Annotated in this window: 81 protein-coding genes; 37 read left to right on the top strand and 44 right to left on the bottom strand. The window is 71.9% G+C overall.

What is annotated here, in order from left to right; genetic code table 11:
- On the bottom strand, positions 1 to 493 hold a 493-nt coding region (locus VJ693_RS24475), incomplete at its 3' end, for a rod shape-determining protein (RefSeq protein ID WP_324158612.1).
- Between the two features lie 443 nt (positions 494 to 936).
- Here VJ693_RS24475 and gatC point away from each other — a divergent pair.
- The 3 genes from gatC to gatB are packed head-to-tail and all read left to right on the top strand — an operon-like array spanning position 937 to position 4177.
- On the top strand, positions 937 to 1236 hold the full coding sequence (gene gatC / locus VJ693_RS24470; RefSeq protein WP_324158611.1) for an Asp-tRNA(Asn)/Glu-tRNA(Gln) amidotransferase subunit GatC: 300 nt from the start codon (positions 937 to 939) through the stop codon (positions 1234 to 1236).
- Positions 1233 to 2714, top strand: a complete 1482-nt coding sequence (gatA, locus tag VJ693_RS24465; protein WP_324158610.1) for an Asp-tRNA(Asn)/Glu-tRNA(Gln) amidotransferase subunit GatA — start codon at positions 1233 to 1235, stop codon at positions 2712 to 2714. Before gatC ends, gatA begins: the two co-directional genes overlap by 4 nt.
- Complete coding sequence (gene gatB / locus VJ693_RS24460; RefSeq protein WP_324158609.1) at positions 2711 to 4177, top strand: Asp-tRNA(Asn)/Glu-tRNA(Gln) amidotransferase subunit GatB; 1467 nt, start codon at positions 2711 to 2713, stop codon at positions 4175 to 4177. The genes gatA and gatB overlap by 4 nt, the downstream gene beginning before the upstream one ends.
- Positions 4178 to 4182: 5 nt before the next feature.
- On the opposite strand, the gene VJ693_RS24455 is transcribed toward gatB, so the two are convergent.
- The 5 genes from VJ693_RS24455 to pyrE form a co-directional block, all read right to left on the bottom strand.
- The gene (locus tag VJ693_RS24455) at positions 4183 to 4443 is read right to left on the bottom strand and encodes a hypothetical protein (RefSeq protein ID WP_324158607.1); all 261 of its coding nucleotides are present in this window, start codon (positions 4441 to 4443) and stop codon (positions 4183 to 4185) included.
- A gap of 98 nt (positions 4444 to 4541) precedes the next feature.
- Positions 4542 to 6134, bottom strand: coding sequence for a S10 family peptidase (locus VJ693_RS24450; RefSeq protein WP_324158606.1), 1593 nt, complete (start codon positions 6132 to 6134; stop codon positions 4542 to 4544).
- A 53-nt stretch (positions 6135 to 6187) separates the two neighbouring features.
- A complete protein-coding gene (locus VJ693_RS24445; protein ID WP_324158604.1) occupies positions 6188 to 6550 on the bottom strand; it encodes an MliC family protein in 363 nt (120 codons plus the stop codon).
- 16 nt (positions 6551 to 6566) lie between these two features.
- Entirely contained in the window at positions 6567 to 7268 is a 702-nt protein-coding gene (locus VJ693_RS24440) for a DUF4124 domain-containing protein (RefSeq protein ID WP_324158602.1), read from the bottom strand.
- 6 nt (positions 7269 to 7274) lie between these two features.
- A complete protein-coding gene (pyrE, locus tag VJ693_RS24435) occupies positions 7275 to 7949 on the bottom strand; it encodes an orotate phosphoribosyltransferase (protein ID WP_324158601.1) in 675 nt (224 codons plus the stop codon).
- A gap of 24 nt (positions 7950 to 7973) precedes the next feature.
- Between pyrE and VJ693_RS24430 the strand changes: the two genes are divergently transcribed.
- The 3 genes from VJ693_RS24430 to VJ693_RS24420 all read left to right on the top strand — a co-directional run bounded on the left by VJ693_RS24430 (position 7974) and on the right by VJ693_RS24420 (position 12568).
- Positions 7974 to 8762, top strand: a complete 789-nt coding sequence (locus VJ693_RS24430; protein ID WP_324158599.1) for an exodeoxyribonuclease III — start codon at positions 7974 to 7976, stop codon at positions 8760 to 8762.
- A gap of 121 nt (positions 8763 to 8883) precedes the next feature.
- On the top strand, positions 8884 to 10719 hold the full coding sequence (gene ilvD, locus VJ693_RS24425) for a dihydroxy-acid dehydratase (protein WP_324158598.1): 1836 nt from the start codon (positions 8884 to 8886) through the stop codon (positions 10717 to 10719).
- 91 nt (positions 10720 to 10810) lie between these two features.
- A complete protein-coding gene (locus VJ693_RS24420; protein ID WP_324158596.1) occupies positions 10811 to 12568 on the top strand; it encodes an ABC transporter ATP-binding protein/permease in 1758 nt (585 codons plus the stop codon).
- Between the two features lie 3 nt (positions 12569 to 12571).
- Here the strand turns inward: VJ693_RS24420 and VJ693_RS24415 are convergent, their stop codons facing one another.
- On the bottom strand, positions 12572 to 13465 hold the full coding sequence (locus VJ693_RS24415; RefSeq protein ID WP_324158594.1) for a DMT family transporter: 894 nt from the start codon (positions 13463 to 13465) through the stop codon (positions 12572 to 12574).
- A gap of 152 nt (positions 13466 to 13617) precedes the next feature.
- On the opposite strand from VJ693_RS24415, the gene VJ693_RS24410 reads away from it, so the two are divergent.
- The 4 genes from VJ693_RS24410 to VJ693_RS24395 are packed head-to-tail and all read left to right on the top strand — an operon-like array spanning position 13618 to position 18839.
- Entirely contained in the window at positions 13618 to 14661 is a 1044-nt protein-coding gene (locus tag VJ693_RS24410) for an NAD-dependent epimerase/dehydratase family protein (RefSeq protein WP_324158593.1), read from the top strand.
- Positions 14662 to 14668: 7 nt separating this feature from the next.
- Positions 14669 to 16132: a UbiA family prenyltransferase gene (locus VJ693_RS24405; protein ID WP_324158592.1), complete on the top strand. Its 1464-nt coding sequence runs from the start codon at positions 14669 to 14671 to the stop codon at positions 16130 to 16132.
- Positions 16129 to 17829 (top strand): hypothetical protein, encoded by a 1701-nt coding sequence (locus tag VJ693_RS24400; RefSeq protein WP_324158590.1) that lies wholly within the window; start codon positions 16129 to 16131, stop codon positions 17827 to 17829. The genes VJ693_RS24405 and VJ693_RS24400 overlap by 4 nt, the downstream gene beginning before the upstream one ends.
- Positions 17826 to 18839: an SUMF1/EgtB/PvdO family nonheme iron enzyme gene (locus tag VJ693_RS24395; RefSeq protein WP_324158588.1), complete on the top strand. Its 1014-nt coding sequence runs from the start codon at positions 17826 to 17828 to the stop codon at positions 18837 to 18839. The genes VJ693_RS24400 and VJ693_RS24395 overlap by 4 nt, the downstream gene beginning before the upstream one ends.
- Positions 18840 to 18857: 18 nt before the next feature.
- Here the strand turns inward: VJ693_RS24395 and VJ693_RS24390 are convergent, their stop codons facing one another.
- The 3 genes from VJ693_RS24390 to VJ693_RS24380 all read right to left on the bottom strand — a co-directional run bounded on the left by VJ693_RS24390 (position 18858) and on the right by VJ693_RS24380 (position 20361).
- Positions 18858 to 19724, bottom strand: coding sequence for a hypothetical protein (locus VJ693_RS24390; protein ID WP_324158586.1), 867 nt, complete (start codon positions 19722 to 19724; stop codon positions 18858 to 18860).
- A 92-nt stretch (positions 19725 to 19816) separates the two neighbouring features.
- On the bottom strand, positions 19817 to 20092 hold the full coding sequence (locus tag VJ693_RS24385) for a hypothetical protein (protein WP_324158584.1): 276 nt from the start codon (positions 20090 to 20092) through the stop codon (positions 19817 to 19819).
- 62 nt (positions 20093 to 20154) lie between these two features.
- Positions 20155 to 20361, bottom strand: a complete 207-nt coding sequence (locus VJ693_RS24380; protein ID WP_324158582.1) for a hypothetical protein — start codon at positions 20359 to 20361, stop codon at positions 20155 to 20157.
- Positions 20362 to 20458: 97 nt separating this feature from the next.
- On the opposite strand from VJ693_RS24380, the gene VJ693_RS24375 reads away from it, so the two are divergent.
- Entirely contained in the window at positions 20459 to 23800 is a 3342-nt protein-coding gene (locus VJ693_RS24375; protein ID WP_324158580.1) for an ATP-binding protein, read from the top strand.
- A 38-nt stretch (positions 23801 to 23838) separates the two neighbouring features.
- On the opposite strand, the gene VJ693_RS24370 is transcribed toward VJ693_RS24375, so the two are convergent.
- From VJ693_RS24370 to VJ693_RS24360, 3 genes are read right to left on the bottom strand one after another with little or no spacing between them, the layout of a single operon-like run.
- Complete coding sequence (locus VJ693_RS24370; RefSeq protein WP_324158578.1) at positions 23839 to 26331, bottom strand: FtsX-like permease family protein; 2493 nt, start codon at positions 26329 to 26331, stop codon at positions 23839 to 23841.
- Positions 26328 to 27014: an ABC transporter ATP-binding protein gene (locus VJ693_RS24365; protein ID WP_324158576.1), complete on the bottom strand. Its 687-nt coding sequence runs from the start codon at positions 27012 to 27014 to the stop codon at positions 26328 to 26330. The genes VJ693_RS24370 and VJ693_RS24365 overlap by 4 nt, the downstream gene beginning before the upstream one ends.
- Entirely contained in the window at positions 27011 to 28165 is a 1155-nt protein-coding gene (locus VJ693_RS24360) for an efflux RND transporter periplasmic adaptor subunit (RefSeq protein ID WP_324158575.1), read from the bottom strand. Before VJ693_RS24360 ends, VJ693_RS24365 begins: the two co-directional genes overlap by 4 nt.
- 197 nt (positions 28166 to 28362) lie before the next feature.
- Here VJ693_RS24360 and VJ693_RS24355 point away from each other — a divergent pair, with 197 nt between their 5' ends.
- From VJ693_RS24355 to VJ693_RS24320, 8 genes are all read left to right on the top strand, one after another.
- Complete coding sequence (locus tag VJ693_RS24355) at positions 28363 to 28947, top strand: response regulator (RefSeq protein ID WP_324158573.1); 585 nt, start codon at positions 28363 to 28365, stop codon at positions 28945 to 28947.
- Positions 28937 to 30118, top strand: a complete 1182-nt coding sequence (locus VJ693_RS24350; protein WP_324158571.1) for a sensor histidine kinase — start codon at positions 28937 to 28939, stop codon at positions 30116 to 30118. The genes VJ693_RS24355 and VJ693_RS24350 overlap by 11 nt, the downstream gene beginning before the upstream one ends.
- A gap of 1 nt (position 30119) precedes the next feature.
- Entirely contained in the window at positions 30120 to 31613 is a 1494-nt protein-coding gene (locus tag VJ693_RS24345; protein ID WP_324158570.1) for a hypothetical protein, read from the top strand.
- A gap of 64 nt (positions 31614 to 31677) precedes the next feature.
- Positions 31678 to 32310 carry a MotA/TolQ/ExbB proton channel family protein gene (locus VJ693_RS24340; protein WP_324158568.1) on the top strand — a complete coding sequence of 211 codons (633 nt, stop codon included), beginning with the start codon at positions 31678 to 31680 and terminating at the stop codon, positions 32308 to 32310.
- Positions 32310 to 32738, top strand: a complete 429-nt coding sequence (locus tag VJ693_RS24335) for a biopolymer transporter ExbD (protein WP_324158567.1) — start codon at positions 32310 to 32312, stop codon at positions 32736 to 32738. Before VJ693_RS24340 ends, VJ693_RS24335 begins: the two co-directional genes overlap by 1 nt.
- 62 nt (positions 32739 to 32800) lie before the next feature.
- Positions 32801 to 33439, top strand: a complete 639-nt coding sequence (locus tag VJ693_RS24330; RefSeq protein WP_324158565.1) for an MBL fold metallo-hydrolase — start codon at positions 32801 to 32803, stop codon at positions 33437 to 33439.
- A gap of 169 nt (positions 33440 to 33608) precedes the next feature.
- Positions 33609 to 34361: a helix-turn-helix domain-containing protein gene (locus VJ693_RS24325; RefSeq protein ID WP_324158563.1), complete on the top strand. Its 753-nt coding sequence runs from the start codon at positions 33609 to 33611 to the stop codon at positions 34359 to 34361.
- A 91-nt stretch (positions 34362 to 34452) separates the two neighbouring features.
- Positions 34453 to 35130, top strand: coding sequence for a Crp/Fnr family transcriptional regulator (locus VJ693_RS24320; protein ID WP_324158561.1), 678 nt, complete (start codon positions 34453 to 34455; stop codon positions 35128 to 35130).
- 54 nt (positions 35131 to 35184) lie between these two features.
- Here VJ693_RS24320 and VJ693_RS24315 read toward each other — a convergent pair whose 3' ends face one another.
- Together VJ693_RS24315 and VJ693_RS24310 are read right to left on the bottom strand one after the other, a co-directional pair.
- On the bottom strand, positions 35185 to 36069 hold the full coding sequence (locus VJ693_RS24315; RefSeq protein WP_414652363.1) for a M48 family metallopeptidase: 885 nt from the start codon (positions 36067 to 36069) through the stop codon (positions 35185 to 35187).
- 112 nt (positions 36070 to 36181) lie between these two features.
- Positions 36182 to 37783, bottom strand: a complete 1602-nt coding sequence (locus tag VJ693_RS24310) for an AmpG family muropeptide MFS transporter (protein WP_324158558.1) — start codon at positions 37781 to 37783, stop codon at positions 36182 to 36184.
- A gap of 211 nt (positions 37784 to 37994) precedes the next feature.
- On the opposite strand from VJ693_RS24310, the gene VJ693_RS24305 reads away from it, so the two are divergent.
- On the top strand, positions 37995 to 38591 hold the full coding sequence (locus VJ693_RS24305; protein ID WP_324158556.1) for a hypothetical protein: 597 nt from the start codon (positions 37995 to 37997) through the stop codon (positions 38589 to 38591).
- 96 nt (positions 38592 to 38687) lie between these two features.
- On the opposite strand, the gene VJ693_RS24300 is transcribed toward VJ693_RS24305, so the two are convergent.
- The 3 genes from VJ693_RS24300 to VJ693_RS24290 form a co-directional block, all read right to left on the bottom strand.
- Positions 38688 to 39551: an anti-sigma factor gene (locus VJ693_RS24300; RefSeq protein ID WP_324158554.1), complete on the bottom strand. Its 864-nt coding sequence runs from the start codon at positions 39549 to 39551 to the stop codon at positions 38688 to 38690.
- A gap of 13 nt (positions 39552 to 39564) precedes the next feature.
- On the bottom strand, positions 39565 to 40113 hold the full coding sequence (locus tag VJ693_RS24295) for an RNA polymerase sigma factor (protein WP_324158553.1): 549 nt from the start codon (positions 40111 to 40113) through the stop codon (positions 39565 to 39567).
- 85 nt (positions 40114 to 40198) lie between these two features.
- Entirely contained in the window at positions 40199 to 40381 is a 183-nt protein-coding gene (locus tag VJ693_RS24290; RefSeq protein WP_324158551.1) for a hypothetical protein, read from the bottom strand.
- Positions 40382 to 40497: 116 nt separating this feature from the next.
- Between VJ693_RS24290 and VJ693_RS24285 the strand changes: the two genes are divergently transcribed.
- Both VJ693_RS24285 and trxC read left to right on the top strand, forming a co-directional pair.
- Positions 40498 to 41424, top strand: a complete 927-nt coding sequence (locus VJ693_RS24285) for a LysR family transcriptional regulator (RefSeq protein WP_324158549.1) — start codon at positions 40498 to 40500, stop codon at positions 41422 to 41424.
- A gap of 51 nt (positions 41425 to 41475) precedes the next feature.
- Positions 41476 to 41934 carry a thioredoxin TrxC gene (trxC, locus tag VJ693_RS24280; protein WP_324158547.1) on the top strand — a complete coding sequence of 153 codons (459 nt, stop codon included), beginning with the start codon at positions 41476 to 41478 and terminating at the stop codon, positions 41932 to 41934.
- On the opposite strand, the gene VJ693_RS24275 is transcribed toward trxC, so the two are convergent.
- From VJ693_RS24275 to VJ693_RS24245, 7 genes are all read right to left on the bottom strand, one after another.
- Entirely contained in the window at positions 41864 to 42424 is a 561-nt protein-coding gene (locus VJ693_RS24275; protein ID WP_324158546.1) for an SRPBCC domain-containing protein, read from the bottom strand. The two genes, trxC and VJ693_RS24275, sit on opposite strands and share 71 nt — an antisense overlap.
- Positions 42421 to 42792, bottom strand: coding sequence for a metalloregulator ArsR/SmtB family transcription factor (locus VJ693_RS24270; RefSeq protein ID WP_324158544.1), 372 nt, complete (start codon positions 42790 to 42792; stop codon positions 42421 to 42423). Before VJ693_RS24270 ends, VJ693_RS24275 begins: the two co-directional genes overlap by 4 nt.
- The gene (locus tag VJ693_RS24265) at positions 42789 to 43235 is read right to left on the bottom strand and encodes a VOC family protein (protein WP_324158543.1); all 447 of its coding nucleotides are present in this window, start codon (positions 43233 to 43235) and stop codon (positions 42789 to 42791) included. The genes VJ693_RS24270 and VJ693_RS24265 overlap by 4 nt, the downstream gene beginning before the upstream one ends.
- 104 nt (positions 43236 to 43339) lie before the next feature.
- The gene (locus tag VJ693_RS24260; protein ID WP_324158541.1) at positions 43340 to 44059 is read right to left on the bottom strand and encodes a queuosine precursor transporter; all 720 of its coding nucleotides are present in this window, start codon (positions 44057 to 44059) and stop codon (positions 43340 to 43342) included.
- A 159-nt stretch (positions 44060 to 44218) separates the two neighbouring features.
- On the bottom strand, positions 44219 to 44629 hold the full coding sequence (locus tag VJ693_RS24255; RefSeq protein WP_324158539.1) for a TraR/DksA family transcriptional regulator: 411 nt from the start codon (positions 44627 to 44629) through the stop codon (positions 44219 to 44221).
- A 101-nt stretch (positions 44630 to 44730) separates the two neighbouring features.
- Positions 44731 to 45096 carry a hypothetical protein gene (locus VJ693_RS24250; RefSeq protein WP_324158537.1) on the bottom strand — a complete coding sequence of 122 codons (366 nt, stop codon included), beginning with the start codon at positions 45094 to 45096 and terminating at the stop codon, positions 44731 to 44733.
- A gap of 50 nt (positions 45097 to 45146) precedes the next feature.
- Positions 45147 to 46724, bottom strand: coding sequence for a class I adenylate-forming enzyme family protein (locus tag VJ693_RS24245; protein WP_324158536.1), 1578 nt, complete (start codon positions 46722 to 46724; stop codon positions 45147 to 45149).
- A 101-nt stretch (positions 46725 to 46825) separates the two neighbouring features.
- Between VJ693_RS24245 and VJ693_RS24240 the strand changes: the two genes are divergently transcribed.
- Positions 46826 to 47371: a PAS and helix-turn-helix domain-containing protein gene (locus VJ693_RS24240; RefSeq protein ID WP_324158534.1), complete on the top strand. Its 546-nt coding sequence runs from the start codon at positions 46826 to 46828 to the stop codon at positions 47369 to 47371.
- Positions 47372 to 47381: 10 nt separating this feature from the next.
- Here the strand turns inward: VJ693_RS24240 and VJ693_RS24235 are convergent, their stop codons facing one another.
- The 5 genes from VJ693_RS24235 to soxR form a co-directional block, all read right to left on the bottom strand.
- A complete protein-coding gene (locus VJ693_RS24235; protein ID WP_324158533.1) occupies positions 47382 to 47918 on the bottom strand; it encodes a hypothetical protein in 537 nt (178 codons plus the stop codon).
- Positions 47919 to 48025: 107 nt separating this feature from the next.
- Positions 48026 to 48874, bottom strand: coding sequence for a carbohydrate ABC transporter permease (locus VJ693_RS24230; RefSeq protein WP_324158531.1), 849 nt, complete (start codon positions 48872 to 48874; stop codon positions 48026 to 48028).
- A complete protein-coding gene (locus tag VJ693_RS24225; RefSeq protein ID WP_324158529.1) occupies positions 48871 to 49797 on the bottom strand; it encodes a sugar ABC transporter permease in 927 nt (308 codons plus the stop codon). The genes VJ693_RS24230 and VJ693_RS24225 overlap by 4 nt, the downstream gene beginning before the upstream one ends.
- The gene (locus VJ693_RS24220) at positions 49788 to 51068 is read right to left on the bottom strand and encodes an ABC transporter substrate-binding protein (protein WP_324158528.1); all 1281 of its coding nucleotides are present in this window, start codon (positions 51066 to 51068) and stop codon (positions 49788 to 49790) included. The genes VJ693_RS24225 and VJ693_RS24220 overlap by 10 nt, the downstream gene beginning before the upstream one ends.
- Before the next feature lie 44 nt (positions 51069 to 51112).
- Positions 51113 to 51592, bottom strand: a complete 480-nt coding sequence (gene soxR / locus VJ693_RS24215; protein ID WP_324158526.1) for a redox-sensitive transcriptional activator SoxR — start codon at positions 51590 to 51592, stop codon at positions 51113 to 51115.
- Between the two features lie 104 nt (positions 51593 to 51696).
- Here soxR and VJ693_RS24210 point away from each other — a divergent pair, with 104 nt between their 5' ends.
- Positions 51697 to 52059 carry an antibiotic biosynthesis monooxygenase gene (locus tag VJ693_RS24210; RefSeq protein ID WP_324158524.1) on the top strand — a complete coding sequence of 121 codons (363 nt, stop codon included), beginning with the start codon at positions 51697 to 51699 and terminating at the stop codon, positions 52057 to 52059.
- 32 nt (positions 52060 to 52091) lie between these two features.
- Here VJ693_RS24210 and thpR read toward each other — a convergent pair whose 3' ends face one another.
- Positions 52092 to 52595, bottom strand: coding sequence for an RNA 2',3'-cyclic phosphodiesterase (gene thpR / locus VJ693_RS24205; RefSeq protein WP_324158522.1), 504 nt, complete (start codon positions 52593 to 52595; stop codon positions 52092 to 52094).
- A 125-nt stretch (positions 52596 to 52720) separates the two neighbouring features.
- Between thpR and VJ693_RS24200 the strand changes: the two genes are divergently transcribed.
- Positions 52721 to 54703, top strand: a complete 1983-nt coding sequence (locus tag VJ693_RS24200) for an OPT family oligopeptide transporter (protein WP_324158521.1) — start codon at positions 52721 to 52723, stop codon at positions 54701 to 54703.
- On the opposite strand, the gene VJ693_RS24195 is transcribed toward VJ693_RS24200, so the two are convergent.
- The gene (locus tag VJ693_RS24195; protein ID WP_324158519.1) at positions 54700 to 55239 is read right to left on the bottom strand and encodes an RNA polymerase sigma factor; all 540 of its coding nucleotides are present in this window, start codon (positions 55237 to 55239) and stop codon (positions 54700 to 54702) included. The genes VJ693_RS24200 and VJ693_RS24195 overlap by 4 nt on opposite strands.
- A gap of 231 nt (positions 55240 to 55470) precedes the next feature.
- Between VJ693_RS24195 and VJ693_RS24190 the strand changes: the two genes are divergently transcribed.
- Positions 55471 to 58038 carry a hypothetical protein gene (locus VJ693_RS24190; protein WP_324158517.1) on the top strand — a complete coding sequence of 856 codons (2568 nt, stop codon included), beginning with the start codon at positions 55471 to 55473 and terminating at the stop codon, positions 58036 to 58038.
- Here VJ693_RS24190 and VJ693_RS24185 read toward each other — a convergent pair.
- The 9 genes from VJ693_RS24185 to VJ693_RS24145 all read right to left on the bottom strand — a co-directional run bounded on the left by VJ693_RS24185 (position 58035) and on the right by VJ693_RS24145 (position 71396).
- The gene (locus tag VJ693_RS24185) at positions 58035 to 61067 is read right to left on the bottom strand and encodes a serine/threonine-protein kinase (protein WP_324158516.1); all 3033 of its coding nucleotides are present in this window, start codon (positions 61065 to 61067) and stop codon (positions 58035 to 58037) included. The genes VJ693_RS24190 and VJ693_RS24185 overlap by 4 nt on opposite strands.
- Positions 61068 to 61088: 21 nt before the next feature.
- On the bottom strand, positions 61089 to 61652 hold the full coding sequence (locus tag VJ693_RS24180; protein WP_324158514.1) for an ECF-type sigma factor: 564 nt from the start codon (positions 61650 to 61652) through the stop codon (positions 61089 to 61091).
- Positions 61653 to 61760: 108 nt separating this feature from the next.
- Positions 61761 to 62246: a GNAT family N-acetyltransferase gene (locus VJ693_RS24175; protein WP_324158513.1), complete on the bottom strand. Its 486-nt coding sequence runs from the start codon at positions 62244 to 62246 to the stop codon at positions 61761 to 61763.
- A 13-nt stretch (positions 62247 to 62259) separates the two neighbouring features.
- The gene (locus VJ693_RS24170; protein WP_324158511.1) at positions 62260 to 62661 is read right to left on the bottom strand and encodes a hypothetical protein; all 402 of its coding nucleotides are present in this window, start codon (positions 62659 to 62661) and stop codon (positions 62260 to 62262) included.
- Between the two features lie 373 nt (positions 62662 to 63034).
- Positions 63035 to 65074: an acetoacetate--CoA ligase gene (locus VJ693_RS24165; RefSeq protein WP_324158509.1), complete on the bottom strand. Its 2040-nt coding sequence runs from the start codon at positions 65072 to 65074 to the stop codon at positions 63035 to 63037.
- 25 nt (positions 65075 to 65099) lie between these two features.
- A complete protein-coding gene (locus VJ693_RS24160; protein ID WP_324158508.1) occupies positions 65100 to 66023 on the bottom strand; it encodes an RDD family protein in 924 nt (307 codons plus the stop codon).
- Positions 66020 to 67834, bottom strand: coding sequence for an ABC transporter substrate-binding protein (locus VJ693_RS24155; RefSeq protein ID WP_324158506.1), 1815 nt, complete (start codon positions 67832 to 67834; stop codon positions 66020 to 66022). The genes VJ693_RS24160 and VJ693_RS24155 overlap by 4 nt, the downstream gene beginning before the upstream one ends.
- Entirely contained in the window at positions 67831 to 69639 is a 1809-nt protein-coding gene (locus tag VJ693_RS24150; RefSeq protein WP_324158504.1) for an ABC transporter substrate-binding protein, read from the bottom strand. The genes VJ693_RS24155 and VJ693_RS24150 overlap by 4 nt, the downstream gene beginning before the upstream one ends.
- Complete coding sequence (locus VJ693_RS24145) at positions 69636 to 71396, bottom strand: ABC transporter substrate-binding protein (RefSeq protein ID WP_324158502.1); 1761 nt, start codon at positions 71394 to 71396, stop codon at positions 69636 to 69638. Before VJ693_RS24145 ends, VJ693_RS24150 begins: the two co-directional genes overlap by 4 nt.
- 148 nt (positions 71397 to 71544) lie before the next feature.
- On the opposite strand from VJ693_RS24145, the gene VJ693_RS24140 reads away from it, so the two are divergent.
- From VJ693_RS24140 to VJ693_RS24130, 3 genes are read left to right on the top strand one after another with little or no spacing between them, the layout of a single operon-like run.
- The gene (locus VJ693_RS24140) at positions 71545 to 72483 is read left to right on the top strand and encodes an ABC transporter permease (RefSeq protein WP_324158501.1); all 939 of its coding nucleotides are present in this window, start codon (positions 71545 to 71547) and stop codon (positions 72481 to 72483) included.
- Entirely contained in the window at positions 72480 to 73553 is a 1074-nt protein-coding gene (locus VJ693_RS24135) for an ABC transporter permease (protein ID WP_324158499.1), read from the top strand. Before VJ693_RS24140 ends, VJ693_RS24135 begins: the two co-directional genes overlap by 4 nt.
- Complete coding sequence (locus VJ693_RS24130) at positions 73550 to 75343, top strand: dipeptide ABC transporter ATP-binding protein (protein WP_324158497.1); 1794 nt, start codon at positions 73550 to 73552, stop codon at positions 75341 to 75343. Before VJ693_RS24135 ends, VJ693_RS24130 begins: the two co-directional genes overlap by 4 nt.
- Positions 75344 to 75539: 196 nt before the next feature.
- Here the strand turns inward: VJ693_RS24130 and VJ693_RS24125 are convergent, their stop codons facing one another.
- Positions 75540 to 76220: a type IV pili methyl-accepting chemotaxis transducer N-terminal domain-containing protein gene (locus VJ693_RS24125; protein ID WP_324158496.1), complete on the bottom strand. Its 681-nt coding sequence runs from the start codon at positions 76218 to 76220 to the stop codon at positions 75540 to 75542.
- A 147-nt stretch (positions 76221 to 76367) separates the two neighbouring features.
- Between VJ693_RS24125 and VJ693_RS24120 the strand changes: the two genes are divergently transcribed.
- The 7 genes from VJ693_RS24120 (at position 76368) to VJ693_RS24090 (ending at position 83807) form a co-directional block, all read left to right on the top strand.
- The gene (locus VJ693_RS24120; protein ID WP_324158494.1) at positions 76368 to 76838 is read left to right on the top strand and encodes a hypothetical protein; all 471 of its coding nucleotides are present in this window, start codon (positions 76368 to 76370) and stop codon (positions 76836 to 76838) included.
- 127 nt (positions 76839 to 76965) lie between these two features.
- Positions 76966 to 78246, top strand: coding sequence for a solute carrier family 23 protein (locus tag VJ693_RS24115; RefSeq protein WP_324158492.1), 1281 nt, complete (start codon positions 76966 to 76968; stop codon positions 78244 to 78246).
- A 48-nt stretch (positions 78247 to 78294) separates the two neighbouring features.
- A complete protein-coding gene (locus VJ693_RS24110; protein ID WP_324158490.1) occupies positions 78295 to 79020 on the top strand; it encodes a FadR/GntR family transcriptional regulator in 726 nt (241 codons plus the stop codon).
- 73 nt (positions 79021 to 79093) lie between these two features.
- Positions 79094 to 80005: a 5-dehydro-4-deoxyglucarate dehydratase gene (gene kdgD, locus VJ693_RS24105; protein ID WP_324158488.1), complete on the top strand. Its 912-nt coding sequence runs from the start codon at positions 79094 to 79096 to the stop codon at positions 80003 to 80005.
- A gap of 26 nt (positions 80006 to 80031) precedes the next feature.
- Positions 80032 to 80988, top strand: coding sequence for a tripartite tricarboxylate transporter substrate binding protein (locus VJ693_RS24100; RefSeq protein ID WP_324158613.1), 957 nt, complete (start codon positions 80032 to 80034; stop codon positions 80986 to 80988).
- A 30-nt stretch (positions 80989 to 81018) separates the two neighbouring features.
- Positions 81019 to 82347, top strand: coding sequence for a glucarate dehydratase (gudD, locus tag VJ693_RS24095; RefSeq protein ID WP_324158486.1), 1329 nt, complete (start codon positions 81019 to 81021; stop codon positions 82345 to 82347).
- Positions 82348 to 82370: 23 nt separating this feature from the next.
- Positions 82371 to 83807, top strand: a complete 1437-nt coding sequence (locus VJ693_RS24090; protein ID WP_324158484.1) for an aldehyde dehydrogenase family protein — start codon at positions 82371 to 82373, stop codon at positions 83805 to 83807.
- A 25-nt stretch (positions 83808 to 83832) separates the two neighbouring features.
- Here VJ693_RS24090 and VJ693_RS24085 read toward each other — a convergent pair whose 3' ends face one another.
- Together VJ693_RS24085 and VJ693_RS24080 are read right to left on the bottom strand one after the other, a co-directional pair.
- The gene (locus tag VJ693_RS24085) at positions 83833 to 84825 is read right to left on the bottom strand and encodes a tripartite tricarboxylate transporter substrate binding protein (protein ID WP_324158483.1); all 993 of its coding nucleotides are present in this window, start codon (positions 84823 to 84825) and stop codon (positions 83833 to 83835) included.
- Between the two features lie 26 nt (positions 84826 to 84851).
- Positions 84852 to 85835, bottom strand: coding sequence for a tripartite tricarboxylate transporter substrate binding protein (locus VJ693_RS24080; protein WP_324158482.1), 984 nt, complete (start codon positions 85833 to 85835; stop codon positions 84852 to 84854).
- A gap of 164 nt (positions 85836 to 85999) precedes the next feature.
- Between VJ693_RS24080 and VJ693_RS24075 the strand changes: the two genes are divergently transcribed.
- Positions 86000 to 87304 (top strand): UxaA family hydrolase (locus VJ693_RS24075; protein WP_324158480.1); only part of this gene is annotated, 1305 nt, incomplete at its 3' end.

Raw genomic sequence — 87304 nt, 5'->3', positions numbered from 1 at the left:
CTACCATCGAACCGGTCGCGTCCGACACTGGCAAACCGGCGCCGATCGCAGCCGCCATCGGCTCTTCAATCAGGAATACCTGGGAAGCACCGGCTCCCAGCGCCGACTCGCGGATTGCGCGGCGCTCGACCTGGGTCGATCCGCAAGGCACGCAGATGATGATCCGCGGGCTCGGCTTGAGCACCGAGCGCGGGTGGACCATCTTGATGAACTGCTTGAGCATCTGCTCCGTCACGGTGAAGTCGGCGATGACGCCGTCCTTCATCGGGCGGATGGCCTCGATGTTGCCGGGCACCTTGCCGAGCATGGCCTTGGCCTCGTGGCCGACGGCCTGGATGGTCTTCTTGCCGCTCGGCCCGCCTTCATGGCGGATCGAGACGACCGAGGGCTCGTCGAGCACGATGCCCTTGCCGCGAACATAGATCAGCGTGTTGGCGGTGCCAAGGTCGATGGCGAGGTCGGTCGAGAAGTAGCGACGCAGGGGAGCGAACATGTTCGGTCAGTGAAAGGAGCGAAGCTGCACCGGGCCGAGCGTGCTGCGGGCGCCGACGTGGCGCGCGGGGCGCCTGGGCTGCATCGGCGGCACGGCAGGCTCGAAACCTCGGGGCTGCATGAATTTGGGGGGCGCGGTGGTGATGGCGCTTTGAGTCAAGCGGCCCGGCGCAGTGTCGGGCCAGAACGCGGCAGTCGGGGGATTCCAAACGTGACCCACGACACCGCGTGTTTCGCGCCGCCATACCGGTCGAGCCGGGCTGGCCGCCGTAGCGAACCGGGGGCTTGTGGATAACCGGGGATAATACCGCAAGCCCCCTGGGCCACCGAGGGCTGACGCCCCTATTTTTGAGGCCTGGCGCGGCCTTCCGGCCCCTCGCAGCCCGTCACGCAGGCCGCTGCCGGCCGCGCGGGCTACCCTTGCTGCCAACGAATCCTTCTCCCATGCCACTGACCACCGAGGACGTGAGCCGCATCGCCCATCTGGCGCGGCTTGAACTGGCGCCTGCCGAAGCCGACGCGATGCTCGGCCAGCTGAACGGGTTCTTCCGCATCGTCGAGCAGATGAGCGCAGTCGACACGCGCGGCGTCGAGCCGCTGTACACGCCGCTGTCGGCGGTGCACGCGGTCGAGCTGCGCCTGCGCGACGACGTGGTCACCGAGCCCAACGACCGCGAGGCCAACCAGGCCAGCGCGCCGGCGCTCGAGAACGGGCTGTTCCTCGTGCCGAAGGTGATCGAATGAGCCGGGCATTGCACGAGCTCGGCGTGGCGGCGCTGTCGCGCGCCCTGGCCGACAAGCAGGTCTCCAGCGCCGAACTGGTCGACCACCTGCTCGGCCGCATCGGCGATCACCAGCACCTGGGTGCCTTCCTGCACCTGGACAGCGCCGGCGCCCGCGCCGAGGCCCGCGCGGCCGACGCGGCGCGCGCCGCCGGCCAAGCCGGCGCGCTGACCGGCGTGCCGATCGCCCACAAGGACATCTTCGTCACCAAGGGCCAGCCCTCGACCGCCGGCTCGAAGATGCTCGAGGGGTATGCCAGCCCGTTCGACGCGACCGTCGTGGCCCGCCTGGCGGCCGCCGGGGCAGTGAGCCTGGGCAAGCTGAACTGCGACGAGTTCGCGATGGGCTCGGCCAACGAGAACTCGGCCTACGGCCCGGTGAAGAACCCCTGGGACACGACGCGCGTGCCGGGCGGCTCGTCCGGCGGTTCGGCTGCGGCGGTGGCCGCGCGCCTGGTGCCGGCGGCGACCGGCACCGACACCGGCGGCTCGATCCGCCAGCCGGCCAGCTTCACGGGCATCACCGGCATCAAGCCGACCTACGGCGTGTGCTCGCGCTACGGCATGATCGCCTTCGCCTCCAGCCTGGACCAGGCCGGCCCGATGGCCCGCTCGGCCGAGGACTGCGCGCTGCTGCTGTCCGCGATGAGCGGCTTCGACGAGCGCGACGCCACCAGCGCCCAGCGCCCGCCGCAGGACTTCCACGCGCAGATGCTGCAGGCGCGTGAAGGGGCTTCGGCCGCCAAGCCGCTGCAGGGCCTGCGCATCGGCCTGCCGAAGGAGTTCTTCCCCGCGGCGCTGGCCTCCGACGTGAACGGCGCGGTGCGCGCGGCGCTGGCCGAATACGAGAGGCTCGGCGCGACGCTGGTCGACGTGAGCCTGCCGCGCACCGAGCTGTCGATCCCCGTCTACTACATCATCGCGCCGGCCGAGGCGAGCTCGAACCTGTCGCGGTTCGACGGCGTGCGCTACGGCCACCGTGCGGCCAAGTACGGCGACCTGCTCGACATGTACAAGAAGTCGCGCTCGGAGGCCTTCGGCCCCGAGGTCAAGCGCCGCATCATGATCGGCACCTACGTGCTCTCGCACGGTTACTACGACGCCTACTACCTGCAGGCACAGAAGCTGCGCCGCATGATCGCCGACGATTTCCAGGCCTGCTTCCAGCAGTGCGACCTGATCGCCGGCCCGGTGGCGCCGACGGTGGCGTGGAAACTCGGTGAGCAAGGCGACGACCCGGTCAAGGCCTACCTGGCCGACATCTTCACGCTGCCGGGCAGCCTGGCCGGCCTGCCCGGCATGAGCGTGCCGGCAGGCTTCGGCGAAGGCCACATGCCGGTCGGCCTGCAGCTGCTGGGCAACTACTTCGCCGAAGGCCAGCTGCTGCACGCCGCCCACGCCTTCCAGCAAGCCACCGATTTCCATACCCGCACACCATGAGCACCGCCGCCCTTGTTCGTGGCTACGAGGTCGTGATCGGCCTCGAGACGCACGCCCAGCTCTCGACCGTCTCGAAGATCTTCTCCGGCGCGTCGACCCGTTTCGGCGCCGAGCCGAACACCCAGGCCTGCCCGGTCGACCTCGCGCTGCCCGGCACGCTGCCGGTGATCAACCGCGGTGCGGTCGAGCGCGCGATCCGCTTCGGCCTGGCCGTGGGCGCGAAGATCGCGCCGCTGTCGATCTTCGCCCGCAAGAACTACTTCTACCCCGACCTGCCCAAGGGCTACCAGATCAGCCAGTACGAGATCCCGGTCGTGCAGGGCGGGACGGTGCATTTCTTCGTCGGCGACCGGCCCCATACCGTGCATCTGACCCGCGCCCACCTCGAGGAGGACGCCGGCAAGTCGATGCACGAGGGACTGGAGACGCCCGGCTGCTCGGGCATCGACCTGAACCGTGCCGGTACGCCGCTGCTGGAGATCGTCACCGAGCCCGACATGCGCTCGGCCGCCGAGGCGGTCGAGTACGCGAAGACGCTGCACGGCCTGGTCGTGTGGCTGGGCATCTGCGACGGCAACATGCAGGAAGGCTCGTTCCGCTGCGATGCCAACGTCTCGGTGCGCCGGCCCGGCGCGCCCTACGGCACGCGGCGCGAGATCAAGAACCTCAACAGCTTCCGCTTCCTGCAGGCCGCGATCGACGCCGAGGTGCAGTGGCAGATCGACGAGATCGAGGACGGCCGCGCGATCCAGCAGGCCACCGTGCTGTTCAACCCCGACGCCAACGGCGGCCGTGGCGCGACCCGGGCGATGCGGACCAAGGAAGACGCGCACGACTACCGCTACTTTCCCGATCCCGACCTGCCGCCGCTGGTCATCGCGCCGGAATGGATCGCCTCGGTCAAGGCCGCGATGCCCGAGTTGCCCGGCGCGATGGCCGAGCGCTTCATGATCGCCGACGGCCTGCCCGAGTACGACGCGTCGATGATGACGCAGAGCCTGGCCTTTGCCCGCTACTACGAAGCAGCGCGGGACGCGAGCAAGGCGCCCAAGCTGGTCGCGAACTGGCTGATGGGCGAGATCAGCAAGCGCCTGAACGCCGAGGACCGAGACATCGCCCACGCGCCGGTGGCGCCCGCCACGCTGGCCCAGCTCATCGGCCGCATCCAGGACGGCACCGTCAGCAACAACGCCGCCCGGCAGGTCTTCGATGCCCTGTGGAGCGGCGAGGACAACGAGGTCGACCGAATCATCGAGGCCAAGGGCCTGAAGCAGATGAACGACACCGGCGCGCTGGAGAAGATCGTCGACGAGGTGATCGCCGCGAATGCCAAGTCGGTCGAGGAATACAAGGCCGGCAAGGACAAGGCCTTCAACGCACTGGTCGGCCAGGTGATGAAGGCCAGCAAGGGCAAGGCGAACCCGGCGCAGGCCGGCGAGCTGCTGAAGGCGAGGCTCAGCTAGTTGATTCAGCGGCTGCGCTGCCGCTGGGCGATGTAGGCCCGCACCTGCGCCCAGCTGACGCTGCCGTGGCCGGCGCTGTCGATGGCGTCGAAGTGGCGCGCGACGAAGCCCAGGCCCGCGGCCTCGGCCTGGGCCCGGCTGATGTGGCCCTGCCCGTTCGTGTCGGCGGCGTCGAAGCGCGCGCGCAGCTTGGCCTCGACCTGGGCCTGCAGCACGGCGCCACGGGTGGCTGGCGCGGGCGCGGTGTGGCGCAGCTCTTCGGGCACGGCAGGGTCGCGCAGGGCCCGCGGTGCAGGCTGCGCCGACGCCGTCAGCACTGCGCAGCACCCGAGCGCTGCGGCAAGCCGGCGAAGCCAGCGCCAGCTCATCGCGCCGCCCCCGCCGCCGCCATCGCGGCCTGGTAGAAGGCCGCCAGATCGGCCTTCTGCATCACCCGCGAGCTGTCGTCGAGGTAGGTCATGTGCCCGCCGACATAGCTGCGCACGGTCAAGCGTGGCGCCAGGTCGGGCAGCCGCGTCAGGTCGCGCTCGGTCTGGTAGAACGGTGTCGCGAGGTCGTCGACGCCCGACAGCGACAGCACGCGCAGCGCCGGGTTGAGCGCCATCGCGGCCGCGAGGTCGGGCACCGCATCGGGCAGTTCGTTGCCGTCGTGCCCGAAATTCCAGTAGGCGATCGCGTCCGCGAGGCTCGTGTAGCGGCTCGCCGTGCCGTAACCCAGCACCTGCGGCAGGTAGGCGTCGATCGCCGCATCGAATTCGGCACTGATGACGGTCGACGAGGGGTCGCCCTCGTTGGCCAGCGGGCTGCCTGTGGGCACGGCCATGCGCGCGTCGTAGCGGCCGGTCAGCTGCCCGGCCTTCAGCGTGCGCTGGAAACGATCGGGCCCGAGGCTGAACTCGAGCTGCCACTGCGACAAGGCTTCGCCGGTGTTCGCGACCAGCTCGCCGAGCAGCCCGGCCGGCGGCGCGATCGAGGCACTCAGCCAGTCCACCACGGCGGGGTGGTAGCCGTCTTCGGCGAAGCCGCGCATCTCGACGAGGAAGGCGCCCAGGTCGTCGGGCACCGGCGTCGTCAGGCCGAACCAGGCACCGACCGCCGAGTAGCTCGGCAGGTAGCCGGTGCAGTCGACCGCGCCGGGCGAGAACACCGCGCAGTTGCTGTTGTAGTTCAGGATCGACGACTGCAGGACCACGCCGGCCAGCGGCACCCCGGCCGACTCCAGCCGCTCGGCCAGCAGCGCGCTGCGCAGCGTGCCGTAGCTCTCGCCGAACAGGAACAGCGGCGAGGCCGAGCGCCCGTTCAGCGCGAGCCAGCGCCGGATGCTGTCGCGAAACAGGTCGGCGTCGGCGTCCACGCCCCAGAAGCTGAGGTTGCGGCTGGGCGCGATCGCCTCGGACAAGCCGGTGCCGACCGCATCGATGAAGACCAGGTCGGAGACATCCAGCAGCGACTCGCTGTTGTCGACCAGCGCGAAGGGCTTGGTCGGCGAGGCGCTCGGCGCGCCCGTCACCAGCCGCTTCGGTCCGAACGAGCCCAGGTGCAGCCAGACGCTGGCCGAGCCCGGGCCGCCGTTGTAGAAGAAGGTCACCGGCCGCGTCGCCGGGTTGGCGCCGTCGAGCGTGTAGGCGACGTAGAACATGCTCGCCAGCGCCGCGTCGCCGACCAGCGCGTGGGCCGTCAGGTGGCCGGCGGTGGCCGTGTAGGCGAGTGTGCGGCCGCCGAGCGTGAGCTGGTGCGGGGTGACCGCGGCGGCCTCGGTGGCGCTGGCGAGTGCGGCATTCGGGCCGCTGGCGTAGACCACCGGGTCGTTATAGGCGAGCGGCGGGCTGTCGGGGCGGCCGCTCCCGCCTCCGCCCCCGCAGCCGGCGAGCAGCAGGGGCACGAGCAGCCACGCCGCCAGCCAGGTGGTGGCGTGCCGCCTGGCGAGCGTGATCGGGTGCGTGGCGGGCCGGCGCATGGCGGCAGCTTAGCGCCGCCGCGTTGCCGGTGTGTGTGTTTGTGCGCGGCGCGTCAGCGCTGCGCTGCGCTGTCGGCAGCCGCCGGCGCCACGCCGAGGGCCTCGGGCCGCAGGGCGCGCACGACGAGCTTGCAGGCCAGCGACGGCTGGCCCTTGCGCTCCAGCGTGGCCTGGTTCTTCAGCAGCGTGATGCTGACGCCGGCGCGCGAGACGTAACGCGCTTCGCGCGCCTCGCGCACGCGCTGCAGCGTCCAGTGCTGGCCCTCGTAGCGCACCTGGGCGGCGCGGGGCGAGAAATCGGCGGTCAGCGTGCCACCGTCTTCGCATTGGTAGTCGGCCGGGCTCGCGTATGCAGCCACGCTGGCCAGCGCGAGCGCCAGGCCGGCGGCGAGCCGAGGGCGTTTCAGAAGCGGCATCCGGGCGATTCCTCGTTCAAGGGGCGGAGGCGCCGCGTGCCGGCGCCGATGGCACGACGATCGGCCCCATGCGGCCCGGGGCCGCGCCGGCCCACAGGGCGCGCAACCGCGCCAGCTCGGCGTCGAACTGCAAGGTCAGGCGCTCGCGCTCGGCTTCCTGGTCGCGCAGGATCGTGCGCTGCGCCTCGATTGCCCCTTCGTTGGCGGCGACGCGGGCGCGCATGGCCTGCGGCATCGGTTTCTTGCCCAGGGCTTCGCGCTCGCTGGCCAGGGCCTGGGTGTCGACCTCCAGCTCGGCCAACCGGCGCCGCGCGGCCTCGACCTGCCGCGTCACCGGCTCCTGGGCGCGGGCCCGGGCCTCGTCGTGGGTGGCCTGGTCGGGGTAGCGTGCCAGCAGCGCGCGGTCGCGCCGCGCCTCGGCCTCGCGCGCCAGCCGGATCTGCTCGGCCTGGCGCTTGGCCGCCTCTTGCCTGGCCTTCTCTTCCGGGCTCTGCGCCGGCGGCACGACGGCCTTCAGCGTGCCGTCGCGGTTCAGCAGCCGCTGGTCCTGGCTCAGGCACTCGGGAATCGGGCGGTCGGAGCTCAGCCGGTGGCCCTGGGCGTCGACGCAGGTGTAGATCGGCGTGGCCGGAGCGCTCTCGCCCGGACGGGGCGGCGTCGCGGCGCCTGCCGACGCAGCGGCTGCGGCGATCAGCAGGCCCGCGGCGACAGCGCGCATGGTGGCTCAGACGCCGTAGCGGGCACGGTAGGCCGCCACGCGTTCGGTGTTGGCCTTCAGCGCCGGGTCGTCGGTGGCGGCCAGGAACTGCATCAGGTCGGCCAGCGTCGCGATCGAGACGACCTTCAGGCCCAGCTCCTGCTCGACGTACTGCACGCCGGAACGGCGGTCGGCCGACGTGTCGCTCGCGCGCTCCTGCCGGTCCATCGTGATCGCCACGCCGACCGGCGTCGCCCCGGCGGCGCGGATCATCTCGGCGGCTTCGCGCTTGGAGGCGCCGTCGGTGATCACGTCGTCGATGATCAGCACCCGGCCCTTGACGGGGGCGCCGACCAGCGTGCCGCCCTCGCCGTGGTCCTTGGCTTCCTTGCGGTTGTAGGCGTAGGGCACGTTGCGGCCCTCGCGCGCCAGGCCGATGGCCACCGCCGCCGCGAGCGTGATGCCCTTGTAGGCCGGTCCGAACAACATGTCGAAGCCGAGCCCCGAGGCGATCAGGCGGCGTGCATAGAATTCGCCCAGCCTCGCGAGCTTCGCACCGTCGTCGAACAGACCGGTGTTGAAGAAGTAGGGCGACTGGCGGCCGGCCTTGGTCTTGAAGTCGCCAAAGCGCAGCACCCCGGCTTGCACCGAGAACTTCACGAAATCCTGCGCCAGCGGATCCAGCGACTCAGTTGCGGCCATCTCAGACATCAAGGACTTTCACCCATGGGTTTTCGCCTGGTCACGCTCAACCTGAACGGCATTCGATCGGCCGCCACCAAGGGCTTCGTCGAATGGGCCGAGCAGACCCAGGCTGATTGTATGGGGGTGCAGGAAGTCAAGGCCCAGGCCGCCGACGTGGCCGGCCGTTTCGAGCGTGTGGCCGGCATGGACGGCCATTTCCACTTCGCGCAGAAGAAGGGATATTCGGGCGTCGGCCTGTACACACGCCACGCGCCGAGCGAGGTGATCACCGGCCTGGGCGTGAACGAGTTCGACGACGAGGGCCGCTACGTCGAGGTCCGCTTCGACAAGCCCGGGCGCAAGTTCAGCGTGATCAGCTGCTACTTCCCCAGCGGCTCCTCGGGCGAGGAACGCCAGCTCGCGAAGTACCGCTTCCTCGAGGTGATCTACCCGCACCTCATGTCGCTCAAGGGCCAGCGCGAGTTCATCCTGGTCGGCGACGTGAACATCGCCCATAAGGAGATCGACCTGAAGAACTGGAAGGGCAACCAGAAGAACTCGGGCTTCCTGCCCGAGGAGCGCGCGTGGATGACGCGCCTGCTCGAGGAAGCCGGCCTGGTCGACGTGTTCCGGCGCCTGAACGACAAGCCCGAGCAATACACCTGGTGGAGCAACCGCGGCCAGGCCTGGGCCAAGAACGTGGGTTGGCGGCTCGATTACCAGCTGGCCACGCCGGCCATGGCCGAGCACGCCAGGCAGGAGCACATCTACCTCGAGAAGCGCTTCTCCGACCACGCGCCGCTGTCGATCGACTACGGCTTCGAGCTCTGAGCGTCCCGGGGGCACGCCCCGAAGGCCGTCTGGCCGAGAATTGCGGGTGGCGCGCCGCGCGCCGTCCTCCGCCCCGATCCTCCCGCCCGCCGCCCCGGCCGGCCGACTGCTGAACCACACCATGCCCGCCTACCGTTCCAAGACCTCCACCGCCGGCCGCAACATGGCCGGTGCACGCGCCCTGTGGCGCGCCACCGGCATGCAGGACGGCGATTTCGACAAGCCCATCGTCGCGATCGCCAACTCGTTCACCCAGTTCGTGCCCGGCCACGTGCACCTGAAGGACCTGGGCCAGCTGGTGGCGCGCGAGGTCGAGGCCGCCGGCGGCGTGGCCAAGGAGTTCAACACCATCGCGGTCGACGACGGCATCGCGATGGGCCACGACGGCATGCTGTATTCGCTGCCCAGCCGCGACATCATTGCCGACTCGGTCGAGTACATGGTCAACGCGCACTGCGCCGACGCGCTGGTGTGCATCTCCAACTGCGACAAGATCACCCCGGGCATGCTGATGGCCGCGATGCGGCTGAACATCCCCGTCGTGTTCGTCTCCGGCGGGCCGATGGAGGCCGGCAAGACCCGCCTGGGCGTGCACAAGCTGGACCTGATCGACGCGATGGTCATGGCCGCCGACCCGAAGGTGTCGGACGAGACCGTGGCCGAGGTCGAGCGCTCGGCCTGCCCGACCTGTGGCTCCTGCTCGGGCATGTTCACCGCCAACTCGATGAACTGCCTGACCGAGGCGCTCGGCCTGTCGCTGCCCGGCAACGGCACCGTGGTGGCGACCCATGCCGACCGCGAGCAGCTGTTCAAGCAGGCCGGGCAGCTGATTGTCGAGCTGTGCCGGCGCTACTACGAACAGGGCGACGAGCGCGTGCTGCCGCGTGCGGTGGGCGTGAAGGCGTTCGAGAACGCGATGACGCTGGACATCGCGATGGGCGGCTCGACCAACACCATCCTGCACCTGCTGGCCACCGCGCAGGAGGCGGGCATCGACTTCACGATGAAGGACATCGACCGCCTTTCGCGAAACGTGCCGCAGCTGTGCAAGGTGGCGCCCAACACGCCCAAGTACCACATCGAGGACGTGCACCGCGCCGGCGGCATCATGGCCATCCTGGGCGAGCTCGACCGCGCGGGCCAGCTGCACACCGACGTGCCGACCGTGCACGCGCCGACGCTGAAGGACGCGCTCGACCGCTGGGACGTGATGCGCGATCCCTCGCCCGAGGTGCGGACCTTCTACCGCGCCGGCCCGGCCGGCAAGCCCAGCCAGGTCGCCTTCAGCCAGGCCACGCGCTGGCCCAGCCTGGACACCGACCGTGCCGAGGGCTGCATCCGCTCGCTGGCCCACGCCTTCTCCCGCGAGGGCGGGCTGGCGGTGCTGCACGGCAACATCGCGCTCGATGGCTGCGTCGTCAAGACCGCCGGCGTCGACGATGCGCTGCTGGTGTTCGAGGGCCCGGCGCACGTCTGCGAATCGCAGGACGAGGCGGTCGAGCACGTGCTGGGCGACAAGGTGCGCTCGGGCGACGTGGTGGTGATCCGCTACGAGGGCCCGAAGGGCGGGCCGGGCATGCAGGAGATGCTCTACCCGACCTCGTACATCAAATCCAAGGGCCTGGGCAAGGCCTGCGCGCTGCTGACCGACGGCCGCTTCTCGGGCGGCACCTCGGGCCTGTCGATCGGCCACGTCTCGCCCGAGGCGGCGTCGGGCGGCGCGATCGGCCTGGTGCGCGACGGCGACCGCATCCGCATCGACATCCCGAACCGCCGCATCGACGTGCTGCTCGGCGACGACGAGCTGGCCCGCCGCCGCGCCGAGCAGGACGCGCGCGGCTGGAAGCCGGCGCAGCCGCGCCGGCGCAAGGTCTCGGCCGCGTTGAAGGCCTACGCCAAGCTGGCGATGTCGGCCGACAAGGGCGCCGTGCGCGACCTGTCGCTGCTGGACGACTGAAGGGCCGTTGCCCCGGCGGACGGACCCGCCGGGCCCTGCGTTGCGCCGACGCAAGGCGCTGCGCCGGGCCGGTCGACTAGAGTCGGCGGCCATGACCGACGCCGCCCCGACCGCCATCACGGCCCCTGCCGGCGCGCCGGCCGCCACCCCGCCGGGCTTCAACGCCCGGCTCTGGCGCCGCTTCGTCGCGATCGCCAAACCCTACTGGCTCGATTCGGACGAACGCTGGCGCGCCATCGGCCTGCTTGCGCTGCTGATGCTGCTGCTGCTCGGGCAGACCGGCTTCAACGTGCTGTTCAACCAGGAGACCGGCGAGTTCACCTCGGCGCTGGCCGCGCGCGACGCCGATCGCTTCTGGGCCGCGATCCGGCGCTTCACGCTGATCCTGGCGATCGCGGTGCCGATCTACGCGCTGTACTACTTCGTGCGCGACACGCTGGCGCTGCGCTGGCGGCGCTGGCTGACCGGGCGCTTTCTCACGCGCTACCTCGCCGACCACGCCTACTACCGGCTCAACGCGATCGCGGGGCTGGACAACCCCGACCAGCGGATCTCGGAGGACATCAATTCCTTCACCGGCCAGTCGCTGTACTTCTCGATGATCGTGCTCGGCGCGGTCATCGAGATGATCGCCTTCGCCGGCGTGCTGTGGGCGATCTCGCCGCCATTGATCTACATCCTGTGCGGCTACGCGGTGGTCAGCACCTTCTTCACCGCCCGCGTCTTCGGCCGCAGGTTGATCGGGTTGAATTTCGGCCAGCTGCAGCGCGAGGCCAACTTCCGTTTCGGCCTGGTGCGACTGCGCGAGAACGCCGAGGCGATCGCGCTGCACGACGGCGAGCCGCGCGAGCGCAGCGTGCTGCAGCGCCTGTTCGACGCGGCCTATGCGAACTACCGCCAGGTGCTGCGGTGGCAGCTGCGGCTGAACCTGTTCCAGTACGCCCACAGCTTCCTGACGCTGGTGCTGCCCAGCATCGTGATCGCCGGCGACGTGCTCGACGGCAAGCTCGAGGTCGGCCGCGCGGTGCAGGCCGCGGGCGCCTTCAGCGCGATCCTGTCGGCGCTGACGCTGATCGTCGAGCACTTCGAGGGCCTGTCGCGTTTCTCGGCCGGCATCGAGCGCCTGCATGCCTTCACGCAGACGCTGGACCGCCCCCGCCCGACCGACGGCATCCGCACCGAGCCCGGCATGCAGCTGGTGCTCGAGAGCGTGACCGCCTACACCCCGCAGCGCGAGCAGCTGCTGCTGCGCGAGCTGGACCTCGTCGTGCCGCCGGGCGGCGGGCTGCTGATCACCGGCGCCAGCGGCAATGGCAAGAGCTCGCTGCTGCGGGTGATCGCCGGGCTGTGGACCTGCGGTGAGGGCACGCTGCGGCGACCCGCGTCGCCCGACATGGTGTTCCTGCCGCAGCACCCCTACCTGCCGCTGGGCGACCTGCGCTGCCAGTTGCTGTACCCGCAGCTCGAGCGCGACATCTCCGACGCCGAGCTGCTGCAGTGGCTGGCGCGCGTCAACCTGGCCGACCTGGCCGATCGGTTCGGCGGGCTGGACGCCGAGCGCGACTGGGCCAAGCTGCTGTCGGTCGGCGAGCAGCAGCGGCTGGCGTTCGCCCGCGCCCTGCTGGCCAAGCCGCGCTACCTGCTGCTGGACGAGGCCACCAGCGCGCTCGATGCCGACAACGAGCGGCGCCTGTACCTGCAGCTCGAGCCGCTGTCGATCACGCCGATCAGCGTCAGCCACCACCCGGCCCTGCTGGCCTTTCACGACCAGGTGCTGACGCTCACCGGCGGCGGTGCCTGGACCCTCGGCCCGGCCGCGGCGCACCGCTGGAACGGCGACGACGGCTGAGCCTCAGCGCCTGCGCCCGAGCAGCGGCACGAGCTGCGCCGCCACGATGCAGCCGAGGATCAGCGCACAGCCGGCCCAGCCGGCCGCCGAGAGCCGATCACCGGCCAGCAAGGCGCCGAAGACCGCCGCGAACACCGTCTCGCTCGACAGCAGCAGCGCCGCGTCGGCCTCGTGCGTGTGACGTTGCGCGACGACCTGCGCGGTGTAGCCGATGCCCACCGACACCAGGCCGGTGTAGGCGATCGCCCCGGCCGCGGCGCGCACCGCGCCCCAGGCCAGCGGCGGCTCGACCAGCGCCGCGGCGGCCAGGCTCGCGACCGCGCAGACCACGAACTGCGCGCAGGCCACGGTGTACGGCGCGCCCAGCCGCCCGGCGGCCCAGCCGACCAGCACCACGTGCAGGGCCCACGGCAGGCTGCTGGCGATCACCCACCAGTCGCCGACCACCATCGCCACCGGCTGCGCGCCGGTCAGCAGCCAGGTGCCGGCCAGGCAGCCCAGTGCGGCGGGCCAGACCACCGGGTGCGGCCGGCGGCGAAACACGAGCCAGGCGACCAGCGGCACACCGGGCACGTACAAGGCGGTCAGGAAGCTGGCGTTGGTGACGCTCGTCGTCACCAGCCCGATCTGCTGCAGCGCCGCGCCGAGGAAGATCAGCGTCCCCAGGCCGAGCAGCAGCAGCCAGCGGGGCGGGCCGCCGGCTGCCGGCCGCACGGGCGCGGCACGGCGATGTTCGCGCCACGCCAGCGGCGCGACGACCAGCGCGCCCAGCGCGAAACGCAGCCCGGTGAAGGCCATCGGCCCGAGGCTGGCCATGCCCCAGGACTGCGGCACGAAGGCCAGGCCCCAGATCGCGGCCACCATCAACAGCAGCCCGTCGGCCTGCCAGCGTTTCATCGTCTCGTGCGGCAACAAAACCGTCGAGGATAGCGGGGTCGGGGCCGCCAGCCCGCGCCTTGCGCCGCCGCAAGGGGGCGCCCGGGTGGCGTCGCTAGGCTCGGTCGTGTCGGGAGTCGGCATGTCGCCGGCCCCATTCGTCGCAGGTTTCGATGATCGGTGGGTGTTGTCTCGTCACGGGCGGATCGGGCTTCCTGGGCATCAACCTGGTGCGCCATCTGCTCGCCGAAGGCCTCGCGGTCCGCTCGCTGGACATTGCCCCGTTCGACTACCCCGAGCGGCGCCGGATCGACGCGATCCTCGGCGACATCCGCGATGCCGGGGCGGTGGACCGGGCGATGCAGGGCGTGCGCTTCGTCGTCCACTGCGCGGCTGCCCTGCCGCTGGCCAGCGAGGCCGAGATCGTCTCGACCGACGTGGGCGGCACCCGCGTGCTGCTCGAGGCGGCGCTGCGCCACCGGATCGAGCGCTTCGTCTTCATCTCGTCGACGGCGGTCTACGGCATTCCGGATCATGTGCCGATCCGCGAGGGCGACGCCCTGCAGGGCGTCGGGCCCTATGGTCAGGCGAAGATCGACGCCGAGCGGCTGTGCACCGAGTTCCGGGCGCGCGGGCTGTGCGTGAGCATCCTGCGGCCCAAGAGCTTCGTCGGGCCCGAGCGGCTGGGGGCCTTCGAGCTGCTGTACGACTGGGCGTACGAGGGGCGGGCCTTCCCGGTGCTCGGGCGGGGCGACAACGCCTACCAGCTGCTCGACGTCGAGGACCTGTGCCGGGTGATCTGGCTGTGCCTGACGCTCGAGCGCAGCCTCGTCGAAGAGACCTTCAACGTCGGCGCGAGCGAGTTCGGCACGATGCGCGCCAACTTCCAGGCGGTGCTCGACCGCGCCGGCCATGGCCGGCGCGTGGTCGCGCTGCCGGCCCGTCCGGCGGTGCTGCTGCTGCGCCTGCTCGCGGCGCTGAAGCTGTCGCCGCTGTACCGCTGGATTTACGAGACGGCCGACCACGAGAGCGTCGTGTCGATCGAGCGCCTGCAGTCGCGGCTGGGCTTCACGCCGCAGTACTCGAACCGCGCGGCGCTGCTGCGCAACTACGACTGGTACGTGGCGCACCGCGCGGAGTTCCAGGGCCGCCACGGCGTGTCGCACCGCTTGCCGTGGAAGCACGGCGTGCTTCGGCTGGCCAAGCATGTCTTCTGAGGCCGCGATGACCTTGGCCGTCGACCTGCCGCCCGTCACACCCGCCCGTGGGGCGCTGCTGGCCGCCGCCGTGCCGCTGGTCGTCGATCTGGACGGTACGCTGCTGCGCACCGACACGCTGCTGGAATCGCTGCTCGACCTCGCCCGGCTGCACCCGGCCGACCTGCTGCGCGTGCCGCTGTGGCTCGCGCAAGGGCGCGCCCGGCTCAAGCACCACCTGGCACGGCGCGCCCCGCTCGACGCCAGGACCCTGCCCCTGGCGCACGACCTGCTGGAGCACCTGCGCGCCCAGAAGCGCCAGGGGCGGCGGCTCATCCTGGCCACGGGCGCCGACGCGGCGGTCGCCCACGCCATGGCCGACGAGCTCGGCCTGTTCGACGCGGTGATCGCGAGCGACGGCACGACGAACCTGACGGCAACGCACAAGCGCGATCGGCTGGTCGCCGAGTTCGGCGAGCGTGGCTTCGACTACGTCGGCAACAGCGCCCGCGACCTGCCGGTCTGGGCTGCGGCACGCCGCGCCGTGCTGGTGGCACCGGCGCCCCGCGTCGCCGCGGCGGCGCGGCGGGTGACCGAGGTCGAGCGCACGTTCGACGCCGCCCCGGCGCGCGCGGGCACCTGGCTGGCGGCCATGCGCGTGCACCACTGGCTGAAGAACCTGCTGCTGCTCGTGCCGCTGCTGGCGGCGCACCGGCTGTACGAACCGGCGATGCTGGCGAACGCGGCGATCGGCGGCTTCGCGTTCTGCCTGGCCGCCTCCGGCGTCTACCTGCTGAACGACCTGCTGGACCTGCGGGCCGACCGCCGGCACCCGCACAAGCGCGAGCGCGTGCTGGCGTCGGGCCGGATGCCGATCGAGCATGCCCTGGCCCTGCTGCCGCTGCTGTGGCTGGCTGCCGCCTTGCTGGGGGCCGCCCTGCCGCGGCCGTTTCTCGCCGCATTGGGCACCTACGTCGGCCTGATGCTGGTGTACTCGGTGCGGCTGAAGGACATTGCGATCGTCGACGCGTTCGCGCTGGCGGCGGGCTACACCCTGCGCATCCTGGCCGGTGCGATCGCCGTCGGGATGGACGTGTCGCCATGGCTGCTCGTGAGCAGCGTGGCGCTGTTCTTCGGCCTGGCCCTGCTCAAGCGCTACGCCGAGCTGGTGACGCTGCGCGGCAGCCTGGGGCCCGGCGCGCGCGTGCGCGCCTACCGCGTGACCGATGCCGCGCTGATCGCGGCGCTGGGGCTCGCGGCCGGCTGCGTCGCCGTGGCGCTGCTGGCCCTGTACCCGGTCGCCGTGCCGTCCTTGCATGCCGGCTGGCCCGTCTGGCTCGTCGGCGGCCTGCTGCTGTTCTGGACCGGCCACATGTGGCTGATGGCCCACCGCGGCCGCATCCGGGACGACCCGGTCGTCTTTGCACTGCGCGACCCGCTCAGCCGGGTGTTCGGGCTGCTGACCGCCGCCGTGCTGGTGTTGTCCGCATGAGGGAATCTGCGCCGAGGCGGGGGCGCGCCGCCGTCGTGCTCGCGGCGCTCGGGCTCGCGACGGCGATGGGCCAGACCGCCCGCAGCATCGTCGACCTGCAGCCGGCGCGCCGCAGCGAGAGCGTGGTGGTGCAGGAGCCCGCCGGCCCGCGTGTGACGCTCACGCTGACGCAGCTGAACCCCGCCATCAACGCCTGGCTGCTGCTGAGCGTGCAGCGTCCGCCGGGCGCCGAGGCCGAGCGCTTTCACCTGGAGAACGCCGACCCGGCGCGCCAGCGCCTCACGCTCGACGCCGCCCATCCGGGCCAGATCGAGATCACCACCGGCGCACGCAGCACGCGTTGCACCTTGTGGCCCGGCGATGCGCTGGCGCAGGCGCGTCGCCAGAAGCTGCCGTATGCGCCGCTGTGCGACGGCCGCGTCTACCTGCGCAACACGGTGCAGGGCAACCGCACGACGCTGGAGGCCACGACCGAGTTCCTGCGCGACCACGTCTGGCGCGGCGAACAGATCATCGGCTTCGTGCGGCGCGAGCTCTACCAGGATGCCTTCATCGAGCGGGCGACGCCCGCCTTGGCGGCCGACGCGGCACCGCCGGCACCGCGCGGGGCCCCGGCGCCGGCGCGCATGGCGGCCTCCGCGGCGCGGCAGGCGCTGCAGGCCGAAGGCTTGGGCATCGACCTCGGCCTGCGCGGCGCCGGCATGTGGCCCGGCCGCTGGTACGCCGCGGCCGGGTTGGAGGGCATCTTCGTCAGCGCCGTGCAGGCCGGCAGCGTGGAAGGGGCCGGCCCGGCTGCGCGTCCGCTCGATCCGGTCGAGGCCACGGCGCTGTCCTACCTCGTCGCCTTCGACCTGGCGAGCTTCGATCTCGGCTTCGCGCTGGGAACCGAGCATCCGCGCCTGGGCTGGTCGGCGCGTGTGCCCGACGAATTGCGCGACGCCGCCGGGCCGGGGCCGGACGGGATCGAGAGCGCCGCGCCGCTGGTGCGCACCGGCATGGTGGCACCGGCGCTCGAAGCGCGCGTCGTGGCCACCTTCACCGGCGGCTTCAAGCGCGAGCACGGGGCGTTCCGCCACGGCGCACTCGCGGCAGCCCACCGCGGCAGCCACTACGGCTTCATCGAGCAGGGTGTCGTGTTCAGCACGCTCGTGCCGGGGCTGTCGACGCTGTACGTGCTGGACGACGGGCAGGTCGGCATGACGACCTGGCGGCCCGACGACGACCGGCTGCTCGGGCGCATCCGCCACGCACGCCAGAACGGCGTGCCCCTGATCGAGCGGGACCCGGCGGGCGGCGTTCCCCGGCCGGGCGCGCTGGTCGACCAGTGGGGGGCGGGCAACTGGTCCGGCTCCAGCGACGAGAAGCTGCGCACGCTGCGCGCCGGCGCCTGCCTGCTGGAGGGGCCCGGCGGCCGGCGCCATCTGGTCTACGGCTACTTCTCGAGCGCGACCCCGCGCGCCATGGCCCGCGTGTTCGGCGCCTACGGTTGCAGCGAGGCGATGCACCTGGACATGAATGCGCTGGAGCACACCTACCTGGCGCTGTACCCGCGCCGCGGCGCCCAGCTGGGCGTGGAGCACCTGGTGACCGGCATGTCGGTGCTCGACAAGAGCGTCGGCCCGGCACTGGTGCCGCGCTTCCTCGGCTTCGCCGACGACCGTGACTTCTTCTACCTGGTGCGAAAGGATTCGCCATGAAACGCCTGCTCGGCCGGTGGCTGCCGCTGGTGGCGCTGACCATGGTCTCGGCGCACGGCGGCGCGACCCCGGGCTTCGCGCAGCAGAACGAGGCACTGCTGCGTGACCTGCAGCGCGAGCACGGGCTCGACGAGGCCCAGATCGAGCGCATCAGGGAGATCTTTCGCCGCTCCGGCGTGATCGGCCAGGGCAACCCGGCGATCTCGCGCCACCCGCTGACGCCCGAGCAGTGCCAGGCCGCTCGCGCCGCCGCGGGGCGGGCCGACGACGAGGCGGGATTCGCGCGCCTCTGCGGCGCGCCCGGCATGGCGCCGTTGTACGACCCGCAGACGCAGCGGCCCGACGACGCGCGCGCCTGCATCGACCAGTACGAGTTTCCCGACATCGCCTGCGCCTACCCCGTCGTGTGGGTGCGCGCGCGCGAGGCCGCGCAGATCTGTGAGGCGATGGGCAAGCGCCTGTGCGACGCGCACGAATGGGAGGGCGCCTGCGAGGGGCGCCTCGCGGACCCCGACTACCGGTTCGACCTGGCGAAGGGGGCCCCGGCGAGCGACGCGATCCGCCGCATGCGCGAGGCGCACAACCGCAGCCATGCGGCGGACGAGCGCTGGAGCTACGGCGCGCAATACGAGCGCGGCGTGTGCGCCACCGGCAGCCAGAAGACCCCCGGCTGCCTCGGCGGCGGCTGGAACGCGTGCGGCTCGAACACCTACCCGACCGGCGCCTTCCCGCGCTGCCGCAGCCCGCTGGGGGTGTACGACCTGAACGGCAACGCGGCCGAGCACATGAACCTGCCGCTGGACCCGTCGCAGATGGCCAGCCGCGGCAGCGCCGAGCTGGGCTACACCGAGATGAAGGGCAGCTGGTTCATCTTCGATACCTACCGCGCCCATGAGGACTGGTGCCGCTGGCGCGCGCCGTTCTGGCACGGCACACGCGTGCTGGACACCACCAGCCACGCCAACTACCACCTCGGGTTCCGCTGCTGCAAGACGCTGCCCGCGCGTTGACGCGCCGGGGGCGCCTGCTCAGCCGCCGAGCTGGCCTGCGCGCGGCAGCGGGCCCTCGTCGCTCAGCAGCGGGGCGAGCACCGCATCGGCCAGCGCATCGAACAGCGAGGTCGGCCGGTCGTCGACGAACACCACATCGCTCACCAGGCGCACGCCGTGGCTGTAGTCGACGTAGCGCGCCCCGTGCACGGTCGACAGGGGCTGGATCGGTGCGCCGACGGCGCGGTGCCAGCCGTAGATCGCCACCCGGCCGGGCTGCGTCCACAGGCGCGCGCTGAGCACCACGTCCTTCTTGTGGCCGGCCGTCAGCGCGCCCTCGGCGGCGCCCGCCTCGGCCATCTGCTCGCGCACCATCGCGTCGTGCCGGCGGATGTAGCCGGTCGAGCGCATCTGGTCGCCGGCCGGCAGGGGCTGCGGCGCCAGGCGCACCGAGGCCTGGCGGTAGATCAGGTCCACGATGCGGCGCGTCGGCAGCATGAAGCCGAAGCGCGCCGCCACGGCCAGCGCGCTGTCCAGGCCCATCGGCACGCGCAGGTGGTCGTCGTCCGAGCCGATGCTCAGGTAGTCGGGCAGCACGCACAACGTCAGGCTGACCATCCGGCCGGTGGGCAGCAGGGCACGGGCGGTGACCGGCTGCAGCCGGCGCAGGAAGGCAGGCAGGTTGCCCGCCAGCAGCTCGTCGCGGATCGCGCGGTCGCGCTCGTGCTCCGGCAGCCCGCCCACCGCGTCGGCGAAGGCCGCGCCGCCGGGCGCGCGCGCCGCGCGCTGGGGCAGGCCGGCGCCGAGCGACGCGCAAGGCGAAGGCGCCGTCTGTGACCACGCCCCGATGCACAGCGCCCAGCCGGCGAGGCCGAGGGCGACGGTGCGCAGAAAGGGCATGGGCATGGTGAGCGGTGGGCGGCGTGCAGTACCAGGGTCTTCCTTATACCCCGGGCGGCATACCCCTCCGCACTGCCGGGGCGCCCGTGCCGCAGCGATCAGGGCCTGCCCTGTTCGCCGCCCTGCCGCGCCACGACCGTGCCTTCGACCTCGGCCGGCAGCAGGCTGGTCAGCACGGTGCCGGGCAAATGGCTCATCTCGGCGCTGTCGAGCTTGGCGACGAACTTCCAGCCCGCAGGCAGCTTGACGAAGACGAAGCCGGTCGGCGTGTCGACATAGACGTCGAAATCCTTGACAGGCACCGACGCGGGTTGGGCGAAGGCGGACGCGCCGATGAGCAGGGCGGCGAAGGCGGTGGCGATGGGCTTGATCATGGTCTTACTCCTGTGATTGATATTGAAGATGCGACGGTTAGCAAGAAGCAGGCACGCCTGCTTCAAAGGGCAGCGGGGATGCGCTCGACCGAGGCCTGAAGCGCCGCCTGCAGGCCGGGAAAATCGGTGAAGTCGACTTGCGTGCCGGTCGCCAGGTGCAGCAGGCGGCCCTTGAACCCCTGGCCGGGCAAGCCGGTGCTGCGGTGCAGCCGGAGCACGAAGCTGAGCTCGTGCGGGTACGGCGGGGTGGCGTCGAGGGGATTGTCCATGGTGCGATGTCCTTTATGCTGGTCGTCACTGTAGGGACGGCGACGGTCCAGGTCGTCATGAAACCGTCCGGTTTTGGTCTTGTCGGGAGTCGGCGTGATGCATCCTTCGGCGGTGGAAGCGGCAGACGAGGCGGCCGGCGCCGCCGGCGTGCTGGCCTTCGGCACCTTCCGCCTGGACCCGCGCAATGCCTTGCTCAACGACGGCGAGCGCGAACTCGAGCTGCCGCCCAAGGCCTTCGCGGTGCTGTGCCACCTGGCGGCGCGGCCCGGCCTGCTGGTCACCAAGGACGACCTGCTCGACGCCGTGTGGGGCCACCGCTTCGTCAGCGAATCGGTGCTGAAGACGGCGGTCAGCACGATCCGCACCGTGCTCGGCGACGACTCCCGCATGCCGCGTTATGTCGAGACGGTCTCGCGGCGCGGCTACCGTTTCGTCGCGGCGCTGGTCGATCAGGCCGCGCCGGCGCTGCCGGCCGAGCCGGCCCGCGCCGAGGCGCTGCCCGCCCCCGCCCCCGCGGTCGTGCCCCTGCCGGCGCCCGACGGCGCGCCGCTGATCGGCCGCGGCGCCGAGCTGGCCCGCCTGGGCGCGCTGCTCGGCGCGGCCATGGCCGGCACGCGCCAGATGGTGCTGGTGGGTGGCGAGGCCGGCATCGGCAAGAGCGCGCTGCTGCGCCGGCTGGCCGAGCAGGCGCAGGCCGCGGGCGCGCAGGTCGCACTGGGCCAGTGCATCGAGCAGGTCGGTGGCGGTGAGCCCTACCTGCCGGTGCTGGACGCGCTGGCCGAGCTGTCGCGCGGGCCCGAGGGCGCACCCTGGGTGGGTGCATTGCGCCAGGTCGCGCCGACCTGGCTGGCGCAGCTGCCGTGGCTGGTGGCGCCGGGCGATCAGGCCTCGTTGCGCCACGAGCTGGCGGGCGCCGTGCAGGACCGGATGCTGCGCGAGTTCGGTGCGCTGCTCGACGTGGTCACCCCGGCGCGCCCGCTGGTGCTGCTGATCGAGGACCTGCACTGGAGCGACCACGCCACGGTCAACCTGCTGGGCTACCTGGCGCGCCGCCGCGGCCCGGCGCGCACGATGCTCGTGGCCAGCTACCGCCCGATCGACGCGGCGCTGAGCGAGCATCCGATGCAGGCGCTGCGCCAGGAGCTGCGCCTGCACAAGCTGTGCACCGAGCTGATGCTCGAGCCCTTCAGCGAACTCGACGTCGACCACTACCTGCGCGAGCGCCTCGGTGCCGCCATGCCGGCCCGGCACGAGGCCTGGGCGCGGCTGCTGCACGGCCACACCGAAGGCCTGCCGCTGTTCGTGGCCAACCTGGTCGACGACCTCGAGGGCAGCGGCGCGTTCGAGGACGCCGCCGACCCCGCGGCCGACCCCGCGGCGCTGCTGGCCCGGCTGCAGGTGCCCGACACGCTGAGCGGCGTGATCGAGCGGCAGATCGCCCGCCTGCCCGGCGAATGGCGCGCGCTGCTCGAGGCGGCGGCCGTGCTGGGCATGGAGTTCGCGCACCCCGCGCTTGCCGCGCTGCTGGGCCAGGACGGGGCCGCGCTGCGCGCGCGCTGCGATGGCCTCGTGCGGCGCGCCGAGTGGCTGCGCAGCGCCGGCCTGGCCACCCTGCCCGACGGCTCGCTGGCGGCACGCTTCGCGTTTCGCCACGCGCTGCACCGGCGCGTGTTCTACGAGCGCCTGTCGGCCGCGCAGCGCCTGCAACTGCACCTGCAGGCGGCGCAGGCGCTGCAGACGCTCCTGGGCGCGCATGCCGATCGCAACGCCGCCGAGGTGGCGCTGCACCTCGAAAGCGCCTGCGAGACCGCGCCGCTGGCCGGCGTGCTGCTGCCCGCGGTCGCGCGCGACGCCGTCGCCTGGCGCCTGCGCGCGGCGCAGGCCGCGGTGGCGCTGCACGCGCCGCACGATGCGCTGGCGCACCTCGCGCGCGCCTGGTGCAGCGGGCCCTCGGCGGCCGAGCGGGTGCACATCGGCCTGGAGCGCGCCGGGCTGCTGCAGCAACTGGGCTGCGGCGCGCAGGCGCTGAGCGAAAGCGCGGCCGCGCTCGACGAGGCCCGCGCGCTGGGCGACACGCCGCTGCTGCAGCGGGCGCTGCGGGTGCGCGCGCGTTGCTGCCAGGAAAACGACCTGCCGGACGAGGCGATCGGCCTGATCGACGAGCTGCTCGCGGGCAGCGCCGCGCCCACCGGGGCGGAGCGCGCCCGGGCCCTGATGGTCAAGGCCCAGGCGATGGTGGGCGCCGGCCGGCTGGCCGACGCCGCCGCCGTCTCGCAGAACGCACTCGATGCCGTGCCCGCCGAGGCACCCGCCGTGCGGGCCGACATCCTGGCCGGCCAGGTCCTCGGGCACTTTCATCGGGCGACGTTTGCCGAAGGCCTGGCCACCGCGGAGCGGGCCATGGCGCTGTACGAGCAGGTCGGCGATGCACTGGGCGCCGCGCAGATGGCCGGCCGGCGTGGCGCCTTCCTGCTCAACCTGGAGCGGGCCGACGAGGCCGAGGCGGCGCTGCGCGACGCGCGGGCGCGCTCGATGGCGCTGCACGACGTGCAGGGGCACCGCACGGCAGTGCTGAACCTGGTCAAGGTCCTGACCGACCGCGGGGATGCGGCCAGCGCGCTGGCCTTGCTCGACGAGGGCTGGCAGGCCGCGCCCGGCTTCGAAAGCCCGATTGCCGAGTGCGCGTTCCTGCACGGCTTCTACTACTGCAACTACCTGCGCGGCGAGCTCGGCGCCGCCTTCGAAGACGCCGGGCGCGTGCGCGCCAGCGCCGAGGGCCTGAACTCGGTCTACTGGCGCATCGGCTCATCCGTGCTGGTGGTGGGCATCTACACCCACCTGGGTGACCTGGCGACCGCCGGCGAGATGGTCGAGCAGGCGCTCGCGCTGGCCCACGCGCGCGAGGTGCACCACCTGTGGCCACGGGTCGTCGGCCACCGCGCCTGGCTCGACGTGCTGGCCGGCGAGCCCACGCGCGCGCTGGCCCGGCTCGACGAGGTGATCGCCTCGGGCGACCCGGTGCCCGCCGAAGACTTCGCCGCGATGCAGCGCGTGCGTGCGAAGGCGCAGCTGGCCCTCGGGCAGCCGCACGACGCGCTGGCCACGCTGGCGCCCTTCGACGGCGCACCGACGCAGGAGGCCTGGGCCCTGATGCTGGCGCTGCGCCTGCAGGCGCAGCAGCGCGCGCACGGCGCGTCGGCGCCGGCCGACCTGGCGCGGGCCCGGGCGGATCTGTCCGACAACCGGCTGCCCGCGCTCGAAAGCCTGCTGCTGCGCCAGGCGCTGGTCGACGCGCTGCAGGTGGCCGGCCGGCCGGCCGAGGCCGAGGAACAGGCCCGCCTCGCGGCGGACCAGCGGGCGCGGCTGGCCGCATCGCTGCACGCCTGGCCGGATCACCAGGCGGCGTTCCTGCGCCGTTTCGCCGCACCGGCGCGCTGACACCCGACCGCGCCACCGCGCCGGTCCGCCGGGTCCGCTCAACCCAGGGCTTCGATCGGCTGGAGCGCGAGCGCCTGGCGCAGATGCCGCCAGGCTGAAACCCCGACGACGATCACGGTCGCCACGCTGCCCGCAGCCAGTGGCATGCCCAGGCCGGCCGCCATGCCGACGCGATCGACGAAGCCCGACAGGTAGTGCTCGCCCAGCCAGGCCGCGAGCGGCAGGCCTGTCAGCGCCGCGGCGGCCAGCGGCCAGGCGAACTCCGCCGCCACCTGGCCGGCGATGGCGGCATGGCCGGCCCCATGCAGGCGCCGCAACACCAGCTCGGTGCGGCGCCGGCGCAGCGTGTCAGCCACCAGCGCGTAGGCACCCAGCATTGCCACGCCCACGGCCAGCAGCGCCACGCCGGCCAGCGTGGTGGTCAGGAATTCCTCCTCGCGGTAGACGTCGGCAAGCTGTTTGTCGGCCGGCTGGATGTCGTGCGGCACAGGCGGCCCGTGCGCCTGCCAGATCTCGTCGAGGGCTTGCCGCAGCGCAGCCATGTCGGGCCCGTAGACGGTGAGGTCCCATTGCGGCTGATCGGTCAGGACGAAAGCCTGGGCCTGCGCGGGCTCGCGTGCCGATTCCATCTTGACCTCCTTCACCACCGCCACCACGCGCCGCTGCGCGGTGCCTTCCTGCAGGAACTCGCCACCGCCGCGCAGCAGCGCACCCACGGCAGCCTGGGGGTCGGCGAAGCCGAGCAGCCGCGCCGCCTTGGCATCGATCACCACGTTGGTCTCGCCCGAGCCGGTGTGCGGGCGGCCGGCCACGACCGTCATGCCGTAGGTGTCGAAGAAGCCCGGCGACACGGTGGTCACCCGCAGCACCTGCTTGTGCCCGGTCGCGCTCGCGTGCATCTCGCTTTGGCCCTGGGTGTCGCCGGCCGGCCGGGCGCCGCTGAAGGCCCAGTGCCAGATGGCCGGGTGGCGGCCGAGCGCCGCCACGAAGGCGTCGAGGTTGGGCATCTTCTCGGGGTTGACCATCAGGCCCAGCCACAGCCGGTTGCGCGTGTCGAAGCCGCGGTCGGCCCGCAGCAGGTGCTGCTGCTGCATCGCCAGCACGCCCGCCAACGACAGCAACAGCAGGGCGCCGCCCAGCTGCAGCGTGAGCAGGCCCTGGCGCACACGCCGGCCCCACGGGCCTTCGCTGGCGGTGCGCCCCTGCAGCGCTGGGGCTGGTGCGCGGCGCAGTGCGGCCCAGGCGGGCACCCCCAGCGTCAAGGGCGGCAGCAGCGCCACCACGGCGCCGAATCCGAGCAGCGCCTGCAGCGGCACCGGGTCGGCCACCGGCTGGGCCGGCGACAAGCCCATCCAGTTGGCGACCGCAGGCGCCACCCACCAAGCCAGCAGCAGGGCGCCGCTGGCGCTCGGCAGCAGCGCCAGCGCGGCTTCCATGCTCCACAGCTGCAACAGCTGCAGGCTGTCGGCGCCCAGGCTGCGCCGCAGCGCGGTTTCGCGCTGGCGCTGCAGCAGGCTCGCCGCCTGCAGGTTCATCGCGTTGAAGGCGGCCAGCATCAGCAGCAGCGCGCAGGCCGCGGCCACCGCACCCAGCACCTGCCACCGCCGCGCCTGCCATTGGCCCTCGAAAGGCAGCTGAGTGAGCGTCACGCCGCGGAAGTAGGCCGCTTCGCGCCCGACGCGCCATTCGGCGGGCAGTTCGGCGTGCCGCGGGTTGGCGAGGAAGGCCTCGCGCATCCAGCCCCCCACCTGGTCGACCGACGTACCGGGGCGCAGCCGTGCGAACACGCGGCCGTTGGCCATGTAGATCGCCGTGCGCTGGTCCTCGCTCCAGTTGTCGCCTTGCGATTCGAAGCCGACCATGGCCATCGCGTCGCCGACCATGGGGTTTGCCGGCCAGAACGGCGCCCGCGGGTCGGTGTTGGGGATCACCGCGCCGACGGTGTAGACGGTGCCCTGAGACTGGAGCCGTCGGCCCAGCGCCTGCTCGGGCGGCAACGGCCCCCACAGCTTGCGCAGCAGGCCCACGGTGATGGCGATGCCGTCGCGCCGGGCCAGCGTCGACCGCAGGTCGCCTTGCAGCGATTCGAGCCCCAGCAAAGGCGCCAGATCGGGATCGGCGATCAGCTTGTAGGCCGGCTGAAGGCGGTCCCCGAGGTCGAAGTCGATGCCATCGAAGCCCACGCGGCTGATCAGGTCCAGCGGCACCTGCCGCTGCTTGAGCATCGGCCCGAAGGACACCGGCGACGCGGTGAACCAGGGGCTGGGCTGCCCCGGCGGGTTGCCTTTGAAGTCGAGCATGACCACGCGCTCGGGATCAGGGATGTGCGGAGCCGGCTCGGCCAGGGCGATGGCCAGCAGCCCCACCAGCAGGCAGGCGGCCAGTGCCAGCATCAGGCCGCCCATCGCGACCAGCGTGGGCCCGCGGCGGCTGCGCAGGCCATGCAGCGCATCGAGCAGCAGCGCGTTCACTGGTGTGCCTTCGGGCTGCGCCCTTCGGTATTCGCCCTTGGGGCGGCCCGGCGGGCTCATGCCAGCCGCTCCGCCTGCGCGTCCACCAGCACGCGGCCGTCGAGCAGGCGCACGGTGCGCGAGGCCAGCGCGGCGTGCTCGGCGCTGTGGGTCACCACCACCAGCGTCGTGCCTTCGTCGTTGAGCTCGCGCAGCAGCCGCATCACCTCCTGCCCATGCGCGCTGTCGAGGTTGCCGGTGGGCTCGTCGGCCAGCAGCAGGGCCGGGCGCGCCGCGATGGCGCGGGCGATCGCCACGCGCTGCTGCTGGCCGCCGCTCAGCTGGCTGGGATGGTGCGTGGCGCGGTGGCCGAGACCCAGGCGTTCCAGCACCTCGGCCGCACGGGCGCGCTGGGCCTTCTCGGCCAGGCTGCCATAGCGCAGCGCGAGCTGCACGTTGGCGTGCACGGTCAGCTCGTCGACCAGGTTGAAGCTCTGGAACACGAAGCCGATGCGGCCACGGCGGATCGCGGCCAACTCGCGCGGGCTCTTGGCCGACACGTCTTCGCCCTGCAGCCGGTAGACGCCGCTGCTGGGGCGGTCCAGCAGGCCGAGCAGGCCCAGCAGGGTGGACTTGCCGCAGCCGGACGGGCCGGTGATGGCGACGTATTCGCCGGCTTCGATCTGCAGGTCGATCGCGTCCAGCGCGGTGGTTTCGATGTCGCCGGCGCGGTGGCGTTTGCTCAGGCGGTTCAGTTCGATCATGGCAGGGCCAGCCTTTCGGCCTGGGAGGGCGGTTGAGAGATCAGGACCTCGTCCCCGGCCTGCAGGCCGGCCAGCACTTCCACCTGGCCGGCGGCGGTGCGGCCGAGCTGCACCGTGCGGGGACGCAGTTCGCGGCCTTGGCGCACGTAGAGCCGGCTCTGCACGCCCGGCCCCTCGGGCAGCAGCAAGGCCGGCCGGGGTGCGCTGAGCTGCAGCCGCAGATCGACCGCCTGGCCGGGGCGCAGCGCGGCCGGCGCAGCAGCCTGCGGCCAACGCAGCAGCACCCGCACCTTGCCGCCTTGCACCTGCGGCAGGGTCTGGGCCAGGCTCAGGTCGCCGTGCGGGCCAGTGGCCACCTGACCGATCTGCAGGCGAGGCAGGTAGTACTCGTCGACGTCGGCCACCAGCTGCACGCTGCTGGCAGGGTCGTCGATGCGGCCCAGTCGGTCGCCCGGCCGCACGCTGGCACCCACCTGCAGCTGGAAGCCGCTCAGTTGGCCGGCGATCGGCGCGCGCTGCTGCAGCCGCTCCCGTGAGCGCTCGAGCAGTTGCAGGCCATGCTGCAGGCCCTGCACCGCGCGGGCCATCTCGTCGATCGACTGCTGGCGGGTCTCGGCTTCCAGCCGCAGGTCCTGCCGGGCCTGCTGCAGCAGCTGCGCGGCCAGGCGCTGCCGGCGCTCGGCCTGCTCCAGCGCGGCGGGCGAAACGAAGCCGGCCGCCGCCAGCTGTGCCTGCCGCTGGTACTCGGCCTGCGACTCCGTCTGTGCCGCCTGCAACTGGGCCAGCTCGCGCCGGTTCAGCGCCAGGCTGGCGGCCTGGGCACTGCGCTGCACCGACACGTTGGCCATTTGCTGCGCCACCTCGGCGCTGCGTTGCATCAGCAGCTGTTCCTGCTCGGGGCTGTGCAGGCGGTACAGCGGCGCGCCGGCCTCGACCTGATCGCCTTCGTGCGCCAGCACGGCCTCCACGCGGCCGGCCTCGGCCGCATCCAGCTGCACCGAGCGCAACGGCTCGACCCGCGCGCGCAGCGGCAGCTCGTCGCGGAACTCGCCGGCGCGCACGGCGGCCAGCTGCGGCGTCTCCACGGTCTGCACCTGAGGCGTACGCTGCCAGGCCAGCAGCGCCAGCGCGGGCACGGCCAGTGCGGCCATGGCCAGAGGCGGCCATGGTCGCCGCCAGCCGGGCGCGGGCGGCAGCCTGCGGTCCATGGTGGCGCCGCTGGGAGGCGGGAGGAGCGAAGTCATCGAGCTTCGCAGCATCGGGCCTGCCCGTGGGGCATGCCTAGCCCCCTGTCCGCTTCCGGACACTCCCCTGGTGCGTGGGCGGATCGAACTGCGAAGATGCCGCGGTGACCGAAGGCGCCTCGATTCTTCTCCTCGACGACGACCCCGACGTGGGCCTGGCCGCGCAGCTGCTGCTGCAGCGCCGCGTTGCTCCCATCACCTCCCTGCGCCGGCCGGCCGAGCTGCCCGCTGCGCTCGAGCGGCTGCAGCCCACCCTGCTGCTGCTGGACCTGAACTTCGGCCCCGGCCGCACCGATGGTGCGCAGGGCCTGCAACTGCTGGCCCAGGTGCAGGCCCGGCCGCGGCCGCCGGTGGTGGTGGTGATGACGGCCTATGCCGACATCGACCTGGCCGTGCAGGCGCTCAAGCGCGGCGCGTTCGACTTCATCACCAAGCCCTGGGACAACGTGCGCCTGATCACTACCTGCCGCGAGGCCTTGCAGCGCGCTCAACCGGCGCTGGCGGCTTCAGGCCCGCTCGAGCCGGCGCCCGCCGAAGTGCCCGAGCCGCTGCGCTCGCTGGCCGCGCAGGAGCGCGCCGCGGTGCTGGCCGCGATGGCCGAGGCCGAGGGGAACCTGAGCGCCGCGGCACGCCTGCTCGGCCTGTCGCGCGCCGCCTTGTACCGCCGGCTCGACAAGCATGGGCTCTGACCAACTCCGCCTGCTCGGTGCCGCCCTGTCGTGGCTGGCGGCCGGCGCCCTGGCGCATGCGGCCGGCAGCGCGCCCAGGGCATGGGTGGGCGTGGCCCTGCTGGCGTTGGCGGGCCTCATCATGGCCTGGCCGTTGGCGCGCCGGGCCACGCCACGCCATGCTGCGGCAGCCCGGCTGACCGAGCCGCCGGCCCCGGTCGACACCCAGCGCTTCAACCTGCTGCAGGCCCAGTTCGAGCACCTGCCGGTGGCCGCATGGGCTCTCGCCGACGATCGCCTGCTGCCGCTGACCAGCCGCGCGCGCCGGCTCGCCGCGCCGGGCCGCGTGCGCGACAAGACGGCGCTGCACGCACTGCTGCGTGCGGCCAGCGGCAGCGGCCCGGTGGTGCTGGATACCGAGCGCGGCAGCGAGCGTTGGCAGCTCCAGCAGCAGCCGCTGTCGATCGAAGGCAAGAGCCAGCGCCTGCTGGTGCTGGTGCCGCTGGAGAACGAGCTCGAGACCGAATCGCTGCTGGCCTGGCAGCAACTGGTGCAGGTGCTGACGCACGAGATCATGAACTCGCTCACCCCGATCAAGAGCCTCAGCCAGACGGCGCTGATGCTGCTGGACGAGCGCCCCCTCGTCGAGGGGGATCTGCGCACCGCGCTGAGCGGCATCGGGCAACGCGCCGAGGGCCTGTCCAGCTTCGTGGCCACCTACCGCCGCGTCAGCCAATGGCCGGCCCCGAGCCTGGCGCCGGTCGACCTGCAAGCGCTGTTCGGTCGCCTAGGCCAGGCGGTGGCGCCGGCCTGGGCGGCGCGCGGCGGCCAGGCGAGCTTCGAGCTGGCCTCGCCCAGCCTGCGGCTGCAGGCCGACGAAGGCCAGCTCGAGCAGGCCCTGCTGGCGTTGCTGAGCAACGCCGAGCAGGCCACTGCCGATCGGGCCGCGCCGCGGCTGTGGGTGCAGGCCCGCCAGGGCCGCGGCGGGCGGCTGCTGATCAGCGTGCGCGACAACGGCCCGGGCGTGGCGCCGGGGCTGGAGCGAAAGATCTTCCTGCCCTTCTTCAGCGCCCGCGAGGGCGGCCAGGGCATCGGGCTGACCGTCGTGCGTCAGCTGGTGCACGGCATGGGCGGCCGGGTGCGCCATGTGCGCCCACTCGAAGGCGGGGCCGCCTTCGTATTGAGCTTTTGACGTGCATCGCGGCGGGTCCTTTCGCCCCAGCGACCGCCTGATCGGCCGGGCTCAGCGGCACCTGGCGGCCCACCCCTATCTCACCGGCTCCGTCGGGATTCACGCACTGCTCGCAGCGCTGCTGATCAGCCTGCCGGGCTGGGGCGAGGCGGAGCGCGCGATGTCGGTGGCGGCCTCGGCCAGGCACACCGCGCAGCAGATCACCCAGACCGAAGTGCGCCGGCTGGCGTACCGGGTCGAGCACATGGAAGAGATCCTGCGCCAGCTGGCCGATGCGGCGGGCCAGGAACCGGCGGTGGCGCCCCGCCCGACCGACGCATCGCCCGCTTCGCTGATGGCGCGCGCGAAGGTGCTGTCCGCGGCCATAGAGGCCGTGGAACGCAAGCTGCGCGTCGCCGCACTGGCACGTTTGACGGGAATGCCGCTGGCTGACGCCCGCCGCGAGGTCGACGCACGGGCTGATGCCAGCCGGCCGCCCACCGACGCGGGCACCCCGGCCGAGGCCATCGAGCAACTGGAGCGGCGTGCCAAGGAAGCCCTCGAGGCCCAGCGCTCGCAACTCGAGGCACAACGCCATGGCGTGCGCGTGGCCCGCGCCGCACCCGCTTCGACGCCGGCGAACCCGGAGCCGGGCCCGGCCGGGCAGAGCCGCCCGGCCGACGGCATCCAGCGTTCGCTGGCCGTGCAGCTGGCCGCCGAGTTCCGCCACGGGCCGCCGCAGGGTCGGGTCGGCGAGCCGGGCTTCGAAGGCGGGCGTTCCGTCAACCCGAAGCGCGTCGAGGGCGTGGCGGGCGGCCGGATCGCCGGCGCCGACGAACAGCACCGCGCTGCCCGGTTCGGCGATGGGCCGCCGGTCCGCGTGCCGGGTGGCAGCCTCGACCTCACCGGCCACGCGGCGGACGGTGCGCCCCGCCTCGGCGCGGCCGGGCCCGCGCATGCTGATCCGGCCGCATTGCGCACCGGAGCCGGCCGCGTGATCGGGCCGGGAGGCCCCTTGGCGACCCGCGTCTACCTCGACAGCTGGTACGTGATCGGCCCTTTCGACGGCCGTGGCGATGACCCGATGCAGGTGGTGTACCCGCCCGAGGAGCACGTCGACCTGGACGGCAGCTACCGCGGCCAGGGCGGGCGCACGCTGGGCTGGCACTACGCGAGCCGCGGCTTCTACCCCTTCGTCCCGCCCGAGCGCGAGGAGCGCGCCGTGTACTACGCCTACACCGAGTTGCGTGTCGACGAGGACCGCGACGTGTGGCTGGCCATCGCGGCCGACGACGACTCGATGCTCTGGCTGGATGGTCGCCTGGTGTGGACCAGCCGGCGCGGCGACAAGCCCTGGTACCGCCCACCCTACTACCTGCCGGACGAGCAGGTGGCCAGCCTCGCGCTCGCCGAAGGCCACCGCCGCGTGCACCTGGGCCGCGGGGTGCACCGGCTGCTGGTCAAGCTGTTCAACGACCGCGACCGGACCTTCTTCTCGGTCGTGCTGGCGCCATGACGCGGCCATTGCTCGCCGCCTTCAGCGCTTCCATCGCGTCCATCGCATTTCCAAGGGGATGATCTTGCAGTTCAACCTGTTCGAACAGCTGGCCGCCGGCGGTGCCGGCATCTGGGTCATCGGCGCGCTGTCGGTGCTGGCGATCGCGGTGGCGCTGGAGCGGTTGCACCGCTTTCGGCCGGCCGCCGTGGTGCCGCCCACCTTGGTCGACGAAGTCGTGCCGCTGTGGCAGGGCAGCCGCTTCGACGAGCTCGAGCAGGCGCTCGTGCAGCACGACAGCGTGCTCGCGCGCACGCTGCGCTTCCTGGTCGCGCACCGCGCGCGCTGGCCCGCCGAGGTGCTGGCGGTGCGTGCCGGCGAGGTGGCCTCGCGCGCGCTGCGCGGCCAGCAGCAACGCGCCTACCCGCTGGCCGTGGTGGCCACCATCGCGCCCATCGTTGGCCTGCTCGGCACGGTGGTCGGCATGATCGAAGCATTCCACGTGATCGCGTTCACCGGCGGCGTGGGCGATGCCTCGCTGCTGGCCGGCGGCATCTCGAAGGCGCTGATCAACACCGCCGCCGGCCTGGCCGTGGCGCTGCCGTCGCTGGCCATGCACCATTTCTTCAGGCACCGGCTGGTCGTCAGCGGCCTCGCGCTGGAGGAGCAGCTCGAGCGCGTGCTCGACGCCTGCGTCCGGCCCGGCGGAGCTCGCTGATGCGCATCGACCTGGGCGACGACGAACCACCCGAGATCAGCCTGATCGCGTTGATCGACTGCATCTTCTTCCTGCTGATGTTCTTCATGGTCGCGACCTCGTTCAAGCACCAGGCTGATGGCCGGCCGCTGAAGGAGCTGCCGATCACGCTGCCCGAATCCGCTGTCTCGCTCGACCCGGCGACCGCCGCCCCGGATGTGGTCGCGATCGGCGTCGATGCGAAGGGCGGCGTCTACTGGGGCCGCGAACGCGTGACCCAGCTCGTGCTGCGCGAGCGCCTGCACGCGGTGGCCGCGCGCAACCACGACCAGGCCATACGCATCGACGGCGACATGCAGGCGCCCTACCAGGAGATCGTGCACCTGATGGACCTGTGCCAGTTCGAGGGGCTGACGCGCATCGCCATGCGTGCCCGGGACGGGCGTTGAGCCCAGCGGGCAGGGCACCGACCCGATAATCCGGCGAGGTCGTCCGAACCCTCGATCTCGCCATGCTGCGCTACCACACCCTCCCCGTCACCCCCTTCCAGCAGAACTGCTCGCTCGTCTGGTGCGACGAGACGAACGAGGCCGCGCTGATCGACCCGGGCGGCGAGGTCGAGCGGCTGAAGGCCGAGGTCGCGCGGCGCGGGCTGAAGCTGGTCGCGCTGTGGCTCACCCACGCCCACATCGACCACGCCGGCGGCACCGGCCAGCTGGCGCGCGAGCTGGGTCTGCCGATCATCGGCCCGCACCCGGGTGACCAGTTCTGGATCGACGGCCTGCCGCAGCAGAGCAAGATGTTCGGCTTCCCGCCAGCCGAGGCCTTCACGCCGACGCGCTGGCTGCACGACGGCGACACGGTGCAGCTCGGCCACAGCACGCTCAGCGTGCGCCACTGCCCCGGCCACACGCCGGGCCACGTGGTGTTCCACAGCGCCGAGGCGAAGCGCTGCTTCGTCGGCGACGTGCTGTTCGCCGGCTCGATCGGCCGCACCGACTTTCCCGGCGGCGACCACGCGACGCTGATCGCCAGCATCACCGAGCGGCTGTGGCCGATGGGCGACGACACCGTCTTCATCCCAGGCCACGGCCCGGAGAGCAGCTTCGGCCGCGAGCGCCGCACGAACCCCTACGTCGGCGGCACCTGAGCCCGCGGTGGCCGGCGCCGACCCCCTAACTTGTCGGCGTAGGTGAATTTGTCACAGACTGTGACGGCCATAGTGGCCGCTCATGGGCAAGCGGCGTGCCTATGCTGGGCCCGCACCTGGAACCACGCGCACCCCAAGCGCGAACACCGGTGCATCAAGGAGGCTCACGATGCTGGAACTGTGCACGGCCCCGGCCCGTCGGTCCCACGAGACGGCCACCGCCGCCGGCCTGGACATCAACCAGGCCCTGGCTTACCGCGGCCCCGAGCGCCGCGGCGGCACCGCGCTGCTGACGCGCTTGATGACGATGATGCTCGACGAGGTCGACTACGGTCTGCTGCTGCTCGGAGATGGCCCGCGCGTGCTGCACGCCAACCACGCCGCGCGTGCCAGCCTGGGGGCCCCGCAGCACCCGCTGCAGGTGCTCGGCCACGAACTGCGTGCGCGCCTGGCAAAGGACGCGGCGCCGCTGCACCAGGCGCTGCAAGCCGCCGCCAGCCGCGGCCTGCGCCGCCTGCTGACGCTGGGCGAAGGCGCCCAGCGCGCCGGCGTGGCGATCGTGCCGCTCGGCATCGAGCCGCTCACCCTGGCCGGCTCGGCCGCGCCGGCCACGCTGGTGGTGCTGGGCCGGCGCGAGGTCTGCGGCGGGCTGTCGGTGCAGGGCTTCGCGCGTGAGCACAAGCTGTCGCCGAGCGAGGCGCAGGTGCTGGCGCTGCTGTGCGAGGGCTGCTGCCCGAACGAGATCGCCGAGCGGCACGGCGTGAAGATCGCGACCGTGCGCACGCAGATCGCCAACATCCGCGCCAAGACCGGCACCGACAGCATCCGCGACCTGGTGCAGCAGGTGGCGGTGCTGCCGCCGCTGGTGGGCGCGCTGCGCCGCCAGGCCGAGGCAGAGGGCTGGGAGCCAGCCATGGCGTGAGGGCAGGCAAGGATCCCCCGGGGCCGGCGGCCGGCCCCGCCGCCCGCTCAGGAATGACGGTCTGCGTACCCGGCGCGCTAGCATCGCGCCCATGGCGCCGCCTGCCCGCTCCCACCCGAACGCCGAGGCCGCCGACCCGCTGGCGGCGCTCACGGCCATGGCGCCGACGATCGCGGCGCTGGCCGCGCGCGGCGAGGTGCGGCGCTACCGGAAGGGGATGCTGCTGATCCAGGAGGGCGACCAGGGCGACACGCTCTACATCGTGCTCGAAGGCAAGCTGCGCGCCTTTTCCGAGGGCGACAACGGGCGCGCGATCACCTACGGCATCTACGGTGTCGGTGAGTTCATCGGCGAGATGAGCCTGGATGGCGGGCCGCGCTCGGCCAGCGTCGAGACGCTCGAGGCCACGACCTGCGCGGTGATCACCCGCGCCACGCTGGCGCGCCACATCGCCGAGGAACCGGCCTTCGCCTTCGAACTGCTGGCCAAGGTGATCCGCCGCGCCCGCGCCGCCACCGTGTCGGCCAAGCAGCTCGCGCTGAACGATGTCTATGGCCGGCTGAAGCTGCTGCTGGAGTCGAGCGCGGTGCCGCAGCCCGACGGCTCGCTGTGGGTCGCCGAGCGCCTGACGCACCAGCAGATGGCGCACCAGCTGGGCTGCTCGCGCGAGATGGTCAGCCGGGTGATGAAGGACCTGCAGGCCGGCGGCCACGCTACCGTGCAGGGCAAGGGCTTGTTGCTGAAGGGGCGCTTGCCGATGCGATGGTGACTGAGGCCCCCACGCCACTTGGGGGGCGGCGGCTCCTGCGGAGCGCCGCCATGGTCAGCGGGTAGCGGCGGGCGGCCCGTAGGTCTTGGGCGGGCGGGGCGCGGCGGCGTACAGGGGCTGCACCTTGGGCAGCGCGGTTTCGATGTCCTTGACGCGCGTCGGGCCGGCCGGGTGGGTCGAGATGAACTCGGGCGGCGCGCCCTCAGCGGCCTTCATCATCTTCTGCCACAGCGTGATGCCGGCCCGTGGGTCGTAGCCAGCGCGGGCGGCCAGCTCCAGCCCGACCAGGTCGGCCTCGCTCTCGTCCTCGCGGCTGAACTTCAGTGTCAGCAGCTGCGCGCCGATGTTCAGCGCCGCGTCGCCGAAGTTGCCCAGCCCCAGCAGCGAACTGATCAGCCCGGCGCCGACGCGGGTGGCCGCTGTCTTGCCCATGCGCTCGCGCGCATGCTCGCGCAGCGCGTGGGCCATCTCGTGGCCCATGATCATCGCGACCTCGTCGTCGCTGAGCTGCAGCCGTGCGAGCAGGCCGTCGAAGTAGGCGATCTTGCCGCCGGGCATGCAGAAGGCGTTCAGGTCCTTCTTGTGGATCAGGATGACCTCCCAGCGCCACTGCGCGGCACGCCGGTTCCAGGCGCCGGCGAACGGGATGATGCGCTGGGAGATCGCGCGCAGGCGCACGAGCTGCGGGTGGCCCTCGGGCGCGAGCAGGCCCTTGGCCGCGGCCTCGCGCTTGAGCTGGCCGTACTGCTGGCCGGCGGCGCCCTCGACGTCCTCGGCCGACACCAGGCTCGAGAAGCGCGATTCGCGGCCGACATCGGCGCGCACGCCGTCCTGTGCCGAGGCGAGGGCCGGCAGGACGGCGCCGGCGCCACCGGCCAGCAGCCAGCCGTTCGCGCGCCGGCGCGCGTGCAGCGGGCAGGAACAGCCCGCCTCGTGCAGGCGGGCCAGCGGAGGAAGCCAGAGGGACGGTTCGGTCGGGTCGTTCAAGGCGGTGGCGTGCGCGGGGTTGGTGGGGTCGGGTGCGGGCAATTGTGGGGTGGGCACCGGCATTTCAATCGTCGACCGCGCCGGTGGCGGCCGGGTCGAGCTCGAGCGCCTGCACCGCCGGCCGCAGCCACCACAGCATGGCCAGCGCCGGCAGCGCGAACAGCGTCGAGACGAGGAAGAAGGCCGGCCAGCCGATCGACACGGCCAGCACGCCGGCCAGCGGGCCGACCCAGACCCGCCCGATCGACGCGAAGGCCGACAGCATCGAGAACTGCGTGGCCGAGAAGCGCTGGTTGGTCAGGCTCATCAGGAAGGCCAGGAAGGCGGCGGTGCCCATGCCGCCCGAGAGGTTCTCGCCCGCGATCACCAGCAGCAGCCCGCCATCGACCGGCGTGGCCTGCGCGAGCCTGACGAAGCCCAGGTCGAAGGGCGGGATCGTCAACCCCGGCAACGCGCCCTGGCCGTTCACCGCGAGCCACCAGAACCCGAGGTTGCTGGCCATCTGCAACACGCCGAACAGCAGCAGCGCGCGCCACAGCCCGAGGCGGAACATCAGCGCGCCGCCCAGCAGCGCGCCGAGGATGGTCAGCCACAGGCCCAGCACCTTGTTGACCAGCCCGACTTCGGCCGGCGCGAAATGCATGCTCTGCAGCAGGAAGGGCGTCATCAGCGCGCCGGCGAAGGCGTCGCCCAGCTTGTACAGCACGATGAAGACGAGCATGGCCACCGCGCCCGGCTGGGCGAAGTAGTTGCCTAGGCCCGACAGCAGCGTCTCGAAGCGCGCCCGCCGGGCCGCCCAGGCCGCCAGCGGCAGCGTGAAGCCGATGCCGGCCAGCAGCAGGCCCAGGTCCAGCCAGCCGCGCCAGCCCGGGTGGGCGGCCAGTGTCTCGGCCAGGCCGGTGTGCGCCACGCTGAACAGCCCGTTCGTCACGCCGTAGCCCACCGCCACCGCGGCGGCCACCGCGAGAAAACCCAGCAGGTCGCGCCGCATCGGTGTCGGCGCGGCCGGCGGCATCGGCAGGCGCGGGATCAGGAACGCGCTCAGGACTGCGGCGCCGACCATCAGCGCGGCCATCACGCGGTAGACCTCGGGCCAGGTCCAGCCACTGCCCTGCACCGGGTCGGTCCAGATCAGCGCGATGCCGCCCGAGACGATCATCGCCAGCCGGTAGCCGGCGGTGTTCAGCGAGGCGCCCAGGCCGCGCTCGCGCGGTGGCAGCAGGTCGCTGCGGTAGGCGTCGTAGACAGCGTCCTGCGAGGCGGAAAGAAACGCTACCGCCACCGCCAGCAGGCCGAACAACGCCAGTTCGGCGCGCGGCGACACGGCGGCCATCGCCCACAGCGCGCCGGCCAGCGCGAGCTGGGTCGCCACCAGCCAGCCGCGCCGCCGGCCCAGGCCGGGCAGGTCGATGCGGTCCATCAGCGGCGCCCAGAGGAACTTGAAGGTGTAGGGCAGGCCGACCAGGCTGAGGAAGCCGATGGTCTTCAGGTCCAGCCCGTCCAGGCTCAGCCACGCCTGCATCGCCTGGCCGGTCAGCGCCAGCGGCAGCCCCGAGGCGAAGCCGAGCAAGGTGACGACGACGAGGCGGTGCAGCGCGGCCAGCGGGCCGCCGCGGGGCCGGGCGGTGGCCGCGAGCGCGGCACCCGGCGAGGGCGATGAGGGCATGGGCCGGATTCTAGGAGTCGGCCGCGTACGCCCCGTGATGGTGCGGCAGCGGGTCAAGCAACACCTGCGGGCGGGGAGGATGGCGCGGCTCGGCCATAAGCCTCACAATGGATTGGCCGATATCACTCAGTGCACAAATGCGAGCGCCCGGCGAGGGGCCCAAGATATGGAAGACATGGCGGGATGGATTTGGCCCCTGGTGGCCGTGGCAGTGGGTTTGGCGTTGGGCATCATGCTCGGCGCGGTGCGGCAGCGTGGCAGTCGCGCCAGCACCGCGGTGCCTGATTCGACCCCCGCGTCGGCCCTGCCGGCCGGCGCGGCCGACGCCGGCGGGCGCGATGCCACCCCGCAGCAGCGCCTGCTCGAGCGCCTGCGCGCCACCAACCTGCAACTCACCGCCCAGCTGAAGTCGCTGGCCGAGGCCAACTCGCGCCAGCAGCAGGAGCGCGAGCAAGAGCGCCAGAGCGAACGCATGCGCCAGGAGCGCGAGCTCGAGGAGTTGCGCCAGGCCCACTCGAACGAGCTGTCGCACCTGATGAACACGCTGGTCGAGCAGGTCGACGGGCTGAACAAGGCGCATGCCGAGCAGCTCAAGGCGCTCGAAGTCGAGATCGATCGCGTGCGCCAGGAAGGCCGTCGCGGGACGACCTCCAGCCCCGGGACGCTGTCGCCTGGCGGGGTGACCCGCCATGCCGCCATCGGCGGCGGCGCCAACGGCCCGGCCGCCGCGCCGCCGGCGACCCGCAGCGGTGCGACGCCGAGCGACTACTCGGTGACGCTGCCGATGGAGTCCTTCAAAGACCGCTGAGAATGCGGAGAACGCGGCCCAGCGCAGGGCCGCTCCCAAGCGGGCCGCGCACCCTCGCGGAGGGTGGCGGCGGCACTCCGCCGCCGGGTGTCCGTGCTACCGGGGCTCCTGGTGCGCGATCGACTCGGCCAGCGCCAGCAGACGATCGCGCGGCAGCGCGCCGACCAGCGCGTAGCCGGCCGGCCCGTCGACCCAGTAGAACAGGCCCAGCCCGTCGACCTGCTCGTAGCGGAACGCGGCCGGCGCATCGGCGCCCTTGCGACGCAGGTAGACGGTGACCCGCACGCCGGCCTCGTCCTCGTACATCAGCTGCGCGCAAGGCCCGTTCGATTCGGGCAGCAGCCGGCCGCCGACCAGGCGGAAGCCCTGGGCCCGCAGGTCGAACATCTTCACCGGCACGTCGAGCCGCCGCGTCAGCCAGCGCGACAGGTGCTCTTCCTGCGCCCGCTGCGCGGCTGCGTCGCCCTCGACCGCCACCTCGACCGGGTGCTTTTGCTCGGGCACGTAGACGGTGTGGGCCAGCGCGGCGAAGCGCGCCCAGGGCATCTGCGCGGCGCGGGACGGCATCGCCTGGCTGGCCGGCAAGACCGCCAGGCCACCCTCGCCCGCCGCCGGATGCTGGCGCGCCCACCAGGCACCGCCGACGCCGCCGGCCAGGCCGCTGGCCAGCGCCAGCGCGGCGGCCAGCGCCTGCCAGCGCGCGCCCGGAAGGCCGGCGGATGCGGCCGGCGCCGCCTGGGCGACCCAGGCCTGCCAGTGCGGCGGCACGGGCTCGTGCAGTTCGCTGTCCAGCCGCGCGCGCAGCGCGTCGCGGTCGGCCGCCCACAGGCGCACCCGGGCGGCGTCCTCGGGGTGCTGCTGCAGCCAGGCCTGCACGCGCGCCGCGGTCGTCTCGTCGAGCTCGTTGTCGAGCCAGGCCGAGAGCAGCTCGTCGCTGGGGGGATGAAGGTCGTTGCTCATGTCCGGGGCCTGTTCACACCACGCGGCGCAGCCCGGGCTGCGCATCGGGCCGCGGGCGGCCGCCGTCCAGCGCGGCGCGCATCGCGACCCGCGCGCGCGACAGGCGCGACATCACGGTGCCATTGGGCACGCCCAGCACTTCGGCGCATTCGGCGTAACTGAGCTGCTCCACCCCGACCAGCAGCAGCACCTCGCGGTGCTCGCGCGTCAGCCGGGCGAGTGCGGCCAGCAGGTCCATCCGCAGGGCGACCTGCACGCCGGGGTCGGCCCCGAAGGCGCCCTCGCCGGCATCGGCGGTCTCGGCCAGCTGGGTCGGGTCGACGACGCTGAAGCGGCGCTCGCGGCGCAGCCGGTCCATGTGGGCGTTGTGGGCGATCGACAGCAGCCAGACGCGGATGTCGCGCCGCTGGTCGAACTGGTGCCAGTGCGTCAGCGCACGCTCGACCGTGGCCTGCACCAGATCGTCGGTGGCGTGGTCGTCGAAGCTGAGCGTGCGGGCGTACCGGCGCACGCGCGGCAGCGCATCGAGCAGCTGTTGACGAAAGGGGTCGGGGGCGCTCACCCCTGGCTTACGCGAGGGCACAGCGGATTATTCCGCCGCGCGCTCGGGCCATGGGCCATCGCGCGGCCGGCCAGGCCGCCGGCGATCAACCGGCCAGCAGGGCCTGGCGCAGACGCTGCAGCCAGCCGGCGCGCGCCGGGCGCTCGGCGGCCGGGGCGATGCCGCCGCGGGCGGCAAGACGAGGTGTTTCGAGCAGGCGCAGCGGCGGCCGGGCGCTTTCGCCGGGCCAGGCGTCCAGGCTGCTCAAAGGGCGGTGCGTCGTGCTCATGGTTTCGGTGTTTACCCGCAGTCTACCGGGGTCAAACCAATGTAGTTCGCCGCAGATTTGCCCGCAACGTCGGTGACCGCACTTTGAAACTGCGAATTTGCAGGGATACTCGACCCATGCCCGACATGGACTGGAGCGATCTGCGCTACGCCTTGGCCATCGGCCAGGGCGGCTCGCTGGCGGCCGCGGCCCGCCAGCTGGGGGTGAACCACACGACGGTGCTGCGCCGGCTCGATGCACTCGAGGCGCGGCTCGGCACGCGGCTGTTCGAGCGCCAGCGCCAGGGCTACCACCCGACCGAGGCCGGCGCGCTGCTGCTCGAGCAGGCCCGCCGCATGGCCGACCAGGTCGACGAGATCGAGCGCCGCGTGCAGGGCCGCGACCGCGAGCTGACCGGCCAGCTGCGCCTGACGACCGCCTTCGTCGTGATGGAGCACCTGCTGCCAGCGCCGCTGGCCGCGTTTGCACGCGACTACCCCGGGATCGAGGTCGAGGTGCTCGAGAACGCCTTCATGGTCGATCTCGCGCGGCGCTCGCCGGAGAGCTCCACCAGCTGGTCGCAGCGCCAGGCCGACGTCGCGCTGCGGCTGTCCAGCCAGGTCGCCGAGCACCTGGTCGGCCGGCCGCTGGGCAACGCGCCCTGCCGCGTCTATGCGCTGCGCGGCGCAGCGGGACTGCCGCAGGCGGTGACGCCGCTGCCCGAGCTGATCAAGGATGCCCCCTGGATCGCCTTCGAGCGCGACGCGCGCAGTCGCGTCTACGACCGCTGGATGCGCCAGCACCTGGCTGCGGCGCGGGTGCGGGTGCGGGTGGACATCTTCAACGCCGCGGCCGCGATGATGCGCACCGGCATCGGCGTCGGCGTGCTGCCCTGTTTCATGGAGGCCAAGCACCCCGAGCTGGTGGCGGTGTCCGAGGTGATCCCGGAGATGACGGTGCCGATCTGGATGCTGACCCACCCGGACCTGCGCGACACGGCGCGGGTGCGCGTGTTCATGCAGCACGTGGGCGACGCGATCGCCGAGTTGCTGCGCGTGAAATAGCGGCGACTGGCGTCTGCTTGAAATACCCCTGGCCGTACCAATCTGGGCGGCATGAACACCGCCACCGACCTCCGCCACGTCACCTGCGCCGCCTGCGGCGCCACCAACCGCGTGCCGGCCGCACGCCTGGGTGAAGACCCGCACTGCGGCCGTTGCGGCGCAGAGCTGCTGCCGGGCCACCCGATCGAGCTGGGTGACGCCGACTTCGAGCGGGTCGTCGCCGCCAGCCCGGTGCCGGTGGTGGTCGACTTCTGGGCACCGTGGTGCGGCCCGTGCCGCCAGATGGCGCCGCAGTTCGCGCAGGCCGCGGCGCAGCTCAAGGGCCAGGCGCTGTTCGTCAAGGTCAACAGCGACGACAACCCGCAGACCTCGGCGCGCTTCGGCATCCGCAGCATCCCGACGATGGTCAAGCTGCAGGCCGGCCGCGAGCTCGACCGCGTCAGCGGGGCGATGCCGGCGGCGCAGGTGGCGGCGTGGGCGCGATCCCCGGCAGCCGCCCAGCGGCGCTGAGCCGCAGGACGGTCAGCAGGTCACCCCACCACAGCGCCATCGTCCTGACGAAGGCGGCGGTCTCCTGGCCGTGCCGCACCGGGTGGTCGGGCCGGATCGCGGCCCAGCCGCGGTGCTCCACGCTGACCCGGGTGTGCCCGGGCGCGCCGGGATCGAAACGCACCTCGACCTCGGTCGCCTCGCCGGGCGCGAAGTTCGCGCCGACCCAGCTGAAGACGAGCCGGTGCGGCGGCTGCCAGACCTGCACGCGGCCGATCTCGCGCACGCGCTCGATGCCGGCCTCGTCGTGCCAGGATTCGAAGACCCGCCCGCCCACGCCCGGCTCCATCGCCATCAGCCCGCGGTCGCCCGGCGCCACGCGAAAGCGTTGGCCGCGCCGCCACCACAGGTCCAGCTGCTCGGTGAACAGTCGGAACGCCGCCTCGGGCGTGAGCGCGACGCCGACCATCGCGCGGGCGCGGTCGCCGGGCAGGGGCATGGTGTCGCTCATCGCTGCCTCTTCACTGCTGGCCGGCGCGGTTTCGCCCGCGTGGGCGCCTCGGCATGCGCCTTGAACGCCGCGAGCTGGTCGCCCCAGAAGGCGTCGAGTTCGTCGATCCAGTCGCGCAAGGGCGCGAAGCCCGTGGCCTGCAGCCGGTACAGCCGGACGCGGGCATCGTCGTCGGGCTCGTCGTCGTCGATCAGCCCGGCGCGGCGCAGCACGCGCAGGTGCCGGCTCAGTGCCGGCGGGCTCATCGCCAGCGCCTGGGCCAGCTCGCCGGCGCGGCGCGGGCCGCGGCGCAGCAGCTCGACGACCGCGCGGCGCGTCGGGTCGGCCAGCGCCGACAGTGCCGCGTCGAGGTGCTCGCTCGCGCTCACGTGGCCGGGCGGATGCGCTGGCTCACCCACCACAGGTGGCCCTCGGGGTCGAGCGCGCCGTAGCTGCGGTCGGCCCAGTAGTCGTCGCCGTAGTCGTGCAGCTCGGGTTCGGCGACGATGCGCGCCCCCGCGGCGCGGGCCCGCGCGCAGTGCGCGTCGACGTCGTCGACGTAGATCATCAGCGACTGCGTCACGCCGCCGGCCGTCAGCGGGCTCAGCATCGCGGTGCCGAAGCGCGCGGTCTCGCCCAGGCGCTCCTGGCCGACCATGATCAGGCCCTCGCCGTAGCTCAGCTCGCTGTGTTCGATCGTGCCGCCCTCGCCTTCGACCTTCAGCCGCAGGTCGAAGCCGAAGGCCTCGCACAGCCAGTCGATCATCTTCGCGGCCTCGCGGTAGAACAGGCCCGACGAGATGCGCGGCCAGTCGGGTGGGGTGGGTTTCATCGGCGGCTCCATGGGAGGGAGGGAGTGCCGAGTCTGTGAATAGTTAACCTGAATGTCAACTAAGTGACCCTGCCGGGCACAGGGCCGCAGCGCACGGCCGCGCGTCAGATCTTGAGGCGAAACGGCGTGAAGTCGGTGTCGCGGTCGTAGTGGTCCACGCCCTCGACGCGCTTGAGGAAGCCCACCGCGCGGTAGGTGATCGGTGTCATCAGCGCCTCCCAGCTCGTCTTGAACAGGTACTGCGTGATCGTCACCGCAATGAGCTGCTCCTGCGGCCAGATGCCCCAGAACGCGATGCCGAAGAACAGCCCCGTGTCGACGAACTGGCCGACGATCGTCGAGCCGATCGTGCGCGCCCACAGGTAGCGGCCCTGGGTGAGGACCTTCATCTTCGCCAGCACGAAGCTGTTGGCGAAGCTGCCGCACCAGAACGCGATCATCGAGCCCGCGACGATGCGCCAGGTGTTGCCGAACACGCCCTCGATCTGCGTCTGGTACAGATCCATGAAGCTGTTCCTCGCCGGCGGCAGGTGCACCACGACGAAGGCCATGAAGGCCGCGAAGACCAGCGCGCCGAAGCCGGCCCAGACCACGCGCCGGTCGCGCCCGTAGCCGTACACCTCGGTCAGGATGTCGCCGAAGATGTACGACAGCGGAAAGAACAGCAGGTCCGCACCGAAGGTCACCGTGCCGATCAGCGGCAGCTCGAGTTGCGCGGCCTTGGCGGCGCCGATCAGGTTCGAGCACAGCAGCACGCAGACGAACGCGGCCATGATCAGGTCGTAGTAGCGGAAGGTGCGCGGCGGCAGGGTGGTCGTGCTCATTGGGGTACCTTCGGGCTGCGCCCTCCGGTATTCGCCCTTGGGGCGGCCCGGCGGGCTCATGCGGTCCTCGGGCGGCCGCGGGGTGGGCGCCAGTGTAGGGGCGGCAGCGCTCAACCGCCGCAAGTTCCGCGCCTCGCCGCCGCCTGCGCGGCGGCCGCCTCAGTCGATGGCCGGCGGCAGGGACACCCGGGGCACGGCGCGGTGCGAGGTCTCGAAACGCTCCTGGCACGGCACGCAGCGCGACGCGGTCGGCTGCGCGAGCAGGCGGGCCAGCGGAATGTCGATGCCGCAGTCGACGCAGCTGCCGTAGCGGCCGTCGGCCATGCGTTCGAGCGCCGCGGCGATGGCGCGCAACTCGTCGATGTCGCGCTCCTGCTCGGCATGGCGCATCGCCTCGCGGGTGCGCTCCTCGCCGCGTTCGGCGTCGTCCTCGACCTGGCTCATCGGCACGCTGCGCGGCAGGTCGGCCTTCTCGTCGTCGATCGCGCCCACCTCGGCGCGCAGCACGGCCGCGCGGGCGTCCAGCGCGCCGCGCAGGCGCGCCAGGTCTTGGTCATGCAGGGCGGTCATGGGGTCTCCTGTGGCTGCCCAGGCCCGAGGGCAAGCGACATGCCGTGACCGGCGCGGGAGCGGCGTTTGCCGCCCGCGTCGTGCTGCGAACCCGCCGGGCCTTACTGCGCCGGCTTCGCGGCCGCGTCCGCCACGCACTTCTTGACAAAGCTGGCGCGCGCCGCGCCGGCCAGCTTGCGCTCGGCGGCGGTGGCCTCGCAGCCGGTCTTCGCGGCCTCGGCGTCGGCGACGCACTTCGCTGTGAAGCTGGTCTTGGCCGCGCCCGCCAACTTCTTCTCGGTGGCCTGGGCCTCGCAGGCGGCGGCCTGGGCCGCCTGGCCGGCGTCCGCCTCGCATTTCTTCAGGAAGCTGGTCTTGGCGGCGCCGGCCAGCTTCTTCTCGGCGGCCTGGGCCGCACAGGTGGCGTCGGCGGCCTGGGCGGCCGCGGCGGCGAGGCCGAGGGCCAGCGCACAGAGGAGGTACTTCATGATCGCCTTTCTGTGAGGGCGCGGCAGCATCGCCGCGCTGGGCTGCAAGCTTAGCCCTTGCCGGGATGCCCGGGCATGACGGCGGACGTGAGGGCAGCCGTGGCGGCCAGCCGCTCGCGCAGCGCCGTCTTCAGCACCTTGCCGTAGTTGTTCTTCGGCAGCGCGTCGACGAGCTCGTAGCGCTTGGGCCGCTTGAAGCGCGCCATCTGCGCCAGGCAGTGCGCATCCAGCGCGTCGGCCGACAGCGCCGCGCCGGGCTGCGGCACGACGAAGGCGACCACCACTTCGCCCCACTCGGGATCCGGCGCGCCGACGACGGCGACCTCGGCGACGCCCGGCGCGGTCAGCAGCACCTCTTCGACCTCGCGCGGGTAGATGTTCGAGCCGCCGCTGATGATCAGGTCCTTGCTGCGGTCCTTCAGCGTCAGGAAGCCGTCCTCGTCCAGGCAGCCCACGTCGCCGGTGAAGAGCCAGCCGTCGCGGATCGCGGCGGCCGTCGCCTCGGGGTTGCGCCAGTAGCCGGCCATCACGCTGTCGCCCTTGACCAGCACCTCGCCGACCTCGCCCGGCGGCAGCGGGCGGCCCTCGGCGTCGGCGATACGCAGCTGCACCGGCGTCTGCGCCACGCCGACCGACGCCAGGCGCTGCAGGTGGCGCGGGTGGCCGCTGTCGGCCAGGTGCCGGCGCGACAGCGCGGTGCCGACCATCGGCGTCTCGCCTTGGCCGTAGATCTGCACGAAGCGCGGGCCCATCACACGCAGCGCACGCTGGATGTCGGCCAGGTACATCGGCGCGCCGCCGTAGACGATGGTCTTGAAGGCGCGCGCCGACGCGGCCGGGCCGTGCCCCGCCTGCTCGGCATGGTCGACCAGGCGCTTGACGATGGTCGGCGCGGCAAAGGTCGACAGCGGCCCCAGCGCGTGGCCGAGCGCGAACAGCTCGGCCGGATCGACCCCGCCCGAGGCCGGCACCACGTGGCGTGCGCCGGCCATCAGGTGCGGGATCGCATACAGCCCCGCGCCGTGCGACATCGGCGCCGCGTAGACGATCGTGTCCTCGGGCGAAACCGCGTCGACGTCGATGAAGTAGCTCAGCCCCATCGTCATCAGGTTGCGTGCGGTGAGCATCACCCCCTTGGGCCGGCCGGTGGTGCCGCTGGTGTAGAACAGCCACGCGACATCGCCGGCATCGCGCTCGGCCGGCGGCACCGCGAACGGGTCGTCGACCGGCGCGAGCAGCGCGTCGGTCTCGGCCGAGGTCGCCTCGACCTGCCGCTGCAGCCCGGCGAGCGGCTCGGGCGCGACGTCCGCCGTCACGAAGCCCCAGCGCGCGCCCGCGTTGCCGATGATCCACTCGACCTCGCGCACATGCAGCTTGGCGTTGACCGGCACGACGACCAGCCCTGCCCACCAGCAGCCCCACAGTAGCTCCAGATAGCGCGGGTGGTTGCGCATGAACAGCAGCACGCGGTCGCCCGGTGCCAGGCCGGCCGCGCGCAGCCGCCCGGCCAGGCCGGCGCTGCGCGCGGCCCACTGGCGGTAGCTGGCGTGCAAGGCGGTGCCTTCGTAGATGGCCGGCCGGTCGGGCGACTGGCGGGCGTGGCGCAACAGCAGGTGGGTCAGGCTCATCGGGCATCTCCGGCGGTCGGGGGCTCGGGCTCGAGCCTGGCGCCACGATAGGCCGCGAAGCGCCGGCCGCCTATACGGTATGAATACCGTATCCTGCGCCGATGAGCAGCCTGAGCAGCCTGGCCGAAGAAGGGTTCATGCTGGCGCCGGTCGCGCTGTGCGTGACGCAGCGGCGCGTCGTCGCCCGCTGCAACCCGGCGTTCGCCGCCCTGTTCGGCTACGCCGTCGAGGCGCTGACCGGCGAGTCCATCGCGAGGCTCTATCCGTCGCCCCAGGAGTTCCGGCGCACCGGCGAGCGTGGTTACCCGCAGATGCAGCGCGGCGGCCGCTACAGCGACGAGCGGCTGATGCGGCGCGCCGACGGCACACTGCTGTGGTGCCGCGTGTCAGGCCGGTCGGCCGACACGGCCGCGCCGGCGCGCCTGGCCGTGTGGGCCTTCGAGCCCCTGGAACACGCCGATGCGCCGACCGAACTGCTGAGCCCGCGCGAGCGCGAGGTGGTCGCGCACCTGGCGCAGGGGCTGTCGAGCAAGGAGATCGCGCGCCGGCTCGGGCTCAGCCCACGCACGGTGGAGATGCACCGTGGCCGGCTGCTGCGCAAGCTGGGGGTGCGTTCGACGGCGCAGTTGCTGGCGCAGCTGGTGTAGGGCGCGGCGGTCAAGCGGCGACGCGATGGTCCAGTGGCCAGAGCCGCGACAGCCGTTCCAGGACGTGCACATCGGCACCCGGCGCGTCGTAGCGCCAGACGGCCGCGCCGTGATGGAACTTGTCCAGGCGCTCGGGGCGGACATTGACCCGGCGCACCGCCAGCTCGCGGGCCACCAAGGCGGCGGCCTCGGCGCTGCGCGCGGGATCGTCGCCGAAGAACAGCCAGTGGTTGCTGAACTCCTGCTGCAACTGCTGCAGTTCGTGGCCTATCGGCTCGGGGACGGCGGCCGGTTGCGGCCGTGGCGCGTCACCGCTCGAGGTGGCCTCCACCCAGGGGCCGAAGACGTTGTCCTGCAGCGTGCGCAGGAACCGCGGGGCGCCGGCTTCGTAGTAGCCCTGCAGCATGAAATAGGCTGCGATCGGCTCGCCGTCCTTGTCGCCGATGAACCAGCCCAGGACGTCCTTTTCATGCTCGAGCCAGAGCATCGCGTAAAGCAGCCCGACACCGCGCGGCGCGAAGCCGAGATGTGCATGCGCCTGAGCCATGGCGTCCTCCTGATGTCCACGAGGTCTCCATCCTGGCCCTGCGGCGGCGGGACGGGATGATCATGGTCAAGTTGGCGCGGCGGCTGTCGGCCGGCACGCCCGGCGCGTCAGCCCTTGACCGCGCCTTGCGTCAACCCGGCCACGATGCGGCGCTGGAAGACCAGCACCAGCAGCAGCAGCGGCACGGTGACGATCACCGACGCGGCCATCAGCGCGCCCCAGGGCAGCTCGAACTTGCTCGGCGTGCTGATCAGCGCCATCGCCACCGGCACCGTGCGCTGCTCGGTCGACAGCGTGAAGGTCAGCGCGAACAGGAACTCGTTCCATGCGGCGATGAAGGCGAGCAGGCCGGTGGCCACCATCGCCGGCGCCAGCAGCGGCGCGAAGATGCGGAACACGAGGGTCAGCGGCCCGGCGCCGTCCATCAGCGCGGATTCCTCCAGCTCGCGCGGCAGCTGCCGCATGAAGGTCACCAGCACCCAGACGGTGAAGGGCAGCGTCAGCATCAGGTCGGCCAGCAGCAGCGCGCCGAGCGAGTCGTACAGGCCCAGCACGCGCACCAGCTCGAACATGCCCGACAGCACCGCGACCTGCGGGAACATCGACGCGGCCAGGATGCTCAGCAGCAGCAGGCCGCGGCCACGGAACGCGACCCGCGCCAGCGCCCAGGCCGCCATCAGCGCCAGGCCCAACGACAAGCCGACCACGCCGAGCGCGACCAGCGTGGAATTCAGCAGGTTGTGCGCGAAGGGCTGGTCGCGAAACAGCGCCAGGTAGTTGGCGATCGTCGGCCGGGCCGGCCACAGCGCCGGGTCGAACAGCGCCTCGCCCGTCTTCAGCGAGCTCGACACCGCCACCGCCAGCGGCCCGAGCGTGGCGACGAGCAGCAGCGCCGAGGCGAGCGCGTAGCCGGCGCGGCCGAGCCAGCGCCGGACGGGCGCGCCGCCGGCGATCACCGCGCGGCCCTTTCGTGGCGCCGCATCAGGCCCATCGCGGCGATGGTCAGCAGCGCGATCAGGAAGAACAGCGTCGTCGCGGCGGCCGAGCCGTAGCCGACCTGCTGGAAGTCGATCAGCTGCTCGCGCACGAAGATCGACATGCTGCGCGTGTTGCGGCTGTTGGCCGTCATCACGTAGATCACGTCGAACACGCGCAGCGCATCGAGCAGCCGGAACACCACGGCCACCGCGATGCCGGGCAGGACCAGCGGCAGCGTGATGTGGCGGAACAGCGCGAGCGGCCGCGCGCCGTCGATGCGCGCGGCCTCGAGGCACTCGCCCGGCACCATCTGCAGCGCGGCCAGGATCAGCAGTGCCATGAACGGCGTGGTCTTCCACACATCCACCAGGATCACCGAGGCCAACGACCAGCCGGGGTCCGCGGTGAAGGCGATCGGCGTGCCGATCAGCCCGGCGGCCAGCAGGACGTGGTTCACGATGCCGAACTGGTCGTGCAGCATCCAGCTCCACATCTTTGCCGAGACGATGGTCGGCACCGCCCAGGGCACCAGCATCGCGGTACGCAGCAGCAGGCGGATGCGCGAGGGCTGGTTGATCAGCAGCGCGACGCCCAGGCCGAGCAGGGCTTCGAGCGACACCGACACCAGCGCGAAGGCGAGGGTGTTGCCGGCCGCGGCCCACCAGTCGGGGTCGGTCAGCAGGCCGTACTCGCCGAGGTAGTTCTCGAGCCCGACGTAGCGCCACAGCCCCGGGTCGCCCAGCCGCGCGTCGGTGAAGCTGAACCAGACCGTGCGCGCGAGCGGCCAGCCGGCCACCGCCGCCAGCGTGGCCAGCAGCGGCGAGAGCATCCACGCCGCCCAGCGCCGGCGCTGGCGAGCCAGGCCGCCCCTTGGCGCGGTCGCAGCGGGCTTCAGTTCCACCGCTCACCCCGGCTGGCGCGCTTCAGGCGGGCCTCGAGCGCGGCCAGCGCGTCGTCCGGCGTGCGGCGCCCGGCCAGCACGTCATGGGTGGCGTTCCAGAACTCGTTGCTGACGCGGTTGTAGAGTGAGCCCGTGGCGGCGGTGGGCCGCGCGACCGCCTGGCTGAACGCACCGGCCAGTTCGCCCATGAAGGGGTTGGCCCGCAGGATCTCGCCATCCTGGTAGAGCGCCGACCGGGTCGGGTTGAACGAGCCGGCAAGCGCCCGCTGCTTCTGCACCGCGGCGCTGGTCATGTAGAGCACCAGCTCGGTTGCGAGCCGCGGCTGGCGCGAATACGTCGACACCGCGAGCGATTCGCCGCCCAGCGTGGCGGCGCTGCGCCCGCCCGGGTCGCCGGGCAGGGGCGCGACACCGATGCGCCCCTTGATCACGCTGCCCTCGGCCTGGCCGAGCGACCAGGCGTAGGGCCAGTTGCGCATGAACACCGCGTGGCCGGCCTGGAAGACGCCGCGCGACTCCTCCTCGCCGTAGTTCAGCACGGCGGTCGGCGAGATCGTGCCGACCCAGCCCGCCGCCTGGCGCAGCGCGGCGGCGAGCCGGGGGTTGCGCACGCTGATGCGGCCGTCGGGCTCGACGATGGAGCCGCCGCCGTGGCTGACCGACCATTCGAGCGCGTTGCAGGTCAGGCCCTCGTAGGCGCGGCCCTGCCAGACGAAGCCCCACAGGCGGCTGTTGCCGGCGGCGCGCTCGGCGCTCTGGATGCGCTGCGCGCTGGCGCCCAGCTCGGCCCAGGTGGCGGGCACCGGCAGCCGGTACTTCTCGAGCAGGTCCTTGCGGTAGAACAGCAGCCCGGCATTGGCGAACCAGGGCATCGCGACCAGCCGGCCCTTGACGGTGTTGTTCGCGACGAAGGCCGGGAAGTGCTGGGTTTCGGCGCCGCCGGCGGAGGGCTTCAGATCCAGCAGGTGGTTGGCCAGCACGCCGGGCCAGGCCACGTCGATCTGGAACACGTCGATCCGGTCGGAGCCGGCGGCCAGCAGCTGCTGGAACAGCGCCAGGCGCTCGCTCGCGTCGTTCGGCGCCGCGACCACCTGCACCTGGTGGCCGGCCTGTTTCGCCCACGCCTCGGCCGAGTGCTTGCACAGCTCGAGCTCCTGGCCGACGGAGCCGCATGAGATCCTGATCGTCGCGGCGTGCACGGCCACCGCGGCCGCCGCGAGGGCGAGGCCTGTCGCCAGCGCCGTGGAACGAAGCGGGTGGTGTCTTGTCATGCAGCTCTTTCGGGAGCCGGCCGGGGCAGGCGTCGTGCCTGGGGTCACGCGCCGTCGGTGACCGAGACCCACAGGCGCCTGGGGCCGGAACCTTCGGCAGACAGCGTGTCCAGCGGGTTGCGCAGCTTGCAGCGGTCGATCGACAGGCAGCCGCAGCCGATGCAGTCGTCCAACGTGTCGCGCAGTCGCTCGAGCTGCTCGATCTGCGCGTCGAGCCGGCGGCGCCAGCGCGCCGACAGGCGCGCCCAGTCGGCGCGGGTCGGCGCAGCGTCGGTCGGCAGGCGCGCGAGGGCGTCGCCAATGTCGGCCAACGAGATGCCCACCCGCTGCGCGACGCGGATGAAGGCCACGCGGCGCAGCACGTCGCGCGTGTAGCGGCGCTGGTTGCCGGCGCTGCGCGAACTGCGGATCAGCCCCTGGGCCTCGTAGAAGTGCAGCGTCGATACCGCGACCTCGCTGCGCCGGGCGACTTCGCCCACCGACAGGGCCGACGCAATACCCGCCCGTTCCAGTGCCGTGGCCATGGGGTGTCTCCTCGATACAAGGGCTTGACCTCAACTTTACTTGAGGTTCTACAGTGCGGCCACCGCGTGCACTTCAGCGCGCATTCAAGCCGGAGAACCCCGCCATGACGCCTGCTCTCGAAGACGTTGCCACCACTTTCCCCGACGACCTGGCCAAAGCGGTATTCCGCGTCGACAAGTTCATCGTGCCCGGGCCATCGCTGCCCGCCTTTTTCGCCAAGATGCACGAGATCCAGCAGGTGGTGCGCCAGATGCCCGGCTGCCGGCGGGACCTGCTGCTGCAGCAGAGCGGCGGCGCCGGCGAGTTCAATGTCGTGCGCATCATTGAGTGGGCCAGCACGGAGGCCGTCGAGTCGGCGATCGCGACGATGCAACGCCGCTTCAAGGAAGAAGGCTTCGACCCGACCGCGTTCTTCGTCCAGCACCTCGGTGCGAAGACCGACTTCGGCCTCTACCGGGTCGCCTGACGCGGCGCCGGGCCTCGACGAACGAGGTCACCTCAGTCGAAACGCCGCAGCACCCGGTAGCCACCGGCCGATTCGGCCAGCACGTAGCCGGCATTCACCGGCCAGCGCAGCGGCGGCGGGGCGGCGCCGGCGAGCCGGGCGTGGGTGGCATGGCGGGCCAGTGTGGCATGCGGGCGGTAGGGCCGCGTGTCGACCGGCAGCGCCAGCGCGCGCAGCGCGTCGGCCAGCGTGGCCATCAGCGCGGTCATGGGCTCGGGCACCACGGCCGGCTCCAGCACCGCCACGCCGTGCGGCCAGACGGCGAAGCGATCGAGCACCAGCTCGAAGGCCGGGCAGGGCCGCTCGAGCCCGCCGGCCAGCTCGGGCAGCCGTGCGCGCGGCACGGCGCCGATGAAGTGCAGCGTCAGGTGCAGGTTGGCCAGCGCCGTCGGCCGCGCGGCCGGCGGCCAGTGGATGGCGCGCTGCCAGGCCCGCAGTGCCTCGCGCACCGGCTCGTCGGGCCACAGCGCGAGGAACAGGCGGGCGGGATCGGGCATCGGCGTCGTCACGCCTGCATTGGAGCGCGGACTGCGGCCCCATGGAATCCCCGCTCCGCCGGCCATCGCCCGGCTGACACAATCCGCCCCGGCCCGACCTCGGCCGAACTCCTGCACACCACACCATGGCACTGCAACAACTCACCGAAGAACAGATCCGCACCTGGACCCGCCGCGAAAAAGACGAGTGGTGGCTGAAGAACGTCTACCGCGGCGACATGCCGCAGCTGACGATCCGCTCCGGGCTGACCGGCTTCCTGCTGGGCGGCGTGCTGGCCGCGACCGCGCTGTACATCGCCGCCAAGACCGGCATCACGATCGGCGTCGGCCTGACCTCGGTGATCCTCGCGTTCGCGATCTACCGCATCCTCAACGGGGCGGGTCTGGCGCAGGACTTCACGATCCTCGAGAACAACTGCACCCAGTCGATCGCCACGGCGGCCGGCTACACCGTGTCGTGGCTGACGGCGGGCCTGTCCGCCTACATGCTGATCACCGGCGTCATCGTGCCGTGGTGGCAGATCATGGTCTGGCTGGTGGTGGTTGCCAGCATCGGCGTGCTGATCGCCTTCCCGATGAAGCGGCGCTTCATCAACGAAGACCAGCTGCCCTTCCCCGAGGGCCGCGCCAGCGGCGTGGTGCTGGACGCGCTCTACCACGGCGCCGCCGGCGCGGGCATGTTCAAGGCGCGGCTGCTGGGCGTCGTGGCGCTGGGCACGGCGACCTGGCAGGCGCTGGTCAGCGACGGCTGGATGAACCTGATCCAGTTCAAGCTGCTGCGCATGCACCAATGGGCCGGCATGAAGGACCCGTGGACCGTCCATGAGCGGCTGGACACCTACTACTACCAGGCCAGCGGCGCCGCGCTGAAGATCCTGAACACCGACATCCGCACGCTGGGCCTGCGCCTGACGCTGGACGCGGCGATGCTCGGCGTCGGCGGCCTGATGGGCATCGCGGTCGCGACGAGCTGCCTGCTCGGCGCATTCATCAACTTCGTGGTCCTCGCGCCGCTCATGATCGAGCGCGGCGACATCGTGCAGCGCGTGCTGGCCAACGGCACGGTGGTGCCCCTGTCACGCGCCGAGATCGTCAACCAGTGGTCGCTGTGGTGGGGCGTGGCGATGATGGTGGCCGGCTCGCTGACCAGCCTGCTGGCCAAGCCGGAGCTGTTCACCGCGATGTTCAAGTCGCTGCGCGGCAGCGGTGCCAAGCCGGCGGCCGCGGCCGGGCCGGACCCGCTGGCCCACATCGAGCTGCCGCTGTGGCTGAGCTGGGTCGGCGTGCCGATCCTGAGCCTGCTGGGCGCCTGGGTCACGCACGTGTTCTTCGGCGTGCCGATGTTCCTCGCGCTGGTGTCGCTGCCGCTGATCTTCGTGCTGACGGTGATCTGCACCAACTCGATGGCACTGACCTCGTGGACGCCGACCGGCGCGCTGTCGAAGATCACCCAGTTCTCGATGGGGGCGATCGACCGCAGCAACCCGGCGAGCAACCTGCTGCCGGCCAGCATGACCGGCGAGATCGCCGCCAATGCGGCCAACCTGCTGAGCGACATCAAGCCCGGCTACATGCTGGGCGGCAAGCCGCGCCACCAGGCGGCAGGCCACGTGATCGGCCTGTTCGCCGGCGTCACGGCCTGCGTGCCGCTTTACTTCCTGCTGTTCCTGCCGCCCGACGCGAACGGTGTGCGCTCGACCGCGACCATCGTCTCCGACCAGTTCGCGTTCCCCGGCGCGCTGCAATGGAAGGGCGTGGCCGAGATCATTGCCAAGGGGGTCAGCGCGTTGCCCACCTCGGCCGTGATCGCGATGGCGGTCGCCGTCGTCGCGGCCATCGCCATCGAGCTGGCGAAGGTCTTCACCAAGGGCCGCTTCCCGCTGTCGTCGGTGTCGATCGGCCTGGGCGTCGTGCTGCCGCCGGAATCGACCTTCGCGATGTTCGCCGGCGCGCTGATGTTCTGGCTGATGGGCCTGCGCCACAAGGCGCCGGGCACCCGCGCCCACGCGATCTGGGTCGAGGGCGCCGAGCCGATCTGCGCCGGCCTGATCTCGGGCTCGGCGCTGATGGGCATCGGCAACGCGATCATCAACGTGCTGATTGGCTAGAACGGCAGCGCTGCCCCGCTGCGGAGGAAGCGCCGCCGCAGCTGGCTGCGCGCGCGCGAGACCCGGCTGCGCACGGTGCCCACCGGCAACGACAGCCGTGCCGCGGCGTCCTCGTAGGCCAGCTCGTCCACCGAGACCAGCCACAGCACCTCGCGCATGTCGGGCGACAGGGCGTCCAGCTCGCGCGCCAGCCGCCGCATGAGCTGGTCCAACTCGCATTGCTCGGACGGGTCGGGGCGGCCGCAGGGCATGTCGTCCAGTTGGCTCGCGTCCTCGAACCGGTGCCGGCGGCTCGGCGAGCGGGCCTGATGGTTGCGGGCCAGGTTCAGCGCGATGCCGTAGAGCCAGGTCGATAGCTGGGAATCGCCGCGAAAGCCGGCATAGGCGCGCGCCGCGTCGGCGAAGGCCTGCTGCGCCAGATCCTCGGCCTCGGCGTCGTCGCCCACCTGGCGCCGCACGAAATGCACCAGGCGCGTGCGGTGTTGCTGCATCAGGTCGCGAAAGACGATCTCGGGGTGGGTGGGGACGGGGTTCATGGCGATATCCAGTCGGTGGTGCCCGGCCGACATGGCGGGGCGTCTGCAGGGACAGACGCCAAAGACCCGTCGCTGCGACATGGCCGCCGCCAATTCGGTGAAAACCCCCGGGCGCCGGAAACCGGGAACCGCCGGCGCGCCACCGTTCCTCAGCATCGCCTGCACATCGAGTGCCCTGCCGCGCCGGCAGCGTGCCTGGGCGTGCTCCCTTGATCCGAGGAGGACCTTTCCATGTTGAAGTCACTGTCATTGGCCGTCGCCTGCCTGGTGTCGACGGCCCCGGCGTGGGCCGGTGTGAACTTGCCCGATTGCGGCGGCGAGAACCAGCGCGAATGCAAATGGACCGACCAGGAGTACTACGACATGGGCTTTCGCTCGTGCGAGTACGACTTGCAGGCGAGCAGCGGCGTCTGCGTGAACGAGAAGCGCCGCCTGTGGAGCCGGCGCGACCCGTGGCAGGAATGGGTGCTCAAGCAGCAGCGCTACGGCATTTCGGCCGGCGAGCCGATCAACTGGGTGCCGGCCATGGGCGCGCACAACGCCTTCAGCAGCACGAACCAGGGCTTCCTGGGCGATCAGTCCAACCACACCTACTCGATCACCGACAGCCTGCGCATGGGCGCGCGCTACCTCGAGATCGACCCGCACTGGTCGGGCGGCAAGCTGCTGCTGTGCCACAACGGCATTGACCCCTGCCTGGGCGCCTTCACGCGCCCGGTGGCCAACGGCTTCATGGAGATCCGCAACTGGCTGGACGACAACCCGGACGAGGTCATCTTCGTGAAGCTGGACGACCACGTCGGCAGCGCCACCGGTGACCTGGCCGATCTGGTGTCGAGTTACTTCTCGGACAAGGCTTACCCGCGCGCCGCGGATGCCGGCGCCTGGCCCACCATCGCCCAGGTGCGGGCCGCCGGCAAGCAGGTGCTGTTCGCCAGCCGCAGCCAGCGCATCGCCAACGGCAGCTGGATCTGGTACTTCGACGGCAGCTACGCCACCACCAACGACCACCCCGAGGATTTCAAGCTCGACACCTGTACCGACGGCGACGGCAGCCTGGTCGGCACCCGGGCCAAGAGCCGCTGGAGCGTGGTGGCCGAGGGGCGCAACCTGAGCAACTGGGCCGACCCGACCGGCCTGGTCGAAGGCCGCAACGACGTCGTCAAGTACCTGAAGTGCGGCGTCGGCGTGGTCGCGATGGACTACCTCGATGCGCTGGGCGACCCGGTGGTGCCGGACTTCCGCCGCAACTACCTGGACGAGCGCATCGCCGGCAGTGCCTGGTCCTACGACATCGGGGACTACGGCCTGGCCGGGCCGCCCGTGCTGCTCGGCGCCACCGGGCGCTGGCAGTCGCGCGACCCGCTGGAGCAGCACGCCTACGCCTGCCAGCTCGCGACCAGCTCGTTCTACGACCGCAAGTTCGTGGTCACCACGGCCATGGGCCCGTGGAACCGCGGCGCCGATGCCTGCGCCGCGCAGTTCCCGGGCTCGCGCTTCAGCGTGCCCACGTTGCCGCAGTTCAACGAAAGCCTGCGCGCCGCGGCCGCGGTGCTGGGCGCCGACGTCTGGCTCAACTACGGGATCGCGCCCCAGCCCGACCCGCTGGTCTCGCCATCCAGCGTGCAGTTCGTGGCCAAGGTCGGCACGCTGCCCGGGGCGGCGCAGGAAACCCGCCTGTTCGGCCGGCTCGGCCAGACCCTCGTCGCCAAGTCCAATGCGACCTGGGTCAAGGTCAAGATGCCGGACGGCAAGATCGCGCTGGACCAGGGCAACCGGGTGCAGCTGACGATCGACAAGTCCGCCAAGTCCTTCGCGCCGGGCGCCTACGCGACCACGGTCGCCGTGGGCTACTTCGGCACCGGCCAGAGCAACACCATCCAGGTGAACCTGCAGGTGCTGGCGATCGGCGAGGGCAAGCTGAGCATGGACCGGGCGACCGTGCGCCAGCCCGGTGTGGTGAAGGTGGTCACCAGCCTGAGTTCCGGTGGCTCCTCGCTGCCGCTGATGGGCGGTGACGTGCAGCTCAACGAGGTGATCGCCGACACGCAAGGCGGCTCGCCGACCGTGATCACTCGCGCCACGAAACCGCTCGGCACCTCGGGCAACAACGTGCAGGTCACCTTCGACCTGAACTCGATGGACTACGCACAAGGCAGCCACCGGCTGTTCAGCACCTACACCGGCGGCACCAACTTCGCTGCCTTCGACACCGACACCCGCGTGCTGGAGGTGCAGCCGCGCGTCGAGGTGCTGCCCGAATCGATGCGCTTCGTCATGCCGGCCGGCGGGCCGCTGCCGGTGTCGCAGTTGCTCAAGGTGGGCGTGACCGGCCAGACCCAGACGGGCAAGTTCCCGACCTGGGCGGGCGCGACGCCCCAGGGCAGCGACTACCAGGTGCAAGTCAACGCCAGCGCACTGGCCTTCCCGGCCGGCGCCTACGCCGGGTCCTTCATCGTCACCGATGGCGCACCCGGCGAAGCCACGGTGCCGCTGACCCTGCTGGTGCAGACGCCGCTGCAGCTGTCAGCCCGCTCGGCAGCGCTCGCCACGGCCACCTTGCCGGTCGGCACGGCCTTCGACGTGCTCAACAACGACGGCCGCCCGTTGCGCACCAGCACCTCGGCGAGCTGGCTGACGGTGCAGCTGTCGCAAGGCGTGGCGCCGGCCTATGCCATCGTCACGGCGAACCCGGCCGGCCTGGCGCCCGGCACCTACGACGGCAAGGTGACGGTGCGCTCCGACTGGGCGGCCAAGGCGGCGGTGTTCAAGGTCAAGTTCACCGTCTGGTCGAACTAGGAGCGGCCCTTCGTTGACTCATGGGCCCCTCGGGGCCCCAGGCCGCGCTGCAGATCTCGCACAGGCTGCCAGTAGAAGCCGTTCAGCGCGCGGTGCGCGCGCAGGGCCGCTTCGGCCTGGCGCGCCAGCGACGCTGCCTCGTCGCGCTGCCCCAGGCGGAGCAGGCAGGCGCCCAGCCGGGCCCGTGCCGCCGCGAGCGGCGGGCTGTCGGGGTCCTGCTGCGTCTGCAGGGTCTGCACGGCGGCCCGCAGCAGCGGGACGCCCGCGCCATCGGGCGCCCCGCCGGGGCCGCTCGAGGCGCACCGCGCCTCGCCTTGAGTGAGCTGAAGCTGCGGCTGGATCCCCGGCAGCCATTGCAGGTTCTGGGCCGACAGCGCCAGCAGTGCCTGGCCGGCGAGCTCGATCGCGCCGGCGGTGTCGCCTGACCGGAGCGCGGCTTCGGCCCGCAGCGCCCGGGCCTGCATCAGCTCGGGGGGTGGGCCCGAGGCCTCGCTGACCAGGGCGTCCAGGGCCCGCGCGGCGGCCTCCGGGCGCTGGTCGCGCAAGTCGATCTCGGCCTCTCGCAGCCGGGCCAGCGTGGGGCCCGGGTCGCCGAAGGTGCTGACGGCCTCGCGCAGCGTTTGCCGTGCCTGGGCCGTGTGGCCGAGAAAATCTTGCGCCTGCGCCACGCCCAGCATGTCCTTGGCCCACTGCTTGCGCGAGTCGAGCCGGCGCAAGATGGCCGCGGCCTTCGTCAGCGGCGGCCCGGCCAGGTCCGGCCGCCCGAGGGTGCCGTAGGCGGAGGCCAAGCGTTCGTAGCAGATCGACAGCTGGTCGCTGCCCGGGAACACCTGCTCCATCTCCGCCGTGGCCGCGGTGAGCAGGTCGATCGCCTGCTGGCGTTGCCCGCGCAGCGCCAGCGCCGGGCCCAGATCGCAGCGGGCGGACAGCGTGCGCCAGTGCCGCGGCCCGAGGCGTGCCAGCACCGCGTCCGCCGCGCCGGCGTATTCGGTGGCCGCCCGGGCGAGGTCGCCCTGCCGCATCGCATAGCTCGCGCGCTCTCGGTGAGCGTCCGACAACACCACGGGCTTGGCCATGGCGGCGGCGGCGGCCACGCCGCGGTCCGCGGCCTCGACCGCCGCGCCGCGATCACCCAGCTGCCACTGGATGTCGGCGAGGAACAGCCACGCGTACACATGCCCCTGGTGCTGCGGATACAGCTGCCACGCCGGCATCACCCCCCGCAGCAGGTCGCGCGCCGCTTCGAGTTGGCCCGGGCCGTGCTCGCGCAGCATGCCGGCCTTGAGCGTTTCGACCTGCGCGAACACCAGCGATTGGCGGTCGCCCAGCGCCCGCATCACCGTCTCGGCCCGTTCCAGCGACCGCATCGCGGCGTTCTTGTCGTTGCCTTCGAGCGCCATGCCGAGGCAGCGCCAGGCATCGGCCAAGCCGAGCGTGGGCGAGGGCGGCACGCGGCCCGCCGACTTGAACGCGGGGTCGTCGCCCGCGGTCTTCACGGCCAACTCGCACAAGTGCGCCGCGCGGTCCGGCAGCCCGATCTCGTCGTACAGCCCGGCCAGCGTGAGCAGCAGTTCCAGGCGCACCGCCGGCTCGTCGGCAAAGGCGGTCTCGATGTGCCGGGCGCCGGTGTCGAGTATCTCGGCGGCGGTGTATTGCGAGGGCTGCTTGTCGACCGTGCCGTTCGGGTCGCTCGCATCGAAGACCTCGACGAGGAAGTTCTTGATGCTCGACGCCTTGCGCGCCTCCAGCGCCGAGCGGGTGGCTTCCTGCCGGGCAACCGAGGCCTGCCACACGGCGGCGCCCAGCCCGACGGCCAGTGCCGTGAACGCGACGGCGGCCGAGCCCAGCGCCAGGCGGTGTCTGGCGGCGAACTTGCGCGCGCGGTACCAGGCCGAGTCCGGACGCGCCAGCACCGGCTCGCCGTGCAGGTAACGCGCCAGGTCGTCGCGCAGAGCGGCGGCGCTCTGGTAGCGCTGGGCCGGGTCGGCCTTCAACGCGTGGCCGACGATGGTGTCCAGATCGCCGGTCAGCTCAGCGGCCAGCCGCTTGGGTGAGAGGCCCCGGCACCCGGCGGCGTCCTCGTCGACCCGGGCCAGGCTCGGCGGGATCACGTCGCCGGTGACGATGGCCTGTTCCAGCGCGGCGGCCGACGCGTGCGGCAGGTCGAACGGCCGTTGGCCCACCAGCAACTCGTAGAGCACCCGGCCGAGCGAGTACACGTCGCTGGCGGTTGTCAGCACCTGGCCGGTGAGCTGCTCGGGGCTGGCGTACTCGGGCGTGAGCATGCGGCCCGCCTGGCGGGTCAGCTCGGTTTCGGCCGCCGAGCCGTCGTCCAGCAGCTTGGCGATGCCGAAGTCGAGCAGCATCGCCTGGCCCGCCGGCGTGACGAGGATGTTGCTCGGCTTGATGTCGCGGTGCACCACGAGGCGCGCATGCGCGTACTGCACCGCATCGAGCACCTGCAGGAACAGGGCGACCCGTTCGCGCGGCGGCAGGCGGCGGGCATCGCAATGCCGGGTGATGGGCTCGCCCTCGACCAGCTCCATGGCCATGTACGGATGGCCGCCGGCGCTGACGCCCGCGTCATACAGGCGGGCGATGTTCGGGTGCGCCAGCCGGGCCAGGATGTTGCGCTCGCGGGCCAGCCGCTCGGCCAGCCCTGGCCCGTCGAGCCAGGCATGGGGCAGTTTCAGCGCCACGGTGCGCTGCAGCACGCCGTCGTCGCGCTCGGCTTCCCACACCGACCCCATGCCGCCGCGGCCGATCTGCCGCCGCAGGGCGTACGGCCCGACGCGCGCGCCGGGCTGCCAGCCTTCTGCGGCTGCCGCCACCGCCTGGGGGAAATCCGGCGCGATCGGCCCGCTGCCGGTGTCGGCTCGGGCCAGCATCAGCTCCAGCGTGGGGCGCAAGGGCTGCGCATCGGGCGGCAGGGCGTCCAGCCAGGCGGCGCGCTCGCCGGCGGGCAGCTCGAGGGCCTCGTCCAACAGGGCAGAGAGGGCGGGCCAGTTGTCGGGCGAGATGCGATCCATGGCCACGTGTCGCCCGTCGCCTCAGCCGGCTTCGCCAAGCAGGGCCTGAAGCAGACCGCGCGCCTTGGCCAGTTCGCGGTTCACCGTGCGGCTGGAGACACCGCGCAGGGCCGCCACCTCGTCGGCGCTGACACCGGCGAAGGCCTGCATCTCCACCAGTTCGTACAAGGCCGGGTCGATGTCACGCATGCGCGTGAGCGCCTGGTCGATGGCCACCAGGTCAGCCGGCGCCGAGACCGCCGCGGGCTGGTCCTGCGCCGCCGACATCGTCACCATCACCATGTCGCCACCGCGCTTGTCGCGCCCTTCGTTGCGAACATGGTCGATCACCACCGAGCGCAGGACCTTGCCGACGTAGGCGAAGAACTGGCCGCGCGCGGCGCCCTCGATCCCCTGTTGCTGCGCGATGCGCAGGAAGCCCTCGTGCACCAGCGCAGTGGTGTCCAGCGAGGGCACGCCACCCTGCTGCGCCAGCCTTGCCCGCGCGACCCGCTTGATCTCGGGGTAGAGCTGCGCGTAGAGCTCACGCAGGGCGCCACCGTCGCCCTGGGCGCTTCGCTGCAGCAGTTGGGTGGTTGACGGCATGGCAGATGGCAGGGCGCCGCCGCCGCCATCGGCGGGCCGGTGCCCTCAGGTGGTGAGTGGAACCCCGAGGTCAGGCCGCGCATGATGCATGAATTCGGCCCCGGCGCGCTACCGCTGGCGACTGGTCGGCGCCCGGGTGACGCTCTGCCTGACCGAAACGGTCGCACCCAGATCGGCGACAGACGCAGTGAACTCCACCCCTTTGTCGTTCTCGCGGGTGACCTTGAACCCCAGGCGCCGGTGGAAGGCCATCGACAGGCGATTGGTCTTGTACACATTGCTTCGCAGCGACGTGATGCCGTGGCGGGCGGCGAGCGCCGAGAGCTGGGCGAAGAGCTCGCGAAAGACCGGGGCCGACCGGTGCGCCGGATGGGTGTTGAAGCCGGTGACGAACCACCGGCCGGCCACTTGCGGCCGGAGCATCGCGTAAGCAACCAGCCGGCCCTCGCGCCGAACCGAGGCGAGTTCGGAAACGGCGATGGAGGTCTCGATGGCCCGGCGCTGGCCTTCAGGATCGAACACATCACCTGCCAGTTCGGTGTGCTCGCGCAGGGTCAGCAGATCGAGGGCGAGCAGTTCTTCGACGGTGGGCATCTTGATGGCGCCGCTACAGCTTCGCGCGCTGCAGGATCGTCACGATCGTGGTCCGGCCGTTCTTTTCGAAGTGGGTCGTCGAATGGCCCTGGAAGCTGGTCCACCAGGGCTGGCTGGCCATGTCGGCCAGCAGCGAGCCCCAGTGCTGGCCAGAGGCCGGGAGATTGCCGAAGGCGGTGAGTTCGCACAGTGTGGCGCGGCACTCGGCATTCAGGATCTCGAACTCGTTCGCGTAGGGGGTCTGGGCCAGGTACTGCTGCAATGCCTGCTCCGTCCGCAGCGACCAGGCGGGATCCGGCTGCTCGGTGGCGAACTGCATGTGCAGCTCCGGCAGCGTCGGCGGCTGGCCCTCCTTCGGGCGCGGCTTGAGCAGTTCCGCGTGTTCGGCCGACAGGTGAACGGGCGGCAGAGGCAACTCGGTGGATGCCGATTTCGCTGGGGACGGGCTGGACCCCGCCGCCGGGCCCGGAGAAGGCGGCACTGCCCGCGATTCGGGAGCGGGCCCGGGCGGCATGTTCGACCCTGCCGAAGGTCGAGGCTGCCCGGGTGGCGGCGATGGCGGCGGATCCTGTGCGTGCGGGCCTTGTTGCCCCATCAACGAATCGGCGTTGGCCGGTACGACAGGCCCGCTCGACGGAAGCAGGTAGGCCGCCGCGGCGGTGACGGCGGCGCCGCAGAGCGCACCAAGGATGAACTGTCGCACGTACGGTCCAGGGAGTGGGTGGTGCCTAACATTCTAGGTCTGCGTCAACTGGGGTCATGTCGGCCCCCGCTCCCGTCCGTGGCGCTCAATCGTGGTGCTGGCGCCGCGCCGCGAAGTCGACGAACCAGTCGACGCTCGCGGCGTTGGCCATCGCGTCGCGGTTCATCACCTTGGCCGGGTCGGCGCCCATCAGCAGCTTCTTGACCGGCAGCTCCATCTTCTTGCCGCTCAAGGTGCGCGGGATCGCCGGCACCGCGAGGATCTCGCTCGGCACGTGGCGCGGCGACAGCGCCTGGCGGATCTCGGCGACGAGGCGCTTGCGCAGGGCCTCGTCGAGCTCGACGCCCTCGCGCAGCACGACGAACAGCGGCATGTAGCTCTCACGGCCGAGGTACTCGAGGTCGACCACCAGGCTGTCGAGCACCTCGGGCAACGCCTCGACCGCGCGGTACAGCTCGGCCGTGCCCATGCGCACGCCGTGGCGGTTGATCGTCGCGTCGGACCGGCCGTAGATGATCGCGCCGGTGGCCTGCTCGTGCGGCACGAGGCGGATCCAGTCGCCGTGGCGCCACACGCCGGGGTAGACATCGAAATAGCTGTCATGCAGGCGCTGGCCGTCTGCATCGCCCCAGAGGTACAGCGGCATCGAGGGCATCTGCTGCGTGCACACCAGCTCGCCGACTTCGTCCATCAGCGGCCGGCCGCGGCCATGCTCGTCGGGCTCGCTCCAGGCCTCGACCGCGGCGCCGAGGCTTCGGCATTGCATCTCGCCGGCGATCAGCGGCAACGTCGGCAGCCCCGCGACGAAGGCGCCCGCGAAATCGGTGCCACCGGAGATGCAGGCGATCCAGATGTCCTGCCCGTCGACCTGCGGCAGCTCGCGCCAGATCCAGCGGTAGGCGTCTTCGGCCAGCGGCGAGCCGGTGGAGCCGACGGCGCGCAGCGTGGAGAGGTCGCCCAGTCGCTGCGGCGCGACGCTGGCCTTCAGGCTGCTGGCGTAGAAGGCCGCGCCGGCACCGAAGAAGGTGCAGCGCGCGAGCGCGGCGAAGCGCCACAGCGGCGACCAGTCCGGCGTGCCGTCGCACGATGCCGGCGAGCCGTCGTACAGGCAGACCGTGGTGCCGCCGAGCAGGCCGGCGACCTGGCAGTTCCACATGATCCAGCCGGTCGAGCTGTACCAGTGAAATCGATCGCCGGTGTCGACGCTCGCGCCCAGGTTGTTGTGCAGCGTGCCGCCCTTGAGCGCTTCGAGCACGATGCCGCCGTGGCCGTGCACGATCGGCTTGGGCAGGCCGGTCGTGCCGCTCGAGTAGACGACCCACAGCGGGTGGTCGAAGGGCAGCCACTCGGGCTCGGCGCGCGCATCGCCGGCGGTCAGTGCGGCGAAGTCATGGCGGGTGATGCCGGCCGGCGCCTCGCCCGGCGCCAGCCCGAGCACCGCCACGTTGACCACGTGGCGCAGGCTCGGCAGCCCGCGCAGCAGCTCGGCGCCGAGCGCACGCCGGTCATGCGCCTGGCCGCCGAAGCGGTAGCCGTCGGCGGCGAAGATCAGCGTCGGCTCGATCTGGCGGAAGCGGTCGAGCACGGCGACCGGCCCCATGTCCGGCGCACAGACCGACCAGATCGCGCCGACGCTGGCCACCGCGAGGAAGGCGACCACCGTCTCGGGGCGGTTCGGAAGCAGCGCGACGACGCGGTCGCCGCGGCCGATGCCGAGCGACTTCAGCGACGCCGCGAGCGCGCCGACCTGGCGCGCCAGTTCGGGCCAGCCCAGCTCGCGCACCTGGCCGGCCGTGAGCAAGGGCTCGTCGGCCCAGACGATGGCCGGGTGGCCGGCCGCGTGCGCCGCGTCGGCATGGCGCAGCACCTGGCGCGCGTAGTTCACCTCGGTGCCGGGGAACCAGCGCGCGCCGGGCATGCGCGCCTCGGCCAGCGCCACGGCCGGCGGCGTCGGCGATTCGATCGCGAAGAAATCCCAGACCGAGCGCCAGAAGGCATCGAGATCGGTGACGGACCAGCGCCAGAGGTCTTCGTAGCGCTCGAAGCGCAGGCCGTGGCGCTCGGCCAGCCAGCGTTGGTAGACGGTGATGCGCGGCTCGGGCGGTTCGGGCAGGGCGGTGGGCATGGTCAGCTCCGCAAGGGTGGCGTGGTCAGGGCGTGGCGTCCGGTGTGGGGCCAGGCTCGGGCAGCGGCGGGGGGCGACGCGGGCGCCGTTCGTCGACGACGACCGTGTGGGCCGCCTTGTCCTGCAGGGCCTGCTGGTTCGGATCCCACAGCAGCTGAACTAGGCCCAGCCCGCCCGTGGCCATGCCGGCGAGGTAGCCGCCGAAGCGTTTGAAGTTCAGCAGCGGTGCCATCGGCTTGCCGGTGATCTCGACCACCCGCAGGCCGAACAGGCGCTTGCCCACGGTCTGGCCGCGCCACCAGCTGGGAAGCATCGTGAAATAGACCAGCGCCCAGCCGTAGCCGATGCCGAAATCCAGCCCCAGGCGGCGCAGGCGCGCATGCCAGTCTTGTGAGCGGGCGGCCTTGCGTTCCTGAGCCAGCCGGGTCTGCAGCGTCAGCACACGCTGGTTCAGCGCGGCGATGGCGGCGGCCGCCGAGGCGGCCTCGCTCGGCGCCGGCCCGAGCCGCACTGCGGTCGCGTCGTCGGCCGCATCCTCGGCCCCGTCGTCGTCGTCGGCGGCCTCGTCACTGGCCAGCGCCGGCTTGACGGGCCGCGCCCGCTCGTGCGGCGCGTCGAGGGCCTCGCGCACGCCGGCCACGGCCATCAGCGCCACCAGCAGCCAGGCCAGGCCGGTGCGCAGTGTCGACGCCCCGGTGCGGCGTGCCCGGCCGCGCTCGGCCAGGCCGAGCACCGCAGCCGCCAGCAGCCAGGCATTGGCCAGCGACGAGGCGATGCCGATGGTCGCGAGATCGGCCGCCATCGCGAGCAGGCGTTGCACCGGGCGGGCCAACGGCATGCCGAGCAGGCCCGGCGCGACGTTGAGCTCCTCGGGCGTGACCCAGCGGCCGCGCGCCGTGCCGTCGCGCCGGCGCGTGCCCAGCGCGCGGGGCGATGGCGGGCGGCTCACGGCGCGGCCCCCGGCCGGGTGTCGACATCGACGTACTGCCACCAGTCCTGCCAGAACAGCGGCCGGCGGTAGCCCTGGACCTCGCGCTGCGTGAGGTCGGTCACCAGCGTGTGGAAGCGCAACTTGTAGGGCATCCAGGCGATGGCCAGGCGCGTGGCCTCGTCGAAGGCGGCGTCGCGCTCGGGCCCGTCGGGCAGCTCCGACAGGCGGCGGTACAACGCATCCAGCTCCGGCCGCCTGAAGCGCGCGATGTTCTGGCCGCCGACCTGGGTGCCGTCGTAGCGCTGCAGCAGGCCCTGGCTGTCGGGCCCGGCCGCGACGTTGCCGACGTGCCAGATCTGGAACTTGCCGGCGCGCGCGGCCTTCAGCAGCTCGGGCCACTTGCCCGGCCTGAACTCGACGCGGATCTTCAGCGCGCTCATGTCGCGGTGGTACTGCTCGGAGATCTGGCGCGCGCGCTGGTCGGTCTCGATCGACCACTGCAGCACCAGCGGCGAGCCGTCGGGCAGCTCGCGCCAGCCGTCGCCGTCGCGGTCGAGGTAGCCGTACAGGTCCAGCAGCGCGTTGGCGCGCGCCGGGTCGTAGGTGCTCATCTCGCTGGTGACCGTGGGGTCGTAGGAATTGGTGTTCGGCACGATCGGCGCCTGCGCGAGGATGCCCTGGCCCTTGTGCACCAGCCGCACCTCGCGCGCCACGTCCAGCCCGAGTGCGATCGCGCGGCGCAGCGCGACCTTCTCGGGCGTGTAGCCGCCGACGACCGGATCCTCCAGGTTGAAGAAGGTCATGTAGATGTCCGAGCGCACCTGGCGCCACCCGTGCACGCCCTGCTTGGCCAGGTTGGGCGCGAGATGGCCCTTGGGCATCGCCAGGCTCGAGTATTCGGCCGGCACCAGCTCGATCACGTTGTGCTGGCCGTTCAGGAAGGCCAGCCAGCGCGGCTGGTTCTCCTCGATGATCGAGATCTCGACCCGGTCGACCATCGGGATGCGCCGGCCCTTGAAGTGCGCGGCGATCGCCTGGCCCTCGGCATCGTCCGGCGCGGGCTCGGCGTCGTAGAGGCGTTCGCGGTAGCCGGGGTTGCGCTCCAGCGCGATGAAGCTCGCACGCCGCCATTCGGCCAGGCGGAACGGCCCGGTGCCCACCGGGTGCTCGCCGACCCTGTCGCCATAGGCCTGCACGACCTCGCGCGCGACGCCGCCGATCACGTCGTTCGCGGCGAGGAACTCGATGAAGCGCGGCCGCGGCTCGGCCAGCTTGATCTGCAGCGTGTAGCGGTCCAGCGCGCGCAGGCCGTCGAGCGTGGTGTCGTAGTCGAAGGGTTTCTTGCCGTCGATCGCGCGCTGGCGCGCCTCGGCCAGGCCGAGCAGCTTGTAGCTGTCGACATAACCCCAGAGCGGGCTTTTCAACGCCGGGTCGGCGAAGCGCTTGATCGCGTAGACGTAGTCCTCGGCGACCAGCTCGCGCCGCTTGCCGCCGAAGGCGGGGTCGTCGGCGTAGTAGATGCCGGGCCGCACGCGCATCGTCCAGGTGCGGAAGTGGTCGCCGGCCTCGGGCAGCGCCTCGGCCGTCAGGGGCTTGAACTTCGCCGGCCGCGCGAGGTGGTCGTAGGTGTAGAGGGCCTCGAAGATGTGCGCGTCGACGGTGCGCGAGTAGAGGTCGTTGACCTGCGAGGGGTCGAAGCTCGTCTCCGCGGTGCGGAAGGCGTAGCGGATCACCTTCAGCGGCGCCTCGGCCGCAGGCGCCAGCGACACGAGCCCCAGCAGTGCGGCAGCCAGGGCGAGGGTGCGGAAGGCTCGGCGCAAGAGGCTCATGGTGCGGTGCCTGCAGCGGCCTGCGCGGCGCTGTCGATGTCGACGTACTGCCACCAGCCGCGCAGGAAAGGGTGGCGCCGGTAGCCGACGACCCAGGGGTGCAGCAGGTCATTGACGATGCGGTGGCCGGCGATCTTGTAGGGCATGTAGGCCACGCCGAGCTTCTTGGCCTCGTGGATCAGCGCGTCGCGCTCGGGCCCGTCGGGCAGGGCGGCCTGGCGGCGGTACAGCGCGTTGTAGGCCGGCAGGTCGAAGCGGGCGTGGTTCGACTGGCCCTTGTTCGGCCCGTACATCAGGCCCAGCAGGTCGCTCGCATCGGGCATCGTCGCGCTCCAGGCCAGGCTCCACATCATCAGCTTGCCGGTGCGCGAGGCCTTCAGGTTTTCGGGCCACTTGGCGATGCGGAATTCGATGCGGATGCCCAACGCGTTCATCGCCTTCTGCCACAGATCCTGCAGCATGCGCGACTGCTGGTCGGGCTGGGCCGAGAAGTCGATGCGCAGCGGCGAGCCGTCGGGCTGTTCGCGCCAGCCATCACCATCACGGTCGACGTAGCCGTACAGGTCGAGCAGCGCGCGCGCCTTGCCCAGGTCGTGCTCGCTCATCTCGCTCTTGAAGGCCGGGTCGTAGCCGGCCATCTCGGGCGGCACGATGCCCTGCGCCGGCACCGCCTGGCCCTTGCGGACCTGGGCGATCTCGGCGTGCACGTCGTAGGCCAGGCCGATCGCGCGGCGCAGCGCGACCTTGTCCGGCGTGTAGCCGCCGACCACCGGGTTCTCCATGCCGAAGTAGGCGTAGCTGATGTCGACGCCGATCGCGCGCTCGAGCTGCATGCCCTGCTTCTTCAGGTGCGGCGCGAGCTGGCCGTTCGGCACGTAGGGCGGCGTCAGCTCGGGCGGCAGCCGCTCGAGCCAGTCGTGCTCCCGGTTCAGGAAGGCCAGCAGGCGCGGCTGCGACTCTTCGATGATGTGCACCTCGACCCGGTCGACCATCGGCAGCCGTCGGCCGCGCAGCCTGGTGGCGATGGCCTGCGAGCGCGGGTCGTCGGCCGGCGGCTCGGCGTCGTAATACAGCTCGCGGTAGTTGGGGTTGCGCTCGAAGACCATCAGCGACGAGCGGCGCCATTGCGCGAGGCGGTACGGCCCGGTGCCGACCGGGTGCTCCATCGCCTTGTCGGGGTCGGCCTCGATGACTTCGCGCGCGACGGCGCCGGTGATGCCGGCATCCGCGAACGTGAAGGCCAGCCGCGGCGAGGGCTCGGCGACCTTGACGACGAAGGTGTAGCGGTCGAGCGCGCGCAGGCCCTCGACCGGGGCGTCGTAGTCGAACGGCGCCTTGGCGGCGACGGCCTTCGCGCGCAGCTCGGTGAGGCCGAGGATCCTGGCGTTCTCGAACAGGTACAGGTTCGGGCTCTTCCAGCGCGGGTCGTAGTGCCGCTTGACCGAGTAGACGTAGTCCTCGGCGGTCAGCTCGCGCTTCCTGCCGCCGAAGGCCGGGTCGTCGGCGAAGAAGATGCCGGGCCGGATGCGGAAGGTGAAGGTCTTGAAGTCGGCCGAGATCTCGGGCAGCGCGGCCGCGGTGGCGGCTTTCAGCCTCACCGGCCGGGCGAGGAAGTCGTAGGTCAGTGGCGCCTCGAAGATGTTCGCGACGACGATGCGCGAATACACGTCGCTGATCTGCGCCGGGTCGAAGCCGGATTCGGCGACGAGGAAGGCGTAGCGCATCACCTTCGGCGGCGGCGCGGGGCCGGCCACGGCGGTGGCCAGCAGCAGCGACAGCGTGACGGCCGAGAGCAAGGTCTTCATCGGGAGGTCGGGGTCACGTCGACGAAGGTGTGGAAAGACCGCAGGAAGGGGTGGCGCCGGTAGCCGACCAGGCGCGGCCAGTACATCGTGACACCGACGCGATGCACGTGCGCCTTGATCGGCATGTAGGCCAGCAGCAGCCGATTGGACTCGGCGATCAGCGCGCTGCGCTCGGGCCCGTCGGGCAGCAAGGCCTGGCGCTCGTACAGCGTGTTGAAGGCGGGCAGGTTGAAGCGCGAAAGGTTCTCGCCGCCGATGGCCGGGCCGTAGCCGAGGCGCAAGAAGGACTCGGCATCGGGCACCGAGGCGTTCCACGACAGGAACCAGAGCATCAGCTTGCCCGCGCGGGCGGCCCTGGCCTGCTCGGGCCACAGGCCGGGCACGAAGGCCATCTTCAGGTGTAGCGCCGTCATGCGCCGCTCCCACAACTCGTTGTAAGGGCGCAGCGCAGCACTCGTGTGGTACTGCAGGACCAGCGGCGCACCGTCAGGCCGCTCGCGCCAGCCGTCGCCGTCGCGGTCGGCGTAGCCGTACAGGTCGAGCAATGCATTGGCGCGCGCCGGGTCGTACTCGCTCATCTCGGATTTGAGCGCTGGGTCGTAGCCGAAGGTCCACGGCGCGACGATCGACTGCGCTGCCAGGCCCAGCCCGCGCCGGAGCGTCCGCACTTCTTCATCGTTGTCGTAACCCAGGCCGATGGCGCGGCGCAATGCCACCTGCGCGGGCGCATAACCGCCGACCACCGGGTCCTCCATGTTGAAGACCGTGTAGACCACATCCGGCCGCGCGGCGCTCTGTGCCTTCAAGCCGTGTCGCGCCAGCCCCGGCGCCACGCGGCCGCCGGGGTAGGCAACGGGCACATAGGTCGGCGGCAGCGCGGCGAGGTCCATGTCGCCCTGGAGGAAAGCCAGCCAGCGCGGCTGGTCTTCCTCAATGATGGCGATCTCCACCCGGTCGACCATCGGCAGCCGGCGCCCGCGCAAGGCCTTCGAGATCGCTTCGGCCTCGGTGTCGCCAGGCGTCGCCTCTTCGTCGTAGCGCACGTCGCGGTAGGCGGGGTTGCGCGCCAGCACGATCTGCGAGCCGCGCCGCCACGCCGCCAGCACGAAAGGCCCAGTGCCGACCGGGTGCTCGCCGATTGCGTCGCCATAGCGCTCGACCACTTCGCGCGCGATCGCGGTCGGCGCCAGGACACCGGTCAACTCGAAGACGAAGCGCGGGCTGGGCTTGTCGAGCCGAAAGCGCACGGTGTGCGCATCCAAGGCCACGAGGCCCTCGACCGGGCGGGTGTAGTCGAAGGGCTGCTTGCCGTCGATCGCGCGCTGGCGCAGTGCGTCCAAGCCGGTGATGCTGATTGCAGCGAAGGTCGGGTACTGCGGGCTCTTCCAGCGCGGGTCGAAGATGCGCTTGATCGCGTAGACCACATCGGCGGCCACGACCTCGCGCGGCTGGCCGCCGAATGCGGGGTCGTCGCTGTAGAAAATTCCGTGACGCAGGCGGACGGTGAATTCGCGCAGGTCCGCGCTGGCCTCGGGCAGCGCGGCAGCGAGCTGCGGCCGCACCTTGACCGGCCGCGCGAGGTAATCGAAGCGGTACAGCGGCTCGAAGATGCTGCCGAGGACTTCTTCGCTGTAGACATCCGGGTAACCGGACGGGTCCAGCGTGGTGATGTCGTTCTCGATCGCATAGCGCAGCACCTTGGCGCCGGCCGTGTCTGCACCCACCGGCCCGGCGGCCAGTGCGAAGGCGATCGTCAAGCATTGGAGGAGGACCCGGCGCAACACGCGGCAACGATAGTGCATCGCGCGCCGCCGCCGCATCCGTGCCGATGCGGGGCCAACCCGGAGCCGTGCGGCGCGGCGCGGCCCCTACACTGCGGCATCCCGGCTCGCCCCCCCATCGCTTGTGGCCGCCTACCTGATCCGACGCCTGTGGCAGATGATCCCGACGCTGATCGGCGTCGTGCTGTTCGTCTTCGCGCTGTTCAAGCTGGTCGGCGACGACCCGGCCGAGATCCTGGCCGGGCTGAACGCGACGCCCGAGCAGGTCAACGTGATCCGCGAGCAGCTCGGGCTGAACGAGCCCTGGTGGGTGCAGCTGGGCATCTTCCTGAAGCAGATCGTCACGCTCGACTGGGGCAAGAGCTGGGCCACGCAGGAGGCCGTGAGCCACATCTTCGCGACGCGGCTGCCGGCCACGCTGACGGTGATGACGCCGATCCTCATTCTCGACACGCTGCTGGCGATCCCGATCGCGCTGGGCGTGGCCTACGTGCGCGGGTCCCTCACCGACCGCGCGCTGATGGTGGCGACGACGGTCGCGCTGTCGATCTCGTTCCTGGTCTACGTGATCGTCGGGCAGTACGTGTTCGGCTTCCAGCTCGGCTGGTTCCCGGTGCAGGGCTGGAGCGACTCGACGTTGAAGAACCTCGCGACCTACGTGCCGCTGCCGGTGCTGCTGGCGGTGGCGGTGGGCGTGTCGCCGCAGACGCGGCTGTACCGCAGCTTCTTCCTCGACGAGCTGGGGCAGGACTACGTGCGCACCGCGCGCGCCAAGGGCCTGGGCGAGGGGCCGGTGCTGTTCAAGCACGTGCTGCGCAACGCGATGATCCCGATCCTCACGAACGTCGGCCTCGCGCTGCCGGGCATCTTCGTCGGCTCGTTCCTGATCGAGGTGTTCTTCTCGATCCCCGGCCTGGGCCGCGAGGTGCTGCTGGCCGTCAACCGCGGCGACTACCCCGTGATCCAGGCCGCGGCGGTGTACCTGGCGATGCTGACGATGCTGATCAACCTGGCGACCGACGTCCTCTACGCGGTGGCCGACCCGAGGGTCGTACTGAAATGAGCGCCGTGATCGATGCGACACCCGTCACGGCCGCGGCGGAACGCTCCGAAGGCGTCTGGCATGCCGCCTGGCGCCGTTTCAAGGGCGACCGCGTCGGCCTGGTGTCGATGCTGATCGTGTTCGCCTTCCTGCTGCTGATCGTCGCCTCGGGCCTGGGCCTGGTGGCCAAGCAGTGGCAGCGCGAGATCGGCGTGCCGAACGCGCCGCCGACGTTGCTGGGCCCGGCGCCGCCCGAGGCCACCGGCGAGATCGTCCAGCCCAAGGGGCCGAACGTCGACATCAGCGATGTCGACCCGCTGGCGCCCAAGTACAAGGAATGGGCCGAGCTGGCGAAGAAGTACCAGACCGAGGCCGCGCCCAAGGCCGAGACCCTGCCCTTCGGCGGCGACCGGCTCGGCCGCGACGTGCTGGCCAAGGCGATCAAGGGCACGCAAGTGTCGGTCGCGGTGGGCGTGCTCGCCGCGCTGCTGGCGACGGTGCTGGGCACGCTGCTGGGCGCACTGTCGGGCTACTTCGGCGGCAAGGTCGGCGATTTCCTCGAGTGGTTGTACGCGGTGTTCACCGCGATCCCCGACATCATGCTGATCCTCGCGCTGGCGGCGGTGCTGAACCGGGCCGACGCGATCATCCCGCGCGGCATCGGCACGGTGGTCGTCATCCTCGGCCTGGTCGGCTGGACGGGGCTGTACCGCCAGGTGCGCGCCGAGTTCATCAAGCACCGCACGCGCGAGTACGTGCGCGCGGCCGAGGCGATCGGCGCGTCGACCGCGTCGCGCATGTTCCGCCACATCCTGCCCAACGTCAGCCACGTGATCCTGGTGCGCATGAGCCTGCTGGTGGTCGGCTTCATCAAGAGCGAGGTGATCCTGTCGTACCTCGGGCTGGGCGTGCCGGTGGACCAGGTGAGCTGGGGCACGATGCTGGCCGAGGCGCAGGGCGAGCTGATCCTCGGCTACTGGTGGCAGCTCGCCGCCGCGACGCTGTTCATGGCGGTGTTCGTCACCGCCTTCTCGCTGATGGCCGATGCGTGGCGAGATGCGCTGGACCCGAAGTTGCGGGGGGCCGAATGACGCTGTTGTCCGTGCAGGATCTGAGAGTCGCCTTCCGCATGGGCGAGGTCGGCGGTGTCGTGCAGCGCGCCGAGGCGGTCGGCCGCGGCGCCGTCGGCGTGAGCTTCGACATCGACGAGCACCAGACGATGGCGCTGGTCGGCGAATCGGGCTCGGGCAAGAGCGTGACGGCGATGTCCATCGTCAACCTGCTGCCCGACAACGCCGAGCGCAGCGGCCGCATCCTGTGGCGGGGCGAAGAAGCGAAGGGCCGCTCCCGAGCTTCTTCGTCCCCCTCGGGGGGCGGGCTGCCGAGCGGCAGCCCAGGGGGCCTTGTTGACCTGGTGCAGGCTGATCGCGCCCGCCTGCGCGCCCTGCGCGGCCGCGAGATCGCCTGCGTCTTCCAGGATCCGATGTCCTCGCTGAACCCGGTGTTCAGCGTCGGCCAGCAACTCATCGAGCCGCTGGTCACGCACCTGGGCATGAAACCCAAGGCCGCGCTGGTGCGCGCCGAGGCCTTGCTCAACGAGGTCGGCATCCCCGAGCCGGCGCGGCGGCTGAAGAGCTACCCGCACGAGCTCTCGGGTGGCCAGCAGCAGCGCGTGATGATCGCGATGGCGCTGGCCTGCGAACCCAAGCTGCTGATCGCCGACGAGCCGACGACCGCGCTGGACGTGACGATCCAGCGCCAGATCCTCGAGCTGCTGGCCGGTCTGAAAGCGAAGCACGGGCTGTCGGTGCTGTTCATCAGCCACGACCTGGCGCTGGTCGGCGAGATCGCCGACCGCGTGGTCGTGATGCGCCAGGGCACCGTGCGCGAGGCCGGGCCGGTGGCGCAGATCTTCAGCGCCCCGCACGACGCCTACACCAAGGCGCTGCTGGCCTGCCGGCCTACGCTGAGCGAGCACAACCCGGCCCGGCTGATGGTGATCGACGACCACATCGCCGGCCGCGGGGCGCGCGCCGCGGCCGAGCCCAAGGACCCGCATGCGCCGGTGGTGCTGGAGGTGAAGTCGCTCGACAAGAGCTTCTGGATCAAGACGGGCGTGTTCGGCAGGAAGCGCGAATTCCAGGCCGTGCGCGACGTGAGCTTCCGCCTGCGGCGCGGCCACACGCTGGGCGTGGTCGGCGAATCGGGCTCGGGCAAGACGACGATGGGGCTGACCCTGTTGCGCCTGCACGAGCCGCATTCGGGCCCGATGAGCGGCGAGGTGCTGTTCGATGGCCGCAACCTGCTGAGCCTGACGGACCGCGAGCGCCAGCCGATGCGCCGGCGCATCCAGATCGTCTTCCAGAACCCCTATGCCTCGCTGAACCCGCGCTTCACGATCGGCCAGACGCTGGTCGAGCCGATGGCGATCCACGGCATCGGCGCGACGCTGGCCGAGCGCGAGCAGCGTGCCCGCGCACTGCTCGGCAAGGTCGGCCTGGACGACCGTGCGTTCGGCAAGTACCCGCACGAATTCTCCGGCGGCCAGCGCCAGCGCATCGCGATCGCCCGCTGCCTGACGCTGAACCCCGAGGTGCTGGTGCTCGACGAAGCGGTCAGCGCGCTCGACGTGTCGGTGCAGGCCCAGGTGCTGAACCTTTTGCGCGACCTGCAGGACGAACTCGGCCTGGCCTACCTCTTCATCAGCCACGACCTGGCGGTGGTGCGCTTCATCGCCGACGAGGTGCTGGTGATGAAGAACGGCGAGGTCGTCGAACAGGCCAGCGCCGAGGCCATCCTGCGGGCGCCGCAGCACGACTACACCCGCAAGCTGATCGGCGCCGTGCCGCGGGGCTGGCAGCCGGCGGCCCAGCCCGCCTAGCGTCCCGGGCGGGCGCCTAGGGCCTGTTAACACTACGGAGACCCGTGCGAACGGCCCGTTCCCGAAGGGTTGCCGCCAGAACAGCCGACCGCGGCGTTGCAAAGCCTCGCCGGGGCAGCACCCCGGCTTCGTTTTGCGCCTTGCGCTCGACTTGTTCTGGTGGCAACGCATCGGGCCTCCGTAGTGTTAACAGGCCCTAGTCGTTCATTTGCGCCGCCTGCTTCGCCAGGTGCTCCACCTCTTCGGTGATGCGGGCCAGGATCTGCGCGACGGCGGCGAACTCGCGGCCGGCCTCGCCCGCCCGGGCTGCGCCGACACGGGCGTTGAAGGTGACGATGCGCGCCTCGCGGGCGACGCGGTGGATGCGCTCGATCAGCGCCGCGGTGTGGCGGCGCTGGGCCTGGGCGGCGTCCATCGCCAGCGTCTCGTAGAGCTGGGTCAGGCGCTGCAGCACGCTGAGCACCGGCGTGGCCTGCGCGGCGAGCCGGGCCACGGCCGCGGGGGCCGCGCCGGGGCGCAGGGACTGCTCGGCCAGGGCGACGAACTCGCGGATCGCCCGGTCGGCGCCCTGCCGGCCGTGGAAGGCGTCGACCAGGCGCACGTCACTCGGCATCGGCAGCTCGGGGTGGCCGCGGCTGAGCATGTCGTGGCTGCGCAGGAACAGCGCCAGCGCATCGCGTGCGACCTCGGCGGCTGATGCGTCGCCCTGCGCGGCCAGCAAGGCGTGCAGGATGATGCGCTGCGACAGCATGCGCTGCCGCCCGGCCTGGTTGACGAGTTGCGTCCACTCCTCGGTGCCGAGGTGGGACGACTGGTGCAGGCGCGGCGGCAGCGGCGGCTTCGCAGCCGGGGTCGGGATGGTGGCGGGCTGGTTCATGGGCGCACTCCGGCGGTGCAGGGTCAGGGCAAGGGCGGGGCGAGCTTGCCGAGACAGACCCGGGTACGTCGCCCGACACCACGGTATGCAAGGCCCATGCCGCGCACCGGGCTGCAAAGAGGGGTGTGCTGGACTAGGATCTGCACCATGTCGCGCATGCCCTCGCCGTGGCCCGCTGGGTACCTGGCGCCGGCCACCTGGCTGGCGGCCGTAGCGCTGACCATGCAGGCCATCCCGGCCGAGTCCGCCGACTCCGCCAGCGACGCCGCGCGCCACGAGGTCGACGCCGCCGTCGACCCGGTTTGGCCGCGCAGCCCGCAGGAGGTGCTGCGGGTGCTCGCGATCCACCGCTTCGCCGACACCCAGCAGCAGGTGCTGGCCCGCCACCCCGAGGCGCCGGCGCGCGTCGTCGTCGACATCGTCATCGGGGCCGACGGCCGCGTGCTGGGCTGCGCCGGCAGCCCGTCGGCGCCCGCGCTGCCGGCGCCGCTGGTGCAGGCGCTGTGCGAACCGCTGCGGGCGATGTACTTCGGCCGCAAGCCGGCCGGTTCCGCGCCGGTCGGCCAGCCGCTGGTGGTCCGCGAAGCGGCCACGCCGGCCTCGGCGCCGGCACGCTGACGCTGCCGGCGCCACGCGACAACCCCGAGCCGGCACGGGGCGCCGGGCTCCTACACTGCCCGCGGGTCCGGCACGGACCGTGCATGCCCCGTCGCCACAACAAGCCACCCCACGAGGAGAGTGCCCGATGAGTCTGCTTCCCACCTGGCGCGAGGTGCCGGCCCAGGCCGGCCGCGTCGTTGCCCCCGATGAACGCCTGCCCTGGCCGCAGACCGCGGCGCTGGGCGTGCAGCACGTGATCGCGATGTTCGGCGCGACCGTGCTGGCGCCGATCCTGATGGGGTTCGATCCGAACGTCGCAATCCTGATGTCGGGCATCGGCACGCTGATCTTCTTCCTCGTCGTCGGCGGGCAGGTGCCGAGCTACCTCGGCTCGAGCTTCGCGTTCATCGGCGTCGTGATCGCCGCCACCGGCTACGCGGGCGGCGGGGCGAACGCCAACATCGGTGTCGCGCTCGGCGGCATCGTCGTCTGCGGCTTCGTCTACGCGCTGATCGGCCTGCTCGTGATGGGCATCGGCACCGCGTGGATCGAGAAGGTCATGCCGCCGGTGGTGACCGGTGCGGTGGTCGCGGTGATCGGGCTGAACCTGGCCGGCATCCCGATCAAGAACATGGCGCCGACCGATTTCGACAAGTGGATGCAGGCGGTGACCTTCGTCTGCGTCGGCCTGGTGGCGGTGCGCACCAGCGGCATGCTGCAGCGCCTGCTGATCCTGATCGGGCTGATCCTCGCGACCATCATCTACGCGGTGCTGGCCAACGGCATGGGGTGGGCCAAGCCGATCGACACCGCCGGCATCGCGGCGGCGGCCTGGTTCGGCGCGCCGCATTTCGCGGCGCCGGTGTTCGACGGCCACGCCATCCTGCTGATCGCGCCGGTGGCGATCATCCTGGTGGCCGAGAACCTGGGCCACGTGAAGGCGGTGGGGGCGATGACCGGCCGCCACCTCGACCCGTACATCGGCCGCGCCTTCCTCGGCGATGGCATCGCCACCATCGTCTCGGGCAGCGCCGGGGGCACGGGCGTGACGACGTACGCCGAGAACATCGGCGTGATGGCGGCGACCAAGATCTACTCGACGGCGATGTTCGTCGTCGCGGCGCTGATCGCGATCCTGCTGGGCTTTTCGCCGAAGTTCGGTGCGCTGATCCAGGCCATCCCGCTGCCGGTGATGGGGGGCGTGTCGATCGTCGTGTTCGGCCTGATCGCGGTGGCGGGCGCCAAGATCTGGGTCGACAACAAGGTCGACTTCTCGGACAACGGCAACCTGATCGTCGCCGCCGTCACGCTGGTGCTGGGCACCGGCGACTACACGCTGAAGTTCGGCGGCTTCGCGCTCGGCGGCATCGGCACCGCCACCTTCGGGGCGATCCTGCTGCACGCGCTGCTGAAGAAGCGGAGCTGAAGCCAGCTTGTCGTACAACTGTATGATGGTGCCACACGACTGTCCGCCATGAACGACCTTGCCACCCCGCCGCGCCGCCGCCCGCGCAGCCTCGCCCAGGAACTGGTCGACGCGCTGGGCGACCGCATCCGCGACGGGCGGTTGAAGCAGGGCGACAAGCTGCCCACCGAGGCGGCGATCATGGGCGAATACGGGGTCAGCCGCACGGTCGTGCGCGAGGCGATCTCACGCCTGCAGGCGGCCGGCGCGGTCGAGACGCGGCACGGCATCGGCACCTTCGTCGTCGGGCTGGGCACGGGTGGCGCCTTCCACATCTCGCAGGAGCGGCTGACCACGCTGCGCGACGTGGTGGCCATGCTCGAGCTGCGCATCGGCCTGGAAACCGAGGCCGCCGCGCTCGCGGCGCAGCGCCGCACGCCGGACAACCTGGCCGCGATGCGCCACGCGCTGGCGGCGTTCGCCCAGGCGGTGGACGAGGGCCGTGACGCCGTGGGCGCCGACTTCCAGCTGCACCTGGAAATCGCCCGCGCGACCCAGAACCGCCATTACGGCGAGCTGCTCGGCGCGCTCGGCACCACCATCATCCCGCGCGCCCGGCTGGAGCCCGATCAGGTGCTGAGCGCCGAGCGCCGCGCCTTCCTGCAGCGGGTCCATGCCGAGCACGAGAGCATCGTCGACGCGATCGAGGCGCAGGATGCCGAAGGCGCCCGCGCTGCGATGCGCACCCACCTTGCCAACAGCCGCGAGCGCCGCCGAAAGGCCGCGGAGGCATAGAGCTCGCGACCGTCCCTCTTCCCCTTTCGGTCGATCTAGTGGTACGATGTCCTACCACTTGACGGAGCCTTTCATGTCGCCGAACGAACTCCAGCGTGCCTTGTCGTCGGGCCTGCTGTCCTTCCCGCTGACCGATTTCGATGCCGCGCTGCGCTTCGCGCCGAGCGCCTATGCCGAGCGCCTGGAGTGGTTGATGCCCTACGGCGCGACGGTGCTGTTCGCGGCCGGCGGCACCGGCGAGTTCTTCTCGCTCGAGCCCGGCGAGTACGCCCAGGTGGTGAAGACGGCCGCCGAGACCTGCCGCGGCCAGGTGCCCATCGTCGCCGGTGCCGGCGGCGGCACCACGCTGGCCATCACCTACGCGCAAGCAGCCGAGGCCCAGGGCGCCCAGGGCATCCTGCTGCTGCCGCACTACCTGACCGAGGCGACGCAGGACGGCCTGGTCGCGCACGTCGAGGCGGTGTGCAAGAGCGTGAAGATTGGCGTCGTCGTCTACAACCGCGGGGCCTGCCGGCTCAATGCCGATTCGCTGCTGAAACTGGCCGACCGCTGCCCCAACCTGATCGGCTTCAAGGACGGTCTGGGCGACATCGAGCGCGTCGTGCAGATCCGCCGGCGCCTGGGCGACCGCTTCGTCTACATCGGCGGCATGCCCACCCACGAGGTCTACGCCGAGGCCTACCAGGCGCTCGGCGTGCCGGTGTACTCGTCGGCCGTCTTCAACTTCATTCCGCGCACGGCGATCGAGTTCTACAAGGCCTACGCCGCCGGCGACACCGCCACCACCGGCCGGCTGATCGACGAGTTCTTCCTGCCCTACCTCGAGATCCGCAACAAGGGCGAAGGCTATGCGGTCAGCATCGTCAAGGCCGGCGCGACGATCGTCGGCCACGGTGCCGGCCCGGTGCGGCCGCCGCTGTCGGACCTGAAGCCGGCGGAAGTCGAGCAGCTTCGCGCGCTGGTCGAGCGCCTCGGGCCCCAATGACACCGCACCACGGGAGACACCCCATGCTGAAGAAGATCCTCGCCAGCGTCGCGCTCGCGGCGGCCGCCGCCGGCGCCGCCGCCGCCTACCCCGACAAGCCGGTGACCCTGGTCGTGCCCTTCCCGCCCGGCGGCTCGACCGACACCATCGCCCGCACCCTCGCGCCGAAGCTGCAGGAGCGCCTGGGCGGCAGCTTCATCGTCGACAACAAGGCTGGCGCCACCGGCACCATCGGCGCCGCGCAGGTCAAGCGCGCGCCGGCGGACGGCTACACGCTGCTGGTGTCGTCGCTGGGCCCCTACGTGATCGCGCCGCATCTGATCAAGGGCGTGCAGTACGACGCGCTGAAGGATTTCGACTTGCTCACGGTGGCGGTCCAGGCGCCCAACGTGCTCGTCGTGCCGGCCGCCTCGCCGCTGAAGAGCATGGGCGAGCTGCTGGCCGAGCTGAAGAAGCAGCCCGGCAAGCTGAGCTTCGCTTCGTCCGGCAACGGCTCGTCGGATCACCTGACGGCCGAGCTGTTCTGGCAGCAGACCGGCACCAGCGCCGTGCACGTGCCCTACAAGGGCGGCGCACCGGCCATCACCGACCTGCTGGGCGGCGTGGTCGATGCTTCGTTCCAGAACATCAACGCGGTGGTCCAGCACATCGTCAGCGGCAAGCTGCGCGCACTGGCCATCACCGGCGACAGGCGCTCGGCCCTGCTGCCGCAGGTGCCGACGATGGCCGAAGCCGGCGTCAAGGGCGTGGACGTGTACTCCTGGCAGGCCGTGGCCGCGCCGAAGGGCCTGCCCGCCGACGTGAAGGCCAGGCTGCACGCCGCGCTGGTCGGCGCGCTGAACGAGCCGGCCATCAAGAGCAAGCTGCAGGAGCAGGGCTTCGAGATCGTCGCCAACACGCCCGAGCAGTTCGCCCGCTTCCAGGCGGCCGAGTACGCCCGCTGGAAGCAGGTCATCGAGACCGGCAAGATCACGGCCGACTGATGGCCCACCCCCGTATTCAAGCCATTCACCATGAACGACTCCCCACGCGTTCGCCAGATGCGCGTCGTGCCGGTCGCCGGCCGCGACGGCATGCTGCTGAACCTGTCCGGTGCGCATGCCCCCTTCTTCACCCGCAACCTGGTGATCCTCACCGACTCGGCCGGCCACACCGGCGTCGGCGAGGTGCCCGGCGGCGAGAAGATCCGCCAGACGCTGGAGGACGCCCGCGTGCTGGTCGAGGGCCGGGGCATCGGCGAGCTGCACGCCATCCTGCAGCGCATGCACGAGCGCTTCGCCGATCGTGATGCCGGCGGCCGCGGCCTGCAGACCTTCGATCTGCGCACGGCGATCCACGCAGTGACCGCGGTCGAGGCCGCGCTGCTGGACCTGCAGGGCCAGCACCTCGGCGTGCCGGTGGCCGCCCTGCTCGGCGAAGGCCAGCAGCGTGATGCCGTGCGTATGCTCGGCTACCTGTTCTACGTCGGCGATCGCACGGCAACCGACCTGCCCTACCGCAGCGAGCCCGAGGCCGGCGACGATTGGCTGCGCCTGCGTCACGAGCCGGCGCTGACGCCCGACGCGGTGGTGCGCCTGGCCGAGGCGGCCCACACGCGCTACGGCTTCGAGGATTTCAAGCTCAAGGGCGGCGTGCTGCGGCCGGAAGAAGAAGTCGAGGCGATCCGCGCGCTGCACGAGCGCTTCCCGACCGCCCGCATCACGCTGGACCCGAACGGCGGCTGGCTGCTGAACGATGCGGTGCGGGTGCTGAAAGGCCTGCACGGCGTGCTCGCCTACGCCGAGGACCCCTGCGGCGCCGAGGACGGCTTCTCGGGCCGCGAGGTGATGGCCGAGTTCCGCCGCGCCACTGGTCTGCCGACGGCGACCAACATGGTCGCCACCGACTGGCGCCAGCTGGTGCACGCGCTGTCGCTGCAGGCGGTGGACATCCCGCTGGCCGACCCGCACTTCTGGACCATGGCCGGCGCGGTGCGCGTGGCGCAGACCTGCCGCGACTGGGGCCTGACCTGGGGCTCGCACTCGAACAACCATTTCGACGTGTCGCTGGCCATGTTCACCCACGCCGCCGCGGCCGCGCCGGGGCGGGTCACCGCGATCGACACCCACTGGATCTGGCAGGACGGCCAGCGCCTGACCAAGGACCCGCTGAAGATCGAAGGCGGCCTGGTGCGGGTGCCGGCCAAGCCCGGACTCGGCATCGAGCTCGACCTGGCCGAGGTCGAGAAGGCGAACCGTCTGTACCAGCAGCACGGCCTCGGGGCGCGCGATGATGCGGTGGCCATGCAATACCTGATGCCCGGCTGGCGCTTCGACCCGAAGCGGCCTTGCCTGGTGCGCTGACTCCACTCCACGAGAGGCACACGATGTTCAAGAACCTGATCGGCGGCGAATGGGTCGAAGGCCCGCGCACGACCCGCAACATCAACCCCAGCGACACGCGCGACGTGGTCGGCGAATACGCCCAGGCCGACGCGGCCCAGGCGCGCCAGGCGGTGGCCGCGGCGCAGCAGGCCTTCGGCGCCTGGTCGCTGTCGACCCCGCAGCAGCGCTTCGACATCCTCGACGCCGCGGGCACCGAGATCCTGGCCCGCCGGGCGGCGCTGGGCGACCTGCTGGCGCGCGAGGAGGGCAAGACCCTGCCCGAGGCCATCGGCGAGGTCGTGCGCGCCGGCAACATCTTCAAGTTCTTCGCCGGCGAGGCCCTGCGCACCGGCGGCGAGGTGCTGCCCTCGGTGCGGCCCGGCGTCGGGGTCGAGGTCACGCGCGAGCCGGTCGGCGTGGTGGGCCTGATCACGCCGTGGAACTTCCCGATCGCGATTCCCGCCTGGAAGATCGCGCCGGCGCTGGCCTGCGGCAACACGGTGGTCTTCAAGCCGGCCGAGCTGGTGCCGGGCTCGGCCTGGGCGCTGGCCGACATCCTGCAGCGCGCCGGCCTGCCGGCGGGCGTGTTCAACCTGGTGATGGGGCGCGGCGTGGAGGTCGGCCAGGTGCTGCTGGACGACCCGCGCGTGGCGGCCATCAGCTTCACCGGCTCAGTGGCCACCGGCCAGCGCATCGCGGCGGCCTGCGTCGCGCGCATGGCCAAGTTCCAGCTGGAGATGGGCGGCAAGAACCCGATGGTCGTGCTCGACGATGCCGACCTCGACATCGCCGTCGCGGCCGCGCTGAACAGCGGCTTCTCCTCGACCGGACAGCGCTGCACGGCGTCATCGCGCCTGATCGTCACCGACGGCATCCATGACCGTTTCGTCGCGGCCATGGCCGAGCGGATCGCCTCGCTGAAGGTCGACGACGCGCGCAAGGCCGGCACCGACATCGGCCCGGTGGTCGACCAGAGCCAGCTCGAGCAGGACCTGGAATACCTCGACATCGGCCGTGCCGAGGGCGCGCGGCTGCTGGGCGGCGAGCGCATCGAGCACAACGCCGACGGTGCGCCGGGCTTCTACCTGCGCCCGGCGCTGTTCACCGAGACCACGGCCGCCATGCGCATCAACCGCGAGGAGATCTTCGGCCCGGTCGTCAGCGTGATGCGTGCGAAGAACTACGACGAGGCGCTGGCGCTGGCCAACGACTCGCCGTTCGGCCTGTCGGCCGGCATCGCCACCAGCTCGCTGAAGCACGCGACGCATTTCAAGCGCCACATGCAGGCCGGCATGGTGATGGTCAACCTGCCGACCGCCGGCGTCGACTTCCACGTGCCCTTCGGCGGCCGCAAGGGCTCGAGCTACGGCCCGCGCGAGCAGGGCCGCTACGCCGCCGAGTTCTACACGACGGTGAAGACGGCCTACACGCAGGCCTGATCCGAGGAGATGGCCTGCGCGGCGCTCATTCGAGCGTCACGCCGGCCTGCTTGACGACGGCGGCCCAGCGGCTGCGCTCGGCATGGAAGAAGCTCGTCAGCTCCGCCGGGCTCATCGTGCTGACCTCGGCGCCTTGCGACACCAGGCGCTCGCGCACCTCGGGCGAGCGGATGATGCGCGTCAGCTCGGCGGCCACGCGGTTCAGCACCGCCGGCGGCGTGCCGGCCGGCATCAGCACCCCCTGCCAGGTGCCCGATTCAAAGCCCTTGACGCCCTGCTCGGCGATCGTCGGCACGTTGGCCAGCAGCGGCACCCGCGTGCTCTTGGACACGCCCAGCACCTTCAGCTTGCCCGACTGCACCTGGGGCAGCGTGGCGAGCATGCCGTTCATCAGCACCTGCGTCTGGCCCGCGACGGTGTCGCCGATGGCCTGCGAGCCGCCCTTGTAGGGAATGTAGGTCCACTCGGCCTGGGTGGCCTGCTGCACCGCGACGCCGGCCAGGTGCGGTGCGCTGCCGATGGCGGTGACCGCGAAGTTCAGCGGGCCCTTGTGCGACAGCGCGACCAGCTCCTGCAGGTTGTTGGCCGGCACCGACGGGTGCACGACCAGCAGGTGCGGCGAGTAGGCCAGCATCGCGACGCCGCGCAGATCCTTGCTCGGGTCGAAGGGCAGCTGCTTGTAGACCGAGGGCGTGATGGCCAGCGCGCCGACGTCGCACAGCAGCAGCGTGTGGCCGTCGCTGGATTTGGCGACCGCGTCGGTGCCGGTGTTGCCGTTGGCGCCGGGCTTGTTCTCGACGATCACGGTCTGCCTGAGCGCCTCGCCCAGCGGCTGCGAGATTGCGCGGGCGATGATGTCCGACGAGCCGCCGGGTGGGTAGGGCACGACGATGCGGATCGGCTTGTTCGGCCAGGCGGGGGCTTGCGCCGAGGCGGGCGGGGCGAGGGTGCCGGCAGCCAGCGCGGTGGCCGCCAGGGCGAAGCGGCGCAGCGCGGCGCGTCGCTGAGGTGAGGTCATGGTGGGGCTCCCGGTGTGAGCCGATCTCAGCTCAATGTGATGTGGGCGGCCTTGATCACCTCGCCCCACTTGGCGATCTCGGCCTTCTGGAAGGCCTGGACCTGGTCGGGCGTCATCGGCTGCGACAACATGCCCAGCTTGGCCAGGCGCTCCTGCATCTCGGTGCTGGCCAGGATCCGGCCGATCTCGCTGTTGAGCCTCGAGACGATCGCCGCCGGTGTGTTGGCCGGCACGAAGATGGCCTGCCACGACACGACCTCGAAGCCCGGGATGGCGGACTCGGCGATCGTCGGCACGTTCGGCATCGTCGCCAGGCGCTTGGCCGAGGTGACCGCCAGCGCGCGCAGGCGGCCGCCGTCGATCTGCTGCTGCGCGGCGACGGTGGTGTCGAACAGGATGTCGACCTGGCCGCCGATCGTGTCCTGCAGCGCCGGGCCGCTGCCCTTGTACGGGATGTGCGTCAGGCCCTGGCCGCCGAGCTTGAACTTGAACAGCTCCAGCGCCATGTGCTGCGAGGTGCCGTTGCCGGCCGAGCCGGCGGTGATCGGCTTGCCGGCCTGGGCGGCGGCGACCAGGTCGGCCAGCGTCTTGTACGGGCTGTCGGCGCGCACCACCAGCACCAGCGGGTTGGTGCCGATCAGCGAGACCGGCATGAACGAGCCGACCGGGTCGTAGCCCAGCTTGGGGTACAGGTGCAGGTTGATCGCATGCGAGCTGATCGTGCCGCCGAGCAGCGTGTAGCCGTCGGCCGGCGCGCGCGACACCTGCTCGGAGCCGACGCTGCCGCCCGCGCCGGCCTTGTTCTCGACCACGATGGTGGTGCCCAGCGCCGGGCCGAGCTTGTCGGCGATCAGGCGGGCCAGGATGTCCGAGGTGCCGCCGGGCGGGAAGGCGACGACGTAGCTGATCGGCTTGGCCGGGTAACCCTGGGCGAAGGCGCGGGTCAGCGGCGCGGTGGTCAGCAGGCTGAGGCAGGCGGGGGCCAGGAAGGCTCGGCGGGTGAACGGCATGGTGATCTCGCGGCAGTGATGTAGGTCATCGTACAACTAGGCGGTCGATCAGCTCCTGGGGTTTGCCCTGAGGTCGCCACCCTCCGGGTGTATCGGGCTGCGCGGTTGACGTGCGGCACCCCAACAGGTCCAATGTTGTCCGACAACTGCTCACTTCTTCGCCCATGACCCCGCTCACCATCCGTCTGCATGCCGACGACAACGTCGCGATCGTCGCCAACGAGGGCGGCCTGCCGGCGGGCGCGGCGCTGCCGTCCGGCCCGGTGTTGCGCGAGGCGGTGCCGCAGGGCCACAAGGTGGCGCTGGCCGACATCGCCGAGGGCGAGGCGGTGCGCCGCTACGGCGTGCCGATCGGCTTTGCCGCGCAGGCCATCGCGGCCGGGGCCTGGGTGCACGAGCGCCTGCTGCGCATGCCGCCCGCCGCCGGCCTGCAGGCGCTGCCGATGGCCACCGGCGCCGGCCGCGTCGAGCCGCCGCTGGAGGGCTACACCTTCCAGGGCTTGCGCAACGCCGACGGCTCGGTCGGCACGCGCAACCTGCTGGCGATCACGACCACGGTGCAGTGCGTGGCCGGCGTCGTCGAGCATGCGGTGCGGCGCATCCGCGCCGAGCTGCTGCCGCGCTACCCGAACGTCGACGACGTGGTCGCGCTCGAGCATGGCTATGGCTGCGGCGTGGCGATCGACGCGCCGGACGCGGTGATCCCGATCCGCACGCTGCGCCACATCAGCCTGAACCCGAACTTCGGCGGCGAGGTGATGGTGGTGAGCCTGGGCTGCGAGAAGCTGCGCCCCGAGCGCCTGCTGCCGCCGGGGACGAGCACCCGCACGACCCCTCGCACCATCGCGCTGCACGACGAACGACCCGGCAGCGGCGCCGCCGAGCCGGGGCTGGACGTGGTGGTGCTGCAGGACGAGGCCGGCTTCGGCCCGATGCTCGAGCGCATCTGCGAGCGCGCCGAGCAGCATCTGAAGCGGCTGAACGCGCGGCGGCGCGAAACGGTGCCGGCCGCCGAGCTGGTGGTTGGCGTGCAGTGTGGCGGCAGCGACGCGTTCTCGGGCGTCACCGCCAACCCGGCGGTCGGCGTCTGCACCGACCTGCTGGTGCGCGCCGGCGCGACGGTGATGTTCTCCGAGACCACCGAAGTGCGCGACGCGGTGGCGCAGCTCACCGCCCGCGCCGCGACGCCCGAGGTGGCCGAGGCCATCGTGCGCGAGATGGCCTGGTACGACGCCTACCTGGCGCGCGGCCAGGTCGACCGCAGCGCCAACACCACGCCGGGCAACAATGCGGGCGGCCTGGCCAACATCGTCGAGAAGGCCATGGGCTCGGTGGTCAAGTCCGGCTCGGCGCCGATCAGCGCGGTGCTGGCGCCGGGCGAGAAGCTGCCCGCCGGCCGCAAGGGGCTGGTCTACGCCGCCACGCCGGCCAGCGACTTCATCTGCGGCACGCTGCAGCTGGCCGCCGGC

The sequence above is a fragment of the Ideonella sp. genome, from assembly GCF_035254525.1.
GTDB lineage: Bacteria > Pseudomonadota > Gammaproteobacteria > Burkholderiales > Burkholderiaceae_C > Ideonella.
The sequence above is the reverse complement of the archived record's forward strand: the minus strand, read 5'-3'. Positions and strand labels throughout refer to the sequence as shown.

Coding starts and splice junctions, on each gene's coding strand:
- gatC (WP_324158611.1), top strand. CDS start 937: ATGCCACTGACCACCGAGGACGTGAGCCGCATCGCCCATCTGGCGCGG.
- gatA (WP_324158610.1), top strand. CDS start 1,233: ATGAGCCGGGCATTGCACGAGCTCGGCGTGGCGGCGCTGTCGCGCGCC.
- gatB (WP_324158609.1), top strand. CDS start 2,711: ATGAGCACCGCCGCCCTTGTTCGTGGCTACGAGGTCGTGATCGGCCTC.
- VJ693_RS24450 (WP_324158606.1), bottom strand. CDS start 6,134: ATGCGCCGGCCCGCCACGCACCCGATCACGCTCGCCAGGCGGCACGCC.
- VJ693_RS24445 (WP_324158604.1), bottom strand. CDS start 6,550: ATGCCGCTTCTGAAACGCCCTCGGCTCGCCGCCGGCCTGGCGCTCGCG.
- VJ693_RS24440 (WP_324158602.1), bottom strand. CDS start 7,268: ATGCGCGCTGTCGCCGCGGGCCTGCTGATCGCCGCAGCCGCTGCGTCG.
- pyrE (WP_324158601.1), bottom strand. CDS start 7,949: ATGGCCGCAACTGAGTCGCTGGATCCGCTGGCGCAGGATTTCGTGAAG.
- VJ693_RS24430 (WP_324158599.1), top strand. CDS start 7,974: ATGGGTTTTCGCCTGGTCACGCTCAACCTGAACGGCATTCGATCGGCC.
- ilvD (WP_324158598.1), top strand. CDS start 8,884: ATGCCCGCCTACCGTTCCAAGACCTCCACCGCCGGCCGCAACATGGCC.
- VJ693_RS24420 (WP_324158596.1), top strand. CDS start 10,811: ATGACCGACGCCGCCCCGACCGCCATCACGGCCCCTGCCGGCGCGCCG.
- VJ693_RS24415 (WP_324158594.1), bottom strand. CDS start 13,465: ATGAAACGCTGGCAGGCCGACGGGCTGCTGTTGATGGTGGCCGCGATC.
- VJ693_RS24410 (WP_324158593.1), top strand. CDS start 13,618: ATGATCGGTGGGTGTTGTCTCGTCACGGGCGGATCGGGCTTCCTGGGC.
- VJ693_RS24405 (WP_324158592.1), top strand. CDS start 14,669: ATGACCTTGGCCGTCGACCTGCCGCCCGTCACACCCGCCCGTGGGGCG.
- VJ693_RS24400 (WP_324158590.1), top strand. CDS start 16,129: ATGAGGGAATCTGCGCCGAGGCGGGGGCGCGCCGCCGTCGTGCTCGCG.
- VJ693_RS24395 (WP_324158588.1), top strand. CDS start 17,826: ATGAAACGCCTGCTCGGCCGGTGGCTGCCGCTGGTGGCGCTGACCATG.
- VJ693_RS24390 (WP_324158586.1), bottom strand. CDS start 19,724: ATGCCCATGCCCTTTCTGCGCACCGTCGCCCTCGGCCTCGCCGGCTGG.
- VJ693_RS24385 (WP_324158584.1), bottom strand. CDS start 20,092: ATGATCAAGCCCATCGCCACCGCCTTCGCCGCCCTGCTCATCGGCGCG.
- VJ693_RS24380 (WP_324158582.1), bottom strand. CDS start 20,361: ATGGACAATCCCCTCGACGCCACCCCGCCGTACCCGCACGAGCTCAGC.
- VJ693_RS24375 (WP_324158580.1), top strand. CDS start 20,459: ATGCATCCTTCGGCGGTGGAAGCGGCAGACGAGGCGGCCGGCGCCGCC.
- VJ693_RS24370 (WP_324158578.1), bottom strand. CDS start 26,331: ATGAGCCCGCCGGGCCGCCCCAAGGGCGAATACCGAAGGGCGCAGCCC.
- VJ693_RS24365 (WP_324158576.1), bottom strand. CDS start 27,014: ATGATCGAACTGAACCGCCTGAGCAAACGCCACCGCGCCGGCGACATC.
- VJ693_RS24360 (WP_324158575.1), bottom strand. CDS start 28,165: ATGGCCGCACTGGCCGTGCCCGCGCTGGCGCTGCTGGCCTGGCAGCGT.
- VJ693_RS24350 (WP_324158571.1), top strand. CDS start 28,937: ATGGGCTCTGACCAACTCCGCCTGCTCGGTGCCGCCCTGTCGTGGCTG.
- VJ693_RS24335 (WP_324158567.1), top strand. CDS start 32,310: ATGCGCATCGACCTGGGCGACGACGAACCACCCGAGATCAGCCTGATC.
- VJ693_RS24330 (WP_324158565.1), top strand. CDS start 32,801: ATGCTGCGCTACCACACCCTCCCCGTCACCCCCTTCCAGCAGAACTGC.
- VJ693_RS24325 (WP_324158563.1), top strand. CDS start 33,609: ATGCTGGAACTGTGCACGGCCCCGGCCCGTCGGTCCCACGAGACGGCC.
- VJ693_RS24320 (WP_324158561.1), top strand. CDS start 34,453: ATGGCGCCGCCTGCCCGCTCCCACCCGAACGCCGAGGCCGCCGACCCG.
- VJ693_RS24310 (WP_324158558.1), bottom strand. CDS start 37,783: ATGCCCTCATCGCCCTCGCCGGGTGCCGCGCTCGCGGCCACCGCCCGG.
- VJ693_RS24300 (WP_324158554.1), bottom strand. CDS start 39,551: ATGAGCAACGACCTTCATCCCCCCAGCGACGAGCTGCTCTCGGCCTGG.
- VJ693_RS24290 (WP_324158551.1), bottom strand. CDS start 40,381: ATGAGCACGACGCACCGCCCTTTGAGCAGCCTGGACGCCTGGCCCGGC.
- VJ693_RS24285 (WP_324158549.1), top strand. CDS start 40,498: ATGCCCGACATGGACTGGAGCGATCTGCGCTACGCCTTGGCCATCGGC.
- trxC (WP_324158547.1), top strand. CDS start 41,476: ATGAACACCGCCACCGACCTCCGCCACGTCACCTGCGCCGCCTGCGGC.
- VJ693_RS24275 (WP_324158546.1), bottom strand. CDS start 42,424: ATGAGCGACACCATGCCCCTGCCCGGCGACCGCGCCCGCGCGATGGTC.
- VJ693_RS24265 (WP_324158543.1), bottom strand. CDS start 43,235: ATGAAACCCACCCCACCCGACTGGCCGCGCATCTCGTCGGGCCTGTTC.
- VJ693_RS24260 (WP_324158541.1), bottom strand. CDS start 44,059: ATGAGCACGACCACCCTGCCGCCGCGCACCTTCCGCTACTACGACCTG.
- VJ693_RS24255 (WP_324158539.1), bottom strand. CDS start 44,629: ATGACCGCCCTGCATGACCAAGACCTGGCGCGCCTGCGCGGCGCGCTG.
- VJ693_RS24250 (WP_324158537.1), bottom strand. CDS start 45,096: ATGAAGTACCTCCTCTGTGCGCTGGCCCTCGGCCTCGCCGCCGCGGCC.
- VJ693_RS24245 (WP_324158536.1), bottom strand. CDS start 46,724: ATGAGCCTGACCCACCTGCTGTTGCGCCACGCCCGCCAGTCGCCCGAC.
- VJ693_RS24240 (WP_324158534.1), top strand. CDS start 46,826: ATGAGCAGCCTGAGCAGCCTGGCCGAAGAAGGGTTCATGCTGGCGCCG.
- VJ693_RS24235 (WP_324158533.1), bottom strand. CDS start 47,918: ATGGCTCAGGCGCATGCACATCTCGGCTTCGCGCCGCGCGGTGTCGGG.
- VJ693_RS24220 (WP_324158528.1), bottom strand. CDS start 51,068: ATGACAAGACACCACCCGCTTCGTTCCACGGCGCTGGCGACAGGCCTC.
- soxR (WP_324158526.1), bottom strand. CDS start 51,592: ATGGCCACGGCACTGGAACGGGCGGGTATTGCGTCGGCCCTGTCGGTG.
- VJ693_RS24210 (WP_324158524.1), top strand. CDS start 51,697: ATGACGCCTGCTCTCGAAGACGTTGCCACCACTTTCCCCGACGACCTG.
- thpR (WP_324158522.1), bottom strand. CDS start 52,595: ATGCCCGATCCCGCCCGCCTGTTCCTCGCGCTGTGGCCCGACGAGCCG.
- VJ693_RS24200 (WP_324158521.1), top strand. CDS start 52,721: ATGGCACTGCAACAACTCACCGAAGAACAGATCCGCACCTGGACCCGC.
- VJ693_RS24195 (WP_324158519.1), bottom strand. CDS start 55,239: ATGAACCCCGTCCCCACCCACCCCGAGATCGTCTTTCGCGACCTGATG.
- VJ693_RS24190 (WP_324158517.1), top strand. CDS start 55,471: ATGTTGAAGTCACTGTCATTGGCCGTCGCCTGCCTGGTGTCGACGGCC.
- VJ693_RS24185 (WP_324158516.1), bottom strand. CDS start 61,067: ATGGATCGCATCTCGCCCGACAACTGGCCCGCCCTCTCTGCCCTGTTG.
- VJ693_RS24180 (WP_324158514.1), bottom strand. CDS start 61,652: ATGCCGTCAACCACCCAACTGCTGCAGCGAAGCGCCCAGGGCGACGGT.
- VJ693_RS24175 (WP_324158513.1), bottom strand. CDS start 62,246: ATGCCCACCGTCGAAGAACTGCTCGCCCTCGATCTGCTGACCCTGCGC.
- VJ693_RS24165 (WP_324158509.1), bottom strand. CDS start 65,074: ATGCCCACCGCCCTGCCCGAACCGCCCGAGCCGCGCATCACCGTCTAC.
- VJ693_RS24155 (WP_324158506.1), bottom strand. CDS start 67,834: ATGAGCCTCTTGCGCCGAGCCTTCCGCACCCTCGCCCTGGCTGCCGCA.
- VJ693_RS24150 (WP_324158504.1), bottom strand. CDS start 69,639: ATGAAGACCTTGCTCTCGGCCGTCACGCTGTCGCTGCTGCTGGCCACC.
- VJ693_RS24135 (WP_324158499.1), top strand. CDS start 72,480: ATGAGCGCCGTGATCGATGCGACACCCGTCACGGCCGCGGCGGAACGC.
- VJ693_RS24130 (WP_324158497.1), top strand. CDS start 73,550: ATGACGCTGTTGTCCGTGCAGGATCTGAGAGTCGCCTTCCGCATGGGC.
- VJ693_RS24125 (WP_324158496.1), bottom strand. CDS start 76,220: ATGAACCAGCCCGCCACCATCCCGACCCCGGCTGCGAAGCCGCCGCTG.
- VJ693_RS24120 (WP_324158494.1), top strand. CDS start 76,368: ATGTCGCGCATGCCCTCGCCGTGGCCCGCTGGGTACCTGGCGCCGGCC.
- VJ693_RS24115 (WP_324158492.1), top strand. CDS start 76,966: ATGAGTCTGCTTCCCACCTGGCGCGAGGTGCCGGCCCAGGCCGGCCGC.
- VJ693_RS24110 (WP_324158490.1), top strand. CDS start 78,295: ATGAACGACCTTGCCACCCCGCCGCGCCGCCGCCCGCGCAGCCTCGCC.
- kdgD (WP_324158488.1), top strand. CDS start 79,094: ATGTCGCCGAACGAACTCCAGCGTGCCTTGTCGTCGGGCCTGCTGTCC.
- gudD (WP_324158486.1), top strand. CDS start 81,019: ATGAACGACTCCCCACGCGTTCGCCAGATGCGCGTCGTGCCGGTCGCC.
- VJ693_RS24090 (WP_324158484.1), top strand. CDS start 82,371: ATGTTCAAGAACCTGATCGGCGGCGAATGGGTCGAAGGCCCGCGCACG.
- VJ693_RS24085 (WP_324158483.1), bottom strand. CDS start 84,825: ATGACCTCACCTCAGCGACGCGCCGCGCTGCGCCGCTTCGCCCTGGCG.
- VJ693_RS24080 (WP_324158482.1), bottom strand. CDS start 85,835: ATGCCGTTCACCCGCCGAGCCTTCCTGGCCCCCGCCTGCCTCAGCCTG.